The 109920-nt window shown below is 66.7% G+C and carries 121 protein-coding genes and 2 pseudogenes (1 of these 123 only partly in view); 58 read left to right on the forward strand and 65 right to left on the reverse strand.

Annotated elements, in window-relative coordinates; all coding sequences use genetic code 11:
- Nucleotides 1–225: 225 nt before the first annotated feature.
- From QA609_RS01915 to lonB, 3 genes are read right to left on the reverse strand one after another with little or no spacing between them, the layout of a single operon-like run.
- Complete coding sequence (locus QA609_RS01915) at nt 226–570, reverse strand: hypothetical protein (RefSeq protein WP_278300892.1); 345 nt, start codon at nt 568–570, stop codon at nt 226–228.
- A 25-nt stretch (nt 571–595) separates the two neighbouring features.
- A complete protein-coding gene (locus tag QA609_RS01920) occupies nt 596–1552 on the reverse strand; it encodes a CPBP family intramembrane glutamic endopeptidase (RefSeq protein WP_278300894.1) in 957 nt (318 codons plus the stop codon).
- Complete coding sequence (gene lonB / locus QA609_RS01925) at nt 1553–3769, reverse strand: ATP-dependent protease LonB (protein WP_278300895.1); 2217 nt, start codon at nt 3767–3769, stop codon at nt 1553–1555.
- A 223-nt stretch (nt 3770–3992) separates the two neighbouring features.
- On the opposite strand from lonB, the gene QA609_RS01930 reads away from it, so the two are divergent.
- Nucleotides 3993–4508 carry a nicotinamide-nucleotide adenylyltransferase gene (locus QA609_RS01930; protein WP_278300896.1) on the forward strand — a complete coding sequence of 172 codons (516 nt, stop codon included), beginning with the start codon at nt 3993–3995 and terminating at the stop codon, nt 4506–4508.
- A 76-nt stretch (nt 4509–4584) separates the two neighbouring features.
- Nucleotides 4585–5391: an SAM-dependent chlorinase/fluorinase gene (locus QA609_RS01935; protein ID WP_278300897.1), complete on the forward strand. Its 807-nt coding sequence runs from the start codon at nt 4585–4587 to the stop codon at nt 5389–5391.
- A 7-nt stretch (nt 5392–5398) separates the two neighbouring features.
- On the opposite strand, the gene QA609_RS01940 is transcribed toward QA609_RS01935, so the two are convergent.
- Both QA609_RS01940 and thsA read right to left on the reverse strand, forming a co-directional pair.
- Nucleotides 5399–5746: a HalOD1 output domain-containing protein gene (locus tag QA609_RS01940; protein ID WP_278300898.1), complete on the reverse strand. Its 348-nt coding sequence runs from the start codon at nt 5744–5746 to the stop codon at nt 5399–5401.
- A gap of 78 nt (nt 5747–5824) precedes the next feature.
- Nucleotides 5825–7369, reverse strand: coding sequence for a thermosome subunit alpha (gene thsA, locus QA609_RS01945; protein ID WP_278301169.1), 1545 nt, complete (start codon nt 7367–7369; stop codon nt 5825–5827).
- A 358-nt stretch (nt 7370–7727) separates the two neighbouring features.
- Between thsA and QA609_RS01950 the strand changes: the two genes are divergently transcribed.
- Together QA609_RS01950 and QA609_RS01955 are read left to right on the forward strand one after the other, a co-directional pair.
- Nucleotides 7728–8690, forward strand: coding sequence for a DUF368 domain-containing protein (locus QA609_RS01950; protein ID WP_278300899.1), 963 nt, complete (start codon nt 7728–7730; stop codon nt 8688–8690).
- Between the two features lie 51 nt (nt 8691–8741).
- Nucleotides 8742–9530 (forward strand): enoyl-CoA hydratase/isomerase family protein, encoded by a 789-nt coding sequence (locus QA609_RS01955; protein ID WP_278300900.1) that lies wholly within the window; start codon nt 8742–8744, stop codon nt 9528–9530.
- On the opposite strand, the gene QA609_RS01960 is transcribed toward QA609_RS01955, so the two are convergent.
- A complete protein-coding gene (locus QA609_RS01960; protein ID WP_278300901.1) occupies nt 9531–10433 on the reverse strand; it encodes a glycosyltransferase family 2 protein in 903 nt (300 codons plus the stop codon).
- A gap of 54 nt (nt 10434–10487) precedes the next feature.
- Nucleotides 10488–11195 (reverse strand): class I SAM-dependent methyltransferase, encoded by a 708-nt coding sequence (locus tag QA609_RS01965; protein ID WP_278300902.1) that lies wholly within the window; start codon nt 11193–11195, stop codon nt 10488–10490.
- A 266-nt stretch (nt 11196–11461) separates the two neighbouring features.
- On the opposite strand from QA609_RS01965, the gene QA609_RS01970 reads away from it, so the two are divergent.
- Nucleotides 11462–11743 carry a helix-turn-helix domain-containing protein gene (locus QA609_RS01970; protein ID WP_278300903.1) on the forward strand — a complete coding sequence of 94 codons (282 nt, stop codon included), beginning with the start codon at nt 11462–11464 and terminating at the stop codon, nt 11741–11743.
- Between the two features lie 66 nt (nt 11744–11809).
- The gene (locus QA609_RS01975) at nt 11810–12598 is read left to right on the forward strand and encodes an MBL fold metallo-hydrolase (RefSeq protein WP_278300904.1); all 789 of its coding nucleotides are present in this window, start codon (nt 11810–11812) and stop codon (nt 12596–12598) included.
- Here the strand turns inward: QA609_RS01975 and QA609_RS01980 are convergent.
- Nucleotides 12579–12845, reverse strand: a complete 267-nt coding sequence (locus tag QA609_RS01980; RefSeq protein WP_278300905.1) for a hypothetical protein — start codon at nt 12843–12845, stop codon at nt 12579–12581. The two genes, QA609_RS01975 and QA609_RS01980, sit on opposite strands and share 20 nt — an antisense overlap.
- A gap of 119 nt (nt 12846–12964) precedes the next feature.
- On the opposite strand from QA609_RS01980, the gene QA609_RS01985 reads away from it, so the two are divergent.
- Both QA609_RS01985 and QA609_RS01990 read left to right on the forward strand, forming a co-directional pair.
- Nucleotides 12965–13720, forward strand: a complete 756-nt coding sequence (locus QA609_RS01985; protein WP_278300906.1) for a YkgJ family cysteine cluster protein — start codon at nt 12965–12967, stop codon at nt 13718–13720.
- 71 nt (nt 13721–13791) lie between these two features.
- A complete protein-coding gene (locus QA609_RS01990) occupies nt 13792–14556 on the forward strand; it encodes a heptaprenylglyceryl phosphate synthase (RefSeq protein WP_278300907.1) in 765 nt (254 codons plus the stop codon).
- A 210-nt stretch (nt 14557–14766) separates the two neighbouring features.
- On the opposite strand, the gene QA609_RS01995 is transcribed toward QA609_RS01990, so the two are convergent.
- A complete protein-coding gene (locus tag QA609_RS01995; RefSeq protein ID WP_278300908.1) occupies nt 14767–15675 on the reverse strand; it encodes a transcriptional regulator in 909 nt (302 codons plus the stop codon).
- A 148-nt stretch (nt 15676–15823) separates the two neighbouring features.
- Here QA609_RS01995 and QA609_RS02000 point away from each other — a divergent pair, with 148 nt between their 5' ends.
- Complete coding sequence (locus QA609_RS02000) at nt 15824–17224, forward strand: FAD-binding oxidoreductase (protein WP_278300909.1); 1401 nt, start codon at nt 15824–15826, stop codon at nt 17222–17224.
- 537 nt (nt 17225–17761) lie between these two features.
- Here QA609_RS02000 and QA609_RS02005 read toward each other — a convergent pair.
- Both QA609_RS02005 and QA609_RS02010 read right to left on the reverse strand, forming a co-directional pair.
- Nucleotides 17762–18169 carry a TRAM domain-containing protein gene (locus QA609_RS02005; RefSeq protein WP_278300910.1) on the reverse strand — a complete coding sequence of 136 codons (408 nt, stop codon included), beginning with the start codon at nt 18167–18169 and terminating at the stop codon, nt 17762–17764.
- A gap of 99 nt (nt 18170–18268) precedes the next feature.
- Nucleotides 18269–19993, reverse strand: a complete 1725-nt coding sequence (locus QA609_RS02010; protein WP_278300911.1) for a radical SAM protein — start codon at nt 19991–19993, stop codon at nt 18269–18271.
- 252 nt (nt 19994–20245) lie between these two features.
- Between QA609_RS02010 and QA609_RS02015 the strand changes: the two genes are divergently transcribed.
- Entirely contained in the window at nt 20246–20404 is a 159-nt protein-coding gene (locus QA609_RS02015; protein ID WP_005553897.1) for a hypothetical protein, read from the forward strand.
- 152 nt (nt 20405–20556) lie between these two features.
- The gene (locus tag QA609_RS02020) at nt 20557–21024 is read left to right on the forward strand and encodes an Hsp20 family protein (RefSeq protein ID WP_278300912.1); all 468 of its coding nucleotides are present in this window, start codon (nt 20557–20559) and stop codon (nt 21022–21024) included.
- On the opposite strand, the gene QA609_RS02025 is transcribed toward QA609_RS02020, so the two are convergent.
- From QA609_RS02025 to QA609_RS02065, 9 genes are all read right to left on the reverse strand, one after another.
- Nucleotides 21021–22214: an FAD-binding oxidoreductase gene (locus tag QA609_RS02025; protein WP_278300913.1), complete on the reverse strand. Its 1194-nt coding sequence runs from the start codon at nt 22212–22214 to the stop codon at nt 21021–21023. The two genes, QA609_RS02020 and QA609_RS02025, sit on opposite strands and share 4 nt — an antisense overlap.
- The gene (locus QA609_RS02030) at nt 22211–22975 is read right to left on the reverse strand and encodes a creatininase family protein (RefSeq protein WP_278300914.1); all 765 of its coding nucleotides are present in this window, start codon (nt 22973–22975) and stop codon (nt 22211–22213) included. The genes QA609_RS02025 and QA609_RS02030 overlap by 4 nt, the downstream gene beginning before the upstream one ends.
- 239 nt (nt 22976–23214) lie before the next feature.
- A complete protein-coding gene (locus QA609_RS02035) occupies nt 23215–23628 on the reverse strand; it encodes a nuclear transport factor 2 family protein (RefSeq protein ID WP_278300915.1) in 414 nt (137 codons plus the stop codon).
- A 166-nt stretch (nt 23629–23794) separates the two neighbouring features.
- Nucleotides 23795–24574, reverse strand: a complete 780-nt coding sequence (locus tag QA609_RS02040; protein ID WP_278300916.1) for a luciferase — start codon at nt 24572–24574, stop codon at nt 23795–23797.
- A gap of 192 nt (nt 24575–24766) precedes the next feature.
- Nucleotides 24767–25357, reverse strand: a complete 591-nt coding sequence (locus QA609_RS02045) for a CoA pyrophosphatase (protein ID WP_278300917.1) — start codon at nt 25355–25357, stop codon at nt 24767–24769.
- Nucleotides 25358–25361: 4 nt separating this feature from the next.
- Nucleotides 25362–25859, reverse strand: coding sequence for a hypothetical protein (locus tag QA609_RS02050; RefSeq protein ID WP_278300918.1), 498 nt, complete (start codon nt 25857–25859; stop codon nt 25362–25364).
- A gap of 78 nt (nt 25860–25937) precedes the next feature.
- On the reverse strand, nt 25938–27065 hold the full coding sequence (locus tag QA609_RS02055) for a glycosyl transferase family 2 (protein ID WP_278300919.1): 1128 nt from the start codon (nt 27063–27065) through the stop codon (nt 25938–25940).
- A gap of 99 nt (nt 27066–27164) precedes the next feature.
- Nucleotides 27165–28352 (reverse strand): bifunctional oligoribonuclease/PAP phosphatase NrnA, encoded by a 1188-nt coding sequence (locus QA609_RS02060; RefSeq protein WP_278300920.1) that lies wholly within the window; start codon nt 28350–28352, stop codon nt 27165–27167.
- Nucleotides 28353–28415: 63 nt separating this feature from the next.
- Complete coding sequence (locus QA609_RS02065) at nt 28416–29300, reverse strand: SDR family oxidoreductase (protein ID WP_278300921.1); 885 nt, start codon at nt 29298–29300, stop codon at nt 28416–28418.
- Nucleotides 29301–29398: 98 nt separating this feature from the next.
- On the opposite strand from QA609_RS02065, the gene QA609_RS02070 reads away from it, so the two are divergent.
- The gene (locus QA609_RS02070; RefSeq protein ID WP_278300922.1) at nt 29399–30043 is read left to right on the forward strand and encodes a helix-turn-helix domain-containing protein; all 645 of its coding nucleotides are present in this window, start codon (nt 29399–29401) and stop codon (nt 30041–30043) included.
- Nucleotides 30044–30139: 96 nt separating this feature from the next.
- Nucleotides 30140–30394: a HalOD1 output domain-containing protein gene (locus tag QA609_RS02075; protein WP_278300923.1), complete on the forward strand. Its 255-nt coding sequence runs from the start codon at nt 30140–30142 to the stop codon at nt 30392–30394.
- Between the two features lie 27 nt (nt 30395–30421).
- On the opposite strand, the gene QA609_RS02080 is transcribed toward QA609_RS02075, so the two are convergent.
- The gene (locus QA609_RS02080) at nt 30422–30847 is read right to left on the reverse strand and encodes a DUF5791 family protein (RefSeq protein WP_278300924.1); all 426 of its coding nucleotides are present in this window, start codon (nt 30845–30847) and stop codon (nt 30422–30424) included.
- Between the two features lie 376 nt (nt 30848–31223).
- Here QA609_RS02080 and QA609_RS02085 point away from each other — a divergent pair, with 376 nt between their 5' ends.
- The 6 genes from QA609_RS02085 to QA609_RS02110 all read left to right on the forward strand — a co-directional run bounded on the left by QA609_RS02085 (nt 31224) and on the right by QA609_RS02110 (nt 37108).
- A complete protein-coding gene (locus QA609_RS02085) occupies nt 31224–32105 on the forward strand; it encodes a coiled-coil protein (protein ID WP_278300925.1) in 882 nt (293 codons plus the stop codon).
- Between the two features lie 273 nt (nt 32106–32378).
- Entirely contained in the window at nt 32379–33680 is a 1302-nt protein-coding gene (locus QA609_RS02090; RefSeq protein ID WP_278300926.1) for a carboxylate--amine ligase, read from the forward strand.
- A gap of 68 nt (nt 33681–33748) precedes the next feature.
- Nucleotides 33749–34744, forward strand: a complete 996-nt coding sequence (gene sppA, locus QA609_RS02095; protein ID WP_278300927.1) for a signal peptide peptidase SppA — start codon at nt 33749–33751, stop codon at nt 34742–34744.
- A 42-nt stretch (nt 34745–34786) separates the two neighbouring features.
- A complete protein-coding gene (locus tag QA609_RS02100; RefSeq protein ID WP_278300928.1) occupies nt 34787–36061 on the forward strand; it encodes a DUF373 family protein in 1275 nt (424 codons plus the stop codon).
- A gap of 54 nt (nt 36062–36115) precedes the next feature.
- On the forward strand, nt 36116–36841 hold the full coding sequence (locus QA609_RS02105; protein WP_278300929.1) for a diphthine--ammonia ligase: 726 nt from the start codon (nt 36116–36118) through the stop codon (nt 36839–36841).
- A 105-nt stretch (nt 36842–36946) separates the two neighbouring features.
- Complete coding sequence (locus QA609_RS02110; RefSeq protein ID WP_278300930.1) at nt 36947–37108, forward strand: hypothetical protein; 162 nt, start codon at nt 36947–36949, stop codon at nt 37106–37108.
- A 68-nt stretch (nt 37109–37176) separates the two neighbouring features.
- On the opposite strand, the gene QA609_RS02115 is transcribed toward QA609_RS02110, so the two are convergent.
- The 3 genes from QA609_RS02115 to QA609_RS02125 are packed head-to-tail and all read right to left on the reverse strand — an operon-like array spanning nt 37177 to nt 39303.
- On the reverse strand, nt 37177–37539 hold the full coding sequence (locus QA609_RS02115) for a hypothetical protein (RefSeq protein WP_278300931.1): 363 nt from the start codon (nt 37537–37539) through the stop codon (nt 37177–37179).
- 54 nt (nt 37540–37593) lie between these two features.
- Entirely contained in the window at nt 37594–38289 is a 696-nt protein-coding gene (locus tag QA609_RS02120) for a bacterio-opsin activator domain-containing protein (protein ID WP_278300932.1), read from the reverse strand.
- Nucleotides 38290–38340: 51 nt separating this feature from the next.
- Nucleotides 38341–39303: an NDP-sugar synthase gene (locus QA609_RS02125; protein WP_278300933.1), complete on the reverse strand. Its 963-nt coding sequence runs from the start codon at nt 39301–39303 to the stop codon at nt 38341–38343.
- A gap of 103 nt (nt 39304–39406) precedes the next feature.
- On the opposite strand from QA609_RS02125, the gene QA609_RS02130 reads away from it, so the two are divergent.
- A complete protein-coding gene (locus tag QA609_RS02130; RefSeq protein WP_278300934.1) occupies nt 39407–39697 on the forward strand; it encodes a transcriptional regulator in 291 nt (96 codons plus the stop codon).
- Nucleotides 39698–39813: 116 nt separating this feature from the next.
- On the forward strand, nt 39814–40173 hold the full coding sequence (locus QA609_RS02135; RefSeq protein WP_278300935.1) for a hypothetical protein: 360 nt from the start codon (nt 39814–39816) through the stop codon (nt 40171–40173).
- On the opposite strand, the gene QA609_RS02140 is transcribed toward QA609_RS02135, so the two are convergent.
- Nucleotides 40170–40598, reverse strand: coding sequence for a Rieske 2Fe-2S domain-containing protein (locus QA609_RS02140; protein WP_278300936.1), 429 nt, complete (start codon nt 40596–40598; stop codon nt 40170–40172). The two genes, QA609_RS02135 and QA609_RS02140, sit on opposite strands and share 4 nt — an antisense overlap.
- An 84-nt stretch (nt 40599–40682) precedes the next feature.
- Here QA609_RS02140 and QA609_RS02145 point away from each other — a divergent pair, with 84 nt between their 5' ends.
- On the forward strand, nt 40683–41777 hold the full coding sequence (locus QA609_RS02145; protein ID WP_278300937.1) for a saccharopine dehydrogenase NADP-binding domain-containing protein: 1095 nt from the start codon (nt 40683–40685) through the stop codon (nt 41775–41777).
- 33 nt (nt 41778–41810) lie between these two features.
- Here QA609_RS02145 and QA609_RS02150 read toward each other — a convergent pair whose 3' ends face one another.
- From QA609_RS02150 to QA609_RS02180, 8 genes and pseudogenes are all read right to left on the reverse strand, one after another.
- On the reverse strand, nt 41811–42020 hold the full coding sequence (locus tag QA609_RS02150) for a hypothetical protein (protein WP_278300938.1): 210 nt from the start codon (nt 42018–42020) through the stop codon (nt 41811–41813).
- 52 nt (nt 42021–42072) lie between these two features.
- Entirely contained in the window at nt 42073–42942 is an 870-nt protein-coding gene (locus QA609_RS02155; RefSeq protein WP_278300939.1) for an aminotransferase class IV, read from the reverse strand.
- Complete coding sequence (locus tag QA609_RS02160) at nt 42939–43568, reverse strand: aminodeoxychorismate/anthranilate synthase component II (RefSeq protein ID WP_278301170.1); 630 nt, start codon at nt 43566–43568, stop codon at nt 42939–42941. Before QA609_RS02160 ends, QA609_RS02155 begins: the two co-directional genes overlap by 4 nt.
- A 103-nt stretch (nt 43569–43671) precedes the next feature.
- Nucleotides 43672–45303 carry an anthranilate synthase component I family protein gene (locus QA609_RS02165; protein WP_278300940.1) on the reverse strand — a complete coding sequence of 544 codons (1632 nt, stop codon included), beginning with the start codon at nt 45301–45303 and terminating at the stop codon, nt 43672–43674.
- A gap of 51 nt (nt 45304–45354) precedes the next feature.
- Nucleotides 45355–46146 carry a helix-hairpin-helix domain-containing protein gene (locus QA609_RS02170; RefSeq protein WP_278300941.1) on the reverse strand — a complete coding sequence of 264 codons (792 nt, stop codon included), beginning with the start codon at nt 46144–46146 and terminating at the stop codon, nt 45355–45357.
- A gap of 76 nt (nt 46147–46222) precedes the next feature.
- On the reverse strand, nt 46223–47023 hold the full coding sequence (locus QA609_RS02175) for a shikimate dehydrogenase (RefSeq protein ID WP_278301171.1): 801 nt from the start codon (nt 47021–47023) through the stop codon (nt 46223–46225).
- Nucleotides 47024–47076: 53 nt separating this feature from the next.
- The gene (locus QA609_RS24655; protein WP_343233783.1) at nt 47077–47394 is read right to left on the reverse strand and encodes an ATP-binding protein; all 318 of its coding nucleotides are present in this window, start codon (nt 47392–47394) and stop codon (nt 47077–47079) included.
- 218 nt (nt 47395–47612) lie between these two features.
- Nucleotides 47613–48656 (reverse strand): annotated as a pseudogene (locus QA609_RS02180) (GAF domain-containing protein); the annotation flags it as partial.
- A 92-nt stretch (nt 48657–48748) separates the two neighbouring features.
- Between QA609_RS02180 and QA609_RS02185 the strand changes: the two are divergent.
- The 4 genes from QA609_RS02185 (at nt 48749) to ftsZ (ending at nt 52934) form a co-directional block, all read left to right on the forward strand.
- Complete coding sequence (locus tag QA609_RS02185; protein WP_278300942.1) at nt 48749–49693, forward strand: calcium/sodium antiporter; 945 nt, start codon at nt 48749–48751, stop codon at nt 49691–49693.
- Between the two features lie 54 nt (nt 49694–49747).
- Nucleotides 49748–50215 (forward strand): NUDIX domain-containing protein, encoded by a 468-nt coding sequence (locus QA609_RS02190; protein ID WP_278300943.1) that lies wholly within the window; start codon nt 49748–49750, stop codon nt 50213–50215.
- 60 nt (nt 50216–50275) lie between these two features.
- Complete coding sequence (locus QA609_RS02195) at nt 50276–51595, forward strand: D-aminoacyl-tRNA deacylase (RefSeq protein ID WP_278300944.1); 1320 nt, start codon at nt 50276–50278, stop codon at nt 51593–51595.
- 157 nt (nt 51596–51752) lie between these two features.
- Entirely contained in the window at nt 51753–52934 is a 1182-nt protein-coding gene (ftsZ, locus tag QA609_RS02200) for a cell division protein FtsZ (protein ID WP_278300945.1), read from the forward strand.
- Here ftsZ and QA609_RS02205 read toward each other — a convergent pair.
- The 3 genes from QA609_RS02205 to QA609_RS02215 form a co-directional block, all read right to left on the reverse strand.
- Nucleotides 52927–53529, reverse strand: a complete 603-nt coding sequence (locus QA609_RS02205) for a hypothetical protein (RefSeq protein WP_278300946.1) — start codon at nt 53527–53529, stop codon at nt 52927–52929. The genes ftsZ and QA609_RS02205 overlap by 8 nt on opposite strands.
- A gap of 5 nt (nt 53530–53534) precedes the next feature.
- Complete coding sequence (locus tag QA609_RS02210) at nt 53535–54671, reverse strand: DUF3179 domain-containing protein (protein ID WP_278300947.1); 1137 nt, start codon at nt 54669–54671, stop codon at nt 53535–53537.
- Nucleotides 54672–54746: 75 nt separating this feature from the next.
- Nucleotides 54747–55073, reverse strand: coding sequence for a 2Fe-2S iron-sulfur cluster-binding protein (locus QA609_RS02215; RefSeq protein WP_278300948.1), 327 nt, complete (start codon nt 55071–55073; stop codon nt 54747–54749).
- 173 nt (nt 55074–55246) lie between these two features.
- On the opposite strand from QA609_RS02215, the gene QA609_RS02220 reads away from it, so the two are divergent.
- The 3 genes from QA609_RS02220 to QA609_RS02230 all read left to right on the forward strand — a co-directional run bounded on the left by QA609_RS02220 (nt 55247) and on the right by QA609_RS02230 (nt 59698).
- Entirely contained in the window at nt 55247–56653 is a 1407-nt protein-coding gene (locus QA609_RS02220; protein WP_278300949.1) for a geranylgeranyl reductase family protein, read from the forward strand.
- 220 nt (nt 56654–56873) lie between these two features.
- Nucleotides 56874–57791: a DUF4397 domain-containing protein gene (locus QA609_RS02225; RefSeq protein ID WP_278300950.1), complete on the forward strand. Its 918-nt coding sequence runs from the start codon at nt 56874–56876 to the stop codon at nt 57789–57791.
- Nucleotides 57792–57952: 161 nt separating this feature from the next.
- Nucleotides 57953–59698, forward strand: coding sequence for a gamma-glutamyltransferase (locus tag QA609_RS02230; RefSeq protein WP_278300951.1), 1746 nt, complete (start codon nt 57953–57955; stop codon nt 59696–59698).
- 20 nt (nt 59699–59718) lie between these two features.
- Here the strand turns inward: QA609_RS02230 and QA609_RS02235 are convergent.
- The 5 genes and pseudogenes from QA609_RS02235 to QA609_RS02255 form a co-directional block, all read right to left on the reverse strand.
- Nucleotides 59719–60273: pseudogene (locus QA609_RS02235) on the reverse strand (M48 family metalloprotease); the annotation flags it as partial.
- Between the two features lie 39 nt (nt 60274–60312).
- Nucleotides 60313–61344, reverse strand: coding sequence for a hypothetical protein (locus QA609_RS02240; protein ID WP_278300952.1), 1032 nt, complete (start codon nt 61342–61344; stop codon nt 60313–60315).
- Nucleotides 61345–61554: 210 nt separating this feature from the next.
- Nucleotides 61555–62832, reverse strand: a complete 1278-nt coding sequence (locus QA609_RS02245) for an amidohydrolase (protein WP_278300953.1) — start codon at nt 62830–62832, stop codon at nt 61555–61557.
- A gap of 69 nt (nt 62833–62901) precedes the next feature.
- Nucleotides 62902–63378, reverse strand: coding sequence for a hypothetical protein (locus QA609_RS02250; protein WP_278300954.1), 477 nt, complete (start codon nt 63376–63378; stop codon nt 62902–62904).
- Between the two features lie 89 nt (nt 63379–63467).
- Nucleotides 63468–63803: an uS10/mL48 family ribosomal protein gene (locus QA609_RS02255; RefSeq protein ID WP_278300955.1), complete on the reverse strand. Its 336-nt coding sequence runs from the start codon at nt 63801–63803 to the stop codon at nt 63468–63470.
- 109 nt (nt 63804–63912) lie between these two features.
- Between QA609_RS02255 and QA609_RS02260 the strand changes: the two genes are divergently transcribed.
- Nucleotides 63913–64353: a bis(5'-nucleosyl)-tetraphosphatase gene (locus tag QA609_RS02260; RefSeq protein ID WP_278300956.1), complete on the forward strand. Its 441-nt coding sequence runs from the start codon at nt 63913–63915 to the stop codon at nt 64351–64353.
- A 135-nt stretch (nt 64354–64488) separates the two neighbouring features.
- Nucleotides 64489–65541 (forward strand): DUF5787 family protein, encoded by a 1053-nt coding sequence (locus QA609_RS02265; protein ID WP_278300957.1) that lies wholly within the window; start codon nt 64489–64491, stop codon nt 65539–65541.
- A gap of 18 nt (nt 65542–65559) precedes the next feature.
- On the opposite strand, the gene QA609_RS02270 is transcribed toward QA609_RS02265, so the two are convergent.
- Complete coding sequence (locus tag QA609_RS02270; RefSeq protein WP_278300958.1) at nt 65560–66060, reverse strand: DUF5797 family protein; 501 nt, start codon at nt 66058–66060, stop codon at nt 65560–65562.
- 54 nt (nt 66061–66114) lie between these two features.
- Entirely contained in the window at nt 66115–67401 is a 1287-nt protein-coding gene (locus tag QA609_RS02275) for an MFS transporter (protein WP_278300959.1), read from the reverse strand.
- A 114-nt stretch (nt 67402–67515) separates the two neighbouring features.
- Here QA609_RS02275 and QA609_RS02280 point away from each other — a divergent pair, with 114 nt between their 5' ends.
- Nucleotides 67516–67770, forward strand: a complete 255-nt coding sequence (locus tag QA609_RS02280) for a hypothetical protein (RefSeq protein ID WP_278300960.1) — start codon at nt 67516–67518, stop codon at nt 67768–67770.
- Between the two features lie 49 nt (nt 67771–67819).
- Nucleotides 67820–68128, forward strand: a complete 309-nt coding sequence (locus tag QA609_RS02285; protein WP_278300961.1) for a transcription factor S — start codon at nt 67820–67822, stop codon at nt 68126–68128.
- Between the two features lie 165 nt (nt 68129–68293).
- Here QA609_RS02285 and QA609_RS02290 read toward each other — a convergent pair whose 3' ends face one another.
- The 3 genes from QA609_RS02290 to QA609_RS02300 form a co-directional block, all read right to left on the reverse strand.
- Nucleotides 68294–69028 carry a methyltransferase domain-containing protein gene (locus QA609_RS02290; protein WP_278300962.1) on the reverse strand — a complete coding sequence of 245 codons (735 nt, stop codon included), beginning with the start codon at nt 69026–69028 and terminating at the stop codon, nt 68294–68296.
- Nucleotides 69029–69031: 3 nt separating this feature from the next.
- Entirely contained in the window at nt 69032–69421 is a 390-nt protein-coding gene (locus QA609_RS02295; RefSeq protein ID WP_278300963.1) for a nascent polypeptide-associated complex protein, read from the reverse strand.
- Nucleotides 69422–69605: 184 nt separating this feature from the next.
- Entirely contained in the window at nt 69606–70094 is a 489-nt protein-coding gene (locus QA609_RS02300; RefSeq protein ID WP_278300964.1) for a PUA domain-containing protein, read from the reverse strand.
- A 131-nt stretch (nt 70095–70225) separates the two neighbouring features.
- Between QA609_RS02300 and QA609_RS02305 the strand changes: the two genes are divergently transcribed.
- Nucleotides 70226–70399 carry a hypothetical protein gene (locus QA609_RS02305; protein WP_278300965.1) on the forward strand — a complete coding sequence of 58 codons (174 nt, stop codon included), beginning with the start codon at nt 70226–70228 and terminating at the stop codon, nt 70397–70399.
- Here the strand turns inward: QA609_RS02305 and QA609_RS02310 are convergent.
- Nucleotides 70396–70893 (reverse strand): NYN domain-containing protein, encoded by a 498-nt coding sequence (locus QA609_RS02310; RefSeq protein WP_278300966.1) that lies wholly within the window; start codon nt 70891–70893, stop codon nt 70396–70398. The two genes, QA609_RS02305 and QA609_RS02310, sit on opposite strands and share 4 nt — an antisense overlap.
- A gap of 210 nt (nt 70894–71103) precedes the next feature.
- Here QA609_RS02310 and QA609_RS02315 point away from each other — a divergent pair, with 210 nt between their 5' ends.
- On the forward strand, nt 71104–71547 hold the full coding sequence (locus tag QA609_RS02315) for a hypothetical protein (RefSeq protein ID WP_278300967.1): 444 nt from the start codon (nt 71104–71106) through the stop codon (nt 71545–71547).
- Nucleotides 71544–71798 (forward strand): helix-turn-helix transcriptional regulator, encoded by a 255-nt coding sequence (locus QA609_RS02320; RefSeq protein ID WP_278300968.1) that lies wholly within the window; start codon nt 71544–71546, stop codon nt 71796–71798. Before QA609_RS02315 ends, QA609_RS02320 begins: the two co-directional genes overlap by 4 nt.
- On the opposite strand, the gene QA609_RS02325 is transcribed toward QA609_RS02320, so the two are convergent.
- Nucleotides 71795–72619, reverse strand: a complete 825-nt coding sequence (locus tag QA609_RS02325; RefSeq protein ID WP_278300969.1) for a M48 family metalloprotease — start codon at nt 72617–72619, stop codon at nt 71795–71797. The genes QA609_RS02320 and QA609_RS02325 overlap by 4 nt on opposite strands.
- 419 nt (nt 72620–73038) lie before the next feature.
- Here QA609_RS02325 and dapA point away from each other — a divergent pair, with 419 nt between their 5' ends.
- From dapA to QA609_RS02350, 5 genes are all read left to right on the forward strand, one after another.
- The gene (gene dapA / locus QA609_RS02330) at nt 73039–73962 is read left to right on the forward strand and encodes a 4-hydroxy-tetrahydrodipicolinate synthase (protein WP_278300970.1); all 924 of its coding nucleotides are present in this window, start codon (nt 73039–73041) and stop codon (nt 73960–73962) included.
- Nucleotides 73959–74726: a 4-hydroxy-tetrahydrodipicolinate reductase gene (dapB, locus tag QA609_RS02335; RefSeq protein WP_278300971.1), complete on the forward strand. Its 768-nt coding sequence runs from the start codon at nt 73959–73961 to the stop codon at nt 74724–74726. The genes dapA and dapB overlap by 4 nt, the downstream gene beginning before the upstream one ends.
- A complete protein-coding gene (locus QA609_RS02340) occupies nt 74723–75559 on the forward strand; it encodes a 2,3,4,5-tetrahydropyridine-2,6-dicarboxylate N-succinyltransferase (RefSeq protein ID WP_278300972.1) in 837 nt (278 codons plus the stop codon). The genes dapB and QA609_RS02340 overlap by 4 nt, the downstream gene beginning before the upstream one ends.
- 482 nt (nt 75560–76041) lie before the next feature.
- Nucleotides 76042–76791, forward strand: a complete 750-nt coding sequence (locus tag QA609_RS02345; protein ID WP_278300973.1) for an enoyl-CoA hydratase-related protein — start codon at nt 76042–76044, stop codon at nt 76789–76791.
- Between the two features lie 75 nt (nt 76792–76866).
- Complete coding sequence (locus QA609_RS02350) at nt 76867–77277, forward strand: universal stress protein (RefSeq protein ID WP_278300974.1); 411 nt, start codon at nt 76867–76869, stop codon at nt 77275–77277.
- A 23-nt stretch (nt 77278–77300) separates the two neighbouring features.
- Here the strand turns inward: QA609_RS02350 and QA609_RS02355 are convergent, their stop codons facing one another.
- Nucleotides 77301–77765: a MaoC family dehydratase gene (locus tag QA609_RS02355; RefSeq protein WP_278300975.1), complete on the reverse strand. Its 465-nt coding sequence runs from the start codon at nt 77763–77765 to the stop codon at nt 77301–77303.
- Between the two features lie 201 nt (nt 77766–77966).
- Between QA609_RS02355 and QA609_RS02360 the strand changes: the two genes are divergently transcribed.
- The 4 genes from QA609_RS02360 to QA609_RS02375 are packed head-to-tail and all read left to right on the forward strand — an operon-like array spanning nt 77967 to nt 82292.
- On the forward strand, nt 77967–78449 hold the full coding sequence (locus QA609_RS02360) for a hypothetical protein (protein ID WP_278300976.1): 483 nt from the start codon (nt 77967–77969) through the stop codon (nt 78447–78449).
- Complete coding sequence (locus QA609_RS02365) at nt 78446–79936, forward strand: UbiD family decarboxylase (protein WP_278300977.1); 1491 nt, start codon at nt 78446–78448, stop codon at nt 79934–79936. Before QA609_RS02360 ends, QA609_RS02365 begins: the two co-directional genes overlap by 4 nt.
- Entirely contained in the window at nt 79933–81339 is a 1407-nt protein-coding gene (locus QA609_RS02370; RefSeq protein WP_278300978.1) for a UbiD family decarboxylase, read from the forward strand. The genes QA609_RS02365 and QA609_RS02370 overlap by 4 nt, the downstream gene beginning before the upstream one ends.
- A complete protein-coding gene (locus QA609_RS02375) occupies nt 81336–82292 on the forward strand; it encodes an MBL fold metallo-hydrolase (protein ID WP_278300979.1) in 957 nt (318 codons plus the stop codon). Before QA609_RS02370 ends, QA609_RS02375 begins: the two co-directional genes overlap by 4 nt.
- Before the next feature lie 134 nt (nt 82293–82426).
- On the opposite strand, the gene QA609_RS02380 is transcribed toward QA609_RS02375, so the two are convergent.
- The 6 genes from QA609_RS02380 to QA609_RS02405 all read right to left on the reverse strand — a co-directional run bounded on the left by QA609_RS02380 (nt 82427) and on the right by QA609_RS02405 (nt 85845).
- The gene (locus QA609_RS02380; protein WP_278300980.1) at nt 82427–83266 is read right to left on the reverse strand and encodes an enoyl-CoA hydratase/isomerase family protein; all 840 of its coding nucleotides are present in this window, start codon (nt 83264–83266) and stop codon (nt 82427–82429) included.
- Nucleotides 83267–83382: 116 nt separating this feature from the next.
- On the reverse strand, nt 83383–83562 hold the full coding sequence (locus tag QA609_RS02385; RefSeq protein ID WP_278300981.1) for a hypothetical protein: 180 nt from the start codon (nt 83560–83562) through the stop codon (nt 83383–83385).
- On the reverse strand, nt 83562–84326 hold the full coding sequence (locus QA609_RS02390) for a Phenylacetic acid catabolic protein (RefSeq protein WP_278300982.1): 765 nt from the start codon (nt 84324–84326) through the stop codon (nt 83562–83564). The genes QA609_RS02385 and QA609_RS02390 overlap by 1 nt, the downstream gene beginning before the upstream one ends.
- Nucleotides 84319–84531: a phenylacetic acid degradation PaaB family protein gene (locus QA609_RS02395; RefSeq protein ID WP_278300983.1), complete on the reverse strand. Its 213-nt coding sequence runs from the start codon at nt 84529–84531 to the stop codon at nt 84319–84321. Before QA609_RS02395 ends, QA609_RS02390 begins: the two co-directional genes overlap by 8 nt.
- A complete protein-coding gene (locus QA609_RS02400) occupies nt 84528–84923 on the reverse strand; it encodes a metal-sulfur cluster assembly factor (protein WP_278300984.1) in 396 nt (131 codons plus the stop codon). Before QA609_RS02400 ends, QA609_RS02395 begins: the two co-directional genes overlap by 4 nt.
- Nucleotide 84924: 1 nt before the next feature.
- Entirely contained in the window at nt 84925–85845 is a 921-nt protein-coding gene (locus tag QA609_RS02405; RefSeq protein ID WP_278300985.1) for a Phenylacetic acid catabolic protein, read from the reverse strand.
- A gap of 307 nt (nt 85846–86152) precedes the next feature.
- On the opposite strand from QA609_RS02405, the gene QA609_RS02410 reads away from it, so the two are divergent.
- Both QA609_RS02410 and QA609_RS02415 read left to right on the forward strand, forming a co-directional pair.
- On the forward strand, nt 86153–86650 hold the full coding sequence (locus QA609_RS02410) for a GNAT family N-acetyltransferase (RefSeq protein WP_278300986.1): 498 nt from the start codon (nt 86153–86155) through the stop codon (nt 86648–86650).
- A 4-nt stretch (nt 86651–86654) separates the two neighbouring features.
- The gene (locus QA609_RS02415; protein ID WP_278300987.1) at nt 86655–86939 is read left to right on the forward strand and encodes a 2Fe-2S iron-sulfur cluster-binding protein; all 285 of its coding nucleotides are present in this window, start codon (nt 86655–86657) and stop codon (nt 86937–86939) included.
- 315 nt (nt 86940–87254) lie between these two features.
- Here QA609_RS02415 and QA609_RS02420 read toward each other — a convergent pair whose 3' ends face one another.
- The 4 genes from QA609_RS02420 to QA609_RS02435 form a co-directional block, all read right to left on the reverse strand.
- Entirely contained in the window at nt 87255–87911 is a 657-nt protein-coding gene (locus QA609_RS02420) for a GNAT family N-acetyltransferase (protein WP_343233781.1), read from the reverse strand.
- Nucleotides 87912–87981: 70 nt separating this feature from the next.
- Entirely contained in the window at nt 87982–89622 is a 1641-nt protein-coding gene (locus tag QA609_RS02425; RefSeq protein ID WP_278300989.1) for an acyl-CoA synthetase, read from the reverse strand.
- Between the two features lie 94 nt (nt 89623–89716).
- Nucleotides 89717–90490: a CoA-transferase gene (locus tag QA609_RS02430; RefSeq protein WP_278300990.1), complete on the reverse strand. Its 774-nt coding sequence runs from the start codon at nt 90488–90490 to the stop codon at nt 89717–89719.
- Nucleotides 90480–91373, reverse strand: a complete 894-nt coding sequence (locus QA609_RS02435) for a CoA-transferase (RefSeq protein ID WP_278300991.1) — start codon at nt 91371–91373, stop codon at nt 90480–90482. The genes QA609_RS02430 and QA609_RS02435 overlap by 11 nt, the downstream gene beginning before the upstream one ends.
- Nucleotides 91374–91487: 114 nt before the next feature.
- Between QA609_RS02435 and QA609_RS02440 the strand changes: the two genes are divergently transcribed.
- From QA609_RS02440 to fdhF, 10 genes are all read left to right on the forward strand, one after another.
- On the forward strand, nt 91488–92732 hold the full coding sequence (locus QA609_RS02440) for an ABC transporter substrate-binding protein (protein ID WP_278300992.1): 1245 nt from the start codon (nt 91488–91490) through the stop codon (nt 92730–92732).
- Nucleotides 92733–92818: 86 nt separating this feature from the next.
- On the forward strand, nt 92819–93688 hold the full coding sequence (locus QA609_RS02445) for a branched-chain amino acid ABC transporter permease (protein WP_278300993.1): 870 nt from the start codon (nt 92819–92821) through the stop codon (nt 93686–93688).
- Nucleotides 93689–94768, forward strand: a complete 1080-nt coding sequence (locus QA609_RS02450; protein WP_278300994.1) for a branched-chain amino acid ABC transporter permease — start codon at nt 93689–93691, stop codon at nt 94766–94768.
- A 1-nt stretch (nt 94769) separates the two neighbouring features.
- A complete protein-coding gene (locus QA609_RS02455) occupies nt 94770–95570 on the forward strand; it encodes an ABC transporter ATP-binding protein (protein ID WP_278300995.1) in 801 nt (266 codons plus the stop codon).
- The gene (locus tag QA609_RS02460; RefSeq protein WP_278300996.1) at nt 95554–96315 is read left to right on the forward strand and encodes an ABC transporter ATP-binding protein; all 762 of its coding nucleotides are present in this window, start codon (nt 95554–95556) and stop codon (nt 96313–96315) included. Before QA609_RS02455 ends, QA609_RS02460 begins: the two co-directional genes overlap by 17 nt.
- A gap of 27 nt (nt 96316–96342) precedes the next feature.
- Nucleotides 96343–96870, forward strand: a complete 528-nt coding sequence (locus tag QA609_RS02465) for a gamma carbonic anhydrase family protein (RefSeq protein ID WP_278300998.1) — start codon at nt 96343–96345, stop codon at nt 96868–96870.
- Nucleotides 96867–97682, forward strand: a complete 816-nt coding sequence (locus QA609_RS02470; protein WP_278300999.1) for an enoyl-CoA hydratase-related protein — start codon at nt 96867–96869, stop codon at nt 97680–97682. The genes QA609_RS02465 and QA609_RS02470 overlap by 4 nt, the downstream gene beginning before the upstream one ends.
- Nucleotides 97683–97713: 31 nt before the next feature.
- The gene (locus tag QA609_RS02475; RefSeq protein ID WP_278301000.1) at nt 97714–98490 is read left to right on the forward strand and encodes an enoyl-CoA hydratase/isomerase family protein; all 777 of its coding nucleotides are present in this window, start codon (nt 97714–97716) and stop codon (nt 98488–98490) included.
- Between the two features lie 82 nt (nt 98491–98572).
- Nucleotides 98573–100117: an NADH-ubiquinone oxidoreductase-F iron-sulfur binding region domain-containing protein gene (locus QA609_RS02480; RefSeq protein ID WP_278301001.1), complete on the forward strand. Its 1545-nt coding sequence runs from the start codon at nt 98573–98575 to the stop codon at nt 100115–100117.
- Nucleotides 100114–103326: a formate dehydrogenase subunit alpha gene (fdhF, locus tag QA609_RS02485; protein WP_278301002.1), complete on the forward strand. Its 3213-nt coding sequence runs from the start codon at nt 100114–100116 to the stop codon at nt 103324–103326. Before QA609_RS02480 ends, fdhF begins: the two co-directional genes overlap by 4 nt.
- 84 nt (nt 103327–103410) lie before the next feature.
- Here fdhF and QA609_RS02490 read toward each other — a convergent pair whose 3' ends face one another.
- From QA609_RS02490 to QA609_RS02515, 6 genes are all read right to left on the reverse strand, one after another.
- Nucleotides 103411–104217 carry an enoyl-CoA hydratase-related protein gene (locus QA609_RS02490; protein WP_278301003.1) on the reverse strand — a complete coding sequence of 269 codons (807 nt, stop codon included), beginning with the start codon at nt 104215–104217 and terminating at the stop codon, nt 103411–103413.
- Entirely contained in the window at nt 104210–105100 is an 891-nt protein-coding gene (locus QA609_RS02495) for a 3-hydroxyacyl-CoA dehydrogenase family protein (RefSeq protein ID WP_278301004.1), read from the reverse strand. The genes QA609_RS02490 and QA609_RS02495 overlap by 8 nt, the downstream gene beginning before the upstream one ends.
- A gap of 78 nt (nt 105101–105178) precedes the next feature.
- Complete coding sequence (locus QA609_RS02500) at nt 105179–106699, reverse strand: amidase (RefSeq protein ID WP_278301172.1); 1521 nt, start codon at nt 106697–106699, stop codon at nt 105179–105181.
- Between the two features lie 59 nt (nt 106700–106758).
- Entirely contained in the window at nt 106759–107136 is a 378-nt protein-coding gene (locus QA609_RS02505; RefSeq protein ID WP_278301005.1) for a hypothetical protein, read from the reverse strand.
- 95 nt (nt 107137–107231) lie between these two features.
- The gene (locus QA609_RS02510; RefSeq protein ID WP_278301006.1) at nt 107232–108638 is read right to left on the reverse strand and encodes an OB-fold domain-containing protein; all 1407 of its coding nucleotides are present in this window, start codon (nt 108636–108638) and stop codon (nt 107232–107234) included.
- On the reverse strand, nt 108635–109807 hold the full coding sequence (locus tag QA609_RS02515) for a beta-ketoacyl synthase N-terminal-like domain-containing protein (protein ID WP_278301007.1): 1173 nt from the start codon (nt 109805–109807) through the stop codon (nt 108635–108637). Before QA609_RS02515 ends, QA609_RS02510 begins: the two co-directional genes overlap by 4 nt.
- A gap of 108 nt (nt 109808–109915) precedes the next feature.
- Between QA609_RS02515 and QA609_RS02520 the strand changes: the two genes are divergently transcribed.
- Nucleotides 109916–109920, forward strand: partial view of an aldehyde dehydrogenase family protein gene (locus QA609_RS02520; protein ID WP_278301008.1) — the beginning only. It continues 1447 nt past the right edge of the window; only the first 5 of its 1452 coding nucleotides appear in the window; the start codon lies at nt 109916–109918; the stop codon falls past the right edge of the window.

Raw genomic sequence — 109920 nt, forward strand, 5'->3', positions numbered from 1 at the left:
GGAGAGTGACCACGTACCTTTTTCCGCCTCGGGATTCCTCACTGCGTTCGGAACCACTCGGCGCAAAAATCTACGCTAAAAAGGCCGCTCGCTCCCGCTGGTCGCTCGCGGGTGCTGCGCTTGTGACGCTACCGCAGTGATACCGCCTCCGCCTGCATGTAACGCGGGTTTCACAAACCATCTCCTCGAACTAGCTCGTGCTACTATCTGCTGGAGTGCCGTCTTCTAGCTGTTCCAGGCCGCGTAGATGTAGAGCCCGATTCCGGCGTAGACCAGCAGCGTGCTCGCCAGATCGACGATCACCAACCCGCTGGCGAGGTGGGCGAACTGGAGGATCCCGCCTGCGATCAGACAGACTGCGGCACCCGTGACGACCGAGGTCGGTTCGTCGGCCTCTCGGTAGAGGATCGCGCCGATTCCGATCGCGATCACGCCGAAGGCGAACTCGGTCGCGACCATCGCTAGCGCATCCTCGGCCAGCGTCGCGTACGCGAACAGCGCGAAGTAAAACAGGATTCCGTAGACGATCAGCCGCCGCATCGACCCCGAGAGTTCGATCGTATCGCTCATACCCGATCCCAGCGGCCGGGGACCCTTAGCTTTCGAGGGTTCGGGCCCACTCGAGGTCGATCCCCTCGTGGACGACGAACTCGAAGGCGTTGATCAGGTAGTGGGCGATGACGACCACGAGAAAGCTCTCCGTCACGATAAAGACCGCCGCCAGCACGAACCCGAGCAGCCCGGTGACGACGACGCCGACGTCGCCCTGCATCCCGTGACCGAGCGCGAACGCGAGCGAGGACGCCACCGCGAGCAGCCACGGCGAGATGCCGAAGCCGACCGAGAGCGCGCCGATCAGCGCCGCCCGGAACAGGAGCTCCTCGAAGACGGCGATCAGTGGGAGCACGCCCCCGAGCAGCACGGCCCACCCTCGAGCCGAGTCCGGCGCCAGCAGCTCCCGGAGCTGCTCGTCGTGGTCGAACCCCAGCCGCGTCGCGAGCGCGGCGCCGAGCTCGTTGGCGACGTAGAGGACGACCCCGACCGCGGTGCCGACGACCAGCCCGGTCTCGAGATACGCCCTGGAAAACTCGATTCCCAGCGCGTCGGCCGGGACGCCGGTGTAGACGATCGCTCCGAGCAGAGCCAGCGCGAACAGCCCCTGCGAGGCCGCGACGTTCGCGAGCATCATCCCCGTCGTCAGCGAGTCGGGATCGACGCCGTCCCGCCGGTCTCGAGGGGCGGGCTCAGCCGTCTCCGCCTCGAGATCACGGTCCGTCTCGGCAGTCGCGGCTCCGTCGCCGGGAGCTGTCGACGCCGGACTCGAGGCGGGGTCGACTACCGCTTCGGAGTCAGACTTGGGATCTGATCGCGAGTCGACGGCATCGTCGGCGGTATCCGCCGCTGGAGCCTCGTCCGTCGAATCGGTCGCGGAGTCGTCTGAGCCGGCCTCGAGATCGATCTCGTCGAACGCCGACTGCGTGAGATGTGAGAGAACGAGAAGCACGAGGAGGACGGCGCCCGTGATCACCGCGAACGCCGTCCAGCTCGTCATCTACTGCGGACTCGGGTTCGAACCGCTGACGGCCTGCTGGTCGAACGCCGATCCGGTGATCGACTTGAGCCGATCGACCAGCGAGTCCTTCTTCGGTTCGCCCATCAGGGCAACGTCGAGGACCTCGCTGATGTTCGAACAGGGGACGATCTCGATCATCTCGGCGTACTCGTCCTCGATCATCACGTCCTGTTCGTTGGCCTTCGGGATGATGACCTTTGTACAGCCGGCCTTGGCGGCGGCCTCGATCTTGTGGGTCACCCCGCCGACCGGAAGGACGTCGCCGCGAACCGACAGCGAGCCGGTCATGGCGACCGACTGGTCGATCGGGATATCCTCGAGGGCGCTGATGACGGCCGTCGCGACCGTGATCGACGCCGAATCGCCGTCGACACCCTGCTGGCCGGCCTGGACGAACTGGATGTGAACGTCCTTCTCCGAGAGGTTGACGTCGGAGAACTTCTTGATGATCGCCGAGACGTTCTGGACCGACTCCTCGGCCATCTCCTTGAGCTGCCCCGTGGCGATGACCTGGCCCTGGCCCTGTGCGGGCGCGATCTCGGCCATGACGGGCAGCATGATACCCGAGTCCTCGCCCATGACGGCGAGGCCGTTGACTCGGCCCTCCATCCCGTCGTGGGTAACCTGCAGCTCGTAGTCCTTGCGCCGTTCGATGTAGTCGTCGGCGAGTTGCTGTTCGATCGAGCGCGAGCGGCCCTTGGCCTCGAGGACGTCCTCACGGGTCGTGAACTCGGCGTCCTCGGCCCGGGCGATGTCGCCGGCGACCCGGACCAGTCCGCCGAGGCTCCGGAACTCGAGGGTGAGATGCTCCTTGCGGCCTGCCCGGCGCTTGGCCTCGAGGATGACCTCCTCGACGGCCTCGCGGGTGAAGTGGGGGAGGCGACCGTCGCGGTCGATCTCCTGGGCGATAAAGCGGGCGTACTTGCGGCGCATCTCGGCGGTGTCTTCGATGGTGTCGTCCATGTACACCTCGTACCCGTAGCCCTTGATACGGCTGCGGAGCGCGGGGTGCATGTTCTCCATCGCGTCCAGGTTCCCGGCCGCGATCATGATGAAGTCACAGGGGACGGGCTCGGTCTGGACCATCGCGCCCGAGGAGCGCTCGGACTGGCCCGTGATGGCGAACTCGCCCTCCTGGATCGCGGTCATCAGCTTCTGCTGGGTGCGGACGTCGAGCGTGTTGATCTCGTCGACGAACAGCACGCCCTTGTTGGCCTTGTGGATGCCGCCGGGTTCGACCCGGTCGTGGCTCGGCGTCTCCATCCCGCCGGACTGGAACGGGTCGTGGCGGACGTCGCCCAGCAGTGCACCGGCGTGGGCGCCGGTGGCGTCCTCGAAGGGCGCCTGGCGCTGGTCGCCGTTGTCGACGATCATGTTCGGCACCATCGCGTCCGTGCCGCGGGACGTGTAGCGGAAGATAAACCAGATGATACCCGCTGCGAGGATACCGAGCAGGATCTGCCCGGAGAGGATCGCGTAGCCGACGACGATCGCGATGATGATCCACATCAGGATCGACCGCATCTGGTTGCGCTTGCGGGCTTCCTCCTTGTGGGCGTCGATGATCTGTTCGCCCTTTCCCGCGGGGACCGTCCGGACTTTCGGCTCGTTGCCGTCGTCGGGGTTGTGGTAGACGAGGACGTCCTGGAGGTCCTCCTGGGGGAGCAGCTGGCTCATCGCCTTGGCCAGCATCGACTTCCCGGTTCCGGGCGAGCCGATCATCATCACGTGTCGGCGCTGCTTGGCCGCCTTGATGATGATATCTCGAGCCTCGTCCTGTCCGATCACCTGGTCGACGAGTCGATCGGGGACCTCGATGTCGTCCGTCGAATCGATCTTGAGTCCGCCGAGAAGGTCGTCCTCGGCGTTCTCCTCGTCGAACTCGACCCCGGGATCGACCTCGACGGTGCTCCCGAGGTCCTCGACGGTCTCGATACCCTCGTCGGCGTCGGGTTCCTCGTCGGCGCCGGGCTCCTCGTCGAACCCGTCGGACGGACGCTGCTCGGACTCGTCGGGCTCCGACTCGCGGCCGGCTTCCTCGGTCGGCCTCCCGTCGGACTCGTCGGGCCGATCGCCGGAGTCCGTCACCGGCGGCCGGTCCCCCTGGCGGTCCGACGACTGCTCCCGCTGGCTCTCGCGGGGAGCGTCGTCAGGTGCGCCTTCGGGGGAGTCATCAACGTTCGTATCGTTACTCATAGAACTCTGTTCAGTACCTGATCCGAAGGGATTGCGACTGATATACTTTCTCCATGCGGAACGCGGCGAGGGTGGCCGTAATCCCCGACTACGGCCCTCGAGCGGCCGATCGAGCTACTGGCGACCGAGTGCGATCGCCGACCGCACCGTAAATACCGCTCCCTCCGGCGCCCTCGCGAGGGAACCCGCCACGCTTAAGCGCAACCCCGAAACAGTACCCGGCATGAGGGGGTTCTACATCGGCCGCTTCCAGCCGTTTCACAACGGCCACCGCAACATGGTCGAGCAGATCGCCGGCGACGTCGACGAGCTCGTGTTGGGGATCGGAAGCGCCGACGACTCACACTCGGTGCGGAATCCGTTTACCGCCGGCGAACGGATCATGATGATCACCAAGTCGCTCGTCGACACCGATGTCGTCACCTACGCCGTCCCGATCGAGGACTTAGAGCGAAACTCGGTGTGGGTGAGCCACGTCCAGAGCATGAGTCCGCACTTCGACGTCGCCTACTCGAACAACCCGCTGGTCGTCCAGCTGTTTCGCGAGGCGAACTTCGAGGTGCGTCAGTCGCCGATGTTCAACCGCGAGGTCCTCGAGGGAACCGAGGTTCGCGAGCGGATGATCAACGGCGGCGACTGGGAGTCGCTGGTCCCCGAGCCGGTCGTCGAGGTCGTCGAGGAGATCAACGGGATCGAACGGATCCAGATGGTCAGCGGCTCCGATACGAACGGCGACTGATCCCCGGAACCGCTCGGTCGCGGGAACCGTGGCTCGAGCCATGTTCGTTTTTATCGATCGCGCCGTATCCGCGGCCATGATCACGCTCACGTCGGACTTCGGGACGCCGTACCCCGCGGCGATGAAGGGGGTCCTGCTCGGGCGCACCGATGCGAGACTGGTCGACGTCGGGCACGACTTTCCGCGACAGGACGTTCGCACCGCGGCGTTCTGGCTCCGGGAGACGCTGCCGTACTTCCCGCCGGCTACGCACCTCGTCGTCGTCGATCCCGGCGTCGGCACCGACCGCGACGCGATCGCGATCCGAGCCGGAGAGCACGCGCTCGTCGGACCCGACAACGGCGTTTTGCTCCCCGCCGCTCGGCGCCTCGCCGGCGACGCCGCCCTCGAGTGTTACGTCGTCGACGAGGCGTCGCTCGAGCCGGTCGTCCCCGCGGGCGAGTCAGTCCCGGACCGCAGCGAGGGCCCGAGGAGCAACACCTTCCACGGCCGGGACGTCTTCGCGCCGACCGCCGCAGCGGTCCACGACAGCGACGGGCTCGACGCCGTGACCGCTCTGACGCCGACGGCCGATCCGGTCGACCTCGAGCTTCCCACAGCGACCCTCGAGGACGGCCGCGCCGTCGGCGAGGTGCTGGTCGTCGACGACTTCGGGAACGTGATCACGAACGTTCCCGGGGCGTTCCTCGAGACCCGCGAGCGAGTCGTCGCGAACGGCGAGCCGGCTCCGGTCGGCGACACGTTCGCGGCCGTCCCCGCGGGCGATCGACTCGCGACCGTCGGGAGCCACGGCTACGTCGAACTCGACGTCAATCGAGGGCGAGGCGACGCGGCGTTCGACCTCGCGGTCGGCGACCGGGTCGTCCTCGAGTCCACCAATTGAGAACGAATCAGGAATCCGTCGACGGATCGATGACGAGTTCGCCCGAGGCGTGACAGGAGACCGTACAGCCGGCGAACCGAAACGAGGTCGTTCCGTCCTCGAGGCGGTGTCGGCCCCAGTGGGCGAACAGCGCGTCGAGTGCGTCGGGATCGACCCGCGTCGACAGCGCCTCGAGTTCCTCGAGGTCAGTCTCGAGCACTGACGCCACGGCCAACACCAGGACCGTGCTCACGGCCTCGGGGTCGCTGTCGGTCCACCAGACGTGGTAGGTATCGCGGTCCTCGTCGCGGTAAACGGTTCGACCCGCTGCATCGTCGACCGGCGTCAATCCGTCCGACGGCGGAGAGAGGGACATTCTACAGGATGGTTTGTGTGTTATTACTTAACTATATCGTCAAAAATATAATGTTTCGTCGGGAGGACGGCCGGACAGTTACTCGGCGGCGATGACGTCGTCGATGCGGACGATCATCGTCGCGGCCTCGGTCGCGCTCTGGATGGCCTCTCGCTTGACGTCTGCGGGGTCGACGACGCCGTACTCGAAGGGGTCGTCGATGGTGACGGTCTCGCCGTCGGTGATGAGGCCGGCGCGCTTACCGCCCTCGTGGGCCGCTCGCAGGTCGACGAGCGTGTCGATCGGGTCCTGGCCGGTGTTGGTCGCCAGCGTCCGCGGAACGACGTCGAGCGCGTCGGCGAAGGAAGTGACCGCGAGCTGCTTGCGGCCCTCGATGCCGGCGGCTTCCGAGCGGATCTTGTCGGCGATGGCGATCTCGGTCGCGCCGGCGCCGGGAACGACCTCGCCCGAATCGAGCGCCGTCGAGACGACGTCGAGGGCGTCGCCGATGGCTCGCTCGAGCTCGTCGACGACGTGTTCGGTGCCACCGCGAACGAAGACGGTGACGGCCTCGGCGGCCGCGCCACCCTCGACGAACGCGAGATCGTCGTCGCCGTAGTTCTGGCTGCGGACGCGGTCGGCCGCGCCGAAGTCGCTCTCCTCGAGATCCTCGAGGGCGCCGACGCGGTTGGCACCGGTCGCGGAGACGATCTGGCGGGCGTCGGAGCTGCCGACGTTGTCGAAGACGAGCACGCCCTCCTTGGCGAGGAACGAGCTGATGCGCTCGTCGACGTCGTCGGTCGTGAAGACGACGTCCGCGCCGCTCTCGGCGAGCGTCTCGGCGTAGCCGCGAACCTCGCTCTCCTCGGCGTCGATCGCCTGGTTGAGCTGGTCGATCGAGTCGATAGCGTACTCGGCGTCGATGTCGCCGGTGCGGACGCCGAGTTCGACGTCGAGGACGGCGATCGAAGCGTCCTCGACCTCGCCGGGCATCGAGTCGTGGGCGGCCTCCTCGTCGATGACGATGCCGGGGACGAGCTCGGTCGCGTTCGAGGAGGCGCCGATCTGGGTGTGAACGGTGACGTTGTCCCGGTGGACCCCCTCGTCGTCCTCGACGTGGCGGATGGCCTCGACGACGGTCTCGGCGAGTGACTCGGCGGTCAGACCGCCGGTTCCCTTGCCCGTCATGCTGGATTCGGCGACCTGCTTGAGCACGTCGTCGTCGACGGCGTCCTGGCTGACCTGCTCGTCGATCGCCTCGAGGGCGATCTCGGCGGCCTCGTGGTAGCCCTCGACGATCGTCGTCGCGTGGACGTCCTGTTCGATGAGATCCTCGGCCTCACCCAGCAGGTTGCCGGCGATCACGGCCGCGGTCGTCGTCCCGTCGCCGACCTCCTCCTCCTGAGAGTCGGCGACCTCGACGAGCATCTGGGCCGCGGGGTGTTCGATGTCCATCTCGTTGAGAATGGTCGCGCCGTCGTTCGTGATGACGACCTCGCCGCCCGAGTCGACGAGCATCTTGTCCATCCCGCGGGGGCCGAGTGTCGTCCGTACGGATTCGGCGACGGCCTTGCCGGCCATGATGTTCGACGACTGGGCGTCCCGGCCCTGGGTTCGCTGACTGTCCTCGCTCAGAATGAACATAGGCTGTCCGCCCATGCGTCGCTGTTGTGCCATTGTGGATCCTCACTAACCATGTCGTCAGCACTTCTATATAATTGTTTCGCTAGCCGTCAGCGCTCCGTCTGGCGATTTTCCCTGTCACACCTCGACACACCCTCGAGACAACGGTTACTCGAGGTTACAGTCACCGAGGAGTTCCGATCCGCCCAGAACCGTCGCTCGAGGGTCGCTCGAGCCGCCGAACTCGGCCTGTGTCGGGTTCGCATCCGTCGAGCCGAGTGAGTCGATTTATGTCGGAGCCGAAACGTTCGCTACGTATGGTCGCGAAACGGGCGGTCGGTTCTCCGCCGTCGACGACGATCGGACGGTGACCCCAGCTATGTTACACGCTCTCGAACAGCGGCTCGGACCGCGGTTCTCGGTGTTGCGGGTCTACTGCTACGGTCTCTGTATGGGAACGGCTGACGCCCTCCCCGGCGTCTCCGGGGGCACCGTCGCGCTCCTGCTCGGCTTCTACGGCCGGCTGATCGCCGCCGTCACCGCGCTCACGCCCGGGCGAGCGATCGACGTGCTCCGGGGGTACGACTCCGAGCGCCGGGGGCGCGCCAAGGAAGCGCTGCTCGAGATGGATCTGCAGTTCCTGCTTCCGCTGGGGGTGGGGATGGTGACGGCCGTCGCGCTCATCGCCGGTGCCGTCACGGCGCTGTCAGAGTCCCATCCGATCGCGCTCTTCGGCTTCTTCATCGGACTGATCGCCGCGTCGGCAGTCGTGCTCTTTCGGAGTCTGCCCTTCGCTTCGGGAAAACACGCCCTCGCAGCCGTCGCCGGCACCGTCCTCGCCCTGCTGGTCGCCGCCAACGTCCTTCAGCTGCCGGGCAGCGGCGCCGTCCTGATCTTCCTCTCGGGCGGGCTGGCGATCAGCGCGATGATCCTCCCCGGCGTGTCGGGGTCGCTCATCCTGATCCTGCTCGGCCAGTACGTCTTTCTCTCCTCGGAACTGACCGCGTTTCTCCAGTCGATTCGGGACTTCGCCTTCGGCAACGGAACCGTCGCGGGCATCCTCGAGCCCGGAACCACCGTCGTCGTCTTCGTCGTCGGCGGGCTCGTCGGACTCGTCACGATCGCACGGATCGTCCGGTTCGCGCTGGATCGCCACCGGGAGCTGACGCTGCTCTTTCTCGTCGGCCTCATCGCCGGCTCGGTTCCTGCGCCACTCCACGAGATCGCCGACGCCCACGCGCTGACGGGTGACGTCCTGGCGCTGACCACGGGATGGGCCGTCGTCGGCGCGCTCGCGCTCTTTGCGATCGATTGGCTTGCAGGTGGGTTCGACCCCGAGTGATCGGCCGGCTCGACCCCGTCCGTTATACTTCTGGCGTCTGATCGGTTCGCCATGGAATCCGTTGGCACTGGACTCGCGGCGATCGACTGGAACGACCGACGAGCCGACGTCTACCTCGCCCGACCCGAAAAACGAAACGCGATGTCGGTCGACCTCATGCGGGATCTGACCGCGGCGTTCGAGCGCGTCGACGCCGACGAGGACGTCCGGGCGATCACTCTGCTCGGGGAGGGCCCCGTCCTCAGCGCCGGGATGGACCTCGAGATGATGCGCGACCGGGTCGAACCCGACTCCGACATCGACCGGGACGTCTTCCCCTCGCTGCTCGAGACCATCGAGCGGACCCGCCAGCCGGTCGTCGCCGGGATCAAGCGGGCCGCACCGGCCGGCGCGTTCGAACTGACGCTGCCCTGTGACTTTCGGATTCTGGGCCGCGACGCGAACTACGGACTGCTCGAGGTAACGCTCGGAACGTTCCCCCACGGCGGGGGCACCCAGCGCCTACCGCGACTGGTCGGCCTCTCGAGGGCGAAGGAGATCGTCCTCACCGGCGAGTTCGTCGATCCCGAAGCGGCCGAACGGATGGGACTCGTCCACGAGCTCTGTGACGACGATGACGTTGACGAGCGCGCGAAGGCGTTCGCGGACCGACTCTGCGAGAACGCACCGCTGGGCCTCGAGAACGGAAAACGCGCGCTCAACGCGGCGCTCGAGACGCCCCTCGAGCGGGGGCTCGAGTTCGAACGGGCGCTCGGGCGCGAACTCGACGACACCGACGACTATCGGGAAGGGTTCGATGCGCGACTCGCCGACCGGGAGCCGCAGTTCCGCGGGGAGTAATTATCGGCGGTCGTAGATCCGAACGGCTCGATCGTGGCGCACCGACAGCCCGTTCGGATTGCGACGGGTCGATCGATCCGCGTAGCGGGCGCGCACGCCGTCTTTGAACCCGCCTGCGGCGTTCGTGACGACGTCGACCCCGTTGGAGAACCAGCCGGTCGGCGTCGCGTCCCCGGTGACGATCTCCCGGACCCCCGAGAGGCCGTCCCGGAGCGCGCTGCCGACCGTCCGTCCGAGCACGGTCGGTCGCGGGCCGTAGTTCTTCCCGAGGCCGTAGGCCAGTGCCCGGTACGTCGTTCCCCACTCCGGGTCGGGCTGGCCCCCGTCGGCGCCGACGTCGCTGCGGACGGCCATCGACGGCGACCAGGCGACCTCGAAGCCCAGGCCGCCCACACGGTGGGCACAATCCCGCGCACCGTCGCTCTCGAGGTATTCGTCGAATCCGTCGAGGGCCTCGAGCGAGGTCTGATCGAACGCGACGTTGCCGCCGTCGAAGACCGTTACGCTGCGACCGACGATCCGTTGGGTACGCTCGCTCTCCGAGGCGGTTCCGTCGGCCTCCCGAGTCGGGCCCGCGACGACGTCGGAGCCGCCGGCGGTCGCGTCCTCGAGGGCCTCGTACCAGCCGGGTTCGATCGCGTACTCGGCGTCGAGGAAGGCGACGATCTCGCCCGTCGCCACCTCGAAGCCGGCGTTACGGGAGACGTTGGGGTTTCGCTCCGATATTTCGACGAGGACGTCGACGTCCGCTCGCTCGCGGACGACCCCGGTCGTTCCGTCCGAGGAGGGGCCGTTGACGACGACGATCTCCGTCCCCGGCGGGGTTTCGGCCTCGAGCGCGTCGAGACAGGACAGCAGTCGCTCCCGGTCATTGAGCGTCGAGACGACTACCGAGAGCTCCATACCGTATAGTAGAATTACCCGAGGATAAAAATAGGGTGGAATTCGATCCCGCGCTTACCTGACGCGGGTGTTCCAGTAGGAGACCGACGCGAAATGGTCCGTCATTGGACGGCCGCCGACCGTCTCGTCGAGCGTGCGGATCGCGGTCGCCAGCCGGTTCGGAATCGACCGGTAGAGTCCGTACGGCGCCAGGAAGTCGTCCTCGACGTCGACCAGCGTCAGGTCGGTCTTCGCGAGCAACACGCTGACCTCGCTCTTCGAGTAGAGCCGCGATCCCATCGGGAGCGCCCAGTTGTAGACGCTGCGCGCCGAAAAGCGGTTGAACGTGTCGAAGACGATCTGGTCGCGCGAGACCCGACGCATCTCCCGCAGGAACGCCTCGGGATCGTCCGCCAAGTGGAAAAACCGCATCGCGATGACGGTGTCGAAGTGATCGTCGGGAAACGGCAGTCGTCCGGCGTCGCCCCGCAGGAACTCGAGGGTCCCCTCCAGGTTTGCCGCTTGCGCTTTCTTGCGTCCCTGTTGCAGCATCGCCGCCGAAATGTCCAGTCCCACGACGTCCGCGCCACGCTCGGCGAGCATGACGGTAAACCGCCCGGTACCACAGGCGATCTCGAGGACGTTGCGGTCCTCGACGGGCATGATGGCCTCGAGTACGGCTTCTTTCTCCCGGCGGTCGATCAGCTGGCCGCCCTGGGAGAAGCGCTTGTCGTCGTACTCGGCGGCGACGTCGTCGGCTTGGTACCACTCCTGTCCTTTCACACTGGATCCAACTACAGCAGCGACAGGATAAAACGATACTGGAGTCCGTCGGCGATTGTCCCGGAAGTGATACGTCGATTGGGGAAGAGAGACGTCGGCAACGACCGGCGACTGTGGCCTCGAGGCGACCTCTGGGGCGGTCGCTCCGACGAGGATGACGTTCCGGCACACTGTAATAATATTGCGTTTATACACCTATTACAAACTGGATTGTTCGTATCTACATATAGGGAAGCTTTACCACCACCGATTCCGCTGTGGTAGGTATGAGCATGAGTACCGCAGAGGACCACGCCGCTTCCGCCGAAGACTCACTCTCCGAAGAGGAGTACCGCGACCGCCTTCGCGACCTACCGCCGAGTGCGAAACTCGTCGCCAAGGTGCTCGAGGCCGACTCGCCGCTGTCGCAGGGGCAACTCGCCGAGGAATCGCTGCTGCCCGACCGGACCGTTCGTTACGCGCTCAACCGTCTCGAGGACGTCGGACTAATCGGCTCCCGGTACAGCTTCCGCGACGCGCGCAAGCAGGTGTACTTCCTCAAACGCTGATCGCCGACGAGGCCGAGCGCCGACGGTCTCCGATACGCCTTTTTTCGCCGCCCGCGATGGCCGTCTATGAACGTCGTGTCCGTCGCCGTCCCCGTCCGTACCCGCGCACCCGGCGGGACGACCAACGCCTACCTGCTCGGCGAGGAGCCGTCGGTGCTCGTCGATCCCGCGGCCCGCACCGACGAACTCGATCGGCTCGTCGACGAACGGTCGGTCGAGCACGTCGTCGTCACCCACACCCACCCCGACCACGTCGGCGCAGTCGACGCCTACGCGGCCGAAACCGGCGCGACCGTCTGGGGTCGGTACGGACGGAGCGAGCGGTTCCGCGAGGCGACGGGACGGGACCCCGACCGGGGGCTGCTCCCGGGGGCGACGGTCGATCTCGGCGACGAGTACGTGCGCGTTCTGGGTACCCCGGGCCACGCACCGGACCACCTCGCCTTCGGGGCCGGCGCGGACGGACCGGTCGTCTGCGGGGACTGCGCCGTCCGCGAGGGCAGCGTCGTCGTCGGTGCTCCCGACGGGGACATGCGCGCGTACCTGACGACGCTGCGCCGGCTCCGAGCGATCGACCCGCCGGCGCTGTACCCGGGCCACGGTCCCGAGATCGAGGCGCCTCGAGAAACCCTCGAGCGACTCATTGCCCACCGACTCCGGCGCGAGCGACGGGTGCTCGAGGCCGTCGACGACGGCGCCGGTTCGCTCGCGGCGATCCTGGAGGGTGCCTACGAGAAGGACCTCGAGGGGGTTCGCGACCTCGCGCGGGCAACCGTCCGGGCCCACCTCGAGAAACTCGCCGTCGAGGGCCGACTCGAGTGGGACGGCGAGCGCGCTACGAGCCGTTCGAGGTGAACTGGAACTCGAAGGTGAGCTGATCCTCCATCCGCACCCGGACGCCGCCGAACTCCTCTGAGATCTGCTTGCGGGCCTCGGAGCTGGGTTCGACGGTAAGCGTGACGCTGTTGCTGTTCGCGTTGTACTCGATTCGGCTGACGGTGACGTCGAACGCGAAGAGGTCGGGGACCTCCGTTCGGAGGTGCTCGCGGACGTGATCGATCTCCGTCTGGACATCCCCCATCTCCTCGTTGAGCGATGACATATGCTAGCGTAGGTCTCGAGCGATCGTAACGGTTCGTCTTCGCTCGGGAGACAGTTCGTGCTACCGGGGAGGGCGGCGCCAAGCGACCGGCTTTTCCCCCTCGAGACGTAGTTACGAACGTGCGATCGCTGGAAGCCGAACTCGAGTCCGCCCGCGAGCTGGCCGTCGACGACCTGGCCGACGCCATCGAGACGATCGGCTTCGAGTGTACCCGCTGTGGCGCCTGCTGTACGGGCCACGGCGAGGACGAACACACGGCGACGGTGTTCCCCGACGAGGTCCGCCGGCTCGAGGAGGCGGATACCGCCGCCGTCGGGAGCGACGGAGGCGACGGCGAGGCCGTCCCCGACGCCGAGGACCGCGAGTGGCGCGACGTCGCCCGGCCGATGCCGTACGGCCTCGAGGAGGGCGACGACGGCCTCGAGGGCGAGACCTTCGAGTGGGCCCTTCAGACCGACGGCTGTGGCGACTGCGCGTTCTACGCGGAGGACGAGGCCGGCGTCGGCGCCTGCACCGCCCACGAGGACCGACCGCTGATCTGTCACACCTATCCCTTCAGCGTCGGGCTCGCGGGAACGAGCCAGCCGATGGGCGAGGCCGTCGACAGCGTTTCGCTCCCCGAGGGGGGAGAAGCCGGCGACGAGAACGAGGCGGGCGTCCTCCGCGCCCACGAGTGCGAGGGGCTGGGCCGGGACATCTCCCGCGAGGACGCGGAGGAACTCGCCCGCGCGCTAAAGGAACGGGCAATCCGGGAACTCGAGGAGGCGATCGGCGTCCGCGACGAGTACGAGCCCGCGGATCGGAAGCCGGGCGAAGTCGTCGTCCACGACTCCGAGGGTCCGAAGCGGATCGACGGCACTCCGGTCGACGAGTAGCCGGCTCGCTCTCCGCGACATCGATCGGATCGAACCGACAGGGATTTTGCCCGACCGCTGGATCCGTCCGCATGAACGTCGACTGGGACGAGATCACCCACGTCACGAAGGTCGATCCGGCGAAATCCCTACCGTCGGATCTCGGCGTCCTCGAGGGAACCGATCTGGTGCTCGTCGGCGGCTCCGACGACGTCACCGAGTCGAACAGCCTCGAGGCGATCGAACGGGTCGCGGACGTCTTCTCGGAGATCCCGGTCTTTCAGGAGCCGTACAGCTCGACGCACGTCTCGCGAGACACCATCGAGGCGGCTGACGCCGTCTCGATCCCCGCCGTCTACAACGGCGATCACGATCACTTCGTCGGCAAGCACGTCGACCTCTTCACCGAGGTCGGGCAGAAACCGGACGAGCTACTCGGCTCGAGCGTTCCCCTCGTCGGCGACCTGCTCGCCTCGAAGGGGGTCGAGGTGGTCGCAGAACTGGCGGGCAAGCTCGTCGGGGAGGGGTACGTCGTGCAACACCTCGAGTCGACGGCCGCGGCGGTTTCGGGCGTCGAGGCGGCCTACAGTCCTGAGGAGGTCGCTGGCGCGGCCCTCGCGACGGAGACGTTCTACGACTTCCCGATCTTCTACGTCGAGTACTCGGGGACCTACGGCGGCCCTCGTGACGTCGAGGCGGCCGCCCGGTACGTAGAGGAGACCGCGCTGTTCTACGGCGGCGGGATCGACAGTTCCGAACGGGCGAGCGAGATCCTCGAGGCCGGTGCGGACGCCATCGTCGTCGGTGACTGCTTCCACGACGATCCGGAGACGTTCCGCGAGACGATCCCGGAGTAGAGTGGCTCGAGAGCCGGCAGACTACTGTAACGTTTTTGCCCGGTCTTCGGTAGGTGCGCTATACAGGCCAAGCAGGTAACGAAGTGGCGGTCGGCTTCACTGATAGCTGCCAGAAACGGCGTGCTGAATACAGAGCACGAGTTCAGTACCGGATCGAAGGTGACTCGGGGCTCCCTCGCTAAGTTCGACGAAGATTGCAGGACGACGGTATCAAGGCGAGTCGAACCGTTCCTCGAGCGGGTCGGAGTCCGCCTTGACCGATGCGTAGACGCATTCGGCCCACTCGCGAGCGATGGGCGAGTCCGTATCGACGAACACCTGCATCAGGCCCGTGCTCTCCTCGTAGCCCCCGATCCCGACTCGCTCATCGAAGATGGCGAGCCCGTACGGCAAGTCGTCGCGCGTTCGGAGCGTGAGGTGCCCGCGCTCGATCGCCTCGGTCGCTTGCGTCGGATAGGTCTCGAAGAGCTTCTCGACGATGTGAGGAAGGTAGATGATCTCGGTGTCTATCCCGTCGAACACCCGCTGGTGGAACTCGCCGAGGACTAGCGGTGCCATGTGCGTCGTATTGAACCCGCGGAAGGCCTCCGACTCACTTACGAGCGAAATAAACCGCTCGACCGGCTGGTACGGATCGTCCGGTTCGGCGACGGTAACGGTCGCATCGACGAACGGTTCGATGACGAACTCCTGATGATCCTCACAGATGATATCCAGCAGCGGCGCCATTCGGTGGACGGTTCGCACGTTCGCTTCGAACCGGAGTACCTCGTCGGCGACGGCCTCACCCCGCCCGGTTAACTGGAACCGTCCGTCGACCTTCGCGACGAAGCCCTGCTCGTCGAGCCACTGCGTGAAGCGGTGGCTCGTCGCCCGGGACACGTCGAGGTGCGCCTCGATCTCCCGGCGATCGAGCGGCTCCTCGCGGAGCGCTTCGAGTACCGGCCCATGTCGAACGATGTCGCCGAGCAGGTCCGTATCGACGCGGTCGCCCGCAGCGTCGAGTCGCTGACCGAGAAACTTCTGGTTGCGCGCGTTCTCGAGGACCGCCTCCAGAATCGGCGAACCCGGTGGTGGAGGGAAGTCCTTGGAGTCCGGCTCGTCAGTGTGGGGGTCCATGGGAGTCCCCTCTGTTTGAGAGAGGCTAGCATAGGAGGTAACTCTTCCTCTCGTGAACTGAAACTCGTCTCACGTGCTAAACGGCGTTCACGTCGTCGAACGCTACTTGATAGATGAGGCCAACATCCCTGCAATCGTTCGATATTCTATGGCACAGCACGCCGTCGACGACGAACGGGCCGAACAGTTCGAAGCAGGATTCCACGGCGACTTGATTCGTTCCGATGATCCCGACTACGACGACGCCCGGGCGGTCTGGAACGGGATGATCGACAAGCGTCCCGACCTCGTTGCGCGGTGTGCGGGTGTTGCGGACGTTATCAGCGCGGTGAAGTTCGCTCGAGAGAACGATCTTCTCGTGGCGGTGAGGGGCGGCGGGCACAACGTGGCCGGCACGGCTGTCTGTGATGATGGGCTCGTCATCGACCTCTCGGAGATGACCGGCGTCAGGGTCGATCCGGAGGCACACACCGCATGGACCCAAGCCGGTGCCACGTGGGCAGATCTCGACCACGAAACACAGGCATTCGGGCTAGCGACACCCGGCGGTGTCGTTTCGGATACCGGTGTCGCCGGATTGACGCTCGGTGGTGGAATCGGACACCTGCGTTGCAAGTACGGCCTGAGTTGTGACAACCTCCGCTCGGTCGAACTGGTCACGGCAGAGGGCGAGTACCTGACGGCCAGCGCCGACGAGAACGCAGACCTGTTTTGGGGGTTGCGCGGGGGCGGTGGCAACTTCGGTATCGTCACTGGATTCGAGTTCGAGCTTCACCCCGTCGGTCCGGACGTAGCGACCTGTCTCGTGTTTTATTCCGGTGACCGGCTGATCGAGGTGCTGCGAGCCTACCGGGAGTTTGTTGCGACCGCTTCCGACGAGATCAGCACGCTCGTGTTCGCCGGCGAACTTCCGGAAGAGGAGCTGTTCTCCGCAGAGTGGATCCACGAACAGAAGTTCGCCATTATGGGCTGTTATGCCGGGCCTGCCGACGAGGGGGAGGCCAAACTGAAGCCCCTACGGGAGTTCGCTACTCCGATTGCTGATGTCAGCGAAACGATGCCCTACGCCGAGTTCCAGCAACTGCTCGACGAGGACTACCCCGACGGGATGCGGTACTACTGGAAGTCGCTATACCTCGACGGGCTTTCGGACTCTGCCATCGACCGGATCGAGTACTGGGCCGAGGCAGCGCCCTCGCCGCTGTCAACCGTCGATATCTGGCAGCTCGGGGGCGCCATCACCGATGTCGAGATCGAGGAAAGTGCCTTCGCCGGGCGCCACGCTCCCTTTCTCCTCGGCGTGGAGGCCAACTGGGAGAATTCAGAGAACGACGATGCCAACATCGAGTGGGTGCGCGACTGTCTTGACGATATGCGGCAGTTCTCGGACGGTTCGATCTATCTGAACTTCCCGGGATTCCTCGAGGAGGGCGACGACATGATGCGGACCACGTTCGGCCCCGCATACGAGCGACTGGTCGCGCTCAAGGATGAATACGACCCGGAGAACCTGTTCCGAACGAACCAGAACATCGAGCCGAGCGTCTAAGGACTGATCGTTCACTCCTCTTCGAATCGCCAATTCACTTGATCGAGGCGTGCTGCATACGCGCTGTGTATTCAGCACGCTTCCTCTAAACTGTCTTCTACGTGATGGAAATAAGTACGAGAGGCTCGCACTCACTGGAACGACGGCGGCTTCGAGAACCGCCAAGTTAGTATACGGCGCACGAAGTACGCCATTTTCCCGAGCACGCCTTACTCCCGGCTTCGCCGCTCGTCTTTGTCACGGTTCTTGCCTGCGCCTTGCTCGCTCCAAACCGGTCCACGGCGCGCTCGATCATTCTCGCGAGTTCCAGAGGAGCGAGCGAGGGCTCGAGAAAGCAAGCTCTTCCGGTGGTTGTTGATCGAAGTCCGCACGCGTGAGCGCTTGCGGCCCCACCGGAATTTTTCGCTTTCTGAGGACGATTTTTGTGGGGGTGAGCGGATTGCGGGCCGTCAGCCCGCAACCGGATGACGTGGCGACGGAACCGCCACGCGACCGGCCGTAGGCCGGTCACGATACCCCGTGAAAGGAGTTCGTTCCTTAGAACGTGTCTTCGATGATCTCGCCGACCGCGAAGTTCGACTTGACCTCGGTGATCTCGACCTTGACGCGCTCGCCGACGTCGGCGCCCGGAACGATGATCACGTAGCCTCGCTCGACGCGAGCGATCCCGTCGCCCTGCTTGCCGATGTCCTCGATCTCGACGTATCGAGTCTCGTTGACGTCGACCGGTGGCTGCGGTTCCGACGGCGCAGTCTTGGGCTGGGACGTCGATGCGGACGACTCCTCGGTTGTTTCATCACGAGAGATGAGCGCGACGCGGTAGACGTCACCGGCGTCGATATCGCCGGTTTCGACTTCCTGTCGTGGCACCTCGATGACGTACCGATCCTCTTCCTCCGAGACTTCCGTACTGAACAAACACAGCAGTTTTTCAGATATTTCCACAGGTAGACCCTCGACTTTGACTCTGCGTGCCAACCGTAATAGAACTACCGAACGACTACCGTGGTGTCCTGTGGCACTCGCGGGACGTCACCACACCCGTCAGTCGGCGCGCTCGAGCGGCCGAATCGTCGCGAACCCCTCGAGATCGACCTCGCCGCCGAACTCGGCGTCGGCAACGGAGTCGTAGGGTCGGTTGACGACGATGTCTCCTGCAGTCGAACTCCCGATGCCGGGGATGGTCGTCAGCTCGTCCATCGACGCCTCGTTGAGATCGAGCGGGTACGGCACGCCGGTCACCGACCGGTAGCCGTGGTCGACGACGGCGATGTCGGTCGTCGTTCCCAGCGGGCGCTCGCCCGGGATGCCGACCAGCAGCGGGTAGGTGCCCAGCTGGCGGCCGAACGTCTTCCCGTCCTGGTGGTACTCGAGGTGGACGTCCGGCAACACCGTTCCGAGCGGGGCGACGCGGGCGAGCATCGGGTTGTCGATCTCCTCGCGGACCTGCCGTTTGTAGCGCTTGAAGAGCTTCTTGTGCTCGTTTGCGATCTCGGCGCCGGTATCGCTCATCTCGGTGCCGTCGAACGACATCACCTGCCGGATGTTCACCCGACGGAGCATGTACCCCTCGTCGTACACCCGGTGGAGAAACTCGAGGTTGCGCTCGTAGGTCTCCTCGCGCTCGCCCTTGAGCCCGTGCAAGAGGTTGATGCCAGGCAGGAGCTTGGGGAGACGGGTTGGCACATCCTCCTCCGGGCCGTTCGGGTCGTCCGGTCCTCCCGGCCGCCATCCCGCCTCCTCGTTGACGATCTTGACGGCCTCGAAACACTCCTCGGCGGTGACGTTGAGGTTGTTCTCCTCCTGGACCAGCGGGTCCGCGGACTCGAGGCCAAAGGCCGCGGTGTCGCCGGGCGTGTTGTGCTCGGCGATGATTCGAATCCCCTCCCGGCTCTTTTCGGGCCACTCGACGATCGTAATGGGGTTCATGTTGTCGAGGTGGAGCGTCTCGAGGTCGGGCGCGACCTCGCGGATCCCGCCGTACAGCGAGCGAAGGGCGTCGGGGTTGGGCGCCTCGCCGTCGCCGCCATAGGCGAGGATGTCGGCCTGGCGGCCGATCCGGAAGTGCCGAACGCCGAGATCGGAGAGGGCGTCGACCTCGCCGACGACTGACGGTGGCGGTCGGAACGTCGGATTCCCGTAGAGGGGTTCGGTACAGAACGAACACCGGTAGGCACAGCCCCGCGAGGTCTCGAGTTCGGCGATCAGGTACTCGGGGTGGTTCGGGTGCTGCTCGACGATGAACGCGCCCTCCTGTGCCCACCGCGAGACCTCGTCGACATCGCGCATCCGGTTGGAAAATCCTTCGAGACCGCTCTCGACCAGATCGTGGACGGCGGCCTCGACATCACCCTTGGCGACGAAGTCGAAGTCCAGGTCCTGGCGCTCGGTTTCGGTGCCGCCGGCGTTCTCGTCGCCGACGCCGAACTTCACGGGGCCGCCCATCAGGCTCGTGCCGCTGGCGGTCCACGCCAGTTTGCGCACCTCGTCGGGCTCGGCAGGCGTGCCGCCGACGTACTTTCCGGGGACGGTCATCCCCCCCAGATAGCACAGCAGATCGGCCTCGTCTACGTCGCGCCACCGATCGGGCTCGTCGCGCAGGCCGTCGATCGTGTGGTACGTGATCTTCTCTCGGGGAACGCCCGCGTCGACAAGCGCCCCTGCGGTGTAGCGGGGGTACGTCGAGATGTACGGCGGCACCCCGAAGTGAGCGGGTTCGTCGACGTAGCCGTCGACGATCGTCACCGACAGCGTCTCGGGGTCAGTCATAGCGGCCGATAGCGCCTCGAGCGGTAAAACGGTGACTACACGAAAGCCCCGACGCGCCGGACCACGTCCGGCGCGTCGCCCCCTTCAGCCCCGCCCGGCAGTGGACGGCTGGGAGGCGAAACCGCGGATCGGTCGGTCGGCCGACGCCGACGGCTCGCTCGAGGGGCGACGCCACCGTGATCGATCCGATCGGTCCGCTCGAAGCGTGCCGTAACCCCGACGTTGATGATCGTCGTGACGCTACTATCGTGTATGCCACCAACCGAGGAGATCGTCTGTACCGCCGAAGACTGCTTTCTCGACCTCTTCGAGAACCACTACACCTACGACGTCCCCGACGACTTCGACGTCTCGGAGCTGTCCTGTCCGGTCTGTGGCGGCACCGACTGTCTGAAACCGGTCGAGCTGTAACCTCTTCCAGAAACACTGTACAGTCCCGTAGTTTCCGCGCCACAATCACTAAGAACGAGCCGAGCGTACCGTTCGAACCTGACCATGATCAGGATCCCTCGGCCGTCGTCGTGCTCGGGTCGGCCGCGTTCGCTCCGCGGGGTGGGTCGCCGATGAGCCTCTCGAGTCTCGCGGACGCGGTCGGCGCCGCGCTCTACCGCCAGGTCGGCCGCGCGAACGGTCGCGTACAGCGCCACCGCCCCCTGGCGGTCGACGTCCTCGAGAACGAGACCGGCTACCTCGTCGTCTTCGACGCCCCCGGTACCGGCCCCGACGACATCCAGGTCCGCTACCTCGAGGGGACGGTCACGGTCAAGATCGATCGCTTCCGGCAGTTCCACGACGGCTACGAGATGCGCTTTCCCGGCCGCGGGATGGAACTCGAGGGCGAGGCCGACCTCCCCGGCGACGCGCTCGTCGAACCCGATGCGGGGACGGCAACGCTCTCTGAAACGGGGGCCCTGCGGATCGAGATTCCGAAACACTCGGCGATCGACGACGGCGAGATCGAGGACGCCTCGACGGCCGAGGACGCGAGCGATACCGAGCCCGGGACCGACGAGATCCCGATCGACGACTAGTTCTCCCGAATCGTCATCCCCTCGACGACGTCGAACGCCTCGTCGCCGTCGAAGCGGGTCGGATCGAAGGGGTCGATCCCCTCGCCGCCCAGCACCTGGTCGGCGATGCGCTCGCCGATCGCGGGCGCGCGCATGAACCCGTGGCCCTGGAACCCGGTGGCGACGTACAGCCCGTCCTCGAGCTCGCCCACCAGCGGGTCCCGGTCGGGCGTCGCCGTGCACAGCCCCGCCCACGCCCGCACGACGTCGTCTGGCTCGAGGTGGATCCCCGAAACTCGGTGGTCGACGCGCTCGAGTAAGTCCGTCGCGAACCCCGGCGAGGCGTCGCGATCGTAGTCGTCGGGATCGGCCTCGACGTACTCGGTGCCGTCGCCCGCCAGCACCCCCTCGGCGTGGGGCCGCAGGTAGAACTCCCCGGTCGCGTCGTAACACATCGGCTCGGCGAGCGCGCAGTCGGCGACCAGCGCCTGCACGCGGTAGGGCTTCATCGCGATCGAAACCCCGGCGTCCGCGAGCACCTCCTTCGTGTGGGCGCCCGCGGCGACGAGCACGGCGTCGACCTCGTGGGCGCTCCCGTCCGCATCGCACACGACGCGGGCGGGGTCGGTCCGAACCCGAACCGGCGTCTCCGGGCGCAGCGTCGCACCGGCCCCATCGGCGGCCGCCGCGAGACAGGCCGTATACTTGGCAGGATCGGTGTAGCCCGCGGCGCCGGCGATCCCCGCGACCGCGACGTCGTCGGTCCGCAGCGCCCGGAACCGTTCCGCGAGCTCGTCGCCGTCGACCTCGAGCGCGATCGTCCCGTTCTCCTGCATGCGCGTGATCTGGTCGCGAAGCGCCTCGGCGTTGCGCTCGTCGTCCTCTCGAGCGAGCCAGACGTAGGGACACTCGACGAACGGGAACGTATCGTCGCCCGACAGCTCCCGGAAGCGCTCGATCGAGTCGCTACCGATCTCGGCGTCCAGCGGGTCGGCGAAGGCGTCGTAACAGACTCCCGCCGCGCGCCCGCTCGAGCCGCTCGCGATCGTCCCGCGGTCGTACAGCGTCACGTCGGCGCCCTCCCGCGCCAGGTCGTAGGCCGCAGTCGCGCCGATCGCGCCCGCGCCGACGACGGCCACCTCGAGGTCCCGACCGCGCTCGGTGAAGGCGTCTGCCCCGACCGCGAGCTCGGGTGCCTCGTCTTCGCTCATCGCCCATCACGAGGCCAGCAGGCCTCGAGCGGGCGCTCGGCGAGCCAATCGAGCAGCGCCCCCAGTCGGTCGCGGCCGGTCTCGAACAGCTGCCGACCCTTCTCGGGATCGGCCTGGGTCGGCCGTCCGACCGCGCCGCTCTCGGAGAAGTCGATCGTGTCGAAGCCGAGGACGGCGCCGTGGACCGACTCGCCCCAGCCCTCGCTCGCGCCTTCCTCGGCGGCCTCGAGCGCATCGGGTCGGACGAGGTCCTCGCGGAGGTGCCACAGCAGACTCGACTCGGCCGCGTCGGCGTGGCCGCCGTCCTCGTCGAACAGCTCGTCGGCCAGTTCGCCGACGGCGTCCCACCAGTTCCAGGGCGGGGCGAAGGCCGTCCGCTCCTCGCGCAGCCGACGGGCGGCCCGCCGGAGCGCCCCCGAGTTGCCGCCATGGCCGTTGACCACGACGACCTTCCGGACGCCCTGGTCGGCGAGGCTCGAGACCGTCTCCCGGACGTACTCCTCGAACGTCTCCGGGCCGACGTACAGCGTCCCGTCGAACTGGCGGTGGTGTTCGCTGACGCCGACGGGAAGCGTGGGGAGGACGACCGCGTCCTCGCGGTCGGTCACTGTGTGAGCGAAGCCCTCGGCGGCCATGTGGTCCATCCCCAGCGGGAGCGCGGGGCCGTGCTGTTCGGTGCTTCCGACGGGAAGGACGGCGACGGAAGCCGCCTCGAGGTCCTCGGCGGCCGCGGTCGTCGTCCGTTCGGCGAGCAACGTCATACCCGTCGATGGACGCCGGAGGGACTTATTTGCACTGGACAGGATCGAAAAAATGGGATTGCAGGGATCCGTAGCGAACGATACGAGCGCGCTGTCGGATAGAGAAGTTCGACACGACGAATCACCGTTTCACGCCGAAACCGCCGAACTATCCGCTCGCTCCCGACGAGCGTCGCCGTCCGTTCGCTCTCCACCAGGAGAACCCGAGCGGCAGATCACTACGAAAAATATCGTGAGGCCTACATGGCTCCAACTTGCTCTAAAAACGTGACGTTGTCCCAGTAGGCCACAATCGCAGTAATCTCGTCGTCATCGTTTCCACGGAGGATGAAGAGATGATCGATCCAGCACTCTTCGCCTCGGCTCGGGATTCCCCACAGCTCCTGCTCTTGGGTTCCACCGATAAACACTCGGATGAACGCGTCACCGTTTTCGTCCTCGGTGATCCACTCCACCTCGTTGTGGAAGTCTGGAAAGGCGTCTATGAGCGCAGACCACGTCGCTGTGCCCACTTCGTGGACGGACCCCCTGCCGTCTTCACCGAGCGGAACGTACCGCACCTCCGCATCCTCGGTTGCCAAACTCGCCATCCGCTCGACGTCCTGATCGTCGTACGCCTCGAAGAACTCGCGAGCAGTGTCTTTTATTGGCATCACAGGGCACTATACGTTAACATACAGCATAATGCTTTCCAGGGTAGCAGTACGGATCGCAGCTCTCCGGTGTTGACCGATGCAGAGCGTGGATTCAGCACGGCTGCTGAACCCGCTCGCTAACCGGGGGTTTCGATAGCGTGGAAAAACCGGAGACGGGCCGACGCTACTCGAGCAGCGGATCCAACCCTCGAGCGGGGTAGCCGACGACGGTCGTCGCGCCGGCCTCCCGGAGGGCGTCGGTCTGGTCGCTGACCTCCCGTTCGGTGCCGACGAGCGCGTAGTCCCCCGCGGCCTTCAGCAGGACTTCACGCGCACGGCCGGTGGCGCTCGAGTCCGTCGCGCAGTCCTCGGGCAGGGCTCGAGCGACGGGGCGACGGCGGGCGACGTAGTCGCCGACGGCGTCGAGGACGGCGTCGTCCTCGTCGGCGAACACCGCGGGAGCGTAGACCGCGAGCTCACCCTCGAAGCCGGCCGCCCGCAGGGCCCGAAGCTCGCGGGGAGTCGACCGCGAGAGCAGGTCGTACTGGGTCGCCCCCGTCGCCATCGCGATCCGTTCGACGCTCTCGGAGCCCACCCAGGCGTCGGGGTCGGTCTCGAGGGCCGCACCCAGTCGGGGTGCGACGGCCCGCTCGCGTTCCTCGTCGGTGAGGTAGGCGGGGTGGCCGGCGACCAGCACGCGCCCGACCGCGGCCGGCAGCTCGGAAAGCAGGGAGTCGTCGCCCAGCGGATCGAAGCCGTCGGCCCGGACCGGGGTCGTCACGAAGACGTCGGCGTCGGTCGACAGCGACTCGAGAACCGACGGTGCCGGGATGTGGTCCCGACCCTCGTAGTCGACGGCGATCGTCTCGGCGGGGATCGACGCGGCCAGGGAGACGTCACACTCCGCGGGTTTCAGCGCGATCCCGTCCAATCCGGCTCGGGCGACGGTGCTCGTGGTTAACATTGGGACTTACCTCGCGCGACGAAAAGGTGGCTACGATCGGTGCGGAACGCGATCACTCGTCTGCGCGATCATAGACGCTCTGGGTGGTCGTCGCGCAAAAAGCTGACGTTTCGCGCAGGACTCGTCGTACCGACCTCACGGAAGACTGCAAGACGACTCGCGGTTTTCGGAACTGACGTACCGGAATCCGTGTTACAGCGTCGAGCGGTCGATACGCTCGGGCGCCTCGAACTCGGTCGTCAGCTCGAGCAGCTGGACCAGAATCCGACCCGTCGCTCCCCAGACGGTGTAGCCGTCGACGTGGAAGTAGTGGATAACGATGTCGCCGTAGTAGGGGTGATCGCGGCGCTCACACTCGTAGTTCGCGGGGTCGAGAAATCCCGACAGCGGAAGGACGACGATCTCCGCGACCTCGATCCCGTCGCGCTCGTACTCCCGGTCGGGCACCCGGGCGACGAAGGGGGTGACGGCGTACTCCGAGATCGTCCGAATATCGTCGAGCTGGCCGACGACCTCGGCCTCGTCGGGCTCGAGGCCGATCTCCTCGTTTGCCTCCCGCAGCGCGGTCGCGAGGATGGACTCGTCCTTCGGTTCGGCGCCGCCGCCGGGAAAGCTCATCTGGCCGGGGTGGTTGCCCAGGTCGTCGGACCGACGGGTGAACAGCAGGTAATCCTCCTCGTCGCGCTCGATCACCGGCGCGACGACGGCCGCGTCGTGTTCCTGGTCGTCGATGCCGATCGGGGGGTGGTCCGCGATCGGCGCGAGGGTCAGTCTCGGTCCCATCTGATCACTCGAGGGCGGCCTCCAGGCGCGCGCGTTCGTCCGCGAGGTCGACGGGCGCCCACGTTTCGACGTCGTAGCTCACGTCCAGCAGCGTTTCGATCCTGTCGTCGTCGCCGTCGTCGACGGCCGCGTCGGCCGCCGTGACGAACTCCTCGCGGACCGTCTCGCCGAGGGCATCGCGGTCGGGTCGTCTGGGCTCGACGTCGAGAATGTGGGGGACGTCCTCGGCGCCGTCGGGGACAGTCGGAAACGCGGTCGGGCCGGCGACCAGCAGCGGTTCGCCGGGCTCGGTTCCGTCGGAGGCCGATGGCTCGAGGGGCTCGTAGGCGACGAGGGCGAACGACTCGAGGGCACCGTCGATCCCCGTCTCGAGGGCGTCGGAATCGACGTCGCCGCCGTCGGCGCGAAACGCCGCCTCCGCGAGGGCTCGCTCGAGTTCGGCACGGGTGAGCCCGCCGAAGAGGTCGACGACGCCGGCGAGTTCGTCGGCGGTCGCGTCCATACGCCGTCCACGGTCGGTGCGCTGTTGAATGTTGCCCCGCACGCGGTAGCGCGGCGGATCCGCCCTCTCGTCGAGCGGTCAGTCGCCTCCCGCGGAGCCGACTCGGGGTCCGTGCCACGGACGGGCCCGTTCGCGGACGGTCTCGGGATCGATCGGGGCGTCGAGCCAGCGGGGCAGTCGGCGGTCCGGCCCCGGCGGTTCGATCGCGGCGGCGTACCGCTCGAGCTGGGCGGACTCCCGGTCGGGATCGTACGCGAGCCCGTTGAACGCCGCGTCGGCGCGGTACTGGGCGATCAGCTCTCGTCCGATCTCCCGGTAGCGCCCCGGTAGCGTCTCGTAGTCGGGGTCGACGCCGCCGTTCTCGAGCACCCGCAGTAGCTCGGCACCGACGGTCCGGCTCATCCCCTCGAGCCCGGTCTCGCCGGCGACCGCGCGGTGATCGTGCTCGTGGACGCCCAGATCGACCTGTGCGGTGCCTGCGAACCCGGCGTAATCGAAGGCGTCGCCGAGGGTGCCGACCTCGAGGCCCCACGTTCGGGGCGGACGCAGCTCCCGGGCCAGGTCGGCGGTCATCGCGAACTCCCCTGCCAGGGCGTACCGGAAGGCGCCGCAGTACTCGAGGATCGGCTCGTCGTGTCGGGCCGACAGGGCCCGGAGTAGCGGCTCGTAGAACAGTCGGAACAGGCGCCCGTAGAGGCGCCCACGCTCGACGCGCGCGTAGTAGCCCTTCGAGAAGGCGAAGTCCATGGTCAGCGGCGCGAGCAGCCGACGGACGTGATCGGCCTCGTAGCTGCGGGCGTCGGCGTCGTGGACGACGACGTACTCGCCGGCCTCGGCCGCGGGGCCGAGCGCGAGCCAGACGTCTCGTCCCTTGCCGGTCTCGCCGGCGAGCCCGGCCTCCGCGAGTCGCTCCTCGAGGGGCGGTGCGTTACACCACAGCACCTCGATCGGCAGGGCGAAGGTCTCGAGCCACTCGCGGAACGGTTCGATCCGGGTGGCCGACGCCCGGACCGGGACGACGACCGCGGCGGGCTCGAGGGACTCGAGTTCGGCGAGTACGCGGGCCGCAGCCGGGCTCTCGTGTTCCCGTTCGGTCATCGGAACGACGACGGCCGTCTCGGCGACGGGATCGCCCTCGAGTCCCGCCGCCATCGGTTCCCCGCCGAGGTCGTGGAGCGTCGCGATCCGATCCTGGACGTACTCCATCGATCCACTGTTGGAGCGAGCCGGTAAAACGGCCACGACTCCGGCGAACTGCGGTTGGTGACTCGCTGGACGCGGTGGACCGAACCGGTTCGGCCGTCGCTACCGCCGGCTGCCCGACATCGCCGAGAAGAGCCGATCGTCGAACACCGCCCGCCCGCGGCCGTCCTCGGTCTCGATCGCCTCGAGGTAGTCGACCGGGATCTGTCCGCCGCCCATTCGGGCGTGGCCGCCGGCGTTGGCCATCGGGACGTCGCTGACGGCGTGGCGAAGCGTCTCGCCCATGTGGACCCGATCGTCCCGGGATCGGCCAGAGACGTGGATCGTGCCGTCGTACTCGCCGTAGACGGCGACCGCGGTGACGCCCTCGAGCTGGAGCAGCTCGTCGGCGGCCTGGGAGATCGCGTCGACGTTGGTGACCGAGCCGACGTCGCAGACGGCGAACGAGCCCTCGATCCGCCGGTCGGTGATCGCCCGCGCCTTCGTCTTGAGAACGTCGTCGCTCACCTGCGGGTTGGCGATCCGGTCGAGCAGGTCCTCGTCGATCCCCGAGTAGAGGTAGCCACAGGCCTCGAACTCGGCCCACGAACAGCCCCGAGTCAGGTGGTTCGTATCCGACTGGATGCCGTAGAGCAGGCCTGTCGCCAGCGCCGTCGAGAGCGACGGCCCGTCCTCCGTCCCGTCGTCATCGGGCGAAACGTCCAGCTCCTCGAAGTACGTGGCGACGATCGTCGAGGCCGAGCCGTAGTCGCTGCGAACGTCGGTGAACTCGGTTCCCGTTCCGTTCCCGGGGTGGTGGTCGACGACGGCGACGGGTTCGACGACCTGTGCGCCGGTGAACCCTCGCGGCGTGTTGTGATCGACGAGCACGACCGCCTCCGCGGCGAGTTCCGAGGCCGCCTCGATGCGATCGAGTTCGAGTCCCAGGACTGTCCGAAAGGCCCGGTTCTCCTGGTGGCGGATCTCGCCGGGAAACTGCAGCGTCGCGTCGGTGTCGGCCGACGAGGCGATCTCGGCGACCCCCATCGCACACGCCATCGCGTCGGGATCCGGGTTCGGGTGCAACAGGACGGCGACCTCGTCGTGACTCTCGAGGAGGTTTCGAAGGCGCACGCCCGGCGGACGCCGGAGCCAGCGAACGAGCCACCAGATGCCGACCGCGACCCCGCCGACGGCGACGACGAGCAGGGAGAGCACGAGCGGGTCGAGCGATCGGATCGTCTCCGCGGCGGGCTCGAGAGCCAACGTGTCACCTCCGGCCCCGTCGCTGTCGACGCCCCGGTGTCGCATACCGCACCATTACATCGGATCCCCAAGAAGTTTCCCATCAGGAGGGGGAACGTTTCTCGGAGCCTACCGACGGGCGTCGATCGCCTCGCGGTACCCCTCGCGGAACGTCGGGTATGCGAACTCGTACCCCAGTTCGCGGAGCTTCTCGTTCGAGCAGCGCTTGCTCGTCAGGATCCGACGGCGGGCGGCCTCCGAAAGGTCGTCGGCCTCGAGCCGTTCGGCCTTCGTCCGCTTCGGCGGCTGTTCGACGCCAGCCTCGTCGGCGAGCCAGTCGGCGAAGGCCCACTTCTCGACGGGTTCGTCGTCGACAACCTGGACGACCTCGTCGCGGGCGAGGTCCTCCTCGAGCAGGTAGCGGACGGCGCCGGCGGCGTCGTCGCGGTGGATCATGTTCAGGTAGCCCTCCGTGACCGGTCCCTCGAGATAGCGCTCGAGACGGTAGCGGTCCGGGCCATACAGTCCGGCGTAGCGCGCGACGGCGCCGTCGAACCCGTACTCCGCGGGGTGCTCGAGGGCGATCCGCTCGGCCTCGGCGAGCACCTCGGTCTTCTCCGTCGTGGGCTCGATCGGGGTCTCCTCGTCGACCCAGTCGCCGTCGTGGTCGCCGTAGACGCCCGTCGAGGAGGTGTAGACCAGCCGCTCGGGCGGCTCCTCGCGTGCGCCGAACGCCTCGATCGCCGTCCGTAACCCCTCGACGTAGACCTCGCGGGCAGCGTCGGCGCCCCGGCCGCCGCTGCTGGCCGCGAAGACGATCGCGTCGACGTCGGGGACGGCCTCGAGCGACGTCGAGTCGGTGACGTCAGCCTGAACGGCCTCCAGGCCAGCCGATTCGAGCGACTCGAGTCCGTCGTCGGACCGGCGGACGCCGATCGCGTCGTGGTCCCGTTCGACGAGCTGGCGGCCGAGTTCACGGCCGACGTAGCCACAGCCGAGAATCGCAACACGCATACGCCGACTCGGGCTCCGGACCACATAATCGCACCGACGGATCGCCGAGCGAGCTGGGGTCGGAGAGAGACTATCCCGCTCTGACCCAAAGAACGGGTATGAGCTTCATCGTCGAGTTCGAGCTCTCGACGCCGATCCTCCGCGAGACGGCGACCGCGGCCTCGAAACTCACGATCGAACAGGTCTACCGGTCGGAGCGCGGCGCCACGAAACTCGTCTTCTGGGCCTACGGGGACGACCTCGAGTCGGTCGCGGCCGCCCTCGAGGACGACGACTCGATCGCCGAGTTCGCCGCGCTCGAGGAACTCCCCGAGCGACGGCTCTACAGCGCGGCGCTGACCGACTGGGGAGCCGACCTCCTGACTTACCCTGCGGCCGCGGCGAACGACATCTCGTTTCTGGATATCACCGTCACCGACGACACCGCGATCCGGGCTCGCGTTCCTTCGCGCGAGGCCCTGCAGTCCTACCGCGAGAGCTGCCGGGAGCGCGAACTCCCGTTTCGGCTCCGGCGGATCGTTCAGGAGTACGAGTCCGGATCGGGTCGGTACGGCGTTTCGGAGCGACAGCGCGAGGCGCTGCTCGCCGCCCTCGAGGCGGGCTACTTCGACGTCCCGCGCGACGCGACGCTGGCCGGAATCGCCGAGGGACTCGGCATCTCCGATCAGGCGCTGTCGGCGCGGCTCCGTCGCGGACAGGCGACGCTGTTGCGGAACACGATCGCGATTGACGACCCCATTTGAAAGGTTGGCGATCCAACCAGCGTCCTTTCACAGCTCCCGGCGATAGGGAGAGACATGACCTCCACGACAACTACCCGGGAGACGAGTCAAACCCCGATGAACTACCAGGCAGACCCCGAACAGTCGCTCAGCGAGGCGGTTCTCGAGGCAGTTGCCGTAGCGACCGACGTCGATCAGCTCGCGCTGGCCGACGAGTTCGACCCGCTGTACCACGCGATCGACCCGTCGGCGCTCGACTCGCTGTTTCGCGAGCGATGCGAGGCCGACCGAGCGGTCGGCTCGGTCACCTTCGAGTACGCCGGCTTCCTGGTCTCGGTCGACCGAACCGGACAGGTAACGCTGACGTCCTGACGCCGTCTCGGCGCTCCGACGGAGCCGCTACTGCGACCGACCGGCGATGACGTGTTGTAGGTGGACGTACTCCGCGAACGACATCGGTGCGCGCTGTTCGATCTTCTGTTGGACCTCCTTTGCGTCGAGATCGATCTCGAGGTGGCTCTCGACCGCGTCGACGTCGAGCACCGCCGTCGTCATGCCGAGCAGCAGGTGTTCACAGGCCATCGTCTCGATCGTCTCGGCGTCGGGTTCGTCGCTTTCCAGCGCCTGGAGCTCGGCGGCTTCCTCGAGCGAGAGCTCGGGCGACTCCCCCTCGAGCAGCGCCTCGAGGGCGTCGCGGTCGACGCTCGTGTGATCGAGGGCCGTCTCGAGGCCGTGTCGGTCGACGATCGAGGCGAGCTGTTCGTCGTACTCCCCGCGGAGCTCGGTCGGCGTCTCCGGGACGGACATCCGCTGTTCGTAGAACATATCCGACACCACAGCGGTCGCCCACAAGTGGGTTGTCCTTCCGGCGACGTCGACGATGTTTATCTACTGCGCCGGCAACCCCGAATCGGCCCAGGCGGCCCCACGCGTCCCCTGCTAACGGTTTTCACGGGTGAGCTGACCGGTACATTTAAATTACCGGCGACAGTAGATGTGGTCACCAGAACGCCACCGGGGCGCGTATCGCTCGACGATCGATGACAGGAAATCTTATTCACCGAGGTTTCGCAGGTCGTGAGCGAACGCTGTACGCGGCGGCGCGACGAGTCGGCGATCCGCCGAACGCGCGGGTCACAACCGACGATGACCGCGTCCGTCCGCTCCCGGTGCGGGTATGGCACAGAGGTTTGACTAACACATGGTAGACGAATCGAAAAACATCGAACTGACAGACGACGACCTCGAAAACAACTCCAAAGGACAGCTTATCAAGAAAGCGGGCCAGCTCCGAGATCGACGAAACGATCTCAACCAGATGGCTTCCGAGCGCGCCTCCGAGCGCGACGACCTCAACGCGAAGACTCGCGAGAAGGTCGACGAGGCCCAGGAGCACCGCGAGAAGCGCGACGAGCTCAACGAGCAGGTCCAGGAGCACAAGGACAAGCGCAACGAGCTCAACGCCGAGGCCAACGAACTGTTCGACCGCGTCGAACAGCTCAAGTCCGACATGGAGCTCAACGAGGGCAAGGACCTGGAGGAACTCGAGGAGGAGATCGAGCAGCTCGAGTTCAAACAGCAGACCGAAGTGCTCTCGAGCGAGGAAGAGCAGGAGCTCATCGAGAAGATCGAGTCCAAGCGCGAGGAGTACGAGGAGCGCAAGCAGAAACTCGACCAGAACGAGGATCTCGAGGAGCTCGTCGAGGAAGCCGAGGAAGTGCGTTCGGAGGCCTCCCAGCACCACCAGAAGGTAACCGAGCTCGCGGACAAGGCCCAGGAACACCACAACCAGATGATCGAGGCCTACCGCGAGGCCGACGACATCCGCGACGAGGCCGACGAGATGCACGAGTCGTTCGTCGAGGCCCAGGAGGCCGCCGACCGTCACCACGAGGACTTCGTCCGCGTCCAGAAGCGCTTGCGCGAGCTGGACAAACAGGAGGAAGAACAGCGCAAGTCCCAGCGTGACAAGAAGAAAGAGGAGGCCAAAGAGGAGGCCGAGGAGATCTATCAGAAGTTCAAGGAAGGCGAGACTCTCGACACCGAGGACCTGATGAAGCTCCAGAAGACGGGACTGCTGTAGGCCGATTCGTCAACCTGTGTCTACTGCCGTTCGCTCTTTTCGGTAGTGGCCGCGTTTTTCTCCGAGTTTTTGATTCCGTTTTCGGGCGAAACGGAGGCGTACAGTCGTGACTACGGCCCGTACCCGCCCGGATGCCCCGAGTCCCGCTCTCGAGCGGTCGAGAGCCGGTAACTGACACATACAGCGCTGTAGCGGCGCCCCTCTCGGGCGACGAACGACCCGGTTTGCGGTAGTTCGGCCATAACAATGCTCCCGTCGCTGGGTGATGCTCGCATGCACGAGTCCAGGGACGACGTCGCCGTCTTCGTGCCGGGGATCGACGCCCCGAGTACGGTCGCCTGTCTCCGTTCGCTTCGACCTCGCGGCATCCGGACGATCGTCGGCTCCGAGTCGGCCGCCACTCCCAGTGCGGTCTCGCGGTACTGCGACGAGTTCGTCCGCCTGCCAGATCCGACTACGGAGCTGGCCGCCTACGGCGACGCGCTCCTCTCGATCGCCCGCCGATCCGACGTCGAGACGATCATTCCGGTTCGCGAGGAGGACGTCTACTCGCTGGCGCGAAACCGGGACGCCTTCGCCGCGGAGGTCGCGACGCCGTGGCCGACGTTCGGGACGCTGCGGCAGGTCCAGGACCGCCTCGAGCTGTTCGCGGCGGCCGACCGCGCCGGCGTCGCCGCCCCCGACACCGCGCTCCTCCACGAGTGGGACGACTGGGACCGCGAGACGATAATCAAACCCCGATACACGGTCGCTGCCCCGGAGTATCTCGGCTCCGACTTCGGCCGGGTCGAGATCGGCTCGACGGCCTATCAGACGCCCGGAGAGCCGCCGAACGCGGCCGCCTGTATCGAGGCTCGCGGCCACGTTCCGCTGGTCCAGGAGCTGATCCCGGACTCGCGGGAGTACGGGTTCTTCGCGCTGTACGACCGCGGCGAGGCCGTCGCGACCTTCCAGCACTGCCAGCGGCGGGGCTGGGAGTACTGCGGCGGACCGAGCGCCTACCGCGAGTCGATCTACCTGCCCGACCTCGAGGCCGACGGGCGGGCGCTTTTAGACGAGCTCGAGTGGCACGGGCTGGCGATGGTCGAGTTCCTGCGGGACCCTCGCGACGGGCGGTTCAAGCTGATGGAGATCAACCCCCGGTTCTGGTCGTCGCTCCCGTTTACCGTCCAGGCAGGGGCGGACTTCCCGTTCTACTACTGGCAGCTGGCGATGGGTGAGCCGATTCCGGGCCGGCCGACCTACGAGACCGGGCTCGGCGGCCACCTCCTGCGGGGCGAGCTGAGCTACCTTCACAGCGTTCTGACCGAGGAGTACCCCCCTCTCGAGCGGCCGTCGCCGTGGACCGCGCTGGGGGAGGTCGGACTGTCGCTCGTCCGCCAGGCTCGGTTCGACTACGCGGTTGCTGACGATCCCCTGCCGTTCGTCAGGGACGGCTGGAACGTCCTCCGGGAGTGGCTCGGCGACTGGACGGCCGATCCCGACGAGGAGCTTCCCCGCGCCGGCGGGCTCGAACGAGAGACGCGAGACGACGGGGATACCGCCGACACGCCCGGTGGCCTTCCGGCGGAGTGACGACACCGAATCGCCAACGCTTAACGGGGTTGCGGCGTCACTCACGGGTATGACTCGAGGTGGCCGGAGTGGTCAGTAACGAAGGTATCGGTCGACTCGCCGTTCTCGCGGCCGGGGCCGCGGTGTTCGCCGCGATCGGCGTCGCACTGTTCGTGATCTACCCCGACACGCTGGCCGATCTCGCTGGCGTGCTCGTCGCCCTCGCCGTGATCGTCCTCGGGGTGCGAATCGCCGGCTCGATCGCCGACAGTCTCTTTCCGGCCTACGACGTCGCCGAGGTCGCCGTCGAGGGGCCGATCACCCGCGACGGCGGCGGCGGACGGTTCCCGTCGGGACCGCGCTCGACTCCCGCTGACGACGTCGTCGAGCAGATCGACCGGGCCGACGAGGACGACAGCGTCGACGCGCTCCTCCTGAAGCTGAACACGCCCGGTGGCGAGGTCGTCCCCAGCGACGACATCAAACTCGCCGCGGAACGGTTCGACGGGCCGACGGTCGCCTACGCGACCGACGTCTGTGCCAGCGGCGGCTACTGGATCGCCAGCGGCTGTGACGAACTCTGGGCTCGGGACGGCTCCATCGTCGGGTCGATCGGCGTCATCGGCTCGCGGGTCAACGCGAGCGACTTCGCCGATAAGGTCGGCCTCTCCTACGAGCGATTCGCCGCCGGGAAGTTCAAGGACGCCGGCACACCGCTGAAGGAGATGGACGACAGCGAGCGGGCCTACCTCCAGGGGTTGATCGACGACTACTACGAGACGTTCGTCGAGCGGGTCAGCGAGGGCCGAGACCTGGAGCCGGAGTTCGTCCGCGAGACCGAGGCCCGGATCTACCTCGGCGAGCAGGCCCACGAGATGGGGCTGGTCGACGAACTCGGCACGCGTCGCGAACTCGAGGAGGAACTCGCCGACCGCCTCGAGCGCGACGAGATCGCCGTCGAGGAGTTCGAGCCCGAGCGACCGCTGATGGCTCGAGTCGGCGGCGGCGCCCGGAGCCTCGCGTACGCCTTCGGAGCCGGCGTCGCGAGCGTCGTGGGCGACCGGGAGTTCCGGCTGCGATTCTAGCGAGTCCGTGGTTTTATCGTTTCAGGGGATCGAACGCCTATCGTGACAACGCTGGTCGTCTGTCTCGACCGGACCGACGACGTCGGGCGAAAGACCGGACTTCGGTCGCCTATCGTCGGCTGGGAGGCAGTTCGTGCGCTGGTGACCGACGTCGGCCTCGCCGATCCGGAGGACTCAGGGGTCAACTCCTTGCTCGAGACCCTCCGGGTCGCCCAGAGCCTCCGCGACGAGAACGAGGACGTCGTGGTCGCGGTCGTCTCGGGCGACCGGGAGTCGATGGTCTCGGCGGACCGGTCGGTCGCACGGCAGGTCGACGACCTGATGGCCGCCCACGATCCCGACTCGGCGGTCGTGGTCATCGACAGCGCCGAGGACGAGCGGCTGGTGCCGATCGTCGAGAGCCGCGTGCAGGTCGACTCGGTCGACCGAGTGGTCGTTCGCCAGGCCCGGGACATCGAGTCGACGTACTACCTGCTCAAGCAGTTCCTGGCCGACGAGGAGCTCCGACAGACGGTCCTGGTCCCGATCGGGCTGACGCTTTTGGTGTTTCCGATGCTCGCGTGGTTCGTCGGCCCGGCGGAGGGCGCCGCCGCGATCACGACAGTTATCGGCCTCTTCTTGCTGTACAAGGGGTTCAACGTCGACGAGGTCGTCACCGGGCTCGCCCTCCAGATCCGCGAGTCGCTGTACTCCGGGCAGGTGTCGGTCGTCACGTATGCCGTCGCAGCCGGACTGACCCTCGTCGGCGTCTTCGTCGGCGTTCTCGGCGTCTCGAACCTCGAGGAGCCGTCCGGGGTCGTGCTCCCGGCCGTCCAGTTCGCCTTCGACAGCGCCCCCTGGCTCGCCGCAGCCGCCCTGACCGCCAGCGCCGGCCGACTGCTCGACGAGGCGATCGGCGAGGAGCCGATCGGCAGCTCCTACCTCAATCTCCCCTTCATCGTCGTCTCCGTCGGGCTGGTTATCCGCGGGTTCTCGGCGTACTTCCTCGAGCAACAGGCCCTCATCGAGTCGGTTCAGGTACCCGCGATCGAACTGGGCGTGCTCTCGATCGACACGTTCGGGATCACGGCCGGCGAGCGGCTGGCGCTGTACGTCGTCAGCGCGATCGTCGTGAGTCTCGTCGGCGCCAAGGTCGCCGCGACGTTCAGCGGCGACACCGATCGAACCGTCCTCGAGGACGTCACGCCCGAATCGGGGCTCACCGACGGCGGGCCGCGCTCGCAGCCGGCCGACGGCCAGGACGCCGACCGCGACGAGAGCGACACCGACTCGGGACGCGGAAACGAGGAGGATTCGGGGCCCGACTACCCCCGGTAGTCGAGCGGCGACGAAACTCGCCACCCCTTTAGCCTCGTCGCTCGAGTAACCCGTATGAGCGACGCAGACGGCGCCTGGGTCAGCCTCTTCTCGGGCGGGAAGGACTCTGCCTGGGCGCTGTACCAGGCCCTCGAGCGCGGACTGAACGTCGAGCGACTGGTTACGGTTCACCCCACAGGTGACTCCTACATGTACCACGTCCCGGCAACCGAACTCGCGGGACTGGCCGCCGAGAGCATCGGCATCCCGCTGCTGGAGGTCGAACCCGACGACTTCGAAGCCGACGCCGCGACGGACGTAAGCGCGCAGGGCGACGACGAGCTCGAGCCCCTCGAGACCGCCCTGCGGGAACTCGACGCCGAGCTGCCGGGCGGGATCGCTGGCGTCACCGCGGGGGCCGTCGAGAGCGAGTACCAGACGAGCCGGATCGAAGGGATGTGCGACCGACTCGGCTGCGACCTGTTCGCGCCGCTGTGGCGCGAGGATCCCCGCGAACTCGCCGACGCGATGCTCGAGGCGGGCTTCGAGATCAAGATCATCCGGGTCGCGGCCTATGGGCTCGACGAATCCTGGCTCGGACGCACGATCGACGCGGACGCCCTCGCGGAGCTCGAGGCGCTCAACGAGGAGTACGGCGTTCACATCCTGGGAGAGGGCGGCGAGTTCGAGACGCTGGTCGTCGACGGCCCGCACATGGAACGGCGGATCGACCTCGAGTACGAGACAGAGTGGGATGGGACTCGCGGGACGGTGCGGGTGAGCGATGCGCGGTTAGCGTAAGCGCTCCGCTACCGCGAGTGAGCGAAGCGAACGAGCAGGTTCTTGCGAACGGAGTGAGCAAGAGCCGGAAGAGCTCCGCTCTTCCGGTGTTTTTGGTCCAGATTTTTGGCCGAGTGGGTCGCTTTGCGACCCCGAGGCGAAAAAGGTGGTTCTGAGACGCTGGTCGTCGACGGCCCGCACATGGAACGGCGGATCGACCTCGAGTGCGAGACGGAGTGGGACGGGACTCGGGGGACGCTGCGGGTGACCGACGCGGAACTCACCTGAGATACCGGACCGCGAGTGAACGGAGTGACCGAGCCACGGCTGGAGTGACAGGCGGGTCTCGAGGGGACTCAGGGATCGTCGCGTTCGAAGCACGGTTCGGGGTCGCTTTCGGAGACGATCGAGAGGTACGGCTCGAGGCCGGCGAGTCGGTCGGTCGGCTCGACGAGCCCCCGGTCCCGGTCGTAGTCGACGATCCCGAGATCCGCCAGCTTCGGGATGTGAATGTGACGGAGCGAGACGAAGATGTCGCGAACGGTCTCGGCGGGGACGTCGGTGATGAGCGGGCCCGCCTCCTCGACGGCGAGTTCCCTGGTCAGGTCGTGGACCGTCAGCCGACGGTCGTCGGCCTCGAGTACGGTCAGGGCCCTGCGACGCCGTCGGTTCGCCAGGAGATCGAAGGCGGCGTTGGAGTCCGAAAGACCGCGTTCCATAGCCGTCCGTTTACAACCCACACAATTGGTCGGGCGGGTTGTATGTTCAACCCTTCAAGTGTCGGGACGCTCGAGGCGGCTCTCGGTCGGCGCCGCCTCCTGGGCCGGCGGGGTGTCGGCCAAGGTGTTGCCGATCAGTGCCTCGTAGCCGCGGTGGAGCCGCTCGGAGAGCGACTGCGGGGTGATGTCGAGCTCGTCGGCGACGTCGGCGAGCGAGACCGACGACGAGGAGAAGTACCCCGTTTCCCAGGCGGTCAGCAACGCCTCGTGTTGTTTCTCGGTCAGTTCGTACTGGCCGACGCCCCGGGGGTGTGCGCGGGCGAACAGCTGCGTCAGCCGGTAGGGGACGTCGAAGTCACTGCAGTACGTCTGAAACTCGTCGAGGCTGCTTCGGTCCGCGAACCGCATCCGGAGCTCCCACTCGTCGTACTGCGCCGACGCCTCAAGGATCGTCGCGCCGAGTTCCGTGTACGCGTAGACCAGTGAGTCGACGTTCCCGGTCCACTCGCCGCGGTACAGCATCGACCGCTCGTAGTCGTCGATGTGTTCGACGCCTCGAATCGTCGGATCGTCGTCGGTCGCCCGCTCGAACGTTCGGTGATCGACCCCGGATACCCACAGGTACGGCGTGAGCACTTCATCCGCCGCGACGACGCGCTCGATCTCGACGACGAGATCCGGCTCGGACTGGAGGGTCTCGTGGAGCGCGAACGCCTCGGCAGGAATTCGAAACTCCCCGAAGAGGCTCATAGCCTCTCATTTTCCCGGAAAAATATAAAAACTCGGATACTGCAAGCCCGGCTATCGAGTGATCGTCGTGTGGGCCCCGATGAGCGCCCCCGCAAGATCGAGCTCCTCGAGACGGGTTCCCTCGTCGATGATCGACCGCCGAACGGCGCCGTTCTCGATGGTCGCCTTCGGGAAGACGACCGCGTGATCGAGGTCGGTGTCGATCAGCGTGACGTCGTCCATCACGTGGACGTTCTCGCCGATCGTCGCGTTCTCGAGGGTCGCCGAGTCGGCGATCAGCGACTCGCCGTCGAGGTGCCAGGCGACGGCGTCGAGGTAGCTCTCGGGTGTGCCGATGTCGAACCACGCGCCCTCGAAGGTGTAGGCGTAGGTCGGCTCCCGATCCTGGAGCCACTGGACGAACCAGCCCGGCTCGTCGGGGTTGTTGTCACCCTCGAGGTAGGTGTCGAACAGCGACACTGCATCTCGGGGGAACGCGTAACAGGCGATCGACACCAGGGTGCTCTTGGGGTCGTCGGGTTTCTCCTGGAAGTCGACGATGCGGTCGCCCTCGAGCTCGACCAGGCCGTAGGATTTGGCCTTCTCGCGGGAGCCGACGTCGTAGGCCGCGAGCGTCGGGGCCTCCCGCTCGAAGAAGTCGTCGACGAACTCGGAGAGATCGAAGCTCATCAGGTTGTCACCAGCGACGACCAGCAGGTCGTCGTCGACGTTCTCCCGGTCGATCAGCTGGGCGAGCGCGCCGACGACGCCGAACTTGTCGTCCTCCTCGGTCGTCTCCTCGACCGACAGCGTCGGCTTCTCGAACTCGCCGTCCTCGAGGTGCGCCTCGAACTCGTCGGCGAAGCGCTCGTTCGTGCTCACGAAGACCTCGTCGATCCGATCGTCGGCCTCGAGTTCCGCGAAGATCCGGTCGATGACGGTGGCGTCGCCGATCGGGAGGAACATCTTGGGGCGATGTTTCGTAATCGGCCACATCCGGGTCGCGTACCCGCCTGCCAGAACGACGGCTTTCATGTTACGTGTTTCACCGAGCCGATGTAAGTCGTTTACCCCTGCACGGCTTACATTCTCGCGAACGAACCGAACACCTATCCGGATCCGGGCGATGATCCCACGTATGCGGGAAGCAGACGAGACGACCCGGCAACGACTCGCCGACGCGCTTCGGGCCGAGCCGGCGACGCCGAGCGAACTCGCGGTCCAGTTCGAGCTGACTCCGGAGACGATCCTTCGACACCTCGAACACGTCTCGCGGTCGGTCGACGGCGGCGACGAGCAGTTCCTCGCCGCACCGCCGACCTGTCGGGACTGCGGGTTCGACGGCTTCGACGAGCTGTTGAACCGGCCGTCGCGGTGTCCCGACTGCAAGAGCGAGGCGGTCGACGAGCCCGCGTACACGATCGAGTAGCCCCGAGCTGCGAGCGCGGTTTCGACACGCCTATCTGTCGGCGCGGCAACGATCCGATATCGACGCCTCGAGCGGTCGATCGCCGGTCGCCGCCGGGCTCGCGACGCAACATACGCATGACCACCTCCGATTCCGACTTCGACTCCCCCGGGTTCGTTCTCGCGATGCTCGACTGGCTCGAGCACCGCGAGGAGACCCCGGCAGCAGTCGACGAGAGCCTCGAGCTGTTGGCTGATCGGCGCCGCCGACTGTTGCTCGAGGTCATGCGCACCTACGGCGAGGAGCTGACGCTACCCGACGCCGCCGAGGAGGTCGCGGTCCGCGAAACCGGCCGAAAGGTAACCGAGCTGTCGGCCGAGCGGGTCGCGAACGTCTACATCTCCTTGTACCACGACCACATGCCCCGGCTCGTCGAGGCCGACCTCATCGAGTACGACCAGGAGCGCGATCTCGTGATCCCCCTCGAGATGCGCTAGAACTCGACGTTCGACGTCGAGGTCAGGTCGCCGTCGTCCTCGATCGGTCCTGCCGCGACGAACTCGTACTCGTCGTCGACGAGGTAGACGTCGCCGTCCGAGACCGTTACCTCGAGTTCGGTCAGGTACGCCCCCTCGCAGGGGCCGAACGTACATTTCCCCGAGTCGGTCTCGAAGTACGCGCCGTGGTTCGCACAGATCACCTCGCCGTCGCGCATCGGTGCACCGTCGCCCTTGTCGAGTTTGATGTGGGTGAAGTGCTGACAGTAGTTCAGCCAGCACGAGACGTCCGCGTCGGTCGACGCTGCGCCGTCCGCGACGAGAATTGCCTCCCGACGGTCGCCCAGTTCGTCGGCGACGCGAAAGAGGAAGGTCGACTCCGCGGGGACGTTCTCCAGGGTCGTGATCCGCTGTGTAGCCGCCATCGACTCCCAGTTACGCGTCAGCGCTGGTGAACGTTTCGAGACCGTCTGACGGAGTTTTAACACGCCGAACGCCCAACCGGCTCCATGGACTCCCTCCTCATCTACGGCTCGTACGGCTACACCGGCCGGCTGATCGCCCGCGAGGCCGCGGCTCGCGGCGGTTCGCCGACCCTCGCGGGGCGCGACGGAGACCGGGTCGCCCGACAGGCCGAGGAACTCGGTCTTCAGGGACGGGCGATCGACCTGACCGACGGCCCGCTCGAGGACGAGCTCGAGGCGTTCGACGCCGTGTTGAACTGCGCCGGCCCGTTCGAGCGAACCGCGGAACCGCTCGTGCTGGCCTGTCTCGAGGCGGGGACGGACTACCTCGACGTCACCGGCGAGTTTCCGGTGTTCGAACGCCTCCGCCAGTACGGGGAGACCGCCAGTGCGGCGGGGATCACACTGCTTCCCGGCGTCGGGTTCGACGTCGTGCCGACCGACTGTCTGGCCGCGATGCTCCACGAGCGCCTGCCGACCGCCGATCGGCTCCACCTGGGCGTCAAGAGCGGCTACGGCTTCTCGCCCGGGACGGCCCGAACGTTCGTCGAGCTGGCGGGCCAGGGAGGCGTCATCCGACGAAACGGACGGCTGCTCAGCGTTCCCGCGGCCTTCCGCAGCCGACAGATCGACTTCGGTGACGGCCCCGAACACGCCGTGACGATCCCGCTGGGCGACGTCGTCACCGCGGCCCACACGACCGGGATCGAGTCCGTCGAGGTCTACGGCGCCGTCCCCGAGTGGAGCGAGCCGCTGCTGTCGGCGACCGACTCGCTGCGGTGGGTCCTCGAGCGGCCGTCGGTCGAGCGCGCGGCGACCCGCGCGATCGACGCCCTCGTCGACGGCCCCGACGGGACGGCTCTGGCGACCGAATCCGCGACCGTCTGGGGCGAAGTCGTCGACGAGGACAGCGGCGAGCGACGCAGCGGTCGACTTCGGACGCCCAACCCCTACGCGCTGACGGCCGACGCCGCGGTCAGCGCCGCCGAACGCGTCCTCGAGGACGGCGGCGTCGAGGACGGGTTCCAGACCCCTGCCGGCGCGTTCGGCTCGGAGTTCGTCACGGAGCTCGCGGGCATCGAACGGGAGTTTCTCGGGGTTGGGCCCGAGGGTTCGGCGGTGCCCGAGCCAGCTGACTGATCGGGGTCGGAGCGTCCGACAGCCACGTACCGATCAGTCCTCGCCCGCCGCTCGAACCCCACGGATCTCGTTTCGCAAACTGGCCGCACCGACGCCAACGACCAGTCCGACGCCGAACCCGGGCAGGAAATCCGCGGGATCCCCGAGGACGGCGAGAAACGCGCCCAGACCGAGCGGCGGAGCCAGGAGGAGAACCGCCATCTCCAGAACGAAGACGTCCATGCTCTTTTCGGGTTCGTTCATACGCTCGGCGATTCGTACAACTCGTTGATAGTTTCGATCCCGTATCGATCGATCAGTAACAGACGCTCTCGACGCGCTCGTCGTACAGCCTCGAGAGACGATCCGTCACCGGGCCGCCGCCGAGATCGACCCCGTCGAGCGAGGCGATCGGACGCAGCTCCCAGGTGCGGTTCGTGAGGAAGGCCTCGTCGGCCTCGAGGACCTCCGCCAGTCCGTAGCTCGCCTCCTCGACCGGGAGGCCCGCCTCTCGAGCCAGTTCGAGGACCGTCTTTCGGGTGATGCCGGGCAGGACGTCGCCGTCCGTCGTGGGGGTACAGACCGTTCCGTCGCGGACGAAAAACAGGTTGCTCGTCGCGCCCTCGGCGACGTGTCCCTCGAGATCCGAGAGCAGCGCCTCGTCGGCCTCGCCCTCGAGTTCCGTTCGCGCGAGGATCCCGTTGAGGTAGTTGTGGGTCTTCGCACGCGAGGGAAGCGCCGCGTCGGGAATTCGCCTGGTCTCGACGCTGCGGACCGTCGCGGGTCCGTCCCAGACCGGGTCGCCCTCGAGGCCGCCCCGGGGGAGGGGGTTGGCGTAGACGACGACCGTGGGATCGACCTCGGGCTGAGGGGTGAGCTTCCCCGGCTGGACGCCACGGGAGATCGACAGCCGGACGTAGGCATCCGCGAGGTCGTTGGCCGCGAGCGTGTCGTCGATCCGATTCCGGAGTTCGCTCCCCGAAAGGTCGTGCTCGAGGGAGAGGGCGTCGCAGGTCCCCTCGAGTCGCTCGTGGTGGGCCGCCCAGTCGAGGACGGTTCCGCCGTAGGCCCGCAGGGTCTCGAAGGCGGCGTCACCGTAGCGAAACCCCCGGTCGTCGACGCTGACGGTCGCCTCCGCAGCGGGGACGAGTTCGCCGTCGACGTGGTAGACCCGATCGTCGCTCATCGCTCGCCCCGCGAGTCGGATCGTTCGTGGTCGGCGGCGAACCGACAGAAGTTCTCGACCATCCGCTTGCCGACCGACAGCGAGATCTCGCCGTCGGCGTCCTCCTCGGGGTCGCGGGTGAGGATGCTCTCGGGGTGAAACTGCACGCCCAGATGGGGTTTCTCCCGGTGGCGAACCGCCATCAGGACGCCCCGCTCGTCGGCGGTCCGGGCCGTCTCCTCGAGGCTGTCGGGCAGGTCCTCGCGTTCGACCGCAAGCGAGTGGTATCGGCCGACCTGGAACCGCTCGGGGAGCCCGTCGAACAGCCCCGAACCGTCGTGGGAGATCCGCGAGGGCTTGCCGTGGACGACGTGGGGCGCGTGGACGACCGGTGCGCCCTCGGCCGCACACAGCGCCTGGTGGCCCAGACAGACTCCGAGGATGGGGTACTCGGTCTCGGCGAACAGCGGGATCGAGATCCCGGCCTCCTGGGGGGTTCCAGGGCCCGGCGAGACGACGATCCCCGTGGGATCCAGCTCGCGGACGCCCTCGAGGTCGATCCCGTCGTTCCGCCTGACCGCGACATCGTCGGCGACCTCGCCGACGTACTGGACGAGGTTGTACGCGAAGGAGTCGTAGTTATCGATGACCAGCAACCGTTTGCTGCGCTCACTCGCTGACGCTCGTTCGCTGGCAAAACGTTGATGAAAACCCTGCCCCCCTCCCTCCGGTCGGTCGTTGGGCCGCTCGTCACTCATCGTCCTCACCTCCGGTACCCTCGAGGCCCATTCCGGCCCGTTCCCCGAGCGCGTCGTCGATGGCGTTGATCAGCGCCCGCCCCTTGTCGAGGGTCTCGTCGTACTCGCTGTCTGGATCCGAGTCGTGGACGATCCCCGCCCCCACGCGAAGGTGGTACTCCTCGGCGTGGCGAACGAGCGTTCGGATGACGATGTTCAACGTCGCCCGACCGTCGAAGCCGAAGATCCCGACGCTGCCGGTGTACGGACCTCGACGGGTCGCCTCGAGTTCGTCGATGATCTCCATCGTCCGTGGTTTGGGCGCGCCCGTGATCGTCCCGCCGGGAAACGTGGCCGCGACGGCGTCGGCGAGTGTCGCGTCCGAACGCAGTCGGCCGGTGACGTTCGAGACGAGGTGCATCACCTCCGAGTAGCGGTCGATCCGTCGGTACTCCTCGACGTCGACGCTACCGTACTCGCTGACCTTCCCGAGGTCGTTTCGCTCGAGGTCGACGAGCATCGCGTGTTCGGCGCGTTCCTTCTCGTCGGCCAGCAGGTCGGCCTCGAGCTCGACGTCCTCCTCCGGGGTCGCTCCCCGGGGACGGGTGCCAGCGATCGGCTCCGTGCGGACGAACTCGCCGTCGCGCTCTCGCGGACGGCGAGACGGCGGGGCCGCCTCGCTCGAGGTGGTTCCACCGCCTCGCCGTCCGCTCGCCGACTCCGGGGGGCGTTGCCCCCCGCACTCGAGCAGGAGTTCCGGACTCGCGCTCACCAGGTCGGCGCTGCGGAACTCGAGCAGCCCCGAGTACGGCGCCGGATTCACCCGACGGAGGGCATCGTAGGCCGCGACGGGGTGGACCGCGGCGGGCGCGACCAGCCGCTGGGAGATGTTCGCCTGGAAGGTGTCGCCGTCCCGGACGTACTCCTTGACCCGCCGAACGCGGTCGGCGAAGGCCTCGCGGCCGCAGTCGCTCTCGAAGGTCGCCTCGGCGGTTTCGACCGGCGGCTCGCCGACCGCGGGATCACCGTCGAGACACGCCCGGGCGAGCTCGAGCGCCCGCTTTCGACCCCGATCGTAGGCGTCCGCGAGGTCGTCTCCGGGCTCGACGCGCGGGCAGGCCGCGATCCGGAGTTCAGTCCGATCGTCGTCGGCCGTCGGCTCCTCCCAGGCTGCCAGCCGATCGTAGACGCCGACCTCGAGTTGGGGCAGCCCGCGGTCGTCGACCGCCGATTCGGGCAGCTCCTCGAGCTCGCGGACGATGTCGTAAGAGAGCCAGCCAACGGCGCCGCAGGGGTAGGGAACCTCGCAGTCCCCGCGAACCAGCTCCTCGCCGTCGAGCAGTCCCTCGAGTGCCGAAAGCGTCGGCGACTCGCCGCTTCGGTTCCGCGCGACCGCGTCCGGACCGACGGTGAGCCCGTCGACCGGGTCGGTGCCGAAGTACCCCCAGCCGGGCTGGCCGCCGGTGGTCTCGAGGTAGACGCCGCCGTCGCCGTCGCGGGCGCGACGGTAGGCGAGAAAGGGATCGGGGACGGAGAGACGAACGGTAACCGGAACGCGGACGGCGCCCGTTCCGTCGCCGTCGACTCCGTCGCGGGCGGCGGCGCGAAACGAGTCGGCCGTCGTGACGACGCGCGGATCGCTCATACCCTCGCGGAGGGCCGTGACCCTAATCAGTGTACGGTTCTCCTGACGCGGCTACCGGACCTTCGCTCGGTCGATCCAGCCCTGGATGCGCTTCTCGGAGATGTCGGTCTCGGACTCGAGGCGGGCGGCGTCGGCGTCGGCGAGTTCGGCGACGGTCTCGACGCCGGCGTCGGCCAGTCGGTCCGCGTACGCCGGACCGATCCCCTTGACGACGTCGACGGGTTCGTCCGGAACCGCCGGCGTCTCGTCGTCGGACTCCGTCTCGGGCTCGGGCTCGGGCTCGGCCTCGGTCGCCGCCTCCGGTTCGTCGGCGTCACTCTCGACCGACGTCGGTTCATCCGGCGTCTCGGCCTCCGACTCGACCTCGGCTGCGGCGTCGGGGCCGCTCGAATCCGCGGCCGGTTCGGATTCGAGTTCGGGTTCCGCCGACTCCTCGAGACCGTCGGATTCGGCCGATTCGATCAGGTCGTCCGGCTCCTCGGCCTCGGTTTCGGGTTCGGCTTCGGTCTCGCTTTCGGGTTCGGCCTCGAGCTCCGAGTCGTCGCCCACGACCTCCTCGTCGCGAACGCCCGTCTCACCGGGCGCTTTCGATTCGGTCGGCGTCGCGTCCGACTGCGTCGGTCCCGTCGCCTCGGCGGGCTCCGCCGCGGTGTGCGGTGTGTCGTTCGCCTCGGTCATCGACCCCGTCGAGGCCGAAGCCGTCGTTTCGGCGGCCGCCGACTCCTCGTCGGGATCGGCGCCGCGCTCTCGTTCGACCGTGACCCCGACGTCCCGAGCGTCCCCACGCTCCGAGCTAGAGTCGTCGAACCCCAGCAGCGACTTCAGCTTTTGGAGGATTGCCATTAGCTGGATATAGTTAACTCGCACCACTTAAATTCGCCTGATGAACGCGGTGAACGACGGCGTCGCCGATCGGCGTCTACAGCCTCGAGCGCAGCGCCTCGTTCATGGCCTCGACGGGCGCCTCCCGGTCCGTCCACAGCTCGAGCGCCTCGACGCCCTGGTAGAGCAGCATCCAGGCGCCGTCGACCGTCGTCGCGCCGACCGACGCCGCGTCCCGCAGGAGTCGCGTCTCGAGCGGGCGATACACCGCGTCGAGCACCGCCAGCTCCCCGTGGAGCGCTTCGGCCGGCACCGGCGTCGCGTCCTCCTCCATCCCGACGTTGGTCGCGTTGACGAGCACGTCGGCGTCGGCGAGGACCCCTTCGAGATCCTCGAGCCCCTGACCAGCGGCGCCAGGGACCTCCTCGGCGAGGGTGTGGGCCTTCGAGGCGGTTCGATTGGCGATCGTCACCGACGCGTCGGCGTCGGCGAGCCCGAACGCGATCGCCCGCCCGGCGCCGCCGGCGCCGACGACGACCGCACTCGCGTCCTCGAGCGCGACGTCGTGATCCCGGAGCGCGCGAAGCGCGCCGACGGCGTCGGTGTTGTGGCCGGTGGGCTCGTCACCGGAGAAGTCGATCGTGTTCACCGCGCCGATTCGAGTCGCCAGCTCGTCGGCCGCGACGAGATCGAGAGCCTCCTGCTTGAACGGGATCGTCACGTTCAGCCCGCAGACACCGAGCGCGTCGGCGCCCCGGATCGCCGCCTCGAGCTCGTCGGGGGCGGGTTCGAAGGTGACGTAGCGGGCGTCGATAGCGAGCTCGTCGTAGGCCGCCTCGTGCATCGGCGGTGACAGCGAGTGTCCGACGGGGTTACCGACCAGTCCGAAGACGTCCATCGCCATAGCCGGTACTCGCCGCCGGGAGGGTATAACCGGTGGGGATTCGGCAGTTACTCCTCGGCCGGCTGGAGGGGAAACGAGAACGTGGTTCCCTCGCCGAGTTCGGAGTCGACTCGGATCTCCCCGCCGTGGCGCTCGACGATCCGCTCGCAGATCGCGAGCCCGAGGCCGGTTCCCTCGTACTCCTCGGAGCCGTGGAGGCGCTGGAAGATCTCGAAGATCCGCTCCTGGTCCTCGGGATCGATCCCGATCCCCTCGTCGCCGACCCACACAACCCACTCGCCGTCCCTTCGCTCGGCCCCGACGTCGATCCGCGGCGGCTCGTCGCCGGAGTACGCGACCGCGTTCGAGAGGAGGTTCTGGAACAGCTGCCGGAGCTGCCCGCGGTCGCCCCGGACGCGCGGTAGCGACTCCGTCGTGACCGCGGCGTCGTGTCCGTCGTGACCGCGGCGTCGTGTTCCTCGAGCTGCAGGTGGATGTCCTCGAGAACCTCGTCGAGCTCGACCGGCTCGAGCGGCTCGCCGCGGGTCTCGATACGCGAGTACGTGAGCAGTCCGTCGATCATCTCGCGCATCCGCTCGGCGCCGTCGACCGCGTACGCGAGGAACTCCTCGCCGTCCTCGTCGAGCCGATCGCCGTACCGATCCTCGATCAGTCCGAGGTAGCTCGTGACCATCCGGAGGGGTTCCTGCAGGTCGTGGGAGACGGCGTAGGCGAACCCCTCGAGGCGGTCGTTCGACTCCTCGAGCTCGCGCTCCCGACGCCTGCGCTCGAGTTCGTAGCTCACCCAGTTTCCGAGCAGTTCGACGAACGTTCGGTCCCACTCCGAGAACGAGTCGGGACGGGCTTCCGTATCGTAGAAACAGAAGCTACCGTACACCTCGCCGTCGACGAACACGGGCGTCCCGAGGTAGCAGGCGACCCCCCACTCCGCGTTCCCCGCTCGGTCGGCCAGCTCCGGCGCGTCGGTCCGTACGTCGCCGAGCACGAGCGTCCGCTCGGTGTCGACGACCCGTTCGCAGTTCGTTGCTTGGAGCGGCATCGTTTTGCCCGCCTCGAGGTCGGCGTCCTCCGGGGCGAGGACGTGCTCGAAAACGTACTCGCCGGCTCCCTCGTGAACCCGCGACAGCGTCGCGTAGTCGGTCCCGATCACGTCGCTGACGGTGGTCAGAAGGTCGTCGACCTGCTCCCGAAACGTCCGGTCGGGATCCGCGACGATCTCGTAGGCGCGACGCAGCGCGCGTTCGCGCTTCCGGAGTTCGGCTCCCTCGTCGCCGGCCGCTTCCTCTCGGTCAGCGTCGCGGCAGTAGACGGAAGCTCCGCTTTCCGACGGGTAGACGCGAACGTCGACCCAGCCGCCGAACGGTCGGGAAAGCGTCTCGAGAGTGACGGGCTCCGTCGTCTCGATCGCCCGTTCGCAGGCCCGTCGAAACGCCGGATCGAACGCCTGCTCCCAGGCCCGGGTTCCGAGCAGTTCCGGCTCCGGCTCCCGAAACGCGTCCGCGGCCCGCTCGTTGAGATACGAGAGCCGCAACCTCTCGTCGAGCGTGAAGACGGCGTCGCTGACCCGGTCGTGAACGTCGGCTGCGGAGTCGGCAGCGAACGTCGCCGACTCCGAGTGGTCGCTCATCTGTCGTGATCGTTTGTTGTCGATACGTAATAGCTTCTCGCTACTCGCAGACTCCGCGTCGCTTATACGCCGGTCTCGAGTATCCGGGCCATATGCTCTCGGAGACCGCCGTCTCGGTTCTCCTGTTGGCGGCCGGAATCGTCGCGCTGTACGCCGGCGCGGAGCTGCTGGTCGCCGGTGCCGGCCGCCTCGCGCTCGGGATCGGCCTCCGGGCGGCGACCGTCGGCGTGACGGTGATCGCGTTCGCGACGACCGCCCCCGAGCTGTTCGTCGCGACGATCGGGGCCCTCGACGTCTCGACCGACATCGGGCTGGGCGCGGTCGTCGGCTCGAACATCGCCAACGTCGGGCTGGTGCTCGGCGTCGCCGCGCTCATCAGGCCGCTGTCGGTCAGCGAGACCGTGATGAAACGCCACGTCCCCTTCATGGTGTTCGCGGCGCTACTGTTGGTCGCCTTCGGGTCGAACGGCCGGATCGGCCGACTCGAGGGAGCGATCTTCCTGCTGGTGCTCGCGGGGTTCACCGCCTACCTGCTGTACTACGTCAACGCCGACCCGATGCCGGCCGAGGAGAAACCCGAGGCCAGCGACGGGGTCTCCGGTCGGGACCTCGCGCTCGTCGGCGGCGGGCTGCTCGCGCTCGTCGTCGGCTCGCGGTGGCTCGTCGCCGGCGGCACCGACCTGCTGCTCGAGCTGGGCTTCTCCGAGCTGTTCGTCGGCCTCACCGTACTGGCACTCGGGACGTCGCTCCCCGAACTTGCTGCCTCGGCCGTCGGGGCCGTCCGCGGCGAAACCGGGTTCGCGATCGGCAACGTCGTCGGCTCGAACATCTACAACGTGCTCGCGGTGCTCGGCATCGTCGCGCTGATCACGCCCATCGAGATCGCCTCGAGCACGCTCCGGTTCGAACTTCCGATACTGGTCGGCTTCACCGTCGTGCTGGTCGCGATGATGGGGTACGGACGGCGGCTCTCGCGGCTCGACGGCGCCGTTCTCCTCGTCGGCTACGCCGGCTTCCTCTACCTGCTCGTTCCCTAAGTTGCCCAAAGAATTTGGGAGTGGACTTTACGGGATACCCGTTGTACAAAACGTATGAGCGAATCGAAAGAAATCACGTACGTCGGGAAGGCCTGTGCGTACATCACCCGGGAGACGGGCGAGTTGCTCGTCTTCGAAGGGCCGGGACATGAGGGCCTACAGATTCCGAAGGGCACCCTCGAGGGCGACGAGTCCCCTCGAGAGGGGGTGTTCCGCGAGGTACGCGAGGAGAGCGGTCTCGCGACGCTGCAGGGAACCGAACACCTTACGACCGACATCTGGGTTCGACGCCAGTCTCCGCCGAAGTGTTACGTCCGCCACTTCTTCCACGCGACCGTCCACGAACCCCGCGACCGCTGGACCCACACGGTTCGGGACGGCGGCGACGAGCACGGCTCGGAGTTCGAGTTCCGATGGATCGAGCCGACGACCGATCGAGCGTTCGCGCTCGATCTCGACGACTACGTCGGCCTGCTGCCGTCCGCGACGGTCGGCCAGAGCCGACAGGTCGCCTCCGACTGAGTTCCTTCTCTACGGATCGAAAGCGGAGCGTATTCGAGGCCCCGCCCCCGAGGACTCGACGTGATCGCAATCGTCGAGAGCCGCGCCGATCGTGCCTCCGTCCACGTCTGCGAGCAGCTTCGCTCGCTGGCCGACTGGACCGAACGCGAGGACCCCGACCGTCCCGCGGCCGACGGCGGCGGCACCTACTACCGACTCGAGGACGCCGAGTTGCGCTCGTTCGACGATCTGCACCTCGACCTCGAGCGCCCCGCCGAGGTCTTCGACTGCGACCCCGAGCTGCTGGTCTTTGCCTCCCGTCACTCCGGCGACACCGGCGCCCTGCTGACGGGCCACTTCACCGGGAACTTCGGCTCGGCGGAGTTCGGCGGCGAGGACGACGCCCTCGCCGAGGCCTGCCCGAACGCCCTCGCCCGACTGCTCGCGGCCTTCGAGGCGTACGCCCCCGAGGGGTACGACGTCGGCATGGAGTGTACCCACCACGGGCCGAGCGACGTCGGCTGTCCCTCGCTGTTCGCGGAGCTCGGAAGCGACGACGAGCAGTGGGACGACCCCGACGGCGCCGCGGCCGTCGCGCGTGGGATCCTCGAGCTCCGCGGGGTCGACGCCCACCGCGACAGGCAGGTCGTCGGCTTCGGGGGCAACCACTATGCGCCCCGCTTCCAGCGGGTCGTCGAGGAGACCGAGTGGGCGGTCGGCCACATCGCTGCCGACTGGGCCCTCGAGTCGATGGGCCACCCCGAAAACCACCGGAACGTGATCGAACGAGCCTTCGAGACGAGCGGCGCCGAGCTGGCGGTGCTCGACGGCGAGTGGCCCGTCCTCAAGGAGCTCCTGTCCGAGCTCGGTCACCGGATCGTCGGCGAAACCTGGCTGCGCGCGGTCGGCGACCGCCCGCTCGAACTGGTCGAGAGCGTCGAGTCCGAGGTCGGCCGCGTCGAGGACGGGATTCGATTCGGCGACCCTCGGGAGGAGTCGTTCGCCGTCCGCGAGCTACCAGCCGACTTGCTCGAGACCGCCCAGGGGATCGACCCCGACCGGGTTCGGGAGCTGGTCGAACGCCACGCGGTGGCCTTCGAGACCGAGAACGCCGGCAGCCGGGTCGGAAGCCGCGTCGCCCTCCCCGACTCCGGGGCGAAACGGGAGCTTATCGAGGCCGTGGCCGACGTCCTCGAGACGAAGTTCGAGCGTGTCGCGGTCGAAGACGGCGCCGTCGTCGCGGAGGAGCTGGCGTTCGACCCCGAACTCGCCCGGACGCTCGGCGTCCCCGAGGGGCCGGCGTTCGGCGCACTCTCGGACGGGGAGGCGGTGACCGTCGACGGCGAACGGATCGACCCCGAGGTCGTCCACCGCGAGCGCACCCACCGGTACGAGTTCTGACCGGTCGGGTCGGGGAGGGAAGTCCCCGGTTGTCCCGCCGTGGGTTGCGGTCGATCGGTTCTCGACTCCCGACACGTAACTGCGCCTTATCCCGCCTCCGGGCGTCTGACGTGTAGGGGAAAGGTAATTATGCTCCATCTACTACTGGCTCCCAGGAATGGACTCTCTTATCGAAGACGCGATCGACGAGGCCGAGAACGCGGAGGGGGACGTCCCCGACGCGTCGGGGTCGGACCGGTCGGGCGCGAACGGCGTCGACAACAGCGGCACGATGACCGACGACGAACTCGAGGACGTTCTGCAGGATCTCCAGACTGACATTACGGTCGTCGGCTGCGGCGGCGCCGGCGGGAACACCGTCAACCGAATGCACGAGGAGGGGATCCACGGGGCGAAGCTCGTCGCGGCCAACACCGACGTCCAGCACTTGGTCGAGATCGAGGCCGACACCAAGATCCTGATGGGCGAGGACAAGACCGGCGGCCGAGGCGCCGGCTCGCTCCCGCAGGTCGGCGAGGAGGCCGCCCTCGAGAGCCAGGAGGACATCTCCGGCGCGATCGACGGCTCCGACATGGTGTTCGTCACCGCGGGGCTCGGCGGCGGCACCGGCACCGGCTCGGCGCCAGTTGTCGCGAAGGCCGCTCGAGAGTCCGGAGCGCTCACTATCTCGATCGTCACCACGCCGTTTACCGCGGAGGGCGAGGTCCGCCGGACCAACGCCGAGGCCGGCCTCGAGCGCCTGCGTGACGTCTCCGATACGGTGATCGTCGTCCCCAACGACCGTCTGCTCGACTCCGTCGGCAAGCTGCCGGTTCGACAGGCGTTCAAGGTCAGCGACGAGGTGCTGATGCGCTCGGTGAAGGGGATCACCGAACTCATTACCAAGCCCGGTCTCGTCAACCTCGACTTCGCCGACGTTCGGACCGTCATGGAACGTGGCGGGGTCGCCATGATCGGCCTCGGCGAGTCCGACTCCGAGGCCAAGGCTGAGGACTCGGTCAAGACCGCGCTGCGATCGCCGCTGCTGGACGTCGACATCTCCGGGGCGACCTCCGCGCTGGTCAACGTCACCGGCGGCAACGACATGTCCATCGAAGAAGCGGAGGGCGTCGTCGAGGAGATCTACGACCGGATCGACCCCGATGCCCGCATCATCTGGGGGACCTCGATCGACGAGAGCCTCGAGGGCAGCATGCGGACGATGATCGTCGTCACGGGCGTCGAGTCACCACAGATCTACGGCAACGGCGACGAGGAGCCGACCCAGACCGAGCGCGGCTCCCAGGCTCGAGGTCGGGGCGGCGCTCGCGGCGAGGACGACATCGACTTCGTCAACTAACCGGTCGGCCGTTTTTTGTATCCACCAGCCCGCCCACGTAGACCAGACTCCCCAGCAACAGCACGACTCCGAGCGGCAACAGCCACGGGAGGACCGTTATGACGGTACCGCTCACCTGCACGCCAAGCGCGATGACGATCACCGGCGCACAGCAGGCGGTTCCCGAGAGCAGCGCCGGGACCGACGCCGCCGCACCCGCGCCGGCGCCGAGTCCACAGGAGCGGGGCTGGACGAGCGCGAGGTACGCGAGTGCGAGGTTGAGCCCCACGAGCGCCGCAAGCGTGGCGCCGACGAAGAGGTCGATCGGCGAGAGGAGCAGACGGACGACCCACAGATCGACCAGCGCGACGGGCTCGAACTGGAGCTGACCGGTTCGCTCGAACGCTCTCGCCAGCGGCTCGTCGACGACGGTCACGGAGCTCCCGAGCCCGCTCCGGACCGAGAGCCGGTCGGTCGCCCAGAGGTATCCCGCGAGGTAGGCCGCCGCGACGAGCCCGGCGACCGCGAGCGCGTCGAGCCGGCCGACGGCGAGGCGGCTCGCCCGGCCCGTATCGCGGAGTCGAGCTCGGATCCGCTCCGGAAGGGTCTCTGTCACTGGGATCACCCGAACTGCGCGCTGTCGGGGTAGAAGCCGGTCCAGGCGAACCACATCGCGTCGTAGGCGTACACCCGCTCGAGGGACGCCTCGTCCGGCTCGTAGGAGTCGCCGTCCGCGTCGACGAGTCGGTCGTCCGCGAGTTCGAACGCCTCCCCGTCGGGGTTGCGGTAGAGGTGGCCGACGTCGATCGATCGGTCGTGAACCGCGAGCAGCGTCGCGTCCTCGTGGTCGATCTCGAGCAGTCGTTCCGCCGCGAGCGTCTCGTGGTCGATCGAGAGCGGTCCCTCGGGCGGTCGGGCGCCCAGAACCATCCGTTTTGGCGGCTCGTCGTCGTCGCTTCGCAGCGGCTCGAAGATCGGATCGCTGTCCTCCCGGTAGTAGCCGCTGACCGGGTTGTACATCCCGTAAGGGTCGTCGTCGTAGTCCCTGACGTACCCGGTGTCCTCTGTGAGCACCGTCGAGTCCGGATACCGCTCCCGCCAGTCGCTCCAAGTGCTCCAGTGGACCGGAAACTCCCGGAGCGAGGCCGCCTCGAGGGGCCCCTCGATCGCCGTCCCGAGCATCTGGGGCCACATGCTCTCGCCCTCCCGATCGTACATGACGAGGTTGCTGTTCACCAGGTTCCCGGAGACGCCGAACTCGACGCCGCCCCGCTCGAACCCCATCGCGGTCCCCGTCAGCGGACAGTAGGTGACGGCGACCGACTCGCCCCCGATCTCGTCGTTGACGATCTCGTGGTGGACGAGGATCGACTGCGGGTAGGCCCGCGCCTCCCCCTCCCGGACGACGCCGAAGACGGGATCGTCCTCGCGGAAGCGGTCGTCGACGTCCTCGACGGGCTCGAACACCGGGTCGTCGATCGAAGGGATGCCGTCCTGGGGGACGCCGCCGTCGATGACTTCACCCCGGAGCGTCTCGAGCGAGTAGCTGACGGGGAGCTGATCGTCCGCGATCGGGATCGCCGTCTCGGCGACGGCGTCCTCGTCGGGCGATGCGGTCATCTCTTCGGGAGTCGCCCCTCCGGACTCCCCGTCGGGTTCGTACGGGCCGATCGCGTCCGTGTCGCCGACACAACCCGCGAGCGACGCCGTCGTAACCGCCGCGGCCGTCGCGAGCAGCCCGCGCCTCGTGGGGTCCATACCGTCCGTAGTACGATGGCGCGGGAATCCCTACCGCGGGTGTGCGAGAGCGACGCACGACCGTCTCCCGTCGTGTCAGTCGTCGGCCATCGCCGGCTCGTCGCCCGCGAGGTCGCCCTCGATGCTCGGCGGGTACTTCCCGCGCTCGAGTTTGAGATCCGACTGGGGACGGGCCATACAGGTTAGCGCGTAGTTCTCGGCCTCCTCCTCGGTGAACCCTCGCGCCGCGGGCTGGGTAACCTCCCCCTCGAGGATCTCGGCGGTACAGGCCAGACACATCCCCACCCGACAGGAGAACTCCTGGGCGATCCCCTCCTCGAGACAGCGGCTGAGGATCGTCTCCGTGTCCGTGCAGGTGATCGACTCCCCCGTGCCGACGAACTCGACGGTGTACTCGGTCATACGGATCGATACGAACGACCCGGTCAAAACTCTTTATTAGCTTCCGCTGTGACGAATCCGTCGCCGTGGTCCCGCCGCACCGCACTCGACCTCCTCCTACCCCTGAAGCCGTGGGTTTTCGCCTCGTACTTTCTATAAAACGTTTTCTTACCTCGCAGTTCATACTGTTCCATATGAGTACGCAGGAGCAGTCGGCCGCCGGCGCGGTCTCCGAGACTCGGTCGCCGGACGTGGTCGTCGTCGGCGCCGGAACCGCGGGCAGCTACGCCGCGGCGACCGTTGCACGCGAGGGGTACGACGTGGTTCTTCTCGAGCGAAAGTCCGAGCAGGAGGCGGGCCACATCGCCTGCGGGGACGCCCTGAAGGGCGCGGCGGACTTTCCCGACGCGATTCCCCGGTCCCAGATCGAGCCCGCCTTCACGAACACCGACGTCGACCACGGTCGCTTCGAGATTCCCCAGGAGGACACCGTCCTCGAGATTCCGATTCCCGGCGAGCTCGCCGTCATCGACCGCTGGGAGTACGGACGGCTCGTCATCGAGGGCGCCGCGAAGGCGGGTGCGGAGATCCACTACGACACTGTCGTCCAGAACGTCACGCAGGCCGAGGACGGCCGGGTAACGGGCGTCCGGGCGGTGCGGAGGGGCGACCCGATCGAGTACGAGGCCGAGGTCGTCATCGACGCGGCTGGCTCGCTGTCGGTGTTGCAGGATCACGTCGACTTCTCGGAGTCGACGTTCGACACGAACGTCAACTACACTCACTTCTGTTCGGGCTACCGCGAGGTCGTCCACGTCGACGAGCCCGTCGAGTGGTCCGACGCCCTGGTTTTCAAGCCGACCGAGCGCGCGGCGGGCTACCTCTGGTACTTCCCACGCACGGAAACCGAGATCAACGCCGGGCTCGGCTTCCAGATGACCGAGGAGCCGATGAAGCTCGTCGAGAGTCTAAAACACGATCTCCGGAGCCGATCGGAGTTCGAGGGCGCGACGGTCGACGACAAGCTCGGCGCAGCCCTCCCGACGCGTCGGCCCTACGACTCGGCGGTCCACCCGGGGTACATGGCCGTCGGCGACGCAGCCGGCCACGTCAACCCGACGACGGGTGGGGGGATCGCCGGCGCGGCCTACGCCGGCAAGTACGCTGCGGAGGCCGCCGTCGAGGGGATCGAGGCCGGCGACGTCGGCGAGCGCGCTCTCTGGGAGTACAACCAGCGGGTGATGGACCACTTCGGCGCCCGCTACGCCGCGCTGGACGTCTACAACGTTCTCTCGACGGCGGTCGACGTCGACGACCTCATGGGGCTGCTCGCGGCGATGCCAGGCGACAAGCTCGCCGAGGCGCTGTACTCCGGCAGCACGGACATCGGCACGAAGCTCAAGCTCGAGGCGATGCTCAAGAGCCGCGACCACTGGGGAACGATCTGGACCCTCTACAGGACGAAGCAGTGTGCGGACGACCTGCTCGAGCACTACGGTCACTACCCCTCACATCCCGGCGCGCTCGACAGCTGGCAGGATCGCCGTGACGATCTGATGGAGGCGGTGTACGAGACGACGGGCGCTGACCCCAAGTACTAGCGTCGCGGCTCTTCGCTCGGCGGGTAACGTAGCTGTGACGCGGCGCCGTCGCTCCGAGTCGGTCTACCCGACGCTTCCCCCCGAGTAAGCGTCGTGCGTTCGGGACGCGCGGAAGAACTCGTCCGTCCGACAGGCTCCACTTCGGACCGGTTTTGCCGGTTCTCCTCTCCCTACCTGGTTAGGGGCGCTCCATAATATTACGAACGTCCAACATGTGTCTATGTCGCAAGGACATACCCGCAGACGCGCACTAACGTTGATCGGAGCCACCGGAGCCGGGCTGGTTGCAGCCAGTTTCAGCGGGACGAGCGACGAGCACGGGGGGGACGACGACGATCACGACGACGACGATCACGACGACTACGACGACCACGACGAGGAAGCGGAGGTGGCGGAGGTACGGGCAGCCCACCTCTCGCCGGACGCGCCGAACGTCGACGTCAGCGTCGAGGGCGACACCGTCCTCGAGGACGTCCCGTTCCGCGCCGTGAGCGAGTATCTCGAGCTGCCGGTCGGAGCCGCCAACGTCGCCATCTCAGCGGCGGAGGATCCGGACACCGTCGTCTTCGACGAGGAGCTCGAACTCGCCGAGGGCGCGTTCACGATCGCCGCGCTGGGCGAACTGAGCGAGGAGAATCAGCCCTTCGCACCGGCCGTCCTCGAGGACGACGTGAGCGATCCGGGCGAGGACGCCCGAGTTCGCCTCGTCCACGCCTCGCCCGACGCGCCGGCCGTCGACGTCACCGTCGGTGACGGCGAGACGGTGCTGTTCGAGGACGTCGCCTTCGGCGAGGCAGGCGCGGTCGAAGTGCCCCCGGGTGACTACTGTCTCGAGATCCGACCCGCAACCGAGTGCAACGACGGCGACGTCGTCGCAACCTTCGAAGTCAGCCCCGAGGCCGGAAACGTTTACAGCGCCTTCGCGGTCGGCTACCTCGACCCCGACGCTGCGCCCGCCGACGAACCCTTCGACCTCGAGGTCGTCCTCGACGCCGCACCCGACGACGAGGAAGACGAAATGGACGAGGAGGACTACGACGAAGAAGACGACTACGACGATCACGACGAAGAACACGAAGACGAAGACGACTACGACGATCACGACGAAGAACACGAAGACGAAGACGACGACTACTGATCGGTCGACACCGACGCCGTCTCCGTCCGTCTGAGGCGGCCGATCGATCCGTCGCCGGTTCGCCCGAGGACGCTCCAGTCTCGTTCCCGTGCGGACCGTAACGTTTCGCTACGATTCGAACCGTCCCGTTCGCTTTTGTTCTCGCGTCGCCGGCCTCGAGTATGGGCACGAACGTTCGCCGTCGGGAGTTGCTGGTAACGAGCGCCGGAGCCGGCGCCGTAGGTCTCGGGGGCTGTGCCGGATTCTCCAGCGAGGGGCCCATGGAACAGTCGGGCGAGGACCGGCGGGCCGTCGTCTCCCAGCACCACCTCGCGACCGAGGCCGGCCTCGAGACCCTCGAGGACGGCGGGACGGCCGCCGACGCCGCCGTCGCGGTCGCCTGCGCCCTGAGCGTCGTCGAACCCTGGTTCTCCTCGGCGCTGGGCGGGGGGACCTGGGCGCTGTACTACGACGCCGAGACCGACGAGGTGACCAGTCTGGACGGGGTCGGCCCGGTCGGACTGGAGGCGACCCCCGAGGACTACGAGGAGCGCGCGGACGAGGCGGGGATCCACCAGGCCGTCGTCCCCGGCGCCTGGGACGGCTGGATGCTGTGGCTCGACGAGTACGGCGAACTCGATCTCGGGGACGTCCTCGAGCCCGCGATCACCCTCGCCCGGGAGGGGTATCCCGTCAGCCCGGAGATGGAAGGCTGGCTCGAGGGCGAGGCCGATCTGATCGCGGATCGACCCGCTGCGGCCGAGCTCTACCACGTCGACGGCGACCTCGTCGAGGAAGGCGACACCGTCACCCAGGACGCGATGGCCGACACGTTCGAGGAGCTGGCCGACGCGTACGCCGACGAGGACGACCGATCGGACGGGATCCAGGCCGCACGGGACTACTTCTACCGTGGCCCGATCGCCGAGGCGATCGTCGACCACGCCGACGAGCACGGTGGCTACCTGACCCTCGAGGAGTTCCGCGGGTTCGAGGCCGAGATCGTCGAGCCGCTCTCGATCGCGTACGACGAGGACGTCGAGGTCTACCAGAACCCGCCCAACAGCCAGGGGATCACTCAGCTACTGGCGCTGAACGTCCTGAAGGAGTACGAGTTCGACGATCTCGAGCCCGACGACGCCGACGCGGTCCACCTCCAGACCGAGGCGATCAAGCTCGCGTTCGCGGATCGGTACCACCACGTCGGCGATCCCGACCGGGTCGACGTCCCCGTTGCGGACCTGCTCGACGACGACTACGCCGCCGACCAGCGCGACCGGATCGACATGGACGAGGCGATGGCGTGGCCGATCGACACCGGACTCGAGGAGACCGACGCCGACCACACCACCACGTTCCACGTCGTCGACGACGACGGCAACGCGGCCGCGGTGACGACCAGCCTGGGTGCGCAGTTCCTCGTGATCGGCGACACCGGGATCCACGTCAACAACCGGATGCGGATGCTCGCCCTCGAGGACGACGACCCGAACCGGCTGACGCCCGGCTACACTGTTCGACACACCTCGAACCCCTATATGGCGCTCCGGGACGGCGACCCGTACGTGCTGGGTGGCGTCACCGGCGTCGACACCCAGCCCCAGGGCCAGACCCAGCAGTTTCTCAACGTCGCCGAGTTCGGGTTGGACGCCCAGGCCGCAGTCGACCGCCCGCGGTTCGTCAGCACCGCCTTCCCCTCGACGGACTACCCCTACGAGGCCGACGACACCCTCCAGATCGAGACCGAGTTCCCCGAGTCCGTCCGCGAGGACCTCGAGGACAGGGGCCACGACCTCGAGGAGGGTGCCGGGATGTTCGGTACGGGGAACGTGATCGTTCTCGAGGACGACGACCTCCAGGTCGGCGCCGAGCCGCGACACTCCACGGCCGAGGGAACGGTCTCGCGGGCGGACGACGACTCGAGCTAAGCGGGTTAGCGAGCCGCTCACTACATGCGAGCCCGGAGCCGATCGATCCGGCGCTCGGTCGCGGGATGGGTCCCGAACAGTCCGCGAGCCACGAGGCGTCGCGTCCGGTCGAAGAATCGATGTTCCTCCCACGGCGGCGGAACGATCGAGAACGCCGTCGTCACGTCCTGCTTCCGGAGATCCGACTCCGGACGGCGCTCGAGCTCAGTGTCGAGCGTCTCGAGTGCGCTCGCCAGCCCCGCCGGATCGCCGGTGATCGCGACGGCCGCGTCGTCGGCCGCGTACTCCCGGCTGCGGGCGACGAACGCGACGGCGGCGCGGCTGACCGCGTTCGTAAGCATCGCCAGGGGCTCGAGGACGGGATTGAACCCGTACCGACCGGTCGCCGTCCGCGCGACGGCGCCGGGTGCCGCCAGCGCGGTCAGTACGGCCGCGTCGCGGTTCGCAACGTGGGCGAGCTCGTGGGCTACCACGGCCTCGAGCTCCTGGCCCTCGAGCGAGTTGACGATCCCTCGCGAGAGCACGATCGTCGATGTCGCGGGTCGGTAGCCGACGGCGAGCGCGGTCGGCGCTTGCTGATCCGCGAATCGAAGGTCGGGAGCTGGAACGTCGGCCTAGCGAGCGAGCCGAGCGACGGTCGCTCGAGGCCCGTCGGGTTCGGGTTCGTTCCCCGTCGCCTCGGGTGGGCTGGAGGCGACATCGATCTCGAGCTGCCGAAGAACCGCGGCCTCGCCGTCGAACTCGCCGCGGACCGCGCTGCCGAAGTGGCCGCCGACGAACGCCAGCGCGGCCGCCGCACCGACCGCAAGAGCCAGCGTCTCGAGCGCCAGAACCGTCGCCGCCGCGTAGCTCCCGGCGACGAGGACGAGACCGCCCGCCGCGAGCAACCCCGATCGCGGGCCCGGGGCGCGCTCGAGGCGGGTCGCCAGTCGCCGGGATTCGTCGGCGATACCGTGGTACGTGTCCTCGGACGTTGTCTCGACTTCGCTCCCGTCTCCGTCCTCCACGTACGCCACGAGACGAGACCGGACGACGTCGAGCGTATCGGGGGCGAGTGCCGCAGCCAGGCCGACCGCGACGAGTCCGACCACGAGCACGACGGCGAACAGCTCCGAGTACGCGAGGCTCAGGTAGCCGACGGCGAGTACGGCGACGAGCAGTTGATCGCCCGCGGCGCTTCGCTCGAGCCGATCCGTGTCGTCGCTTCGCGAGCGGACCCAGGCTCGAGCGGCCCAGACGTACGAGATCGTAAGCAGGTAGAAGGCGCCGAACACGACGAGCGCGGCGAAGACGGGTCCGGGGAGGACGCCGGCCGCGAACGGCAGGACTGCCAGCGCGACCAGCAGCGAGGACAGCAGGAGGACGTACGCGCCCAGCTCGACGACGCCCTCCGCGATCGGGCCGGGTCGCACCGAATCCGCGTTCTCACGGGCCGTCCGAAGCGATCGAAGAGCCAGTTCGACGGCGAACAGCGAGAGGGCGACGGCGGCGACCGCGAGGACCGCCGCGATCGGTGCCGGGAGGACGAACGCGAGGATGTCGACCGCGTACCAGACGAAGCCGGCGACCGGAACGGCGACGAGCACCAGCCCGGCGCCGACGACGGCGCCGACCAGCAGGAGACAGAGCGCCGACGCGAGGGCCATACGCGCCCAGAGACCGAACCGGACACGGGTCGAGCTCACGGCTCGATCACCGCCCGATAGCGCTCTCGAGGTTCAGGGAACGAACAGCGGGGCTGCGGGCGGGTTCGCATCACTACGCGACTGTTTCGATCGAGCGACAATAAAGTTCATCCGGTAGATAGGTTCGTTTCGATCCGGCGTCGGAGCCAACCGGTTGCGGGAGGGACGTCGTCAGGGACGGTCCCGGCCGATCCGCTCGATCGCGCCGGCGACCGTCTCGACTCCCTGACCGATGCTGTCCTCGTCGACGTCGAACGTCGACGTGTGGTGGCCGCCCGGGTGGTCGGTACCGACGCCGACGTAACACGCCAGCCCGCCGTTTTGCTGAACCTCGCGCATCAGGAAGGTGGCGTCCTCGCTGCCGCCGAGCTGGTCGCGCTCGAGGACGTTCTCGACGCCCTCGACGCTACCGGCGACGTCGGCGACGACGTCGACGAGCGCCTGATCGCTCGTGGCGCTCGGCGCGGCCGCGCCGATCTCGAGGTCGACCTCGCAGTCGTGCATCTCGGCGGCCGATCGCATCACGCGCTCGGCCTTCTCGTACATGTACTCCATGAGTTCGGTCGTCTCGCCTCGCACCTCGGCGACGATGCTGGCTTCCTCGGGGATGACGTTCGCGGCGCTGCCACCCTCGACGACGCCCGCGTTGATCCGCGTGGCGCCGTCGCTGTGTCGGGGGATGCCGTAGCAGTTCTGGACGGCTGTCGCCATCGCCTGGACGGCGTTGCGACCCTGTTCGGGGTGGCCGCCCGCGTGAGCCGGCTCGCCGGTGAACGTCGCCTCGAGGTGTCGCACTGCGAGGAAGCCGTCGATACCGGCGACGATCTCGCCGGTGGGGTGGTCGAGGCCGACGTGGAGCCCGAGCAGGTAGTCGACGTCCGCGATGTGGTCGCTTTTCGCCATTGACTTCCCGCCGCCGACGACCTCCTCGGCGGGCTGGAAGAAGACCTTCAGCGTCCCCTCGAACTCGCTGTCGGCGATTCGCTCGAGGACGCCGATCCCGATCGTCGCGTGGGCGTCGTGGCCGCAGGCGTGCATCGCGTCGTCGTGTTCGGAGCGAAAGCTCTCGGCGACGGGCAGGTGGTCCGAATCCTCCGACTCGGGCTGGGGGAGGCCGTCGATGTCGACTCGGAGTCCGACCGTTGGCCCCTCGCCGCGCTCGAGGACGGCGACGGCGCCCGTGTACCCGCCCTCGAGGGACTCGAGGACCGACTCGTCGGCGCCGTGCTCGCGAGCCTGCTCGTACCACGTCGCGAGGTCGGGCTCGTCGGGAACGCCCATGCGGTGTTCGGCCGCGATGGCGTCGGGGCCGACGTGGAGCTCGTCGAGCTCGAGGCGATCCTCGAGCTCCTCGACGATCCGTGCAGTGGTGTAAAACTCCCGCCAGGCGGGTTCGGGTTTGCGGTGGAGGTCTCGGCGCAGCGAAACGAGGTCCGGATCGGTGGACATAGCGCCGTCTTGGGAGGCGGAGCCCAAAGCAGTGGCGGGTTCGGTTCGTCGGTCCGCGAGACGGCGGCGTCAGTCGTGGTCCGCTTCCGGTTCGGATCCCGTTGTCCGGGCGACTGGAGCGTCCAGCTCGCGAAGCGCCTGCGTGACCACGTGTGCCTGGACGAGGTCCCGATCCGACGGCGGGTACTCGGTGTCGCCGGCGAGGACCCGTCGGCTCTCCCGCCAGAACCGCTCCTCGATCGGCTGCTGGTCGGGCTCCTCGCGCGTGCGGCCGGTGAACGCCTCGAAGTCCGCCCGCAGATCGAACGAGGCGCGGGCGACGTTACAGCGGGGCAACGGCGACATTCCGGTCTCGAGGACGAGCTGCCGGACCGTCTCCCAGTCGGACGCACAGAAGTGGATCGACACCTCGCCGACGACGTCCCGCCAGGCGACGGCCTCGCTGTGTTGCAGCCGTTGGATGAGCCGCGGCGGCAGATCGATCCGGCGGTGGATCTCGGGATCGTCGCAGAGACAGCACGGTTTCTCGACCTTGCCCGTGTACATCGCTCGAGCGTTCGACCGAGCGTACAAAAGTCCCTCGCTCGCGGCGACCCCGTCGAGTCGGGCGTTCCGCCTCGATACCCGGCCGACCGTCAGTTGCCCCGGCCCGCGCCGTGGATCTGCTCGACCTCGGCCTCGATGTGGACCGAGTCCGGGAAGTCGTGCTCGGCGATGTTACGTGCGAGGTCGTCGTGACCGTGGATCTCGAGTTCCCGGGTGAAGACGGTGTAGTTCCAGGAGTCGAACCGTCGCTCGTCGTCGCCGTGCAGGCGAGCGTGCTGAGGGACGGTCAGCTTCTCGGGCGGGTGGGAGTGGGGTCCCTTCAGCGCGGCGCCCTTACGCTCGGCGGTGGATTTGATGTCGTCGACGATGCCGTCGAGTGCGACTCGATCGCCGCTCTGAAGCGTGAGGCGGGTAACGAAGGTCATAGCTGGTGTTATCCACTCTGGACGCCCGGCGTGTAAAAACCTGCTGAGATACGGCTCGGGCGGAGCACAGTCCGATATTCTCTTAACGTCGGGCACGTTACTCGAGGTAATGGCAGTCGAAGCTACGAGCGCAGGCGCGATCCTCTTCCGCGATACGCGGGGCCGGCGCGAGTATCTTCTACTCAAGAGCCGCCCGGGCGACTGGGAGTTTCCGAAGGGCGGTGTCGAAGGAGATGAAGAGCTACAGCAGACGGCGATCCGCGAAGTAAAGGAAGAGGCAGGTATCGACCAGTTCCGACTACTCGACGGCTTTCGGCAGGACTACGACTACGTCTTCGAGGCGAACGGGAAGACGATCCACAAGACCGTTCACCTCTTTATTGCGAAGTCGTTCGAAGCCAGCGCGGAACTCTCGAACGAACACCGCGACCTCCAGTGGCGCGACTACGAGCAGGCGGTCAACACCGTCACTCAGGACGGGCCGCGCGAGATCTTAGAGGAGGCCCACGAGTACTTAGACGAGATCCTCGAGGAGGACGACGAGGAGTAAGGCGAGCAACGAGTTTGCCCCCGGAGCGAACCCGGCGTCGACAGCTCTGGCTTCGGCTCCGCCTATTTCGGTTCCCGACCTCGGAGCCGACGACGGACCGCAGCGCACTTGTCTCCGATCTCCGTACGGACGGCAGTGACGCGAGCGACCGACAGCGAGTTCGCCTTCGAGCTGCGGAGCTGCCGGTGGGCCGAGCGGGAGTGGCCGCCGGTCGAGCCCCTCGCGGACGATCGGGCGGTCCTCGTCGCCCGCCAGCTCGGCACGAAGCGGCGACGCTGGGACACGATCGTCCTCGAGTGCGACCGCGACGCCCTCGAGACCCGTGCGAACTTCGGCCCGAAGCGACTCGATAGCGACCTTCTGCACGTCGTCCGGAACGCGCCCGCCGACTGGGCTTACTACCGCGACGCGCTCCCGGATCCGGGCTACCCCTGGCGGTACGTCCGCGAGGCGATCCACGAGGCCGACGACCGCGGGATCCTCGAGACCCGAAAGTCGGGCAACCGTATCGAGATCCGCCGGAAGTGGACCTATCCGGAGTGGGTCGACCGAATCGTCGCGATCGAGAACAAACCCGACCTCGACGCGAGCGCCGCCCGGACCCTCGCCGCCCAACTCGAGTACGACGTCGCCGTGGGGCTCGCCGACGAGGTCTGGGTCGCAACCAGGGAAACGGGCGAACGCGTCGAACCCGTGCTGTTCGAGGGTCTGCCCGTCGAGGCGGGCGTGCTCGCGCTCGAGCCCGAGTCGCTGTCGGCCGAGGTCGCGTGGTACCCCCGCTCGCTTTCGGTCGACGAGCCGGGAACCCGGATCCTCGAGCGACCCGACGGCGGCGCGCGGGACGGATCCGCAGCCCGATTCGAGTACGTCGACCCCGAGCGGAAGGCCGAGAAGCGCACCGCGATCGCGGAGCGAGCCTACGAACGTGGCTGGCGGTCGTTCGCCGAGACGATGCGCCCCGACTGTCGGCACTTCGCGCTGCGCGGAACGGACGGGACCCAGCTGCGTCCCTACTGCGAGGCCAAGGGGCGCTGTCAGACGGCCGCGGAGTGTTCGGGCTCCTGTCCCGAGTTCGAACCGGAGCCCCCGATCTGGCGAACTCGAGGGTGGCCGATCGAGGGCGGGCCGGGAACGCGGCTCTCGGCGCTGCTCGAGGAACGACGGCAGCGTCGGCGCCCCGGACTGTAGGACACACTCGATGCCGAGTCAATCTGTCGTCGAGACCTCGAGTTCGTCGCGCTCGACGGCCAGCCGGAACGTCGGAACGGTTCGGTACTCGATCTCGACGACGCCCTTCCGGCGCAGGCTCTGGAGACCCGAGCGGACGTCCTCGGAGTCGGGATCGACGTCGTAGGAGTCTCGAAGCTTGTGTAGCACCGAAACGACGCTCTCCGATTCCTCGTCGGGACCGGCGAGCACCTCGACGATCCGGGCCTGGAGCTCGGGCACCCGGATCTTGGAGGGGGTGCCGTCGTCGGGATCGCTCTCGACGCCCGGTTCGACGTCGACGAGGTCCGCAGCCTCCGCGGTCGCCCGGATCAGGCTGTTGTCGTCGCGAAAGTAGTAGTCGCCGAGCTCGTTCTCGAGGTACTGGTGGACCTCGCTGCCGCTTTCCAGTCCCCACCGATCCTGCAGCTCCGAGTTCTTCGTCGGCTGTAGTTCCACCACGTCGGCCAACCGTTCCGTGGCCTCGTCCGAGAGCGTCATCGTCGGGAGATATGCGGATCCGGTACTTTTGCGTTGTGTCCCGACGCGGACGGGTCAGTCCCCGAGTATCGGAACCGGAGCGGTCGTCTCGAGGGTTTCCTCGACCTGCGTGTAGACGAGGATCGCCCCCAGGGCCGCCAGCACGGTGCCGAAGGCGAAGGGCACCCAGAACCCGTAGCCGATCAGCGCACCCGAGGAGAACGGACCGATCGCGATCCCGAAGCCGAACGCCATCGTCAGCACCGAGAGCTTCGATCCCGACTCGCCGTCGCCGGCGAGGTCGCCGGCCAGCGCCAGCGCGGGCGCGAACACCATCGCGCCGGCGATCCCCTGGACGAGGCGGGCCAGGAACATGGTCTCGGAGGTCGTGACCAGCCCCTGGGCCATCGTCGCGGGGACGAGGACGACCATCCCGGCGAGGATGAACGGCCGCCGACCGTACTGGTCGCAGGCCCGGCCGATCGGCGTCTGCAGGAGGATCTGGGCGAGGATGAACGCCGCGAACTGGAGGCCGAACCAGGTCGATCCCTGATCCAGGTGGTCGTTGACCTGTGGCTGGATCGTCGCGAACAGGGCGATGGCGGCCGCCATGAACAGCGAGACGACCCCCAGCGTGAAGATCGGATCGAGCAGGTTCCTCCCCGACGAATCGAAGACGTCGATCGAGAGATCCGCACCCGCGGTCGCACCCGTCGACTCGGGGTCCGTAATCAGGACCGTCACCAGCAGGTAGCTCAACGTGGCCGTGATCGCGGCGACGTAGAAGGCGGCGTCGAAGCCGCTGATCGCCAGCCCGCCGGGAAGCGGGTAGGGGCCGGCGCTGACGACCGCGCCGGCGGCGACGGGACCCGCGCCGAAGCCGACCAGCCGGAACGTGTTGTAGACGCCCATGTTCCCGCCCCGATCGCCCGTCGTCGCGAGTTCGTTGACCAGTGCGACCGATGCGGGGATGATGAAGGCGACGCTGATCCCCTGGAGGCCGCGAATCACGAGCAGGGAGACGTAGGTCTCGGCGAAGACGTACGCCAGGTTCGTCAGCGCGAGCCCGCCGAGTCCGACCAGGATGAACGTCTTTCGTCGCCTCGTTCGGTCGGAGAGGCGGCCGGTGAGGGGCTGGAAGGAGCTGTTGAGAAAGCCAAACAGCGAGAGGATGACGCCGATGATCATCGCCTCGCTGAGGCCGAACGTCGGCCCACCGACGACGTCGTCGGCGACGTACAGCGGGATCACGATGATCAGAAAGGAGTTGCCGACCCCGTCTGCCATCCGGGCGAACGCCAGCGCGAGTACCCGCCTGTCGACGGCGAACTGCGCGAGAACCCAGTGAACGAGACGCCGCATCGCCTCGAACTGCGTAACCCATCCCGATTATCGTTTCGAATCGAAATGGCGATCGGGTTGACAGTCAGGACCGGTTGCATCGCTCTACAAGACCCTGGCGAGCGTCTCCCTCGTATGGAGGAGATCAAACTCAGTCGAATCGACGACGCGTTCCAGACCCTCGAGTATCCGATCGACGCCGACGCGGCGGCAGCCGAACTCGAGGGTATCACCCTGTTGCTGGCCGACGGCGAACGCGACCTGGGCGAACTCGTCGGCCGAACCGACAGGGATCGGTTCGAGTCGGTCGACGACCTCGAGACCGAGCTGCACAACGTTCTACCGCGGGAAGCCGTCGGCGAGCCGTACCAGTCGGAGGGTGAGGGCTAACACCCAAACGGGTCGTTTAAGTCGCTCCACCGACGTATGCCGGACAACGATGGAATTCTGCGACGAATGCGGTTCGATGATGAAAGCCGAGGACGGGATCTGGGAGTGCGGTAGCTGCGGGTTTACGAAGCCGAAAGGCGACGCCGCCGAGTACACACTGACCGAGGATCAGGAGGCGAGCGAGGTCATCGAGTCCTCCGAGGAGACGTCGCTGCCCGAGACCGACGCGCACTGTCCCGAGTGTGGCCACGACCGCGCGTACTGGTACATGCAACAGATCCGCGCGGCCGACGAGTCCGAGACGCGGTTTTTCATCTGTAGCGAGTGCGAGTACAAGTGGCGCGAGGACGACAACTAACGCTGCGGCTCGCGAAGGAGGCTCGAACGGGCGGGGAGGACGGGAACGTCGAACGGCGGTCGCGCCTCTGACACCTGCATCGTCCGCTCGGGCGGTCTGCCCGATTCGGCGTCTCGAATCTGTTCTTCCAGCGACAAAAGGTCGGCCCCAACGTCGTTTGGGTGCCTACTCGTTTCGAGCGAGCACCAGGTATCCCGTGTGGCCAACTGGGGCCGTCGAGGGTCGGGACCCCCGGTCGTCGAACTGCATCTCGCGCTGGATCGTCTCCCGGGTACGGACGTCCGACAGCTCGGCCGCTCGAGCGGCCTCGACGACCTCTCGGGTCGACTCGACGAACGGGCTGTACACCGCGAGGAACCCGCCCTCGACGAGCAGCTCCGGAACGGCCTCGACGACGTCGGGCGCATCGCCCGTATCGAGGGTAACGACGTCGAACGACGACGGCTCGAGACGGTCGAGTTCCTCGGTCAGATCGCCGGTTCGGACGTCGACGTCCTCGGCGACCCCGCCCAGTCGCATGTTCTTCCGGGCGACGTCGGCGAACTCCGGATCGCGCTCGTAGGTGACGACCGACGCGCCCGCACGGGCCAACAGCGCCGCGAGCACGCCCGTACCGGTGCCGGCGTCGAGCACCCGATCGCCCTGCGCGACGCCGGTCTCGCCGATCACCAATCCGACGTCTCGCGGAACCATCGGCGCGCCCGTTCGCTCGAAGTGGTGGAAGAGATCCGGACCCCGAAGCCGGCGCACCCGGAACTCGTCGCCGAGATGCGTCTCGAGGGTCTCGCCGGGCTCGACGGCCTCGGGAACCTCGAGCACGCCGAGATCGGTCCCCTTCTCCTCGCCGGGTTCGACGAGGTACTCGCGGTCGCCCCGAACCAGTAATACCGGGACAGTCACGCGTTACTCGAGGGCCTCGACCGCCGCGGCGAGGTCGCCGTCGTGTTCCTCGAGGGCCTCGCGGGCCTCGCTCTCGCTGACGCCCGTGCGGGTGGCGACGATCTCGACGTCGTCGTCGGGGATCGCGCTCCCGGCGTCCTCGTCGGCACCGGCGTCGGCGCCTTCCACGGCGCCCGCCGCGCCGGACTCGACCTCCTCGGGCGAGCCGATGACCTGGTAGGTCTCCTGGCCGCGGGCGTCCATCTTCGTGACCTCGGCGTCGTCGAAGACGAGGTCGTACTCCGAGGTCCGAATGATGACCTCCTCGGCGTCGACGTCCTCGACGTCGATTCCCATCTGTTCCATCATCTGTTCCATCTTGCGCGGGTTCATGCCGCCGCCTCCTCCGAACATACCCGGTACGTCGCCGCCAGCCGTCTTTTACTCTGCGGTCTCTTCCGAACGTCACCGGTGGCCCGGAATCGGAACGGAGCGGACGCAGCGGCTTCCACGCCGGTCGATGGTCTACTCGAGCAGGCTAAGGCGTCTTCTCGCGGCAAGAAGGCAGATGTGCCGGGAGACGGGGACGACGATCCGATCAGTGCTCCGCGGGCACGCCCTCGCGAACGGAGACGGCCATCCCCGTCTCGAAGTCGCCCATCGCCGCGCCGTCGAGTTCGGCCGTCCCGACCGCGAGCACCTCGCCGCGCTCGTGAACGACGACCACCTCGTCGCCCGGACGGATCTCGGAACCGGCCTCGAGGACGAACTTCGCGAAGACGTTCTTCTCCTCGCGGACGAACGGCTCGCTCTCGTCGTCGACGACGACCCGGTAGGACGGCAGCTCGAGGGCGGTGTCGAGCCGTCTCCCGCCCTCGATGCCCAGCGTGAACCGGCCGTCGATCCCGAAGGAGACGAGGCGGCCGTCCTCGCAGTGGATCTGCTGGGGTCGCCCCGAGGAGGTGCGTTTGACCGTCAACGACTCCGTCGGCGGGAAGAGGCTCGCGCCCGCGTCGGCGCCGAACTGGTAGTCGGCGATCGTCCGCAGCGCCGGCAGGCCCGCGTTTCCGTCGGCTGGATCGCTCATAGCCCGCGTTCGGCGCGGGCGGTCGAAAGCCCTTCGACCTGTCGGCGACGACGTTCGCGATCCGGTGACAACCAGCGAGCCGCAACTGTCATCAGGATCATTATATAGGTCGACGCCGATTCGACGATCGAATGGATTTCACGCAGATCGTTCTCGGACTGGCATTGCTCGCGGTGAGCAGCCTGACGTTCGCCGGCCCGTCCGCGCTCGAGTCGCACGTCCTCGTCTACGCGCTCACGGGATCGGCGCTGGTGATCGGCGCGGGCGCGCTGTGTGCCGACCTCGCCCGCGACGCTCGCGTCTAGAGCAGGAACGTCTCGCGGCGCGAGTCGAGGTCCAGAAACGAGTCGGCCTCGGCGATGAGCTCCTCGGCGGTCGAGGCCTCGAACGCCATCACTTCGACGCGGACGCCCTCGTGACGCAGGTGTGAGCAGAGCCGCGAGAAGTCGCCGTCGCCCGTACAGAGCACGAGCGTATCGATGTGGTTCGCCAGCGTCACCGCGTCCAGACTCATTCCGACGTCCCAGTCGGCCTTCTTCGAGCCGTCGGCGAACGTCTTGATGTCCTTGATCTTCGTCTCGAACCCGATGTCGATCAGCGCCTCGAAGAAACTCTCCTCCTCGGGCGAGTCCGCGCGGATGACGTAGGCGATAGCGCGAGTGAGCTGGCGGCCCTGTACCGCCTTCTCGAGCAGCGAGGAGTAGTCGATGTTTCGGCTGTGGAGGCTCTGTGCGGTGTGATAGAGGTTCTGCGCGTCGACGAGAACCGCGACGCGTTGCCCCGAGTGGATCTCCGTCATACGGTCACTTGGGTCGACCACCCATAAAAAGTCGCGTCGTTTGTGCCGTCGGAACGCCCGCCCCGTCGGTCGGGTTCGAATCGGGCGGTCGGTTGACCCTGTGCTCCGGCAGGAGGACGTTCACGACAGCTGAAGCACAGAACCAAGTATAGGTGTAAAGTATACTTTACTGTAAAAGGGGGCTTTCCACACGTCTCCTCGTCACCAGCTATGACCGAACCGACCACCGCAGAACGGGAAACCGTAGCGCGACGGAACCAGTACAGGGAGTGGATGGGACGCTCGATAGGCGTCGGGCTCGCGGGACTCTTCGCCGCGATCGGGGCCTGGCTCTTCGTCGTCCGAAGCGACGTCGTCCTGCTCGCGGGGCTCGCACTCTACTACCTGGGGTTCGTCGGCTACCTCCTCGTCTGGGGACTGACGTCGGTCGCACTGTTCGACGAGCGCGAGCGACGGATCGAGAACGAGGCAGGTGGGATCGTGGCAACCGCCACTACGATCGTCGTCGTCTTCGGCGTTCCGGGAGACGTCGTCCTCGAGACGACCGGTCTGGTGGCGGTTCCGGACGCCGTCCACGGCGCTATCTACGGCTACTTCCTGCTCGTCGTCGGCTACCTAGTGGTGTACGGCTACGTGAGCCGACGCTACTCATGAAAAACGACCTTCGGCAGTACCGGGAGGCCCGCGATCTGAGCCAGGCCGATCTCGCGGCGGCCGTCGGCGTCTCCCGACAGACGATCAACGCCATCGAACGCGAACGGTACGATCCCTCGCTCGAGCGTGCGTTCAAGTTGGCCGCGTACCTCGACTGCCGGGTCGAGGAGCTGTTCGATCCGAGGTTGAACGGGACAGGGCAAGCGCCTGAGTCGTTCGAAACGACCGCAAGAACGAGTCGACGGCGTTAGCTGCGGAGCTTCTCGATGCGCTTCTCGGTCGGCGGGTGGGTCGCGAACACGGTCGCGAGCAGTCCGCGCTCGGAGTTGAAGATACAGAGCGCGGCCTGGCCCTCGTCGACGGTGGACTCGCGGTTCTCGGCTCCCTTCGAGATCTTCTCGAGAGCGCGGGCGAGCGGGTCGCCGCTGCCGATGTACTGTCGCGCGTCGTCGTCGGCGACATACTCGCGGTACCGCGAGATGGCCATCACGAGGATCGTGACGAGCATCTGGGCGAAGATCGAGAGGATCCAGCCGACGATGAATCCGCCGGGGTTGTCCTCGCCGCCGAAGACGTAGACGAAGTAGACGGCGTAGCCGACCATCATCCCGATGGAGCTGCCGACGGTCATCATCAGGACGTCGCGGTTCTTGATGTGGGCCAGCTCGTGGGCGACGACGCCCTCGAGCTCGTCGCGGTCGAGCAGCCGGATGAGCTCCTCGCTGACGACGACGACGCCGTTGCCCTTGCGGCCGGTCGCGAAGGCGTTCGGGACGCCCATCTGCTGGACCATCAGCTTGGGCTTTTTGATCCCCATGTCGCGGGAGAGCGACTCGGTCATGCGGTGGATATCCGCGTACTGTCCCTCCTCGGGCATCTCTTCGGCTTTCCTGGTCGCCATCCACGTCCCGAGCTTGTACTGGAGGAACGGAAACGTCACCAGCAACAGCAGGACGATCGGCCAGGCACCCGTCCCAAGGAACGCGAGGCCGACGGCCCCCACGAACAGGTACAGCGCCGCCAGCATCGAGCCGACGACGAACATTCGTACTTTCAGTCCGAAGTCTGTCATAGGAGTGGGTAGGGAGTCGCGATGTATAAATTTCGCGGGATAATTCGACCGAGGGCGCGGAGTCGTCGATCCCCCGACCGTCGAGAACGGAGCGCCCTCGGAACTCGGCGAGAGCTACCCGGGGCGAACGGGATCGACTACGAACACTCGGTGTGGAAGAAAGCCGCGGGCGTCCGCAAATACGAGAGAGAGCGAAATCCATAAGTCCGTCCCCGTCGCTGTTCCGCGTATGCCACGCACCGCTCGCGTCACCGACTCGGTTTCCGTGAGCGGAGCGAGTGCGGTTCCTTTCTCGAAAAAACGCGTCTGAACGGTGTGCTCGTGGCGAGCGTAGCGACCTCGTCTCGGGTACGATTCGGGCGCGGACCGTTTCCACGGGATCGTTCGACCGACTACCGACCACTACCCAACCCATCACAATGACAGACACCATCGACCTTTCGGGCGTCTTTCCGGCCATGTGTACGCCCTTCGACGAGGACGAACAGATCGACTTCGAAACGCTGCAGACCGACGCCCAACGGCTCGAGGAGGCGGGCGTCGACGGGCTCGTTCCCGTCGGCTCGACGGGCGAATCCGCGACGCTGACCCACGACGAACACGTCGAGGTCGTCGAGGCCGTCATCGACGCCGTCGACGACGTCCCCGTCATCGCGGGCTCGGGCTCGAACAACACCCGCGAGGCACTCGAACTCTCCGAGCGCTCGGCCGACGCCGGCGCCGACGGCCTCCTGCTCATTTCGCCGTACTACAACAAGCCCGAACAGCAGGGCTTCGTCGACCACTACGAGACGATCGCCGACGCCGTCGACCTGCCCCAGATCGTCTACAACGTCCCCTCGCGGACCGGCCAGAACATCGAGCCAGACACCGCCGTCGAGCTCGCCGCCCACGAGAACATCGCGGGCTACAAGGCCGCCAGCGGCGACCTGGGCCAGATCGGCGAGGTCGTCGAACGCACGCGCGACGAGGACTTTGCGGTCCTCTCGGGCGACGACGCGCTCACCCTGCCCGTCCTGTCGGTCGGCGGCACCGGAACCATCAGCGTCTCGGCGAACGTCGAACCCGAGCGAACGTGTGCGATGGTCGGCGCTGCCCTCGAGGGCGACTACGAGCGCGCTCGCAAGCTCCACCACGAGCTCGGCCCGCTGTTCCGGACGCTGTTTATCGAAACGAACCCGATCCCGGTCAAGGAGGCCATGGAGATCCGCGGCTACGGCCCCGCTCGGATGCGCTCGCCGATGACCCGCCTCACCGACGAGAACCGAGCGCTGCTCGAGGACGTCCTCGCCGACCTCGAGGACGAGCCGACGGCGGTCGCCGACGCAGAGGCCAGTCCATGACGGTCGGGATCGGCGTCACCGGAGCGACGGGGCGGATGGGCCGCGAGGTCGTCGCCGCCGTCGCCGATCACGAGAACTGCGAGGTCGCCTTCGCCGTCAACCGCGACCCCGCCGACGAGAGCGTCGAGGGCGTCGAACTCGAGGCCGCCGACCGGTTCGATGCGCTGCTCGCGGAGCGCGAGCCCGACGCCGTCATCGATTTCACCGGGCCCGAGTCGGCCGCCGACTACGCCCGGGCCTGCGCCGAGACCGGCGTCGCCTTCGTCACGGGCACGACCGGGTTCGACGACGAGGGGCTCGCGGCCCTCGAGGACGCCGGCGACGAGGTTCCCGTGCTCCACGCGCCGAACTTCGCCCGCGGCGTTCAGGCGCTGGTCAACGTCGTCGGGCAGGCGGTTCGAAACCTCCCGGGGTACGACGTCGAACTCGTCGAGACCCATCACAACGGAAAGCGGGACGCTCCCAGCGGCACCGCGAACCGACTACTTGATGAGATCGAGGACAACGGCGACTTCGCCGGGCGCACGCACGGCCGTGAGGGCGAGGCCCCCCGCGAGGACGGCGAGATCGGCGTCCACGCGCTTCGGGCGGGCAACATCACCGGCGAACACGAGGTCGTCCTCGCGGGCAACGACGAGGAGGTTCGGCTCACTCACCGCGCCGAGGACCGCGGCGTGTTCGCAGCGGGCGCGGTCGACGCCGCGGTCTGGATCGCAGGACGGAAGGCGGGGAACTACGACTTTGCGGACGTGATCGACGAATGAGCACGCTCGAGAGCGAAATCGGCGAGCTGTGGGATCGCAAGCAAAACGGCGAGGTCGACTCGGAGTCGGCCGGCGAGGACGAACACGCGACCCTGGAGGCCTTTCTCGAGGCCCTCGAGGACGGCGAGGTCCGCGCCGCCGAGAAGTCGGGCGGCGAGTGGGAGGCAAACGAGTGGGTCAAGCAGGGGATCCTGCTGAACTTCGGCCTGCGCGAGAACGAGGCCTACGACTACGGCGGCGTCGACCACTACGACGTCCTCCCGCTGCGCGAGACCGACGACCTCGGCGAGCGCGGGACGCGAAACACGCCCGACGGAACGACGATCAGGCGGGGCGCCTACCTCGGTTCGGACTGCATCATGATGAGCCCGAGCTTCGTCAACGTCGGCGCCTACGTCGACGACGGCACCCTCGTCGACTCCTGTGACACAGTCGGCTCCTGCGCCCAGATCGGCGCGGACGTCAAGCTCGGCGCGAACACGCTGATCGGCGGCGTCTTAGAGCCAGTCGAGTCGGCGCCCGTTGTCGTCGAGGACAACGTCTCGCTCGGTGCCGGCTGCCGAGTGACCTCCGGGTTCGTCGTCGGCGAGAACAGCGTCGTCGGCGAGAACACCCTCCTGACGCCGCGCATTCCCGTCTACGACCTCGTGGAGGAGGAGGTCGTCTACGGCGAACTGCCCGCCGACCGCCGGGCCTTTACGCGATTCGTCGAGTCCTCCGTCAGCGACCACGACCTCTTCGAAGGCGGGGCCTACAAGCCGGCCGTCGTCGCCACCGACCTCGAGACCGAGACCCTCGAGGCCACGGAACGCGAGGACGCGCTGCGGGAGTAGAACCCGACCACCCCTTTCGATCGCGGACGTTCTTTGATCTTCGAGTCGAGCCTGTCGGGCCTTATATTTCTTCCTATCAATTCAGCAGCTATGTTTGAAATTGTATACTTCCTAAACGCATTGCTCTGACGACTCAGTGCGCCGGAATCACTAACCAGTCCAAAAGAGAGTTCCTGAACTCGATATCGAAAGATTAGCGATATATTCAGATATCATCTCCGGGTACCGTGGCAAACGATTCGGTGGAAAACGAACCCCTTGTAATATCGCCGATTCTGTTCCACAGAGGCCTGCTGCGCGTCTTTCAGTGTCCACTCACTTCCAATGGTGTCGACACAGACCTACGTTCTCTCAATCGGAACTATTTTAAGATATATCAGAAAGGCTAGTATAGGGCCACTCGAGGGATGTGTGCCGCGGCGAGTGCAGTTATTCGGACGAAACATGAGAATCGTTATTGTACTCGACGCTGTCGCCAGCGTATGCGCATCGACGACGAGAACGGAGTCCGAACGATCACCTTCGATCGGCCCGAACAGCTGAACTCGTTTACGGCCGACGAAGCCAGCGCGCTGGCGGCGGCCATCGAGGACGTCGACGAGGACGAGTACGACGCGGTGGTGCTCACTGGCGAGGGTGAGGCGTTCAGCGCCGGCGGCGACCTCGAGGCGATGGCCGAACGCGAGGAGACGCCCAAGGAGTCGTACGAACGGACGACCGAGACGCTGGGGCGGGTCGTCGAGACCGCACTCACTTCGCCCGTTCCGATCGTCGCGAAGGTAAACGGCGACGCCGTCGGCGCCGGACTGGCGGTCACCGCCGTCAGCGACTTCGCCTACGCCGCGGAATCGGCCGCGTTTAGCTGCGCGTTCGTCCGCGTCGGGCTCGTCCCCGACACCGGCGGAACCTTCCTGCTGCCGCAACTGATCGGGCTTCGGGACGCCAAGCGACTGGCGCTGACCGCCGAGTTCGTCTCCGCCGAGGAGGCCGCGGAGCTGGGGCTCGTCAACGAGACCGTCCCGGACGAGGAACTCGACGACGCGGTCGACGACCTCCTCGAGACGCTTCGGAAGCGACCGACGGCAACCCTCGGGCTCACCAAGCGGGCGATCCACGAGAACATGGGCCGGTACTGGCAGGAGGCGCTGGATCACGAGTTGCTCACCCAGTCGCTGGCGTACGGGACGCCCGAACACGAGGACGGCGTTCGGGCGTTCCTGGAGCGGCGCTGAACGGCGGCGCGAACAGCCGTTCGACGGGTGAGACCGATCACCTAGCTATTTGACGCTCCGCGAGTATGATTCGGTATGCCGACCGTACTGCTCGCCATCGACGACGACGAGTCACACGTCGAGCGCCAGATCCGGACGATCGCCGACCTCCCGTTCTCCGGCGAAGAACTCACCGTAACCATCCTGCATGTGTTCTCGGAGAATCCCTCGGGAGCGTCCGTCAACCAGCTCAAGACCGCGCGGCTCGCGAGAGACCGGCTCGAGGAGGCCGGCCTCGAGACGAGCTTCGCCGAACGGAGCGGGGATCCCGCCGCGGAGGTCCTCGAGCACGCCGAGGAAGCGGATGTCGAACTGATCTGTGTCGCCGGGCGGAAACGATCACCCACGGGGAAGGCCCTGTTCGGGAGCGTCACCCAGGACGTGATCCTCAACGCCGAACGGCCGGTACTCGTCGCGGGCGACCTCGAGGACGAGTTCGAGACGTAGCCGTCCGGAACCGACGAAAACAGTTAGCGCGGGCGACGCTCGAGCAGTTCGTGGTTCTCCAGGCTCAGCACCTCGACGCCGTCCTGGTTCGTCACCGAGATCGACTCGCGAACGACGCCCGTCCCGGGATCGCTCTCGGAGACGCGCGTCTCGGTGATCGTGGTCGTTACCGAGAGCGTGTCGCCCGGTCGAACGGGTTCGTGCCATCGGACGTCGTCGATCCCGAGTCCCGCGACGACCGCCCGGTCCCGTCGCACCTCTTCGACGAGTAGCCGCACCGAGAGCGAGAGCGTGTGATACCCGCTCGCGATGAGTCCGTCGTACCGGCTTTCGGCGGCCGCAGACGGATCCGTGTGGATCGCCAGCGGATCGAACTGCTCCCCGAACTCGGTGATCTCGTCTTCCGTGACCGTGACCGACCCGCACTCGATCGTTTCGCCGACCGGGACGTCCTCGAGATAGACGACGTCCGCATCGCTGTCAAACATACTCCGTTGTATCACGCCGCAACGGATGTGTGTTACTACTTCGTCAGGAAGATCGAATCCGATCGGCTCGACCCGTAATTCGGGTGATTACCGTTTTCGCCCTTCGGACTCGACGTACTGCACGAAACTGTACGATCTATTGAATAGAGTTTTTGTGATAGAACCCCCTACTCACTGATAGCAAGTATGACAGGGAAATACATGACGTCCGAGAGCAACTTACCGGACGAGCCGGAGGGGGAGGAGATCCAGCTGCAGGTCAGCGACGAGCGGACCAAGGAAATCTTCAACATCCGCGCTCGTATCGACCGGAATCCGGACGAGCTGACCGATCCCGACCGGCTGACCGTTGTCAAGGGCCCACACGAGAACACCGAAGAGGAGTGGTACATCGACGTCCTCGAGACGGACCCGGACGACGGCATCGACAGGGAGCTGCTCGAGGCGACGATGTCCGCGATGGAAGACCAGTCGACGGTCATCAACACCCGTTCGAAGGAGGTCAAGACGCTGCTCCGATACCTTACCGAAACGGACGAGTACGAGTCGGTCTCCGAGGCGAGCCGGACGATCATGCTGGAGTACCTTTCGGACAACTACGGCGAACTCGTCGAGGAGTATATCGACCTGAAGGTTCGATCCGAGCGAAGCGAGTTGGCCGACGAGCTGTACGAGTACAAATGACCGCGGACAGCCTCCGGCAATACCTCCAGACGCTGGAGACGAGGGGAGAGATCCACCGGATCTCCGAGCCCGTCTCCTGGAACCTCGAGGCAAGCGCCGTTACGATGCTCGCGAACACGGAGGATAGCCGGATCCCGCTGTTCGAGGACGTCGACGGCGCCCGACTCGTCGGGGATCCGTACCGGGGCAGCCAGCGGCGGCCGTGGGATCGGATCGCGCTCGGACTGGGACTGCCGCCGGATCTCTCCTACGAGGAGTACTACGAGGCAGTGATCGAACGGTTGAACGACCCGAAGTCGCCGACGACCGTCGAGGCCGACGATGCACCGTGCAAGGACGTCGTCGAGACCGGCGACGACGTGGATCTACTGGACTTTCCCTGGCCGTACATCCACGCGGGCGACGGCGGACGCTACTCGAACCTCCACACGCTGATCGCACCCGATATCGACTCCGAGTGGGTCGACTGGTCGTACCACCGATCGATGATTCACGACGACGAGACGGCGAGCGTGCTGTTACTCGCCGGCGAGCAGACGCCGAACCTCTACTACTACAAGTACGAACGGCGCGACGAGCCGATGCCGGTCGCGATCGCCGTCGGCGCCGAGCCCGCCGTACAGTACACCTCCGTCATGTGGATCCCGACCGGACGGGACGAGGCAGAGTTCGCGGGCGGGCTGAAAGGGGAGCCGATCGAACTCGTCGAGTGCGAAACGAACGATCTGCGGGTTCCGGCGACGGCCGAACTCGTCATCGAGGGTGAGATCGTCCCGAACGAGCGCCGCGACGAGGGGCCGTTCGGCGACTACTTCGGCTACGTCCACGGCCCGCGGCGGTCGATGCCGCTCTTGCGAGTGACGGGGATCACTCATCAGCAGGATCCGATCATCCCCTTCTGCGTCGAGGGAACCGGCGTCGGCTACTCCGAAAACTCGACCAGCTCCATGGAGGCCGGTTGTGTCGGTCCGGACGCGACGCTCGGCCTTCGCACCGCCGGGTTCGACGTCGAGTGCTGTGCACCTTGGAAGTCGACCCCGCGGACGGTATACACGATCGCGACACCGTCGGACGAAAACGGCTACCTCCACGAGCTTGCGAACTTCATCTTTACTACCTGGGGAATGCTCCACGTCGACTTCTTCATCTTCGTCGACGCCGACGTCGATCCGCTCGACCAACGCCAGGTGCTCGAGGCGCTCACACTGCACGCGGATCCGGACGAAGACTTCCACCAGTTCGGGGTCGAAACGATGCCGAAGGTGCCGCTGAACATCTACCAGACGCCGACCGAGAAGGGAGACGTCCAGACGGGAACGTCGAAAGCGAAGACGGCGAAAGCCTACATCGACGCAACCAGCGACGGTAGCGCGACGCGAGATTCCGCCGATACCGAGCTCGAGTACCGTGCTCAGGAGATCCTCGAATCCGCAGGGGTCGACTCCGAGAAGCTCCCGTTCGTCGATCCCGGGGAGGGAGAGCGATGACGACCCTCGACGGGCAACTCGAGAACCTCCGAGAGACCGACGACCTAGTCTCGGTTGCCCAGCGGGTCCACTGGGACGCGACGGCCGCGTCGGTCGCCGCCGAAGCGACGCGACACAACTGTCCGGCGACCGTATTCGAGAACACGCCCGGCGAGGTACGACTCGCGAGCGGGGTCTTCGGCGGACCCGACCAGTTCACGAGCCTCGACCGACAGCCCTGGCAGCGAACCGCACAGGCACTCGGGTTCGATTCGGACTGTTCGTACGAGACGATGATCGAACGGCTAGCTCGGCGAACGACCGATTCGGTCGACGATTCGTCGGACAGAGAGCCGGACGCGACATCTCTCGAGGACGTCGATCTCTACGGGTTGGGGTTGCCGACGACCGACGACGGCGAGCCGCTGATCGACCTCGGAATCCTGGTCGCAACGCGGGACGGCGCTACGACCTGGACGCCGATTCGGGGAGTCGCACAACGAAGCACGACGCTCCGGCTGACGATTCCGGAGGCGGCAGCCGACTGGATCGGACCACAAACCGACGCAAGCATCGTGCTCGGCGTCGGGGCCGCACCGCTCGTGGCGGCCATTCAAGGGTGGACACAAGACCGAATTACTCCCGACGTTCCCGGTCTGGCTTCGGGAATCAGCGACGTCTCGATGGCGACCGTCGACTCCCGAGTCGTGCCGTCGGCTGCGGACGTCCGAATCGACGGTGAAATAACGATCGATCGAACGGCTCCCGATCCGAACGGATCGAAATCGGCGTGGGAACGGACCTGCGAGACGACTGTAGTGGACGTACACGTCGATCGGATCGCGACTCGCGAGGACCCGGTCGTCGCGTTTACACCCCTCGGAGAACCCCTGACCGACGACCTCCATCTCGTGAGTCTCGTCGAGGCCGCACAGCTGTTCCGGCGCGTCAACGGCTACTGGGGCGTCTCGCCCGTCGAGTGGATCCGCCTTCCCGTCGAGGCACGTCTCGGCCTCTGTCTCGTCTCGAGCGAGATCCTCTATGCGGGATTCGAGTGGCAGCTCGCGAACACGCTGTTTTCGTTCTCGAAGCTGTTCGACAAGGTGTTGGTTCTGGACGAGAACGCCGACCCAACGAACCTCGCCCGGTCGATCGACGACATGTGGGTGAAGGCCCACCCCGGAAACGACTGGATCTTTAGCGAGCCGAACGCGCCGAGCGCGACCGCGCCACGGTACCGACAGGACGGCGAGACCGGTTCCAGACTCTACATCAACGCGACGTGGGACCCTCACTGGGACGAGGAGTACATCGCACCGCAGGTCACGTTCGAGACGTCGTTCTCGGAGAACGTCAAGGAGGCCCTCGAGGAGCGATGGGAAGAGTTAGGGCTCGACGAACTCGTCGGATCAAACAACCGATGACAGCAATCGTTCGCATTCCGATCGGCGGCGGAACGCCTGAAGGAACGAACAGCGCGTATCTCCTGCCCGATCGGGGCGTCCTCGTCGATCCCGGCCCGCCCTCCGAGCGAGCGTGGGACGATCTCCGGGAGGGAATTAGCGCGCACGCGACCCTCGAGGACCTCGAGCACGTTCTCGTCACGCACTGGCACATCGATCACGCCGGGCTGGCCCACCGGCTCGCGGATCGGGCCGGGGCGTCGATTCATATCCACCGATCGGACGCACCCCTGGTCGGTGACTACGCTGACGCGCGAACCAGCCGGCTCCGCCGGGACGAACGAACCCTCGAGCGATGGGGCGTTCCGAAGTCGGTTCGCGAGTCGGTGATCGATCGCGACGAGCCGTCCCCGCTTCCCGACGCGGCGCCGGTGAACCGACCCGACGACGGCGACGTCGTCGCTGGCGTCGAGTTCGTCCACACGCCGGGCCATACGAAGGGACACGCGTCCTTGCGGATCGACGGGACAATCCTCCTCGGCGATCTACTGTTGCCCACGTACACGCCGAACGTCGGCGGGAGCGACACGCGGCTCGACGACCCCCTCGGTGCGTATCTCTCCTCGCTCGAGCGTGTCGCGACCCACGAGGACGGGGAGCCGGGTCACGGAACGACGATGTCGATCGAGGAGAGCATCGAGGAGGTGCGGCGACACCATCGTAATCGGGCGGCGGAGTCCCTCCAAGCGCTCGTCGCGACAGACGAAGTATCGGCGACGCCGTGGACGGTCGCCCGTCGGCTGTTCGGCGAGATGGAGGGCGTTCACGCGAAGTTCGGCGCGGGCGAGGCGGCCGCACATCTGGTCCGCCTCGCCGAACTGGGAGTCGTCGAGCTGAGTACGGACGACGAGGGACGGATTCGGTTCCGACCCGCTGTCGACGCGTATCCGTCCGAGCTGTCGCTCGCGCCGTAACCATCCGGCGACATCGCTCGTTCTCGGAAACCGTCCGCAAAAAACCGCTACCGATGAGCTATGGGAGGGGTACTCGACAGCCTCGCAACGGCCGTCTCGATCCGCGCCACGGTAGTCCCAGTCTCGAGGGTTCCTTACTCGTCGCCGGGCTCCTTGTCGCCGAGTTCGACGCCGAGGAAGTCCGGTTCGCGGTCGTTGAGGAAGGCGTCGACACCCTCCTCGGCGACGTCCGAACCGAGCAGGCGGTTCTGCAGTTCGCGCTCGTGAGCGAGCGCGTCCGAGAGCGGCATCTCGAGGCCCTCGTTGACGGCCAGCTTGTTGTTGCCGACCGCGACGCTCGGCTTTTGGACGATCTCCGCGGCGAACTCCGTGGCCTTCTCCTCGACCTCCTCGGGCGGGTGGATCTCGTCGAAGATGCCGCGACCGGTCGCCTCCTGGGGCGTGAGCGTGTCGCCGGTGATCATCATGCGAAGCGCCTCCGAGCGGTCGATGTAGCGCGGAAGCAGCTGCGTGCCGGCCTCGCCCGCGATCATGCCCAGGTGGATCTCGGGCATACCGACGTTGTAGCTCTCGTCGTCGCCGACGTACCGGAAGTCACAGGCGAGTGCGAGCTCGAGGCCGCCACCCATGCAGTGGCCGTTGACGACGGCGATGAAGATGGTGTCGGTCGTCCGCATCTTCATGATGATCTCCTTGCTCGTCTGGCTCGCGTAGCCGACCTGCCGGCCCGACTTGTCCTGAAGCTCCTGGATGTCGAATCCGGTCGAGAAGAACTTCTCGTTCGAACTCCCGAAGATGACGGCGCGGACGCCCTCGTCGAAGCGGACTGCTTCGACCGCGCGCTGAAGATCTAGCAGGACTTCGATGTCGTGTGCGTTTGCTGGCGGGCGGTCGAGACGCAGTTCGCCGATGTGGTCGTTGACCTCCGTCGTGAAGTACTCCAAGTCCAACTCGTCGAACGCTTTGAGTTCCATACAGTGTCCCAATCACGCCCACTATATATTAATGTTTGGTTTTGTCCACTAATACGCAAAATATTTCGACATAATTCCATCTAAGCAGGGGAAAGCGACCACTCGGATCCGATTATCTATCTTCCGGTGTCCGGATTTTCACCGTCGTACTTGATGCGTTCGAACACGGTGTTGCAGTCGTTGCAGTAGTACTGGGTCTTCGAGATCTCGCTCCCGAACGCCGACTCCCGTTCCGTGTCGGTCGACTCACAGAACGGACACGACACCTGTGGCTCCGAAGCGTGGTCGGCCATCATCAGCTCAGAGCGAACTCCGCGTTGCGCTCACCGCGGAGCTGTTCGACGTCGTCCGCCGCGATCGCGTCCGCTCCGGTTCGACGCCGAGTCTCGTTCCAGTCGCCGAGTGCGGGGCCGTCCCAGTCGACGTCCTCGAGCGAAACGGCCGTATCGGCGAACAGCTCACGGTAGTGGTCGGCGAACGATCTCCGGATTTCCGAGATCGGTCGATCCGTGAACCCGGCCTCGTACAGCGGATCCTCGCTCTCGTCGTAGGCCGCCGGTCCGATGAACGCAAGCGCCTGCGGGAGCGTCCGTTCTAGCGTGGCCTGGACGGTCTCGGGATCCTCCTCTGCGAGCGTCTCGAGGCGGGCGTCGTGGTACTCGAGGTGGAAGTACTCGTCCTCGCCCATCTTCGTGATCAGTCCCTCGAGTTCGTCCCGATCGATCGCGTCGAGCAGGTACCACGCGGCCCGGTCCGCGGGCGCGACCGAAGCGACGTACTCGGTCCAGTCGCCCTCGATCCGATCGAGGCAGGCGGCGTTAGCGAACTCGTCGGGATCGCGCTGGCCCTTGGTCCACTCGAGATCCCGCCCCTGCCCCTCGAGCTTGCTCGCGAGCTGTCGGACGTGGCCGATCTCCTCTTGAGCCGCGCTGGCGCCGCCGATGTCGTCCTCGAGCGAGGGCCCCGAGAGCGCCCACTGTGCGTACCGGTGTCCCAGGACGAGCTTGGTGTCCGTTATCGCTTGGACGTAGTCGACTGCCGGCTCGGGCCAGTCACTCACCGGCGCTCACCCCGACGGTCGGTTTCGGGTCGTTGCTCACTCGCAGGTAGTCGTCCGCCCGGACGACCGCGAGCATGTCCCAGTCTTCCTCGTCGAACGTGTTGTACGCGTACATTTTTGCCAGTTTATCGCTCTTTGCGGTGACGTTGCCGATGTGTTTGGTTTCGTCACCTTGGTTGATTCGTGCGAACACTTCGTACTTCATAGGCTGATTCCTGCCTCGCGGATCTTGTTGCGAACCGATTCCGTGAGCATCTCCTTCGACCAGACGGGATCCCAGACGACGTCGATCTCGACATCGTCGACGCCGTCGACGAGGGTGAGACAGCTCCGAACGTCGTTGTGGATCATGTCGTAGGCCGGACACCCCATACAGGGGAACGACATCTCGACGGTAACGCGACCGTCGTCGTTGTCGACCCCGTAGATCATCGCTATCTCGACCAGACTCACCGGAATGTGCGGGTCCGGAATCTCGTCGAGAACGTCCCACAGTTCCCGTTCGAACGGCGTCGCGTCGGCACGACGGCGTTCGACGAACTCGCTGGTCCGGGAGATATCGGTCGGTCCGCCACCGTTTCGCTGTGCGCTGGACATGTTAGACCTCGACCTCGACGGTACCGGACTGGATCAGGTTGACGTACTTCTCGTTGGCCGGGCCGCGCGAGCGCCAGCGGTCCATCACGTCGGACCACGAGATCGACTCGTCGTAGCGCCACTCCTTGTTCTCCGCGTCGAACGCGATCGGCATGTCGTACTCGAGGACGTACTCGTCGGCGTCCGCGTCGTAGTGTGCCGGGACGTCGAGGTCCAGCTCGTTCATCAGCGGCAGGGTCCGCGAGAGCCAGTCCTGGCGGAGTTCGTCGTTGGACTTACCCTTGATGCGGTACTCGAGCTGGTCGTCGTGTTTCTTCTTGTCGTCGGGCATCCCGAACCACTCGACGCCGATCGGGAACATCCAGTCGATCGCCTCCTGAAGCTGCTGTTTGGTCTTCTCGCTGTTGTTCGCGAGCCGGCGCATCCACGTCTCGCCGTGGCGAAGGTGGAACTGCTCTTCCTTGCTGACCTTCGTCAGCGCGCGCTTCCAGGGCGCGTAGGAGGTGTTCTCGTGGATGTCGCCCAGGAGAACGATCCCCGCGCGGTCGAAGATGCCGTGGGCCGTCACGAGCTCGGCGAAGTTATCGATATGCTGGTCGAACCCGTACGTGTTTCGGAACTCGTGGGGTTCGCGCTCGTAGATGAGCTCCTCGCGATCCTCTCCGAGGTCCTCGAGCAGCCGGTAGGCGATGTGTCCGTGGCCGAGTTCGTCCTGGATCACGCTGATACACGACGCGCGGGCGTCCAGCGACGGCGCGTTGAGCGACTGGTCGTAGTACGCCGGCGCGCTCATCAGCTCGGTGTCGCCCGAGACCAGCAGGATCTGCTTGAGCGCCTTCTTGTAGCCGTCGGTCATCTCTTCGGTCGATTCGATCATCCGCCCGTTCTGTAGTTCTTCCTTGAACTGCGCTTCTGAGGGCATAGTGGTAATCGTCCATCTACCCCTTCCTCGTCCAGGGTTATAATTGTTTTCTGTATACGCTCAGTGTATCTATCGGCCGTTTCGCGGGGGTTTCGGCGTAGCGACTTCGCCTGTAGTCGACGGAGCGGCCCGCTGACGGTGGCTCTGGTTACCGGGTGGACCGTATACGCCTCTGAGCGGTGTTCGCAGCGACGCCTCGAACTGCACCCGTTCCGAGCGAAGCATCGTGTCCCGCGCGCCCCGACAGATAAGCTATCCGACCGATACAACAGTGCCTTTTTTGGTAATCCGATCCAGATGGTAAGCTATGACGTACGACGTCCGACAGGCGATCAGCGATGACGGCGAGGAGTTACTAGAGCTATGGCACGGATTTACCGACCACCTCTCGGAGCACGACGACCGCTACCGACACAAGGAAAGCGCCGACGACCGGTGGCTCCAGTACTTCGAGAATCAGCTCGTCGACTCGAAGTACGGGACGGTGTTCGTCGCCGAAGTGGAGGAGAGCGGCGAACTCGTCGGCGTCCTCGAGGCGCGGATCATGGGTAACCACCCGATCTTCCGCCTGCAGGATCACGGCTACATCAACGGTCACTTCGTCAGAGAGGACCACCGTAGCGAGGGTGTCGGGACCGCGTTGCTCGAGGCCGTCCACGAGTGGTTCGACGAGTCCGATCGAGAGATCGACTTCTATCGCGTCGACGTGATCCAGGGCGACGATGACTCGGCCGGGTTCTACGAGTCCAACGAGTTCGAACCAGTCGAGCACGTTTTCGAAAAATCGATCGGATCGAACGGGTGACCCCATGGTCGAAACCTACACAGTCGAGTTCGTCGACGAGGGGCGAACGCTCGAGATCCCGGAGAACCAGCCGATCCTGGAGGCGGCGGAGGAAGCGGGCCTCACACCGCCGTACCAGTGTCGGATGGGCGTCTGTGGCGTCTGCTGCGGGATGATCGTCGAGGACGGAGCGGTCGAACAGATGGAGGGAATGTTCCTCTCCGATAGCGAGAAAGAAGAGGGGTACGCTCTGACGTGTGTAGCGAAACCCCGGTCGGATCTTCGGATTCGAACCGACGAAAGCCCCTGATCGAACGGGGTCGAACTGCGGTACGAATTTTTGTGTAACCCGATAGCTGAGGGACTCGGTCGTTCTCGGATAGCGTATACGCCTATCGTATACGCAGACGGGATCGTCCTTTTCGGTCGGACAGGGAAGAAATTACTACCGTACTGCTGTAAAGTGCTGTTTACGAAAGTACCGGTGTAACGGCTCGGATCGAACGACGGGCGGTTTCGAGCCGAAAAGGGGGATGCGAGGCGTATACAACACCCGTATTTGGAGGGCGATTACGGGAGTCGTATACGCGTCGTCGGCTGTCGATTCGAGCGTCCGCTTTGCGTCTCAGTCGCGTTCCGCGGGCGGTCGCCGCACTCGCCGCGTGAGCGGCCGCCGCAGTTTCAGCGTCATCGACAGCTCGGAGAGTCCGCGCTCGACCACTTCGAACCCGATGTTCTTGTACACCGTGATCGCACGTTCGTTCCCGGTCGACACCTCCAGCGCCAGTTCGTTCCCGTCTCTCTCGTCGGCGTAGGCGACGAGCTGTTTGATCATCTCGGAGCCAACGCCCTCGTTTTGGTACTCCTGGTGGATGTAAATGAGAAACTTCCATCTGTAGTCGACCGAGTCGGACGGGACGACAGCGACGTGGCCGATGGCCCGGTTGCCGTCGAACGCGACGAGGTTCCACCCTCTCTCGGTCAGTCGATCCAACCAGTTTTCGATCTTCGAAACGCCGTTCGGTGGCAACCCCATACTCCGGCTGTACTGATCGAAATCGTCGTACATCCGGACGAGTGTATCCATATCGTCCGCTTCGTAGGGTCGAACGAGAAGCACAGTACCGCTTTTGCTCTCGAACCGAGGACACCGCGGCGGACAGTACGGCGTTCCGCGACACTCGGAGTTATCCCACGCGGTACAGGCGGCAGTCGCTCGGCTGTCGCTTGAGGACATATCGAGCTCTTCCGTTGGACGCGCAATAACTACTGCGCCGAACATGTTTCGACGCGACGGAAAACGGATGGCGGGGTATCGTCAGCGAAACGATGGTCGTTCGCGGATCGACCGATCAGCTACCGTGCTCCTGTTCTCGGAGCTCGGTTCGGCGGATCTTTCCGGTCTCCGTTCGCGGGAGCGTCTCCGTAAACTCGACCTCACGAGGATACTTGTACGGAGCGAGCGTGTTCTTGACGTGGTTCTGAATCTCGGCGACGAGATCGTCGTCAGGAGTAGTGCCGTTCGATAGTACGGTAAACGCCTTCACGACCTCGCCACGTTCTTCGTTGGGACTTCCAACGACGGCAACCTCCGAAACGGCTTCGTGTTCCTCGATAACCGCCTCGACCTCCGGACCGGGGATGTTGTACCCGCTCGAGATAATGAGATCGTCGCTCCGGGACTTGTACTCGAGACGTCCGTCCTCGCGCTGGACGAAGATGTCGCCGGGGATCGACCAGCCGTCCTCGGTCGTCGAACCCTCCTGTTTGTCGGGACGGTCCCAGTACTCGACACCGGTCGGGCCGCGAACCGCGAGGAGGCCGGCCTCGCCGCGCTCGAGTTCCTCGCCGGTGTCGGGATCGATGATCTTGCACTCGTATCCGGGGACGGGGAAGCCGGTGGCGCTCGGGTCGATCTCGCCGTCGTGGCAGTGACTGATGAAGATGTGAAGCATCTCCGTCGTCCCGATCCCGTCGAGCAGATTGATCCCGTACTCCTCTTTGAAGTTTTCGAACGTCGTCGGCGTGAGCGGCTCGCCCGCGCTGAGTCCGAGCCGAAGCGAGGAGACGTCGTACTTTTCGGGCCCCTCGGGGTAGTTCGAGAGGATCTGGTTGAACCCGGTCGGGATCGAACACAGCACCGAGACGCCGTGGTTTTCGACGGCCTCGAGCAGGTCACCCGGGCTCGCGTCCTCGACGAGGCTCGTGCTCGCGCCGAATCGGAGCGGGAACGTGACCAGATCGCCGTAGCCGTACGCGAACGGAAGCGGCGGGTTCCCGCCGAAGACGTCCTCCTCGGTCGGCTCGATGCAGTATCTGGCGTAGGTGTCCGCGGTCGCGAGCACGCTCTGATGACTGTGGATCGCACCCTTCGGACGACCGGTCGTCCCGCTGGTGTACAGCATCAACGCCAGATCCTCGCGCTCGGTCTCGTAGGCCTCGAGCTCGTCATCGGCTTCCTCGAGGAGCTCGTCGTAGCTGTGATGATCGTGATCGACGCCGTTGCGTTCGGCCACGATGACGTCCTCGACGGTCTCGAGGTTCGGCAGCGCGTTCTCGACCTCGTCGAGCAGGTCGTCGTAGACGACGACGGTCGTCGCCTCGGCGTTGTTGATAATGTAGTCGAGCTCCTTGGCCCGCAGCAGCTTCATCGACGGGAGCGCGACGCCGCCGATCTTCTGGACGGCGAGACACGTTACGATCGCCTCCGGACGGTTCGGGAACCGGACGACGACTCGATCGCCGGCCTCGACGCCGAGATCTCGGAGTGCGTTCCCCATCCGATCGACCTGTTCCTGGAGCTGCTCGTAGGTGATCGTTCGATCCTCGAAGTAGATCGCGACGTTGTCGCCGCGTCCCTCCTGGACGTGGCGATCGACGAGTTCCTCCGCGACGTTGATCCGTTGTGGGTAGTGGGCTTCCGGGGTCGGGTGGATGTAATCCGGAGCGTTCGATTCGTCCGGTAGATACTGCTCTGGGACGTTCGGCTGCATGTACGAGTAGTTCATCATAGCTTTAAATTATATACCTACCGGTTCGTGTCCTCGAGGACTGATTGGGAAAAAATTGTTTCCGGGTGGCTCCGAGCTACGTCCAGAACCCGTCCGGATCGAACGTTCGGACCAGTTCGAGTTCCTCGGGCGTCGGTTCGGGCGTCGTCGTGACCGATCCCGCGCCGACGTCTTCGGCGGTGTTCAGCTGCCACGGGAAATCGTCGGTCACGTCCGCGACCTCGACGCCAGGATGGACGCTCCGGAGGTAGAGCTCGCCGGCGTCGTCGAAACCGAACGCGGCCTTCGAGGTGACGAGCGCGCTCGGTCCGCCGCCCGGCGCAGGGTGATTCCCGCGACCGGAGCCGTCGGTGGCGTAGCCCGGACTCGTCGCGTAGGTGACTTCCTCGGCGAACCGTCGCGGTTCGTGGGGCATGAGAAGCACCGTTCGGTCGGCCATACAGGCGATATCGCAGGCGCCGCCGCTCCCGGTAAGGCGGATATCGCGGTCACCGGCCTCGACCCAGGTCGTGTTCAGGTTGCCGTAGCGGTCGATTTCGGCGCCGCCGAGGAAGCCGACGTCGACCTCACCGCGCTGGAGGCGGGACATAATATCGATCATATCGGTCGTCGCGACGGCCCGGTTCAGGTTCGGGAGGTCGCACATCGTGTGGATGAATCCCTCGGCGGGAGCGTCGCGAACGACGCCGCTCTCGTAGACCGCCATCGCGTTCGGGGCGTGCGTGCTGACCGCAACCTGGAACGCGATCAGTGGCAAGCGCATCCCGACGAAGGCCGTGTCTCCGTCCTCGATCTCGCTCGCAGCGGCGGTGACCATCAGTTCCCGGTCCGTGTAGCTCTCACTGCCCATACTCCACCTCCGCGGCGACGGTCGGGTCGGTGATCGAAAGCTCCCGTTCGACGAGAGCGGCGTACTCCTCGCGGTCGTCGACGCCGTACACCCACTCGTCGGCCCACTCCTCGAAGGCCTCCCGCGTGTCGGTCCGTCGAGCGTACTCGAGGAAGTACTCGTTGTCCCTGTTGTAGCGGCCGGCGACCGGCGAGGGATGGGCGCCGAACGGACACTCGACGACGCTCGTCACCTGATCCCGCGTGATCGCGACGCGACTCGGGTCGCTCTTGATGACTTCGGGATCGACGACCTCCTCGGCGGTAACCAGAACGTTCTCGGCGGCGCCGACCGCGGGGTCGATGATTCCGGAGTTCCCCCAGAAATGGGCGTCCCCGTCCGGACTCGCGCGTTGGACGTGGACGATCGCCCAGTCCGGTTCGATCGCGGGAACGAGGACGATCCGTTCGTCGGTGAACGGATCCGTCGTCGTGACGAACAGATCGCTGTGCTCGAGGATATCGCTCCCGAGAAGCGATTTCGTTGGAAGGTAGGGAACGCCCATCGAACCGGCCTGTAAGGCGAGTGCGATACTGAAGTTCGAGTGGTCCTCGATCTCGACGGTTCCGTCTTCAACGGCCTTCCGGAATCGGTACCCCGTCCCCGCGCTGACGTTGCCGGCCCACGCCGCACGAACGCCGGACACCGCATTCCCGCCGATCAACTGATCGAAGAGCAGGTCGCTTATCGGGCCGATCAGGGTCAGACCGGAGCGACCCTGTCGAAGCAGTTCGTGTCCAGCGGCGAACGGGATCGCGTGCTCGAGGGCGAGACCGGTCGCGATCGAACTTCCGTCGTCGATCCGCGCTACGGCGTCGTCCAGACTCTCGGTACGTGCTGACATCCACCGCAACTATCCGGTACCAGTAAATAAAACTAGCTGTCGACCCGTCGAACTGCCGTCCATATTCGCCTTCCAACATAAATTATAAATAGGCATAGAGCGCACTGGTTGGATATGTCTGGCAAAGACGTGGGTAGCCCCCACAGTCATACGACCAGCAGGAGCTCCATCTCGAGGCGTACGCTCCTTGCGAGTGGCGCCGCCGTCGGGGCGACGACGGCACTCGGGGGGTGTCTCGGCAGCGAGGATAACAGACTGACCGTCGGGTTCGCCCTCCCGTTTACCGGTACGTACGCGCTGCTCGGCGAGAGCATCGTTGCCGGGTTCGAACTGTTCATCGAGCAACAGGGTGGAGAGATAAACGGGCGGGAAGTCGAGTTCGTCCGACGGGACACCGAGGCCGAGACGAGCCGAGGCGTCGACGTCACCCGAGAGCTGTTGCTCGAGGCCCGGGCCGACGCCATCGTCGGTCCCGTCTCGAGTGCCGTCGCGATGGCGATGATCCAGCCGATTCAGACCGAATCGAGCGCGATCTGGTTCAACGCGAACGCGGGCGACTATCGGGTGACCGCGGAGGGGTGTCCGGAGTACCACTTTCGAACGTCGTTCAACGACTGGCAGACGAGTGCGCCGTTGGCGGAGTTCGTCTACGAAGAGGTCGCCGACAACGTCTGCCTGGCGTACGCCGACTACGCGTTCGGACAGAACTCGAAGGAGTTCTTCAAGGAGGCGTTCGAGGACCTCGGCGGCGAGGTCGTCGAGGAGGTGGGTGCGCCGCTCGGCACCGACGATTTCTCGCCGTACCTCGGCGACATTCAGGGGTCGGGTGCGGACGCCGTCTACTCCTTTTTCGCCGGGGACGACGCCGTCAACTACGTCAACGCGTTCAGCGACTTCGGGCTCAACGAGGAGATGGTACAGACCGGGAGCGGGTTCATGCTCGCGAACGACACGCTTCCAGCGCAGGGGGAGTCGGCGCTTGGAATGTACTCGCTGCTCCACTACACGACCACACATGATACCGAACGCAATCGAGAGTTCGTCGAAAACTACGTCGAAATGTACGACGAGACGCCGAACGTCTACGCCTGCCAGGGGTACGACTCCGCGCAGGCGTTCGCCGGCGCCGTCGAAGAAACGGGGGGGACCGACCCCGACGAGATGGCCGAGAGTCTCGTCGAGATGGAGTTCGACAGTCCGCGCGGAGAGTTCGAGTTCGATCCCGAGACCCACGAGGCGATCCAGAACCTGTACGTCCGGGAGGTCGTCGAGGCCGACGACGGCGAATCCGTCGAAAACGAGGTCGTCGAGACGCTCGAGGACGTCGAGGGGCCCGACTGGGGGTGTAGCCACCGGTAACATGTCGTCGTTCGACCGTTTCACTCCGGCAGCGGTCCGACTCGCATCGCCAGCCGAACACCGATCCGAAGGGAGGTGCCCGCACCATGGTTGAGTCGGTGCTCCGCGCGACGCTTCTTGGACTTCAGCTCGGGATGACGCTGGCGCTGATCGCCGCCGGACTGACGCTCATCTTCGGGATGCTCGACGTGATCAACTTCGCTCACGGCGCGTTGTACATGCTCGGGGCGTACTTCGGGACGGTGATCGCGGGCCAGTTCGGGAGCTTCTGGCTCGCGTTGCTATTGGCGCCGCTGATGGTCGGCCTCGTGGGTGCAGCGATCGAGATTCTCTCGCTGCGTCCGCTGTACGATCGGAATCCGCTGTACCACATTTTGCTCACGTTCGGGATCGCGATCATGATTCAGGGAGCGATCATCCAGATCTGGGGCGCACAGTCGAGACAGATCCCGATCCCTGATCTGCTCTCTGGAACGGTCGCGGTCGGTCCGGTCAACTACCCCGTCTACTGGCTGTTCGTCCTCGGCGTTAGTACGGTCCTGATCGGAATCGTCTGGCTGGCGATCGAACGGAGCGATCTGGGCATCTTGATGCAGGCGAGCGCTCACGACACCGAGATGGTCAGCGCGCTCGGGATCGACGTCTCGAAGGTGTTCACCGGCGTGTTCGTCTTCGGTGCGATCCTGGCCGGCATCGCGGGCGTGTTGCTCGGCGGATCGCGATCGGTGCACCCTGGAATGGGTTTCGGCATTATCATCGAGGCGTTCATCATCGTCGTCATCGGTGGCCTGGGCAGCTTCCGGGGCGCCGTCTACGCGGCGCTGTTGATCGGTCTCGTCACCGCCTACGGAGCGTTGATCGCACCGACGCTGACTGAACTGTTCCTGTTCATCATGATGGCAATCGTACTCATGGCAAAGCCGAGCGGACTGTTCGGCGCAACGGAGGCAGCATAGATGAAATCCGTAGTCGAGTTCTTCGACCGGAGCCAGGCGTCACCGACCGGAAACGAACTGCTCTCGGGCCAGGGACGGCTCGCGGTACTCGTCTCGATCGTCGTCCTCGCGTTGTTCGCCCCGATCGCGAACGCCTACGAGCCGTTCTGGCTGAACATGCTCGTCCGGATGATGATCTTCGCGTTGCTGGCGCTGAGCCTCGATTTCATCTTCGGCTACGCCGGTTTGCTCTCGTTCGGCCACGCGGCGATGTTTGGCGCGGGCGGCTACGCCGCGGCGATGCTCATCACCGACGTTACCGCGAACGCGTTGATCGTGCTCCCGATCGCGATGGTCGTCGGCGCGGTCGTCGCCGGTATCATCGGCTGGTTTAGCGTTCGGGCTCACGGAATCTACTTCGCGATGCTGACGCTGGCGTTCGCACAGATGTTCTACGTTATCGCCTTCACTGATCTGCCAGCAACGGTGCTTGGCCTGGAGTCGTTCACTGGTGGTGATAACGGCCTGTTCGGAATCCAACGCTACGAGACGTTCGGAGTCGACTTCACGTCGACGCTCCTGTACTTCTATCTGACGCTGGCGACGGTCGCGCTCTCGTTCGTGGCCTTGCTTCGGCTCTCGAACTCCCCGTTCGGACGCGTCCTCCAGGGGATCCGAGAGAACGAGGAGCGGATCCAGTTCCTCGGATACAACGTCCAGCGGTACAAGGTGCTCGGCTTCGCGCTCAGCGGTGCGTTCGCCGGACTGGCCGGGGGGCTGTACGTCCCGTTCCAGAGCGTTTCCCACCCCGGACTGCTTCACTGGATGATCAGTGGCGAACTCGTCGTCATGCTCCTGCTCGGGGGACTCGGTACGCTCTGGGGACCGATGCTGGGCGCTGGCCTCGTCATCTTCCTCGAGGAGCAACTCGCCGGCTTCGCGAGCTGGGAGATCATCCTCGGCGGCATCTTCGTCGTCGTGGTGATCTTCGCACCCCAGGGGCTGGCCGGCGCGATCACCTCCGTTCGGAACGATCCGAAAAACGTCGTGACGAACGCGAAACGTGCGATCCGCAACTACGTCGACAAGGTGAGGAAATAGTATGAGCGAAACCGTAACTGCGACTTCGAGCGACATATCGAAAAACGACGCGATCCTCCGGACCGAGGGCGTCACCAAGAAGTTCGGCACGCTGACCGCGATCGACGACGTCTCGATCGAGATTCCCGCCGGCGAGATCACCTCGATCATCGGTCCGAACGGCGCCGGCAAGACGACGCTGTTCAACCTCCTGACCGGAAAGCACGAGCCGACCGAGGGGCGTATCGAGTTCCGGAACGAGTCGATCGGCGGGCTCGCCCCACACGCGATCGTCGACAGGGGGATCGTCCGCTCGTTCCAGATCACGAACTTCTTCGCCGACCTCAGCGCGCTCGAGAACGTTCGGATCGCGACCCAGGCCCACTACACGGGGTTCAGCCCGGGCGATTTCACCAGACACCACGCCTCGCTGGAGGAACCGATCGAGGACGCTCGGGAGGTTCTCGAGCGCGTCCACCTGACCGACGTCGCCCACCAGTCCGCGGCGAACCTCTCGTACGGCCAGCGGCGCCACCTCGAAATCGGGATCGCGCTCGCGGCCGATCCGGAGCTGCTGTTGATGGACGAACCGACCGCCGGAATGAGCCCCGAGGAGACCCACGAAGTGGTCGATCTCATCGAGGCGATCGCCGAGGACGTCACGCTGGTCCTGATCGAACACAACACCGATATCGTAATGGAGCTCTCGGACCAGATCGCGGTGCTCAACGAGGGCGAACTGCTCTCGTGGGGGAATCCGGAGGAGATCAAGGCCGACGAGCGCGTCCAGGAGGCGTACCTCGGAGGTGGTGGCCGTGAGTGAGACCCCGACGGCCGGCCAGCAGGCGGCCGTCGAGGAGCTGATCGCGGTCGACTCAATAAACACCTACTACGGACAGAGTCACATCCTGTTCGACCTCTCGCTGTCGATCGATCGCGGCGAGATCGTCGCTCTCGTCGGTCGGAACGGGGCAGGGAAGACCACGACGCTACGGAGCATCATGGGACTCACCGCTCCGGCCGACGGCACGATCACGAAAAGCGGTGATCCGATCCAGGGGCTCGAACCGTACGAGATCCGCAAGCGCGGAATCTCGTGGGTACCGGAGGAGCGCCGGGTGTTCGGCGGTCTCACCGTCGAGGAGAACCTCCGGCTGGCGGCCAACACCGGCGAGGGAGATCAGTCCGACGAGTTCGGGGAGATCTACGACCGGTTCCCCCGCCTCGACGAGCGACGCGGCCAGAAGTCGGGGACGATGAGCGGCGGCGAACAACAGATGCTGGCGATCGCTCGCGCCCTGCTCGGGCCGGAGACCGACATCCTCCTGCTCGACGAGCCCAGCGAGGGGCTCGCGCCACAGATCGTCGACGACGTCGCCGAGATCATCCGAGACCTCAACGAGGAATCGGACGTGACGATCCTGCTCGTCGAACAGAACGCCGAGATGGCCCTCGAGCTCGCCGACCACGCCTACGTCCTCGAGAACGGCCGAATCGTTCACGATTCACCAGCGACGGACCTGCTCGAGGACCGCGAGGCGATGGAAAGTTACCTGGGGGTCAAATAATAACTTGCCGGCGCACACAGCTGACGTATGCAACGCGCATTCGAAGGCACGAGACCGTCGATCGCCGACTCGGCGTTCGTCTCGGAGATGGCCTACCTGATCGGGGACGTTACCCTGGAGGAGAACGCGAGCGTCTGGCCGTTTACCTGCTTGCGGGGGGATTACGGCCCGATCTCGGTCGGCACGGACTCGAACGTACAGGACTTTACGATGCTCCACGAGGCGACGGTCGGCTCCGGGGTCACGATCGGTCACAACGTCGTCGTCGATCGGGCGACCGTCGGCGACGACGTCCTCGTTGGGATCTCGAGTACGATCCTTCCGGGTGCGACGATCGAGGACGATTGCATCGTCGCCGCCGGCTCACTGATCCGCGAGGATCGAACGGTGCCGAGCGGTCACATGGCCTACGGCGCTCCGGCGGAGATCCGGCCGCTTTCGGAGGACCACGTCGACGAGATTCGATGGTACTGCGAGGAGTATCTGACCCTCGCCGAGCGATATCGTAATGACGGTTCGATCCGTCACGACGAGTACGAGGACGATACCCAATGATAGCGAACACCGAACGCGTACACGACGAGGTGCGGATCGAACACCTCGAGGATCGGGAAATCGCCCGTCTCGTCATGGAGAGCGGGGATTCGTCGCTGAACACGTTTCGCCCGTCGAAGGTCGAAGCGATGGCGACGGCAGTCGAAGCGCTCGCCGGCGAAATCGACTGTCTGATCGTCTACGGCGAGCCGGTGTTTTCCGCCGGGGCGGATCTGCGCGCGATCGAACAGCGGCCACAGGAGATGCGTTCGGCGAAGATCGACGCCATCGCGGCGGCGTCGAACCGGTTCATTCGAACCGTACGGACGTTTCCGGCGCCGGTGATCGCGGCGGTAACCGAGGTCGCTGCCGGCGGCGGGCTCGGGTTTGCGCTGGCGTCCGACCTGATCTACATGCACGAGGACGCCGTCTTCGACACCGCCTACGCGCGGATCGGGCTGACGCCGGACAACGCGACGCCGTTTTTCCTCGTCAAGACGATCGGGCCGTACAAGGCCCGCGAGCTGCTGTTCGACCCCCAGCCGATCACCGCGGCCGAGGCGGTCGAACTCGGCCTCGCCAACGAGTGCTACGAGACGCCAGGAGCGGAGTTCGTCGACGAAGTGACGAGGGATGCGACGAAGTACGCCGAGGGGCCGACCGAAACCCACGCCCGGACCAAGGAGCTCGTCGACACGGTGTTCGCGGGTCGGCTCGACGAACACCTCGAGCGCGAACGAACCGCGATCAAGCAGATGAGCGACTCGAACCTCTTCGACGAGGGACTGGCGGCGTTCTTCGCGGACCGCGAGCCCGAGTGGGCGAGTCAGTAGAATCAAGACGGTTCCACTCGTCTACCGACGCATGACGTTCGACACGCTCGATGTTACCGTCGACGACGGCATCGCGACCGTCAGAATCGACAACGATCCCGTTAACGCGATCGACCAGGAGATGCGCCACGAACTCGCCGAGGCCGTCGACGTGCTCCGGGAGGATCGGGTTCGGGTCGGCGTGTTCGCCGGGACCGCCGACGTCTTCTCGGTCGGCGCCGACGTCGGTCTCTTCGAGACGGCACAGGACTGGACGACCGCCGAGTTCCGCTCGAACTCGCGAGTCCTCGGTCGCGCGTTCGACGGGCTGGAGACGATGGAGAAGCCGGTGCTAGCGGCGATCGAGGGGACCTGCGTCGGCGGCGGACTCGAACTCGCGCTCGCCTGCGACGTCCGGATCGCCAGTCCCGACGCGACGCTCGGCTTTCCGGAGCACAACATCGGCCTCATTCCCGGACTCGGCGGCTGCTCGCGCTTCGTCCAGCTCGTCGGCCCGGGGACCGCCAAGGATCTGATCTTCAGCGGCGAGCTGATCGACGGCGAGCGCGCTCGCGAGATCGGACTCGTCGAACGCGTCGCGGACGACCCCGACGCCGCGGCACAGTCCTACGCGGAGTCGCTGCTCGACCAACCCCCGCAGGCGCTCGGCCTGGCCAAACGGGTCGTCAACGCCGCCCGCGACACCGATACCCAGACGGCGGGCGTCCTCGAGTCGCTCGCACAGAGCACGCTCATCGAAACCGAGGACCACCGCGAGGGGCTCGAGGCGTTCCGCGAGAACCGCGACCCCGAGTTCACCGGCGAGTAGCCGGGCAGACCACCCGACTGCAGCCGCGTGCGCTCGGCGCGGAAAACAACACTTACAGCGGACCGCTCGAGAGACGCAATCGATGGAGCGAAAGAGCGCGTTCGACGCCCGGGCAGTCCTTCGCGTACCCGCGAGTTCGCGATCGATCGGGACGGACGCCGTGCGTGCAACCGTGAGCGAGAACCGTACCCAATCGCCGTCGATCGTCGCTGTCGGTCCGACCGGGATTGCAGCGCTCGATCCCTGCCTCGCGGCGACGCTCGGTGAGCGAACGGCGTTTTTCGCCGATCCCGACCAGGCGTGCACCGAGGACGTCGCCGAGTCGCTGGCACGGAACGAACTCCCGACGGCCGATGCGACGGCCGTCGTCGAACACGATCCCGGAGCGACGACGCTTCCGGGGGGCGAGGACGCCCCGTTCGCCGTCGACCGGGGACGGGTACTGGGCGCCTGCGGATGGACCCGTCCGACCGCGATCGCCGACTACACCGCCAGGGGACCCGTCCTTGCCGACGGCGACGGGGGGGTGCTCGAGCGGGCCGTCGCGAGCGGCCTCCGGGGGCGCGGCCGAGGCGACATCGCGTCGGACGAACCGATCGGCGACTGCTGGCAAACGACCGCGAGCGCCGACGGCGAGCCCGTCGTCGTCGTCCACGCCAACGAAGCCGACCCGCGCGTGAACGTCGATTCGCTGTTGCTCGCTGCGGATCCGCTGGCCGTCCTCGATCCCGCGGTCGCGGTCGCCGACCGCGTCGGCGCCTCGGAGCTGGTCGTCTACTGTAACGAGGACGACGAGCGCGTCCACCGAACTGCGGCCGACGCGGCCGCGCGTCTCGAGGAGGTCGTCGACGTCGATGTCTCGATCGACGTCGTCGCCGGCCCCGACGAGTACGCGGCCGGCGAGCCGACGATGGCCCTCGAGGCCCTCGAGGGTGCGGAGCGGCTCGAGGCGCGACGCCGTCCGCCTGGCCCGGCCGAGTACGGACTGCATGGGCGTCCGACCGTGATCCACACGCCGCGAACGCTCGCGCAGCTTCGGGCGATCGCGCTCGACGATGGCGTCGGTGGCGCCGACGACGACCCCGGAACGCGACTGTTCGAGGTCGGTGGCGACCTCGCCGACTCGACCGTCTTCGAGGTGTCGACCGACGGGGCCCTCGCGACGGCGATCGAACCGCTGGGAATCGACGAACCCGCGCTGGCGTGTGTCGGCGGCGTCTTCGGCGGGCTAACCGAGACGCTCGACGTCTCCGCGAACGCCACCGAGCTCGCGGCTGCGGGCCTCGGAACGAACGGCGCGATCGAACTGTTCAGCGAGGATCGCTGTCCCGTCGCGCTCGCGGGACGGCGCGCGGCCTTCGCCCGCGAGACGAACTGCGGTCGCTGCGTGCCCTGCCGCGAGGGAGCGACGCAGCTGACCGAGCTGCTCCGGTCGACCTACGAGCGCGAGGACGCGATCGACGAGGCCCGAGAGCTGGCCCGCGTGATGGAGCGCTCGAGCCTCTGTGGGTTCGGTCGGGATGCCGCTCGGCCGACGACGACGGCGCTCGAGGCGTTCGAACCCGAGTTCGTCGCCCACGCGAACGGACGCTGTCCCGCCGGCGAGTGTAACGGAGGGAACCCATGAGTTTACAGGATCACCGACAGAGCCACCGCGACCGACCCGAGGTATCGGACGAGCAACCGCTGCCGAGCGTGCCGGACGTCGACGATCCGCAGCCGAGCACCCCGCTGACCGAGGAGTTTACGACGGGAACGGCGAACGATCCCGAGCCCGCGGGCGCCGACGGCCGAACCACGCTCACCGTCGACGGGCGAACGGTCACCGTCGACGACGGCGCGACGATCCTCGAGGCCGTCGAGGCCGCCGGGGCCGACGACGACGTGCCCGCGCTGTGTCACTACGAGGGGAGCGAGGAGATCGGGCCCCGGAGCACCTGCCGGACCTGCGTCGTCGACACCGACGAACACGGGATCGTCCCCGCGTGTAGCCACCCCGCCGAGGAGGGTCTCGAGATCCGAACCGACGACGAGGAAGCCGCGGAGGCCCGGGACGTCAACCTCGATCTGGTGCTCTCGAACCACAACCTCCGGTGTACGACCTGCGGCCAGAACGGGCGTTGCGAGCTCCAAGACACCGCGATCGAGAACGAGGTCGAGGAACCGCGCTACGGCGTCTTCGACGACCGCGAGGAGTACGAACCGCTCGACGACACCTCGCCGTTCATCCAGATCGACCGGAACAAGTGCATCCTCTGTAACCGCTGCGTCGAGGCCTGTAACGACGTCCAGGTCGAGGGCGTGCTCCGGATCGAGGGGACCGGCGAAGACACTCGGATCGCCTTTCAGAACGACGCCGAGGCGATGGTCGACTCGGCCTGTGTCTCCTGTGGCCACTGCGCGACGGTCTGTCCGACGGGATCGATCACGGAGAAGGGGCTCGCCGACAGCGCGACGCTGCCGATTCCCGGCTTCACCCAGAAGAACTCCATCGGAAAGACCGTCGAACCCGAAGGTGCGGGCGAGGCCCACGGCTCGAGCGGGTCCGCCGAGGCCGAAGACGACACCGAACTGTCGGGCGTCGCGGGCGTCATGGAGCGGGCGAAGCGACAAGCGACGGAGACGGTTCGGGAGGCCGGCGAGCGCGCACTTCTCGAGGCCGAACACGCCGGCGAGAGCGTCGCGACGAAGGTTCTCTCGGAGGGACGGATGTTCGACATCGCCGAGTTCGTCGCCGACCGTCGGCTCGACGATCTCGACGTTACCGAGACGACCTGCGGTTACTGCAGCGTCGGCTGCCGGTTCGACGTCTACACCGACGACGAGGAGGTGCTGGGGGTTCGACCGACAGACGCCGACCACGCCCCCGCCAACGACGGGTTCTCGACCTGCGTGAAGGGGAAGTTCGGCTACGACTTCGTCGACAGCGAGGACCGCCTCGAGCGACCGCTCGTCCGCGACCGTGTGAGCGGCGAGCTCCGCGAGGCGAGCTGGGAGGAGGCCCTCGAACGGGTCGTCGACGGACTGACTGGGATCCGTGAGAAACACGGCGCCGACGCGCTGGCCTGCTTCGCGTCCTCGAAGTGTACCAACGAGGAGAACTACCTGCTACAGAAGTTCGCCCGCCAGGTTCTGGGGACGAAAAACGTCGACAACTGTGCGCGGCTCTGTCACTCCTCGACGGTCGCGGCGCTGAAACAGACGGTGGGCTACGGCGCGATGACCAACCGCATCGAGGACGTCGCCAACGCAGACTGCTACCTGATCACCGGTTCGAACACGACCGAGAGCCACCCCGTGCTCGCGACCAGGATCAAGCAGAACGTCCGCGACGGCGCGGACCTGTTCGTCTTCGATCCGCGACGGGTCGGCATCGCCGAACACGCCGACCAGTACACCCGGGTCGAGCCGGGCTACGACGTCGCCTGGATCAACGGGTTGATCCGGTACGTCCTCAAGCACGACCTCCACGACGAGGCGTTCGTCGCCGAGCGAACGAAGAACCTCGAGGAACTCCGGGAGAAGGTCGAGCCGTTCACGCCCGAGGAGGTACGGCGTCTCTGCGGCGTCGAACCCGACGAGCTCGCGACCGCGGCCGAGACGATCGCGACCGCCGACAGCTGCGTGTTCGGCTGGGCGATGGGGATGACCCAACACTCCCACGGCACCCAGAACGTGCTGGCGCTGGCGAACCTCGCGCTCGTCACGGGCCATATCGGCAAACCGAACTCGGGACTCTCGCCGTTCCGCGGCCACAACAACGTCCAGGGCGGGGGTGGCGACATGGGCACGCTGCCCAACAGCCTGCCGGGCTACCAGCCCGTCGACGACCCCGACGTCCTCGAGGTCTTCGAGGAGGCCTGGGGCGACCGACCGCCGAGCGAGCCCGGGCTGACCGTTCCCGAGGTCTTCGATGAGGCCCACCAGGGCGTCGTCCGCGGGATGTACGTGATGGGCGAGAACCCCGCGCTCTCCGAGCCCGACATCGACCACGCCGAGGCCGCCCTCGAGGAGCTGGACTTCCTCGTCGTCCAGGATATCTTCCCGACCGAGACCGCCGAACACGCCGACGTCGTCCTGCCGGCCGCGAGCTTCGCCGAGAAGGACGGCACGTTCACGAACACCGAGCGTCGGGTCCAGCTGGTCCGCCAGGCGCTGTCCCCGCCCGGGGAGGCCCGCCAGGACTGGCAGATCCTCCAGACGATCGCGAACCGACTGGGCTACGACTGGAGCTACGACGCGCCCGCCGAGGTCATGGACGAGATCAGCGATCTCGCGCCGATCTACGGCGGAATCAGCCACGAGCGCCTCGAGCGCGAGGGCGGACTGCAGTGGCCCTGCCGGGACGAGTCCGATCCGGGAACGCCGTACCTCTACGACGAGGCGTTCAACTTCGAGGACGGGAAGGCCCGGTTCGTTCCCGCCGACCTCGGTGAGCCCGGCGAGCTGCCCGACGAGGAGTATCCGCTGACGCTGACGACCGGGCGCGTCCTCTATCACTTCCACACGGGGACGCTCACCCGCCGCGTCGAGGGGATCATGTCCCACGTCGGCGAGAGCTTCGTCGAGGTCCACCCCGAGACGGCCGCCCAGCTCGGCGTCGCCGACGGCGAGGACGTCCGCCTCGAGTCCCGGCGCGGCTCGATCGAGGTGACCGCGCAGGTAACCGACCGTCCCGATCGGGGCGTCGTCTTCATGCCGATGCACTTCGCCGACGGCGCGGTCAACGAGCTCACCCAGGAGACGTTCGACCCGATCAGCGGGATTCCGGAGTTCAAGGTCTCGAGCGTCCGACTCGAGGCCGCAAGCTGGAGACCGACTCCCGCGGACGACTGACGCGGATCGACGGCCTCGATCCCACACGGGTGACCCTCGAACGGCGAAAAGCGGAACGGATGGGAGAAGAGACGTCGACGCCAGCTACTCGCCGGTGAACTCGGGGTCGCGCCCCTCGAGGAACGCCTCGATCCCCTCGTCTTTGTCCTCGGTGGCGAACAGCTGAACGAACAGTTCCGCCTCGTAGTCGAGCCCCTCCTCGAGGCCGGTCCGGGAGCTGGCCTTGATCGCCTGCTTGGCGAACTCCAGCGCGATCGGGCTCTTCGCGGCCATTTTCCCGGCGAGTTCGTAGACGCGGTCGTCGAGGGCCTCGGCGTCGTGGACCTCGTCGACCAGGCCGATCTCCTTCGCCTCGGCGGCGTCGATCAGCTCGCCCGAGAGCACGAGCTTCATCGCCTGGCCCTCGCCGACCAGGCGGGTGAGCCGCTGGGTGCCGCCGCCGCCGGGCATGATCCCGAGGTTGATCTCGGGCTGGCCGAGCTTCGCGTCCTCCTGGGCAATCCGGACGTCGCAGGCCTGTGCGAGCTCGCAGCCCCCGCCCAGCGCGTGGCCGTTGACGCGGGCGATCACCGGGATCGAGGCGTCGTCGACGGTCTCGTACACGCGGGGTCGCTCGCTGGCCTCGCGCTGCTCGACGACGCCGCGATCGGCGAACTCGGTGACGTCGGCGCCGGCGACGAACGCGCCCGACCCCTCGCCTCCCGTAAGCACGAGGACGCGAACGCGGTCGTCGTCGTCGGCTGAACGGACGGCGTCCTTGAGCTCCGTGCGAACCTGGCCGTTGAGCGCGTTGCGCGCGTCGGGGCGCTCGATGGCGACCGTCGCGACCCGGTCGGCGCGCTCGCCGACCTCGACCGACAGCAGCTCGTACTTGTCTTCGAGCTCAGTCATCGTCCTCACCCCAGTCGCCGCTCGTGCCGACGCGCTCGCCGTCCTCCCAGAGGTAAAAGCCCTCCCCGGACTTCTTGCCGAGATTGCCCGCCCGAACCTTCCGGCGAAGCGTCTGTGGCGGTTTGAACCGCTCACCTAGCTCCTCGCGAAGGTGCTCGGCGATGTGCAGGCGAACGTCGAGCCCGACGAGGTCGGTCAGCTCGAGGGGGCCCATCGGGTAGCCGTAACCGATCTTCATCGCCTCGTCGATATCGGCGGGACTGGCGACGCCCTCCTCGACCATCCGGATCGCCTCCAGCCCCGTCGCGACCCCGAGCCGCGAGCTGGCGAAGCCGGCCGTGTCTCGGACCACGACGTCTTCCTTCTCGAGCCCGCGGACGTACTCGATCGCCGTCTCTTCGGTTCGGTCGTCGGTCTGCTCGGCGATCACGATCTCGACTAAGTCCATGATGTGGGGCGGGTTGAAGAAGTGCAGCCCGACGGCGCGCTCGGGCCGCTCGAGCGCGCTTGCCATCTCGGTCACCGACAGCGAGGACGTGTTCGAGGCGATGATCGTCTCCACACCCGTCGCGTCCTCGACGTCCGAGAAGACCTCCTTCTTGAGATCCATGTCCTCGGGAACCGCCTCGACCACCAGGTCGGCGTCGGCGACGGCCCCGGCGAGGTCGGTCATCCCCTCGATCCGCTCGAGGGCGTCCTCCATCTCCGCCTCGGTGACCTTGTCCCGGTCGACTCCACCCTGGAGGTTCTCGCGAATCCCCTCGAGGCCGTCCTCGACGAGGTCCGCCTCGATATCCCGAAGAACGACCTCGTGGCCCGCCATCGCGGACACCTGCGCGATTCCGTGTCCCATGCTTCCGGCTCCGAGTACCGTGACGTGCATACGCGAACCCACTCGCGAGACAATGAAAAGTGTTCCCATCCCACCTCCCGCCCGTTCGGAATGGGCCGGCGAGGGCGATCAGGCGTTCCAGTCGACGCGTCGCTCGACGGCCCGACCCGCTCGCAGCACGGTCCTATCGTCGAACGCCTCGCCGACGAGCATCAACCCGACCGGGAGCCCGTCGCTCGAGCCCGCGGGTACCGAGAGCGCGGGGTGGCCGGTGGCGTCGAACGGCGCGGTGTTTTCGAGCATGTTCACCGCTCGCTCGAGGACCTGGAGCCGCGAGGGGTTCTCGAGACGCTCGTGGGCCGTCTGGGGCGTCGTCGGCATCGCGAGGACGTCGACGTCGGCGAGGGCCTCGTCGTAGGCGGCCGCGAGGTCGAGCGCGAGGTTCCGGGCTCTGGCGTAGAACCGACCGTGATACTCCTCGGCGAGGTACTCCCCGAGCGCGATTACGAGCTTGACCGTCGGCGGGAACTCGTCGGCCCGCTCCCGACGCGCCCGGCCGAACGCCGCCATCAGCTCGGTGTCGTAGTAGCCGTTCCCGAAGGAGCCGATCCCCTCGCCCGCGATCGTCGCGGTCGTCTCCTCGATGGCGATCCCGTTCCAGATCGCGAGCCCGTCGCGGTGCATCGGCACCGACACCTCGTGCAGCTCGGCGCCCGCATCGGCGAGCTCCTCGAGCGCGCCGGTGACGGTCTCGTCGACGCCAGGTTCGCTCTCCTCGCGGTCGAACCCTTCCTCGAGGACGCCGATCGTGAGATCGGCGGGATCGGTTTCGAGGTCCTCGGCGTACGGCTCCGTCGGGACGGCACCTTGGCGCGGGTCCAGTCCGTCCGCGCCGGCGATGGCCTCGAGCGTGCGGGCGCAGTCCTCGACCGACCGAGCGAGGGGGCCGGCGTGGTCGAACGACCGACCGAGCCCGACGATCCCGGTGTAGGGGACGAGCCCGTAGGTCGGCTTGTGTCCGACGCAACCACACCACGCGGCCGGAATGCGGATCGAGCCGGCCTGATCGGTACCGATCGCGACGTCGACGTCGCCGTTGACGACCGCGGCGCCCGACCCACTCGAGGAACCGCCAGCGAGGTGGTCGGGATCTCTCGGGTTCGGGACGGGACCGTGGGCCGACAGCTCGCCGCTGCCCGAGAACGCCATGTCTTCCATGTTGAGCTTCCCGGTGATCGTCGCACCCGCCTCGAGCAGCCGCGTCGCGACCGTCGCGTCCGTCGATGGAACGTACTCCGAGAGCATCGCGGAGCCACAGGTCAGCCCGATCCCGGCGAGGGAGACGCTGTCCTTCAGTCCGACGTCGTACCCCTCGAGGAGTCCGTCGCCGTTTGCGGTGCCAGATACCGAGCAGCGCCTGACGAAGGCATTACACGGGTTCTCGTCGTCGTCCGGGACGGATCCGGACCGATCGGGATCGGCAGGTGCCGTCGGCTCCGACGGCGAGAGCGCCGCGAGTCGCTCGTAGGCGTCCAGCAGTCCGGCAGCGGCGGCCGCGAGGTCCTCGCGTTCGGCGTCGGAGAGATCGACGTGGTGGACCGCGGCGTACCGCTCGAGTTCGTCCGGGGTCGGCGTTCGAAGGTCGCGTATATGTCACCCATTCACACGATACCGATAAGCATATCGGTGAGCCACGGTCAAACCGGACCTCACGTCTCCTCGAGCGGTCGGATTCGCTCGTACAGCCGTTCCAGGCGCTCGTGTCCGTAGACCCGTACCGTTCGGCTCCGAGAGTCGTACTCGAGGACCCCGACGTCGGCCAGTCGCGGCAGGTGTCGGTGACGGAGGTCCGTGGCGAGCACCTCCCGCTCGGGCCGTCTGCGCTGTCGCCGCTCTAGCTCGGCGAGGACGCCGTCCATGACCGCCTCGAACGACGCGGCGGTCGTATCCTGATCGAACAGGTACGCGAGCAGGCACCGTCGGCGCTCGTCGGCCAGTACCTCGAGGAGTTCGTCGAGCGATCGCGCCTCCGTTCCATACGGGCTCCCCGAACCCGTTCCCCCACGTTCGTCACAGTCGTCCGTCATTTTTCTGCGTGTATCTCGTACATTGTTATCGCACTAAAGGCAGCGGTTCCGTCGGTTCTTGCAGTCGACGCCGACGACCGAGCGCGTTCGGGACGCTACTCGGCCGGTTCGAACTTCGCGCCGTACCGGGGCACCCCCTCCTGGGTGTAGATCTTCCGAATCGTCGGTCGAACCGCGTCGCCGACCGCGACCGACTCCGGATCGACGTCGGTGAGCTGGGCCGGGAGCGTCACCGTCCCGTCGCCGGCCTCGAGCTCGACGATCGCGACCGCGTAGGCGCCGTCCCGTTGCTGCAACTCGGCGAACTCCGGGGGTGCACCGCCCTGGCCGATAACCGTCACCGCGCGTGTCGTCCCGGTCCGGGACGCCTCGACGGGCTCGAACTCGACGCGGGCGTGACACTCCTGACAGGCGCCCTTCGGCGGGAAGGTGACGCCGCCACACTCCGGACACTCGCCGGCGACCAGACGGTAGCGCTGCTCGAGCGAGCGCCGCCAGTTCGGCAGGCTGACGTTCGCGCCGCCGCCGGCGACCTCGCCGTCGACGACGTACCCCCGCTCGCGGAGGTACGTCGCGTACTCGAGGGACTTGCCGTCCTCGAGGTCCTCGAGACCCGAGACCGGAAGGGATCCCTCGCAGGCGAGCGCGGCCGCGGTGCCGCCGCCGAGGAAGACGCCGAGCGTCGCGTCGTCCTCGGCTTCGGCCAGCGCCGCGAGCAGCCCGATCGGCACCGTCGCCGCGCCGGCGTCGCCGATGCGGTCGGCGACGGTGCCGGCCGCCACCGCCTCGCCGGAGACGGGGATATCGCCCGTGATGCGGTAGGGGAGCCCGCCGTCTGGCTGGTGAACCGCCGCGGCGCCGACGCCCTCGAGGTCGACCTCGAGGGCCGATGCGGTCTCGGTGACGGCCTCGCGAAGCGCCGTCCGCTCGTAGGTCGTGATGTCGAGGGAGCCGACGTCGCGCTCGCCGCGCTCGCGAAACCGGACGCCGGGCGTGTGGTCGTTGTGCCACGCCACGTCGCGGATCGTGACCGCGGGATCGTCGTCGATCACGAACGCCGCCGCACCGGCGCCCATCGCGTGGTCGGCGTCGGCGGGCTCGCCTTCCGGACAGTCCGCGGCGACGACCAGCACGGGACCGTCGGCGTCGAGCGCGCTCGAGAGCGCCTCGGCGCCGGCCGCGGCGTGCTGGGTGGCCGTCACGCTCGCGACGTCGGCCGGGAGGTCGAGCGCCCGGACCAGCTGCGGGACGAGATCGCCCTCCTCGAGCGGAGGCGTCGTCGTCGCGACCGCGACGGTCTCCAGCGTCGCGCGGTCGAGCGCGGCGTCCTCGAGGACTCGCCGGGCCGCCGCGATCGCCATCGTCAGCGCGTCTTCGTCGGCCGCCGGGACGGCTTTCTCTTCGACGCCCGAGGCGTGGTTCGTCCCCCACGCGGCCTCGACTTTCTCGCTCTCGAGTCTAAATCGGGGAACGTAGGCGCTACCCGCGACGATCCCCCTCATGCTTCCACCTCCTCGCGCTCGAAGACGTGAACGGTGACCCCGCCCCCGCTGCCGCCGACGTTGTGGGTGAGTCCGTACCGGGGATCGTCGACCTGGACGTAGGCCTCGCCGCGGAGCTGCTTGAAGGCCTCGACGACCTGCCCGGTTCCGGTGGCGCCGATCGGGTGGCCCTTCGATTTGAGCCCGCCGCTGGTGTTGGTCGGCAACTCGCCGTCGGGATCGGTGACGCCCTCCCGCAGGAGTCGGCCGGCCTCGCCGCGCTCGCAGAAGCCCAGATCCTCGTAGGCCAGCAGCTCGGCGATGGCGAAACAGTCGTGGACTTCGGCGAAGTCGAGCTCCTCGGGGCCGATGCCGGCCTCCTCGTAGGCGTCTTCGCCCGCGCGGACGCTCGCCGGGATCGAGGTCAGCGACTCGCGCTGGAAGAGGCCGACCCGCCCGCTCGAGGCCCCGGCGCCGGCGACCCGGACGAGCGCGTCGCCGTACTCGCGGGCGACGTCCTCGCTGACCACGAGGACGGCGCTTGCGCCGTCGGTCGTCGGACAGCAGTGATAGAGGTTCAGCGGGTCCGCGACCGCCGGCGCGGAGACGGCGTCCTCGAGCGAGCACTCGAAGCCGAGGTGGGCCTTCGGGTTCTGTGCGCCGTTGCCGTGGTTCTTGACCGCGACGCGGCTCAAGTCCTCGGTGGTCGTCTCGTACGCCTCCATGTGGGCGCTCGCCATCTGGGCGTAGACGCCCGCGAAGGTGGTCCCGCTCATGCGCTCCCACTCGGTCTCGCCGCTGACGCCGAGCCACCAGCGCGTGTGGTCGGAGCTGGCGTCGGTCATCACCTCGTAGCCGCCGGCCAGCGCGACGTCCGCCATCCCGGATCGGACGGCGGTGACGGCCTGGCGGAACGCGTAGCCGCTGGCTGCGCAGGCGTTTTCGACCCGCGTGGTCGGGACGCCGTGGAGGCCGAGGTGTTCGGTCACGGCCGGCCCCGAGAGGCCGATCTGGCGCCCGCCGACGCCGAGCGTGCCGAGGAACGCTTCGTCGATTTCGTCGGGCGAGAGCTCGCCGTCGACGCTGTCCATCGTCGCGTCGAACGCGTCGTCGAACAGCGAGAGGTACGTTCGTTCGGGGAAGGAGCCGAACGCCGACTGTCCGGCTCCGAGTATGTATGCGTCTCGCATGGATCGAACTATCTGCCGGGGTAACTTATAGCTACCCACCGCCGCTCGAGCGGCGACCCCTGACGGTTCCGTACGTTTTTTATCGGGGTGTCTACTATCCACGTCCGCATGAG

The sequence above is a fragment of the Natronococcus sp. A-GB7 genome, from assembly GCF_029688865.1.
In the GTDB taxonomy this organism is placed as follows: Archaea; Halobacteriota; Halobacteria; order Halobacteriales; family Natrialbaceae; genus Natronococcus.

Coding starts and splice junctions, on each gene's coding strand:
- QA609_RS02050 (WP_278300918.1), bottom strand. CDS start 25,859: ATGGACGCGACCGCCGACGAACTCGCCGGCGTCGTCGACCTCTTCGGC.
- QA609_RS01970 (WP_278300903.1), top strand. CDS start 11,462: ATGAGCATGAGTACCGCAGAGGACCACGCCGCTTCCGCCGAAGACTCA.
- QA609_RS02185 (WP_278300942.1), top strand. CDS start 48,749: ATGCTCTCGGAGACCGCCGTCTCGGTTCTCCTGTTGGCGGCCGGAATC.
- QA609_RS02210 (WP_278300947.1), bottom strand. CDS start 54,671: ATGGACCCCACGAGGCGCGGGCTGCTCGCGACGGCCGCGGCGGTTACG.
- QA609_RS02070 (WP_278300922.1), top strand. CDS start 29,399: ATGAGCTTCATCGTCGAGTTCGAGCTCTCGACGCCGATCCTCCGCGAG.
- QA609_RS01990 (WP_278300907.1), top strand. CDS start 13,792: ATGAACGTCGACTGGGACGAGATCACCCACGTCACGAAGGTCGATCCG.
- QA609_RS01960 (WP_278300901.1), bottom strand. CDS start 10,433: ATGGAGCTCTCGGTAGTCGTCTCGACGCTCAATGACCGGGAGCGACTG.
- QA609_RS01955 (WP_278300900.1), top strand. CDS start 8,742: ATGGAATCCGTTGGCACTGGACTCGCGGCGATCGACTGGAACGACCGA.
- ftsZ (WP_278300945.1), top strand. CDS start 51,753: ATGGACTCTCTTATCGAAGACGCGATCGACGAGGCCGAGAACGCGGAG.
- QA609_RS02515 (WP_278301007.1), bottom strand. CDS start 109,807: ATGCGAGACGCATACATACTCGGAGCCGGACAGTCGGCGTTCGGCTCC.
- QA609_RS02055 (WP_278300919.1), bottom strand. CDS start 27,065: ATGGAGTACGTCCAGGATCGGATCGCGACGCTCCACGACCTCGGCGGG.
- QA609_RS02350 (WP_278300974.1), top strand. CDS start 76,867: ATGCCGACCGTACTGCTCGCCATCGACGACGACGAGTCACACGTCGAG.
- QA609_RS02310 (WP_278300966.1), bottom strand. CDS start 70,893: ATGACGGAGATCCACTCGGGGCAACGCGTCGCGGTTCTCGTCGACGCG.
- QA609_RS02175 (WP_278301171.1), bottom strand. CDS start 47,023: ATGGACGTCTTCGGACTGGTCGGTAACCCCGTCGGACACTCGCTGTCA.
- QA609_RS02220 (WP_278300949.1), top strand. CDS start 55,247: ATGAGTACGCAGGAGCAGTCGGCCGCCGGCGCGGTCTCCGAGACTCGG.
- QA609_RS02355 (WP_278300975.1), bottom strand. CDS start 77,765: ATGTTTGACAGCGATGCGGACGTCGTCTATCTCGAGGACGTCCCGGTC.
- fdhF (WP_278301002.1), top strand. CDS start 100,114: ATGAGTTTACAGGATCACCGACAGAGCCACCGCGACCGACCCGAGGTA.
- QA609_RS02415 (WP_278300987.1), top strand. CDS start 86,655: ATGGTCGAAACCTACACAGTCGAGTTCGTCGACGAGGGGCGAACGCTC.
- QA609_RS02085 (WP_278300925.1), top strand. CDS start 31,224: ATGGTAGACGAATCGAAAAACATCGAACTGACAGACGACGACCTCGAA.
- QA609_RS02270 (WP_278300958.1), bottom strand. CDS start 66,060: ATGACGCTCTCGGACGAGGCCACGGAACGGTTGGCCGACGTGGTGGAA.
- QA609_RS02090 (WP_278300926.1), top strand. CDS start 32,379: ATGCACGAGTCCAGGGACGACGTCGCCGTCTTCGTGCCGGGGATCGAC.
- QA609_RS02505 (WP_278301005.1), bottom strand. CDS start 107,136: ATGACGGACGACTGTGACGAACGTGGGGGAACGGGTTCGGGGAGCCCG.
- QA609_RS02045 (WP_278300917.1), bottom strand. CDS start 25,357: ATGGGACCGAGACTGACCCTCGCGCCGATCGCGGACCACCCCCCGATC.
- QA609_RS02450 (WP_278300994.1), top strand. CDS start 93,689: ATGAAATCCGTAGTCGAGTTCTTCGACCGGAGCCAGGCGTCACCGACC.
- QA609_RS02445 (WP_278300993.1), top strand. CDS start 92,819: ATGGTTGAGTCGGTGCTCCGCGCGACGCTTCTTGGACTTCAGCTCGGG.
- QA609_RS02465 (WP_278300998.1), top strand. CDS start 96,343: ATGCAACGCGCATTCGAAGGCACGAGACCGTCGATCGCCGACTCGGCG.
- QA609_RS02025 (WP_278300913.1), bottom strand. CDS start 22,214: ATGAGCGAAGACGAGGCACCCGAGCTCGCGGTCGGGGCAGACGCCTTC.
- QA609_RS02165 (WP_278300940.1), bottom strand. CDS start 45,303: ATGAGCGATCCGCGCGTCGTCACGACGGCCGACTCGTTTCGCGCCGCC.
- QA609_RS02060 (WP_278300920.1), bottom strand. CDS start 28,352: ATGCGACACCGGGGCGTCGACAGCGACGGGGCCGGAGGTGACACGTTG.
- QA609_RS02440 (WP_278300992.1), top strand. CDS start 91,488: ATGTCTGGCAAAGACGTGGGTAGCCCCCACAGTCATACGACCAGCAGG.
- QA609_RS02140 (WP_278300936.1), bottom strand. CDS start 40,598: ATGGCGGCTACACAGCGGATCACGACCCTGGAGAACGTCCCCGCGGAG.
- QA609_RS02280 (WP_278300960.1), top strand. CDS start 67,516: ATGGAGGAGATCAAACTCAGTCGAATCGACGACGCGTTCCAGACCCTC.
- QA609_RS02150 (WP_278300938.1), bottom strand. CDS start 42,020: ATGAACGAACCCGAAAAGAGCATGGACGTCTTCGTTCTGGAGATGGCG.
- QA609_RS02430 (WP_278300990.1), bottom strand. CDS start 90,490: ATGGGCAGTGAGAGCTACACGGACCGGGAACTGATGGTCACCGCCGCT.
- QA609_RS02130 (WP_278300934.1), top strand. CDS start 39,407: ATGCGGGAAGCAGACGAGACGACCCGGCAACGACTCGCCGACGCGCTT.
- QA609_RS02190 (WP_278300943.1), top strand. CDS start 49,748: ATGAGCGAATCGAAAGAAATCACGTACGTCGGGAAGGCCTGTGCGTAC.
- QA609_RS02360 (WP_278300976.1), top strand. CDS start 77,967: ATGACGTCCGAGAGCAACTTACCGGACGAGCCGGAGGGGGAGGAGATC.
- QA609_RS02475 (WP_278301000.1), top strand. CDS start 97,714: ATGACGTTCGACACGCTCGATGTTACCGTCGACGACGGCATCGCGACC.
- QA609_RS02230 (WP_278300951.1), top strand. CDS start 57,953: ATGGGCACGAACGTTCGCCGTCGGGAGTTGCTGGTAACGAGCGCCGGA.
- QA609_RS02480 (WP_278301001.1), top strand. CDS start 98,573: ATGGAGCGAAAGAGCGCGTTCGACGCCCGGGCAGTCCTTCGCGTACCC.
- QA609_RS02420 (WP_343233781.1), bottom strand. CDS start 87,911: ATGTTCGGCGCAGTAGTTATTGCGCGTCCAACGGAAGAGCTCGATATG.
- QA609_RS01995 (WP_278300908.1), bottom strand. CDS start 15,675: ATGGACCCCCACACTGACGAGCCGGACTCCAAGGACTTCCCTCCACCA.
- QA609_RS02000 (WP_278300909.1), top strand. CDS start 15,824: ATGGCACAGCACGCCGTCGACGACGAACGGGCCGAACAGTTCGAAGCA.
- QA609_RS02340 (WP_278300972.1), top strand. CDS start 74,723: ATGAGCACGCTCGAGAGCGAAATCGGCGAGCTGTGGGATCGCAAGCAA.
- QA609_RS01975 (WP_278300904.1), top strand. CDS start 11,810: ATGAACGTCGTGTCCGTCGCCGTCCCCGTCCGTACCCGCGCACCCGGC.
- QA609_RS02315 (WP_278300967.1), top strand. CDS start 71,104: ATGACCGAACCGACCACCGCAGAACGGGAAACCGTAGCGCGACGGAAC.
- QA609_RS01940 (WP_278300898.1), bottom strand. CDS start 5,746: ATGTCCCTCTCTCCGCCGTCGGACGGATTGACGCCGGTCGACGATGCA.
- QA609_RS02295 (WP_278300963.1), bottom strand. CDS start 69,421: ATGTTCGGAGGAGGCGGCGGCATGAACCCGCGCAAGATGGAACAGATG.
- QA609_RS02320 (WP_278300968.1), top strand. CDS start 71,544: ATGAAAAACGACCTTCGGCAGTACCGGGAGGCCCGCGATCTGAGCCAG.
- QA609_RS02030 (WP_278300914.1), bottom strand. CDS start 22,975: ATGACGTTGCTCGCCGAACGGACGACGACCGCGGCCGCCGAGGACCTC.
- QA609_RS02020 (WP_278300912.1), top strand. CDS start 20,557: ATGAGCCTCTCGAGTCTCGCGGACGCGGTCGGCGCCGCGCTCTACCGC.
- QA609_RS02015 (WP_005553897.1), top strand. CDS start 20,246: ATGCCACCAACCGAGGAGATCGTCTGTACCGCCGAAGACTGCTTTCTC.
- QA609_RS01935 (WP_278300897.1), top strand. CDS start 4,585: ATGATCACGCTCACGTCGGACTTCGGGACGCCGTACCCCGCGGCGATG.
- QA609_RS02455 (WP_278300995.1), top strand. CDS start 94,770: ATGAGCGAAACCGTAACTGCGACTTCGAGCGACATATCGAAAAACGAC.
- QA609_RS02065 (WP_278300921.1), bottom strand. CDS start 29,300: ATGCGTGTTGCGATTCTCGGCTGTGGCTACGTCGGCCGTGAACTCGGC.
- QA609_RS02305 (WP_278300965.1), top strand. CDS start 70,226: ATGGATTTCACGCAGATCGTTCTCGGACTGGCATTGCTCGCGGTGAGC.
- QA609_RS02115 (WP_278300931.1), bottom strand. CDS start 37,539: ATGGAACGCGGTCTTTCGGACTCCAACGCCGCCTTCGATCTCCTGGCG.
- QA609_RS01920 (WP_278300894.1), bottom strand. CDS start 1,552: ATGACGAGCTGGACGGCGTTCGCGGTGATCACGGGCGCCGTCCTCCTC.
- QA609_RS02255 (WP_278300955.1), bottom strand. CDS start 63,803: ATGACCTTCGTTACCCGCCTCACGCTTCAGAGCGGCGATCGAGTCGCA.
- QA609_RS02120 (WP_278300932.1), bottom strand. CDS start 38,289: ATGAGCCTCTTCGGGGAGTTTCGAATTCCTGCCGAGGCGTTCGCGCTC.
- QA609_RS02240 (WP_278300952.1), bottom strand. CDS start 61,344: ATGGCCCTCGCGTCGGCGCTCTGTCTCCTGCTGGTCGGCGCCGTCGTC.
- QA609_RS02275 (WP_278300959.1), bottom strand. CDS start 67,401: ATGCGGCGTCTCGTTCACTGGGTTCTCGCGCAGTTCGCCGTCGACAGG.
- QA609_RS02285 (WP_278300961.1), top strand. CDS start 67,820: ATGGAATTCTGCGACGAATGCGGTTCGATGATGAAAGCCGAGGACGGG.
- thsA (WP_278301169.1), bottom strand. CDS start 7,369: ATGTTCATTCTGAGCGAGGACAGTCAGCGAACCCAGGGCCGGGACGCC.
- QA609_RS02495 (WP_278301004.1), bottom strand. CDS start 105,100: ATGCACGTCACGGTACTCGGAGCCGGAAGCATGGGACACGGAATCGCG.
- QA609_RS02405 (WP_278300985.1), bottom strand. CDS start 85,845: ATGCCCTCAGAAGCGCAGTTCAAGGAAGAACTACAGAACGGGCGGATG.
- QA609_RS02435 (WP_278300991.1), bottom strand. CDS start 91,373: ATGTCAGCACGTACCGAGAGTCTGGACGACGCCGTAGCGCGGATCGAC.
- QA609_RS01930 (WP_278300896.1), top strand. CDS start 3,993: ATGAGGGGGTTCTACATCGGCCGCTTCCAGCCGTTTCACAACGGCCAC.
- QA609_RS02375 (WP_278300979.1), top strand. CDS start 81,336: ATGACAGCAATCGTTCGCATTCCGATCGGCGGCGGAACGCCTGAAGGA.
- QA609_RS02425 (WP_278300989.1), bottom strand. CDS start 89,622: ATGCAGCCGAACGTCCCAGAGCAGTATCTACCGGACGAATCGAACGCT.
- QA609_RS02080 (WP_278300924.1), bottom strand. CDS start 30,847: ATGTTCTACGAACAGCGGATGTCCGTCCCGGAGACGCCGACCGAGCTC.
- QA609_RS02145 (WP_278300937.1), top strand. CDS start 40,683: ATGGACTCCCTCCTCATCTACGGCTCGTACGGCTACACCGGCCGGCTG.
- QA609_RS02245 (WP_278300953.1), bottom strand. CDS start 62,832: ATGTCCACCGATCCGGACCTCGTTTCGCTGCGCCGAGACCTCCACCGC.
- QA609_RS02300 (WP_278300964.1), bottom strand. CDS start 70,094: ATGAGCGATCCAGCCGACGGAAACGCGGGCCTGCCGGCGCTGCGGACG.
- QA609_RS02380 (WP_278300980.1), bottom strand. CDS start 83,266: ATGGAACTCAAAGCGTTCGACGAGTTGGACTTGGAGTACTTCACGACG.
- QA609_RS02170 (WP_278300941.1), bottom strand. CDS start 46,146: ATGGCAATCCTCCAAAAGCTGAAGTCGCTGCTGGGGTTCGACGACTCT.
- QA609_RS02400 (WP_278300984.1), bottom strand. CDS start 84,923: ATGTCCAGCGCACAGCGAAACGGTGGCGGACCGACCGATATCTCCCGG.
- QA609_RS02075 (WP_278300923.1), top strand. CDS start 30,140: ATGAACTACCAGGCAGACCCCGAACAGTCGCTCAGCGAGGCGGTTCTC.
- QA609_RS02125 (WP_278300933.1), bottom strand. CDS start 39,303: ATGAAAGCCGTCGTTCTGGCAGGCGGGTACGCGACCCGGATGTGGCCG.
- dapB (WP_278300971.1), top strand. CDS start 73,959: ATGACGGTCGGGATCGGCGTCACCGGAGCGACGGGGCGGATGGGCCGC.
- QA609_RS02410 (WP_278300986.1), top strand. CDS start 86,153: ATGACGTACGACGTCCGACAGGCGATCAGCGATGACGGCGAGGAGTTA.
- dapA (WP_278300970.1), top strand. CDS start 73,039: ATGACAGACACCATCGACCTTTCGGGCGTCTTTCCGGCCATGTGTACG.
- QA609_RS02225 (WP_278300950.1), top strand. CDS start 56,874: ATGTCGCAAGGACATACCCGCAGACGCGCACTAACGTTGATCGGAGCC.
- QA609_RS02105 (WP_278300929.1), top strand. CDS start 36,116: ATGAGCGACGCAGACGGCGCCTGGGTCAGCCTCTTCTCGGGCGGGAAG.
- QA609_RS02510 (WP_278301006.1), bottom strand. CDS start 108,638: ATGAGGGGGATCGTCGCGGGTAGCGCCTACGTTCCCCGATTTAGACTC.
- QA609_RS01980 (WP_278300905.1), bottom strand. CDS start 12,845: ATGTCATCGCTCAACGAGGAGATGGGGGATGTCCAGACGGAGATCGAT.
- QA609_RS02370 (WP_278300978.1), top strand. CDS start 79,933: ATGACGACCCTCGACGGGCAACTCGAGAACCTCCGAGAGACCGACGAC.
- QA609_RS02010 (WP_278300911.1), bottom strand. CDS start 19,993: ATGACTGACCCCGAGACGCTGTCGGTGACGATCGTCGACGGCTACGTC.
- QA609_RS02260 (WP_278300956.1), top strand. CDS start 63,913: ATGGCAGTCGAAGCTACGAGCGCAGGCGCGATCCTCTTCCGCGATACG.
- QA609_RS02035 (WP_278300915.1), bottom strand. CDS start 23,628: ATGCCAATAAAAGACACTGCTCGCGAGTTCTTCGAGGCGTACGACGAT.
- QA609_RS02250 (WP_278300954.1), bottom strand. CDS start 63,378: ATGTACACGGGCAAGGTCGAGAAACCGTGCTGTCTCTGCGACGATCCC.
- QA609_RS02155 (WP_278300939.1), bottom strand. CDS start 42,942: ATGAGCGACGATCGGGTCTACCACGTCGACGGCGAACTCGTCCCCGCT.
- QA609_RS02135 (WP_278300935.1), top strand. CDS start 39,814: ATGACCACCTCCGATTCCGACTTCGACTCCCCCGGGTTCGTTCTCGCG.
- QA609_RS02385 (WP_278300981.1), bottom strand. CDS start 83,562: ATGATGGCCGACCACGCTTCGGAGCCACAGGTGTCGTGTCCGTTCTGT.
- QA609_RS02365 (WP_278300977.1), top strand. CDS start 78,446: ATGACCGCGGACAGCCTCCGGCAATACCTCCAGACGCTGGAGACGAGG.
- QA609_RS02490 (WP_278301003.1), bottom strand. CDS start 104,217: ATGACTGAGCTCGAAGACAAGTACGAGCTGCTGTCGGTCGAGGTCGGC.
- QA609_RS02215 (WP_278300948.1), bottom strand. CDS start 55,073: ATGACCGAGTACACCGTCGAGTTCGTCGGCACGGGGGAGTCGATCACC.
- QA609_RS02470 (WP_278300999.1), top strand. CDS start 96,867: ATGATAGCGAACACCGAACGCGTACACGACGAGGTGCGGATCGAACAC.
- QA609_RS02345 (WP_278300973.1), top strand. CDS start 76,042: ATGCGCATCGACGACGAGAACGGAGTCCGAACGATCACCTTCGATCGG.
- QA609_RS01915 (WP_278300892.1), bottom strand. CDS start 570: ATGAGCGATACGATCGAACTCTCGGGGTCGATGCGGCGGCTGATCGTC.
- lonB (WP_278300895.1), bottom strand. CDS start 3,769: ATGAGTAACGATACGAACGTTGATGACTCCCCCGAAGGCGCACCTGAC.
- QA609_RS02395 (WP_278300983.1), bottom strand. CDS start 84,531: ATGAAGTACGAAGTGTTCGCACGAATCAACCAAGGTGACGAAACCAAA.
- QA609_RS02325 (WP_278300969.1), bottom strand. CDS start 72,619: ATGACAGACTTCGGACTGAAAGTACGAATGTTCGTCGTCGGCTCGATG.
- QA609_RS02040 (WP_278300916.1), bottom strand. CDS start 24,574: ATGTTAACCACGAGCACCGTCGCCCGAGCCGGATTGGACGGGATCGCG.
- QA609_RS01950 (WP_278300899.1), top strand. CDS start 7,728: ATGTTACACGCTCTCGAACAGCGGCTCGGACCGCGGTTCTCGGTGTTG.